This is a genomic window from Methylohalobius crimeensis 10Ki (assembly GCF_000421465.1).
GTDB classification, from domain to species: domain Bacteria; phylum Pseudomonadota; class Gammaproteobacteria; order Methylococcales; family Methylothermaceae; genus Methylohalobius; species Methylohalobius crimeensis.
This window is the reverse complement of record NZ_ATXB01000001.1, coordinates 2,533,250-2,648,592: the sequence shown is the minus strand read 5'-3', so window position 1 is coordinate 2,648,592 and position 115,343 is coordinate 2,533,250. Positions and strand designations below refer to the sequence as shown.

General features: G+C 59.0%; 104 protein-coding genes, 1 other RNA gene and 1 riboswitch (2 of these 106 running past the window's edge). Of the genes, 62 read left to right on the top strand and 43 right to left on the bottom strand.

All coding sequences use genetic code 11. From position 1 onward, the window contains the following. Positions 1-479, top strand: partial view of an IS701 family transposase gene (locus H035_RS19665; protein ID WP_200861549.1) — the 3' end only. 838 nt of this gene lie to the left of the window's left edge; only the last 479 of its 1,317 coding nucleotides appear in the window; its start codon lies beyond the left edge, outside the window; the stop codon is at positions 477-479. 410 nt (positions 480-889) lie between these two features. On the opposite strand, the gene H035_RS0112945 is transcribed toward H035_RS19665, so the two are convergent. Next, a complete protein-coding gene (locus H035_RS0112945) occupies positions 890-1,492 on the bottom strand; it encodes an arylesterase (protein WP_022949395.1) in 603 nt (200 codons plus the stop codon). 52 nt (positions 1,493-1,544) lie between these two features. Here H035_RS0112945 and H035_RS0112940 point away from each other — a divergent pair, with 52 nt between their 5' ends. Continuing rightward, positions 1,545-2,207 (top strand): ABC transporter ATP-binding protein, encoded by a 663-nt coding sequence (locus tag H035_RS0112940; RefSeq protein ID WP_022949394.1) that lies wholly within the window; start codon positions 1,545-1,547, stop codon positions 2,205-2,207. Beyond that, positions 2,204-4,693 carry an ABC transporter permease gene (locus tag H035_RS0112935; protein ID WP_022949393.1) on the top strand — a complete coding sequence of 830 codons (2,490 nt, stop codon included), beginning with the start codon at positions 2,204-2,206 and terminating at the stop codon, positions 4,691-4,693. Before H035_RS0112940 ends, H035_RS0112935 begins: the two co-directional genes overlap by 4 nt. Before the next feature lie 51 nt (positions 4,694-4,744). On the opposite strand, the gene H035_RS19660 is transcribed toward H035_RS0112935, so the two are convergent. The 7 genes from H035_RS19660 to arsC form a co-directional block, all read right to left on the bottom strand. Next, positions 4,745-5,272: a hypothetical protein gene (locus H035_RS19660; RefSeq protein ID WP_022949392.1), complete on the bottom strand. Its 528-nt coding sequence runs from the start codon at positions 5,270-5,272 to the stop codon at positions 4,745-4,747. An 81-nt stretch (positions 5,273-5,353) separates the two neighbouring features. After that, a complete protein-coding gene (gene ispA, locus H035_RS0112925) occupies positions 5,354-6,262 on the bottom strand; it encodes a (2E,6E)-farnesyl diphosphate synthase (protein WP_026596601.1) in 909 nt (302 codons plus the stop codon). Next, positions 6,249-6,488: an exodeoxyribonuclease VII small subunit gene (gene xseB / locus H035_RS0112920; protein ID WP_022949390.1), complete on the bottom strand. Its 240-nt coding sequence runs from the start codon at positions 6,486-6,488 to the stop codon at positions 6,249-6,251. Before xseB ends, ispA begins: the two co-directional genes overlap by 14 nt. 49 nt (positions 6,489-6,537) lie before the next feature. Next, the gene (locus H035_RS0112915; RefSeq protein WP_022949389.1) at positions 6,538-7,455 is read right to left on the bottom strand and encodes a ketopantoate reductase family protein; all 918 of its coding nucleotides are present in this window, start codon (positions 7,453-7,455) and stop codon (positions 6,538-6,540) included. Beyond that, complete coding sequence (gene hda, locus H035_RS0112910) at positions 7,443-8,150, bottom strand: DnaA regulatory inactivator Hda (RefSeq protein ID WP_022949388.1); 708 nt, start codon at positions 8,148-8,150, stop codon at positions 7,443-7,445. Before hda ends, H035_RS0112915 begins: the two co-directional genes overlap by 13 nt. A 5-nt stretch (positions 8,151-8,155) precedes the next feature. Beyond that, positions 8,156-8,818, bottom strand: coding sequence for an NAD(P)H:quinone oxidoreductase (gene wrbA, locus H035_RS0112905; protein WP_022949387.1), 663 nt, complete (start codon positions 8,816-8,818; stop codon positions 8,156-8,158). A gap of 3 nt (positions 8,819-8,821) precedes the next feature. Further along, complete coding sequence (arsC, locus tag H035_RS0112900; protein ID WP_022949386.1) at positions 8,822-9,169, bottom strand: arsenate reductase (glutaredoxin); 348 nt, start codon at positions 9,167-9,169, stop codon at positions 8,822-8,824. 140 nt (positions 9,170-9,309) lie between these two features. Here arsC and dnaB point away from each other — a divergent pair, with 140 nt between their 5' ends. From dnaB to radA, 3 genes are read left to right on the top strand one after another with little or no spacing between them, the layout of a single operon-like run. Further along, on the top strand, positions 9,310-10,710 hold the full coding sequence (gene dnaB / locus H035_RS0112895; protein WP_022949385.1) for a replicative DNA helicase: 1,401 nt from the start codon (positions 9,310-9,312) through the stop codon (positions 10,708-10,710). Beyond that, positions 10,707-11,822: an alanine racemase gene (alr, locus tag H035_RS0112890; RefSeq protein ID WP_022949384.1), complete on the top strand. Its 1,116-nt coding sequence runs from the start codon at positions 10,707-10,709 to the stop codon at positions 11,820-11,822. The genes dnaB and alr overlap by 4 nt, the downstream gene beginning before the upstream one ends. After that, positions 11,797-13,170: a DNA repair protein RadA gene (gene radA / locus H035_RS0112885; protein WP_022949383.1), complete on the top strand. Its 1,374-nt coding sequence runs from the start codon at positions 11,797-11,799 to the stop codon at positions 13,168-13,170. Before alr ends, radA begins: the two co-directional genes overlap by 26 nt. Here radA and H035_RS0112880 read toward each other — a convergent pair. Beyond that, the gene (locus tag H035_RS0112880) at positions 13,167-13,751 is read right to left on the bottom strand and encodes a DJ-1/PfpI family protein (protein WP_022949382.1); all 585 of its coding nucleotides are present in this window, start codon (positions 13,749-13,751) and stop codon (positions 13,167-13,169) included. The two genes, radA and H035_RS0112880, sit on opposite strands and share 4 nt — an antisense overlap. A 115-nt stretch (positions 13,752-13,866) precedes the next feature. On the opposite strand from H035_RS0112880, the gene H035_RS0112875 reads away from it, so the two are divergent. Continuing rightward, positions 13,867-14,919, top strand: coding sequence for an AI-2E family transporter (locus H035_RS0112875; RefSeq protein ID WP_022949381.1), 1,053 nt, complete (start codon positions 13,867-13,869; stop codon positions 14,917-14,919). A 32-nt stretch (positions 14,920-14,951) separates the two neighbouring features. Here the strand turns inward: H035_RS0112875 and H035_RS19655 are convergent, their stop codons facing one another. The 3 genes from H035_RS19655 to H035_RS0112860 are packed head-to-tail and all read right to left on the bottom strand — an operon-like array spanning position 14,952 to position 19,665. Next, positions 14,952-16,445 (bottom strand): SpoVR family protein, encoded by a 1,494-nt coding sequence (locus tag H035_RS19655; RefSeq protein WP_022949380.1) that lies wholly within the window; start codon positions 16,443-16,445, stop codon positions 14,952-14,954. A 33-nt stretch (positions 16,446-16,478) separates the two neighbouring features. Continuing rightward, a complete protein-coding gene (locus tag H035_RS0112865) occupies positions 16,479-17,741 on the bottom strand; it encodes a YeaH/YhbH family protein (protein WP_022949379.1) in 1,263 nt (420 codons plus the stop codon). A 1-nt stretch (position 17,742) separates the two neighbouring features. Beyond that, on the bottom strand, positions 17,743-19,665 hold the full coding sequence (locus H035_RS0112860; RefSeq protein ID WP_022949378.1) for a PrkA family serine protein kinase: 1,923 nt from the start codon (positions 19,663-19,665) through the stop codon (positions 17,743-17,745). 291 nt (positions 19,666-19,956) lie between these two features. On the opposite strand from H035_RS0112860, the gene H035_RS0112855 reads away from it, so the two are divergent. The 14 genes from H035_RS0112855 (at position 19,957) to H035_RS0112790 (ending at position 38,432) form a co-directional block, all read left to right on the top strand. Continuing rightward, positions 19,957-20,301, top strand: a complete 345-nt coding sequence (locus H035_RS0112855; protein WP_022949377.1) for an STAS domain-containing protein — start codon at positions 19,957-19,959, stop codon at positions 20,299-20,301. Then, entirely contained in the window at positions 20,294-20,716 is a 423-nt protein-coding gene (locus tag H035_RS0112850) for an ATP-binding protein (protein ID WP_022949376.1), read from the top strand. The genes H035_RS0112855 and H035_RS0112850 overlap by 8 nt, the downstream gene beginning before the upstream one ends. 3 nt (positions 20,717-20,719) lie before the next feature. Next, positions 20,720-23,971: an NAD-glutamate dehydrogenase domain-containing protein gene (locus H035_RS19650; RefSeq protein WP_022949375.1), complete on the top strand. Its 3,252-nt coding sequence runs from the start codon at positions 20,720-20,722 to the stop codon at positions 23,969-23,971. A 37-nt stretch (positions 23,972-24,008) separates the two neighbouring features. Then, on the top strand, positions 24,009-24,485 hold the full coding sequence (locus H035_RS0112840) for a low affinity iron permease family protein (protein ID WP_022949374.1): 477 nt from the start codon (positions 24,009-24,011) through the stop codon (positions 24,483-24,485). A 108-nt stretch (positions 24,486-24,593) separates the two neighbouring features. After that, positions 24,594-27,386: an XrtA/PEP-CTERM system TPR-repeat protein PrsT gene (prsT, locus tag H035_RS0112835; RefSeq protein WP_022949373.1), complete on the top strand. Its 2,793-nt coding sequence runs from the start codon at positions 24,594-24,596 to the stop codon at positions 27,384-27,386. A gap of 25 nt (positions 27,387-27,411) precedes the next feature. Beyond that, complete coding sequence (locus tag H035_RS0112830; RefSeq protein WP_200861548.1) at positions 27,412-29,724, top strand: efflux RND transporter permease subunit; 2,313 nt, start codon at positions 27,412-27,414, stop codon at positions 29,722-29,724. Next, positions 29,696-30,499 (top strand): outer membrane lipoprotein-sorting protein, encoded by an 804-nt coding sequence (locus H035_RS0112825; RefSeq protein WP_235044582.1) that lies wholly within the window; start codon positions 29,696-29,698, stop codon positions 30,497-30,499. The genes H035_RS0112830 and H035_RS0112825 overlap by 29 nt, the downstream gene beginning before the upstream one ends. Before the next feature lies 1 nt (position 30,500). Beyond that, positions 30,501-31,739 carry a glycosyltransferase gene (locus H035_RS0112820; protein WP_022949372.1) on the top strand — a complete coding sequence of 413 codons (1,239 nt, stop codon included), beginning with the start codon at positions 30,501-30,503 and terminating at the stop codon, positions 31,737-31,739. Between the two features lie 3 nt (positions 31,740-31,742). Next, on the top strand, positions 31,743-33,368 hold the full coding sequence (locus H035_RS19645) for a GMC oxidoreductase (protein ID WP_022949371.1): 1,626 nt from the start codon (positions 31,743-31,745) through the stop codon (positions 33,366-33,368). A 4-nt stretch (positions 33,369-33,372) separates the two neighbouring features. Then, entirely contained in the window at positions 33,373-34,257 is an 885-nt protein-coding gene (locus H035_RS0112810; RefSeq protein WP_022949370.1) for a methyltransferase domain-containing protein, read from the top strand. Then, positions 34,254-34,856, top strand: coding sequence for a class I SAM-dependent methyltransferase (locus tag H035_RS0112805; protein WP_022949369.1), 603 nt, complete (start codon positions 34,254-34,256; stop codon positions 34,854-34,856). The genes H035_RS0112810 and H035_RS0112805 overlap by 4 nt, the downstream gene beginning before the upstream one ends. 10 nt (positions 34,857-34,866) lie before the next feature. After that, entirely contained in the window at positions 34,867-35,646 is a 780-nt protein-coding gene (locus H035_RS0112800) for an SDR family NAD(P)-dependent oxidoreductase (protein ID WP_022949368.1), read from the top strand. A 426-nt stretch (positions 35,647-36,072) separates the two neighbouring features. Beyond that, the gene (locus tag H035_RS0112795) at positions 36,073-36,918 is read left to right on the top strand and encodes a PEP-CTERM sorting domain-containing protein (RefSeq protein WP_022949367.1); all 846 of its coding nucleotides are present in this window, start codon (positions 36,073-36,075) and stop codon (positions 36,916-36,918) included. Between the two features lie 158 nt (positions 36,919-37,076). Then, positions 37,077-38,432, top strand: a complete 1,356-nt coding sequence (locus H035_RS0112790) for a hypothetical protein (protein WP_022949366.1) — start codon at positions 37,077-37,079, stop codon at positions 38,430-38,432. A 165-nt stretch (positions 38,433-38,597) separates the two neighbouring features. Here H035_RS0112790 and H035_RS19640 read toward each other — a convergent pair whose 3' ends face one another. Next, positions 38,598-40,598, bottom strand: a complete 2,001-nt coding sequence (locus H035_RS19640) for a ThiF family adenylyltransferase (RefSeq protein ID WP_022949365.1) — start codon at positions 40,596-40,598, stop codon at positions 38,598-38,600. A gap of 235 nt (positions 40,599-40,833) precedes the next feature. Between H035_RS19640 and H035_RS0112780 the strand changes: the two genes are divergently transcribed. From H035_RS0112780 to H035_RS0112755, 6 genes are all read left to right on the top strand, one after another. Further along, entirely contained in the window at positions 40,834-41,625 is a 792-nt protein-coding gene (locus H035_RS0112780; RefSeq protein WP_022949364.1) for a PEP-CTERM/exosortase system-associated acyltransferase, read from the top strand. 275 nt (positions 41,626-41,900) lie between these two features. After that, positions 41,901-42,824, top strand: coding sequence for a hydroxymethylbilane synthase (hemC, locus tag H035_RS0112775; RefSeq protein WP_040574417.1), 924 nt, complete (start codon positions 41,901-41,903; stop codon positions 42,822-42,824). Continuing rightward, entirely contained in the window at positions 42,817-43,575 is a 759-nt protein-coding gene (locus tag H035_RS0112770) for a uroporphyrinogen-III synthase (protein ID WP_022949362.1), read from the top strand. Before hemC ends, H035_RS0112770 begins: the two co-directional genes overlap by 8 nt. 21 nt (positions 43,576-43,596) lie before the next feature. Next, entirely contained in the window at positions 43,597-44,820 is a 1,224-nt protein-coding gene (locus H035_RS0112765; RefSeq protein WP_022949361.1) for a uroporphyrinogen-III C-methyltransferase, read from the top strand. Positions 44,821-44,829: 9 nt separating this feature from the next. Then, a complete protein-coding gene (locus H035_RS0112760; protein ID WP_022949360.1) occupies positions 44,830-46,074 on the top strand; it encodes a heme biosynthesis HemY N-terminal domain-containing protein in 1,245 nt (414 codons plus the stop codon). 49 nt (positions 46,075-46,123) lie between these two features. Further along, positions 46,124-46,690, top strand: a complete 567-nt coding sequence (locus tag H035_RS0112755; protein WP_022949359.1) for a transposase — start codon at positions 46,124-46,126, stop codon at positions 46,688-46,690. Positions 46,691-46,757: 67 nt separating this feature from the next. Here the strand turns inward: H035_RS0112755 and ubiD are convergent, their stop codons facing one another. The 5 genes from ubiD to H035_RS0112730 form a co-directional block, all read right to left on the bottom strand. Beyond that, entirely contained in the window at positions 46,758-48,224 is a 1,467-nt protein-coding gene (ubiD, locus tag H035_RS0112750) for a 4-hydroxy-3-polyprenylbenzoate decarboxylase (protein ID WP_026596591.1), read from the bottom strand. A 7-nt stretch (positions 48,225-48,231) separates the two neighbouring features. Continuing rightward, complete coding sequence (locus tag H035_RS0112745) at positions 48,232-49,152, bottom strand: lysylphosphatidylglycerol synthase domain-containing protein (RefSeq protein WP_022949358.1); 921 nt, start codon at positions 49,150-49,152, stop codon at positions 48,232-48,234. Then, positions 49,149-49,793 (bottom strand): class I SAM-dependent methyltransferase, encoded by a 645-nt coding sequence (locus H035_RS0112740; RefSeq protein WP_022949357.1) that lies wholly within the window; start codon positions 49,791-49,793, stop codon positions 49,149-49,151. Before H035_RS0112740 ends, H035_RS0112745 begins: the two co-directional genes overlap by 4 nt. Further along, a complete protein-coding gene (locus tag H035_RS0112735; protein WP_022949356.1) occupies positions 49,790-50,758 on the bottom strand; it encodes a glycosyltransferase family 2 protein in 969 nt (322 codons plus the stop codon). The genes H035_RS0112740 and H035_RS0112735 overlap by 4 nt, the downstream gene beginning before the upstream one ends. A gap of 370 nt (positions 50,759-51,128) precedes the next feature. Further along, on the bottom strand, positions 51,129-52,829 hold the full coding sequence (locus H035_RS0112730; protein WP_022949355.1) for a hypothetical protein: 1,701 nt from the start codon (positions 52,827-52,829) through the stop codon (positions 51,129-51,131). Positions 52,830-52,974: 145 nt separating this feature from the next. On the opposite strand from H035_RS0112730, the gene H035_RS0112725 reads away from it, so the two are divergent. Further along, positions 52,975-53,382: a hypothetical protein gene (locus H035_RS0112725; RefSeq protein WP_022949354.1), complete on the top strand. Its 408-nt coding sequence runs from the start codon at positions 52,975-52,977 to the stop codon at positions 53,380-53,382. Positions 53,383-53,523: 141 nt separating this feature from the next. On the opposite strand, the gene H035_RS21435 is transcribed toward H035_RS0112725, so the two are convergent. Continuing rightward, positions 53,524-54,652 (bottom strand): IS630 family transposase gene (locus tag H035_RS21435; RefSeq protein ID WP_152486022.1). Its coding sequence is split into 2 segments (ribosomal slippage): positions 53,524-54,220 and positions 54,219-54,652, totalling 1,131 coding nucleotides; the frame shifts between segments, so codons are not numbered across the junction. A gap of 463 nt (positions 54,653-55,115) precedes the next feature. On the opposite strand from H035_RS21435, the gene H035_RS0112710 reads away from it, so the two are divergent. From H035_RS0112710 to H035_RS0112685, 6 genes are all read left to right on the top strand, one after another. After that, positions 55,116-56,675: a hypothetical protein gene (locus H035_RS0112710; RefSeq protein WP_152486024.1), complete on the top strand. Its 1,560-nt coding sequence runs from the start codon at positions 55,116-55,118 to the stop codon at positions 56,673-56,675. A gap of 116 nt (positions 56,676-56,791) precedes the next feature. Further along, positions 56,792-57,751 (top strand): peptidylprolyl isomerase, encoded by a 960-nt coding sequence (locus H035_RS0112705; protein WP_022949352.1) that lies wholly within the window; start codon positions 56,792-56,794, stop codon positions 57,749-57,751. A 112-nt stretch (positions 57,752-57,863) separates the two neighbouring features. Next, entirely contained in the window at positions 57,864-58,688 is an 825-nt protein-coding gene (locus H035_RS0112700) for an ABC transporter permease (protein WP_022949351.1), read from the top strand. Continuing rightward, positions 58,685-59,896 carry an ABC transporter ATP-binding protein gene (locus tag H035_RS19635; protein ID WP_022949350.1) on the top strand — a complete coding sequence of 404 codons (1,212 nt, stop codon included), beginning with the start codon at positions 58,685-58,687 and terminating at the stop codon, positions 59,894-59,896. Before H035_RS0112700 ends, H035_RS19635 begins: the two co-directional genes overlap by 4 nt. Positions 59,897-59,906: 10 nt before the next feature. Further along, positions 59,907-64,139, top strand: a complete 4,233-nt coding sequence (locus H035_RS21430) for a glycosyltransferase (protein ID WP_022949349.1) — start codon at positions 59,907-59,909, stop codon at positions 64,137-64,139. Continuing rightward, positions 64,057-65,106 (top strand): GNAT family N-acetyltransferase, encoded by a 1,050-nt coding sequence (locus H035_RS0112685; protein ID WP_084684911.1) that lies wholly within the window; start codon positions 64,057-64,059, stop codon positions 65,104-65,106. The genes H035_RS21430 and H035_RS0112685 overlap by 83 nt, the downstream gene beginning before the upstream one ends. Here the strand turns inward: H035_RS0112685 and H035_RS0112680 are convergent. Further along, on the bottom strand, positions 65,103-66,188 hold the full coding sequence (locus H035_RS0112680; protein WP_022949347.1) for a glycosyltransferase family 2 protein: 1,086 nt from the start codon (positions 66,186-66,188) through the stop codon (positions 65,103-65,105). The genes H035_RS0112685 and H035_RS0112680 overlap by 4 nt on opposite strands. Here H035_RS0112680 and H035_RS0112675 point away from each other — a divergent pair. From H035_RS0112675 to H035_RS20885, 13 genes are all read left to right on the top strand, one after another. Further along, positions 66,187-67,329: a class I SAM-dependent methyltransferase gene (locus H035_RS0112675; protein WP_022949346.1), complete on the top strand. Its 1,143-nt coding sequence runs from the start codon at positions 66,187-66,189 to the stop codon at positions 67,327-67,329. The genes H035_RS0112680 and H035_RS0112675 overlap by 2 nt on opposite strands. Continuing rightward, on the top strand, positions 67,322-68,362 hold the full coding sequence (locus H035_RS19625) for a glycosyltransferase family 2 protein (protein WP_161624029.1): 1,041 nt from the start codon (positions 67,322-67,324) through the stop codon (positions 68,360-68,362). The genes H035_RS0112675 and H035_RS19625 overlap by 8 nt, the downstream gene beginning before the upstream one ends. Continuing rightward, the gene (locus H035_RS0112665) at positions 68,350-69,171 is read left to right on the top strand and encodes a glycosyltransferase (protein ID WP_022949344.1); all 822 of its coding nucleotides are present in this window, start codon (positions 68,350-68,352) and stop codon (positions 69,169-69,171) included. Before H035_RS19625 ends, H035_RS0112665 begins: the two co-directional genes overlap by 13 nt. A gap of 138 nt (positions 69,172-69,309) precedes the next feature. Then, entirely contained in the window at positions 69,310-70,377 is a 1,068-nt protein-coding gene (locus tag H035_RS0112660; protein ID WP_026596588.1) for an MraY family glycosyltransferase, read from the top strand. A 61-nt stretch (positions 70,378-70,438) separates the two neighbouring features. Further along, positions 70,439-70,837 carry a hypothetical protein gene (locus H035_RS0112655; protein ID WP_200861546.1) on the top strand — a complete coding sequence of 133 codons (399 nt, stop codon included), beginning with the start codon at positions 70,439-70,441 and terminating at the stop codon, positions 70,835-70,837. A gap of 84 nt (positions 70,838-70,921) precedes the next feature. Continuing rightward, positions 70,922-71,470 (top strand): ATP-dependent protease subunit HslV, encoded by a 549-nt coding sequence (hslV, locus tag H035_RS0112650; RefSeq protein WP_022949341.1) that lies wholly within the window; start codon positions 70,922-70,924, stop codon positions 71,468-71,470. A 2-nt stretch (positions 71,471-71,472) separates the two neighbouring features. Next, positions 71,473-72,798 carry an ATP-dependent protease ATPase subunit HslU gene (gene hslU, locus H035_RS0112645; RefSeq protein WP_026596587.1) on the top strand — a complete coding sequence of 442 codons (1,326 nt, stop codon included), beginning with the start codon at positions 71,473-71,475 and terminating at the stop codon, positions 72,796-72,798. Positions 72,799-72,804: 6 nt separating this feature from the next. Then, on the top strand, positions 72,805-73,089 hold the full coding sequence (locus tag H035_RS19620) for a gamma-butyrobetaine hydroxylase-like domain-containing protein (protein ID WP_022949339.1): 285 nt from the start codon (positions 72,805-72,807) through the stop codon (positions 73,087-73,089). Then, positions 73,086-73,844: a bifunctional demethylmenaquinone methyltransferase/2-methoxy-6-polyprenyl-1,4-benzoquinol methylase UbiE gene (gene ubiE / locus H035_RS0112635; protein ID WP_022949338.1), complete on the top strand. Its 759-nt coding sequence runs from the start codon at positions 73,086-73,088 to the stop codon at positions 73,842-73,844. The genes H035_RS19620 and ubiE overlap by 4 nt, the downstream gene beginning before the upstream one ends. After that, complete coding sequence (locus tag H035_RS19615) at positions 73,845-74,489, top strand: ubiquinone biosynthesis accessory factor UbiJ (RefSeq protein ID WP_022949337.1); 645 nt, start codon at positions 73,845-73,847, stop codon at positions 74,487-74,489. An 11-nt stretch (positions 74,490-74,500) separates the two neighbouring features. Continuing rightward, positions 74,501-76,144: a ubiquinone biosynthesis regulatory protein kinase UbiB gene (gene ubiB, locus H035_RS0112625; RefSeq protein ID WP_022949336.1), complete on the top strand. Its 1,644-nt coding sequence runs from the start codon at positions 74,501-74,503 to the stop codon at positions 76,142-76,144. Between the two features lie 29 nt (positions 76,145-76,173). Continuing rightward, positions 76,174-77,145, top strand: a complete 972-nt coding sequence (locus H035_RS0112620) for a glycosyltransferase family 2 protein (RefSeq protein ID WP_022949335.1) — start codon at positions 76,174-76,176, stop codon at positions 77,143-77,145. Beyond that, positions 77,142-80,216 (top strand): GtrA family protein, encoded by a 3,075-nt coding sequence (locus H035_RS20885; RefSeq protein WP_051149788.1) that lies wholly within the window; start codon positions 77,142-77,144, stop codon positions 80,214-80,216. The genes H035_RS0112620 and H035_RS20885 overlap by 4 nt, the downstream gene beginning before the upstream one ends. On the opposite strand, the gene H035_RS0112605 is transcribed toward H035_RS20885, so the two are convergent. From H035_RS0112605 to moaB, 14 genes are all read right to left on the bottom strand, one after another. Further along, positions 80,161-80,712, bottom strand: a complete 552-nt coding sequence (locus H035_RS0112605; RefSeq protein WP_022949334.1) for a hypothetical protein — start codon at positions 80,710-80,712, stop codon at positions 80,161-80,163. The two genes, H035_RS20885 and H035_RS0112605, sit on opposite strands and share 56 nt — an antisense overlap. After that, the gene (locus H035_RS0112600) at positions 80,709-81,377 is read right to left on the bottom strand and encodes a hypothetical protein (protein ID WP_040574414.1); all 669 of its coding nucleotides are present in this window, start codon (positions 81,375-81,377) and stop codon (positions 80,709-80,711) included. The genes H035_RS0112605 and H035_RS0112600 overlap by 4 nt, the downstream gene beginning before the upstream one ends. Positions 81,378-81,379: 2 nt before the next feature. Next, on the bottom strand, positions 81,380-83,065 hold the full coding sequence (locus tag H035_RS19600) for a VWA domain-containing protein (protein WP_022949332.1): 1,686 nt from the start codon (positions 83,063-83,065) through the stop codon (positions 81,380-81,382). A 63-nt stretch (positions 83,066-83,128) separates the two neighbouring features. Further along, complete coding sequence (locus H035_RS0112590) at positions 83,129-83,773, bottom strand: DUF2959 domain-containing protein (RefSeq protein ID WP_022949331.1); 645 nt, start codon at positions 83,771-83,773, stop codon at positions 83,129-83,131. 102 nt (positions 83,774-83,875) lie between these two features. Continuing rightward, positions 83,876-85,771 carry a diguanylate cyclase gene (locus tag H035_RS0112585; protein WP_022949330.1) on the bottom strand — a complete coding sequence of 632 codons (1,896 nt, stop codon included), beginning with the start codon at positions 85,769-85,771 and terminating at the stop codon, positions 83,876-83,878. 165 nt (positions 85,772-85,936) lie between these two features. Beyond that, positions 85,937-86,683, bottom strand: coding sequence for a phosphate ABC transporter ATP-binding protein PstB (pstB, locus tag H035_RS0112580; protein WP_235044638.1), 747 nt, complete (start codon positions 86,681-86,683; stop codon positions 85,937-85,939). Between the two features lie 172 nt (positions 86,684-86,855). Then, positions 86,856-88,151: a phosphate ABC transporter permease PstA gene (gene pstA, locus H035_RS0112575; protein ID WP_022949328.1), complete on the bottom strand. Its 1,296-nt coding sequence runs from the start codon at positions 88,149-88,151 to the stop codon at positions 86,856-86,858. Continuing rightward, positions 88,144-89,520: a phosphate ABC transporter permease subunit PstC gene (gene pstC, locus H035_RS0112570; protein ID WP_022949327.1), complete on the bottom strand. Its 1,377-nt coding sequence runs from the start codon at positions 89,518-89,520 to the stop codon at positions 88,144-88,146. The genes pstA and pstC overlap by 8 nt, the downstream gene beginning before the upstream one ends. 82 nt (positions 89,521-89,602) lie before the next feature. Beyond that, positions 89,603-90,667, bottom strand: a complete 1,065-nt coding sequence (locus H035_RS0112565; protein ID WP_022949326.1) for a PstS family phosphate ABC transporter substrate-binding protein — start codon at positions 90,665-90,667, stop codon at positions 89,603-89,605. An 85-nt stretch (positions 90,668-90,752) separates the two neighbouring features. Then, positions 90,753-91,214, bottom strand: coding sequence for a phosphate-starvation-inducible PsiE family protein (locus tag H035_RS0112560; protein ID WP_022949325.1), 462 nt, complete (start codon positions 91,212-91,214; stop codon positions 90,753-90,755). Next, positions 91,211-93,847, bottom strand: a complete 2,637-nt coding sequence (pepN, locus tag H035_RS0112555; protein ID WP_022949324.1) for an aminopeptidase N — start codon at positions 93,845-93,847, stop codon at positions 91,211-91,213. The genes H035_RS0112560 and pepN overlap by 4 nt, the downstream gene beginning before the upstream one ends. Continuing rightward, positions 93,840-94,208, bottom strand: coding sequence for a DUF423 domain-containing protein (locus H035_RS0112550; protein WP_022949323.1), 369 nt, complete (start codon positions 94,206-94,208; stop codon positions 93,840-93,842). The genes pepN and H035_RS0112550 overlap by 8 nt, the downstream gene beginning before the upstream one ends. 261 nt (positions 94,209-94,469) lie before the next feature. Then, the gene (locus H035_RS0112545) at positions 94,470-95,153 is read right to left on the bottom strand and encodes an NnrU family protein (RefSeq protein WP_022949322.1); all 684 of its coding nucleotides are present in this window, start codon (positions 95,151-95,153) and stop codon (positions 94,470-94,472) included. A gap of 10 nt (positions 95,154-95,163) precedes the next feature. Beyond that, positions 95,164-95,682, bottom strand: a complete 519-nt coding sequence (gene moaB / locus H035_RS0112540; RefSeq protein ID WP_022949321.1) for a molybdenum cofactor biosynthesis protein B — start codon at positions 95,680-95,682, stop codon at positions 95,164-95,166. 45 nt (positions 95,683-95,727) lie between these two features. On the opposite strand from moaB, the gene H035_RS0112535 reads away from it, so the two are divergent. Further along, on the top strand, positions 95,728-95,973 hold the full coding sequence (locus H035_RS0112535) for a hypothetical protein (protein WP_022949320.1): 246 nt from the start codon (positions 95,728-95,730) through the stop codon (positions 95,971-95,973). 97 nt (positions 95,974-96,070) lie between these two features. Here H035_RS0112535 and thiC read toward each other — a convergent pair whose 3' ends face one another. Further along, positions 96,071-97,924, bottom strand: coding sequence for a phosphomethylpyrimidine synthase ThiC (gene thiC, locus H035_RS0112530; protein WP_022949319.1), 1,854 nt, complete (start codon positions 97,922-97,924; stop codon positions 96,071-96,073). Between the two features lie 28 nt (positions 97,925-97,952). Continuing rightward, a riboswitch (TPP riboswitch) is annotated at positions 97,953-98,056 on the bottom strand. A gap of 212 nt (positions 98,057-98,268) precedes the next feature. On the opposite strand from thiC, the gene minC reads away from it, so the two are divergent. The 9 genes from minC (at position 98,269) to H035_RS0112485 (ending at position 103,450) form a co-directional block, all read left to right on the top strand. Beyond that, positions 98,269-99,003: a septum site-determining protein MinC gene (gene minC / locus H035_RS0112525; protein ID WP_022949318.1), complete on the top strand. Its 735-nt coding sequence runs from the start codon at positions 98,269-98,271 to the stop codon at positions 99,001-99,003. Between the two features lie 34 nt (positions 99,004-99,037). Further along, positions 99,038-99,847, top strand: coding sequence for a septum site-determining protein MinD (gene minD / locus H035_RS0112520; protein ID WP_022949317.1), 810 nt, complete (start codon positions 99,038-99,040; stop codon positions 99,845-99,847). 3 nt (positions 99,848-99,850) lie between these two features. Beyond that, positions 99,851-100,120, top strand: a complete 270-nt coding sequence (minE, locus tag H035_RS0112515) for a cell division topological specificity factor MinE (RefSeq protein WP_022949316.1) — start codon at positions 99,851-99,853, stop codon at positions 100,118-100,120. Positions 100,121-100,149: 29 nt separating this feature from the next. Continuing rightward, positions 100,150-100,458 (top strand): winged helix-turn-helix domain-containing protein, encoded by a 309-nt coding sequence (locus H035_RS0112510; protein ID WP_022949315.1) that lies wholly within the window; start codon positions 100,150-100,152, stop codon positions 100,456-100,458. Between the two features lie 35 nt (positions 100,459-100,493). After that, complete coding sequence (locus H035_RS0112505) at positions 100,494-101,018, top strand: hypothetical protein (protein WP_022949314.1); 525 nt, start codon at positions 100,494-100,496, stop codon at positions 101,016-101,018. 215 nt (positions 101,019-101,233) lie between these two features. Continuing rightward, on the top strand, positions 101,234-101,938 hold the full coding sequence (locus tag H035_RS0112500) for a DUF1538 domain-containing protein (RefSeq protein WP_022949313.1): 705 nt from the start codon (positions 101,234-101,236) through the stop codon (positions 101,936-101,938). Then, positions 101,935-102,681 (top strand): DUF1538 domain-containing protein, encoded by a 747-nt coding sequence (locus tag H035_RS0112495; RefSeq protein ID WP_022949312.1) that lies wholly within the window; start codon positions 101,935-101,937, stop codon positions 102,679-102,681. Before H035_RS0112500 ends, H035_RS0112495 begins: the two co-directional genes overlap by 4 nt. A gap of 5 nt (positions 102,682-102,686) precedes the next feature. Next, entirely contained in the window at positions 102,687-103,037 is a 351-nt protein-coding gene (locus H035_RS0112490) for a P-II family nitrogen regulator (protein WP_022949311.1), read from the top strand. Between the two features lie 2 nt (positions 103,038-103,039). Then, complete coding sequence (locus H035_RS0112485) at positions 103,040-103,450, top strand: CBS domain-containing protein (RefSeq protein WP_022949310.1); 411 nt, start codon at positions 103,040-103,042, stop codon at positions 103,448-103,450. A gap of 2 nt (positions 103,451-103,452) precedes the next feature. Here H035_RS0112485 and H035_RS0112480 read toward each other — a convergent pair whose 3' ends face one another. Genes H035_RS0112480 through H035_RS0112470 form a run of 3 tightly spaced genes read right to left on the bottom strand, consistent with a single transcriptional unit; the run spans position 103,453 to position 106,362 of the window. Next, a complete protein-coding gene (locus tag H035_RS0112480) occupies positions 103,453-103,896 on the bottom strand; it encodes a universal stress protein (RefSeq protein WP_022949309.1) in 444 nt (147 codons plus the stop codon). 41 nt (positions 103,897-103,937) lie between these two features. After that, positions 103,938-105,827 carry an ABC-F family ATP-binding cassette domain-containing protein gene (locus H035_RS0112475; protein ID WP_022949308.1) on the bottom strand — a complete coding sequence of 630 codons (1,890 nt, stop codon included), beginning with the start codon at positions 105,825-105,827 and terminating at the stop codon, positions 103,938-103,940. 4 nt (positions 105,828-105,831) lie between these two features. Continuing rightward, positions 105,832-106,362, bottom strand: a complete 531-nt coding sequence (locus tag H035_RS0112470) for a gamma carbonic anhydrase family protein (protein WP_022949307.1) — start codon at positions 106,360-106,362, stop codon at positions 105,832-105,834. A 61-nt stretch (positions 106,363-106,423) separates the two neighbouring features. Here H035_RS0112470 and H035_RS0112465 point away from each other — a divergent pair, with 61 nt between their 5' ends. Together H035_RS0112465 and H035_RS19595 are read left to right on the top strand one after the other, a co-directional pair. Further along, on the top strand, positions 106,424-106,999 hold the full coding sequence (locus H035_RS0112465) for a LemA family protein (RefSeq protein WP_022949306.1): 576 nt from the start codon (positions 106,424-106,426) through the stop codon (positions 106,997-106,999). After that, positions 106,999-107,925, top strand: coding sequence for a GIDE domain-containing protein (locus tag H035_RS19595; RefSeq protein ID WP_022949305.1), 927 nt, complete (start codon positions 106,999-107,001; stop codon positions 107,923-107,925). Before H035_RS0112465 ends, H035_RS19595 begins: the two co-directional genes overlap by 1 nt. Here the strand turns inward: H035_RS19595 and H035_RS0112455 are convergent. From H035_RS0112455 to H035_RS22610, 4 genes are all read right to left on the bottom strand, one after another. Continuing rightward, entirely contained in the window at positions 107,918-109,633 is a 1,716-nt protein-coding gene (locus H035_RS0112455; protein WP_022949304.1) for a hypothetical protein, read from the bottom strand. The genes H035_RS19595 and H035_RS0112455 overlap by 8 nt on opposite strands. Positions 109,634-109,690: 57 nt before the next feature. Continuing rightward, positions 109,691-110,052, bottom strand: an RNA gene (gene rnpB / locus H035_RS20920) — RNase P RNA component class A. A 26-nt stretch (positions 110,053-110,078) separates the two neighbouring features. Continuing rightward, positions 110,079-110,945 (bottom strand): 16S rRNA (cytidine(1402)-2'-O)-methyltransferase, encoded by an 867-nt coding sequence (gene rsmI / locus H035_RS0112450; RefSeq protein ID WP_022949303.1) that lies wholly within the window; start codon positions 110,943-110,945, stop codon positions 110,079-110,081. Positions 110,946-110,954: 9 nt separating this feature from the next. After that, positions 110,955-111,089, bottom strand: coding sequence for a hypothetical protein (locus tag H035_RS22610; RefSeq protein WP_022949302.1), 135 nt, complete (start codon positions 111,087-111,089; stop codon positions 110,955-110,957). Positions 111,090-111,370: 281 nt separating this feature from the next. On the opposite strand from H035_RS22610, the gene pgi reads away from it, so the two are divergent. Then, entirely contained in the window at positions 111,371-113,020 is a 1,650-nt protein-coding gene (gene pgi, locus H035_RS0112440) for a glucose-6-phosphate isomerase (RefSeq protein ID WP_022949301.1), read from the top strand. A 115-nt stretch (positions 113,021-113,135) separates the two neighbouring features. Continuing rightward, the gene (locus H035_RS0112435) at positions 113,136-114,953 is read left to right on the top strand and encodes a multicopper oxidase family protein (protein WP_022949300.1); all 1,818 of its coding nucleotides are present in this window, start codon (positions 113,136-113,138) and stop codon (positions 114,951-114,953) included. Here the strand turns inward: H035_RS0112435 and H035_RS22000 are convergent. Continuing rightward, on the bottom strand, positions 114,950-115,111 hold the full coding sequence (locus H035_RS22000) for a hypothetical protein (protein WP_022949299.1): 162 nt from the start codon (positions 115,109-115,111) through the stop codon (positions 114,950-114,952). The genes H035_RS0112435 and H035_RS22000 overlap by 4 nt on opposite strands. Before the next feature lie 181 nt (positions 115,112-115,292). Here H035_RS22000 and H035_RS0112425 point away from each other — a divergent pair, with 181 nt between their 5' ends. Continuing rightward, positions 115,293-115,343: the start of an Ig-like domain-containing protein gene (locus H035_RS0112425; protein ID WP_022949298.1), read on the top strand. It continues 2,457 nt past the right edge of the window; the window shows 51 of its 2,508 coding nt (coding positions 1-51); its start codon is at positions 115,293-115,295; its stop codon lies beyond the right edge, outside the window.

The window sequence follows — 115,343 nt, the reverse complement described above, 5'->3', positions numbered from 1 at the left end:
CGGTGGAAATCGCCTCGGGCACGGCGGTGTGGTACCACGCGGGCAAACCGCCCGTACCGCTCCGTTGGGTGCTGATCCGCGATCCGCTCCAGCGCTTCCAGGCCCAAGCGCTGTTGTGCACGGATCCGAAGGCCGCGCCGACAGAGATCGTCCAGTGGTTTATCCGCCGTTGGCAGGTCGAGGTCACCTTCGAAGAAACCCGTGCCCACTTGGGACTGGAAACGCAGCGCCAATGGTCAAGGCGGGCGATCGCCCGGACCACGCCCATCCTGCTCGGCTTGTTCTCCCTGGTCACCCTCATGGCCGATCGGCTGGTCGCCAACCAGGCGATGCCGGTGCGTACCGCTGCCTGGTATCGAAAACTCACCCGACCTTTATCGATGCGTTGGCCTTGGTACGCCGTCACCTGTGGAGTGCACACCTTTTTTCCAGGTCGCCGCCAGCCACCGACGTGGAAAAAAATCCCAACCCATTACTGACCCGCTGTATCGAGATAATGTGCTATGCCGCATAATGGGGAAAGTCGAGTTTAGATTCTGTTGCCATTTTCAGCAGCATCCTTGCTGCGAACGGTCCCGGAACGTTCTCCCCGGCTCCTGCTGAAAACGGCAACAGAATCTAAAAGTCCGTTTCAAAACTCGTGCGCGGTTCAGGGTAATCGCGCATGCCTTGATCTCCCTTCTCCCGCTGGAGGGAGAGGGATGGGGTGAGGGTGGTTTAAATCAATAATACCTTTCACTTCAATTAGATCCACCCTCTTCCTAACCTTCTCCCTCCAGGAGGGAGAAGGGACTCTACTTGAGTCATTCCAGACGGAGAGGGAATTAAGGTGATGTCGTGCTTCGTAGGCTTATACGGTATATCGGGTTTTGAAACAGACTGTAAGAATCTAGTCTATCATGCCGTTCAATGCGTGCCAGACTTCCTGCGCCAACAAAGGCTGGGCTTCCACGTTCGGGTGAATGCCGTCGGCTTGCATCAGGCCGTCTTTCAAGGCGACGTCTTGCAAAAAAAACGGCACGAAAGTCACCGGATGGCGATCGGCGAGACGCTGGTAGACGTCCTCGAACATCGCGGCGAAACGGGGGCCGTAGTTGGTGGGCATTTTGATTCCCAACAGGATCACCTCGGCGCCGGCCGAGCGGGAGGCTTCGATCATGTTCGCCAGATTACGTTCCATTTGCTGGGGCGGGATGCCTCGCAGGCCGTCGTTGCCGCCCAATTCGAGGATCACGATGTCGGGTTGGTGGGTTTTCAACAACGGAGGAAACCGGTGCAGCCCGCCGGCGCTGGTTTCGCCGCTGATGCTGGCGTTGACAAAGCGCACGTCTTTGTGTTCTTTTTGGAGCCGCTCCTCCAGCAAGGCGACCCAACCCCGATCGGCGGGGATGCCGTAGGCGGCGCTGAGACTGTCGCCCATGACCAGCACCGTCGCGGTCCAGCCCAGCTGGGGTAAGAGCATCCATAACAGAAACAACCCAATCCTTCCCATGTCGAAATCCTCCTGTGAAATATTATCCGCGGAGCTTGGACCTGCCGCGGCGATGATCGTTGCCGAAAATGTTAATAAATCGGTGACCACCTCGGAAGGGCCCCTGGATATCCTGACCGATGTGAATTTGACCATCCCCGCGGGGGAAACCGTTGCCGTGGTCGGTGTCTCCGGCTCCGGCAAGTCCACCTTGCTCAGCATCCTGGCCGGTTTGGACCTGCCCACCTCGGGTCGGGTTCGCCTCGACGGCGTTGCCTTGACCGATCTGGACGAGGACGGGCGCGCCGAATTGCGGGGCAAGACGGTGGGATTCGTGTTCCAATCCTTCCAACTATTGCCTAGCTTGACCGCGCTGGAGAACGTCATGCTGCCGTTGGAATTGAAAGGCGAGCGGGAAGCGGCGGCCCAGGCGGAGGCTTTATTGGCGCGGGTCGAATTGAGCCATCGCCTGCAGCATTATCCGCGCCAATTGTCCGGCGGCGAGCAGCAACGGGTGGCCTTGGCGCGGGCCTTCGTGACCCGTCCCCGGGTCTTGTTCGCCGACGAGCCCACCGGCAACCTCGACCGCCGCACCGGCCAACATGTGATCGATCTATTATTCGAACTCAACCGGGCGCACGCCACCACCTTGGTCCTGGTGACCCACGACGAGGCCTTGGCCCAACGCTGCCGGCGCAGCATCGTATTGGACGCGGGAAGGGTTCTGGAACGATGAAGGATTGGATATTGGCAGGGCGCCTGCTGCGCCGCGATTGGCGGGCCGGGGAACTTAGAATTTTGAGCCTGGCGCTGATCATCGCCGTGGTCAGCGTCACCGCCATCGCCTTGGTGGCCGATCGTTTGACCCGGACCATGATCGATCAAGCCGCCGATTTTCTCGCCGCCGATATGGTGGTGCGCGGTCATGCCCCCTTGCCGAAAGAATGGTTGGCGGAGGCGCAAACCCGGCGATTGAGCACCGCGCGCAAGCTGGCGTTCACCAGTGTGTTGGTGGAAAACGACCAGTTGCTGTTGGTGGGCGTCAAGGCGGTCAGTGACGGTTATCCTTTGCGGGGCTATCTCAAAACCACTCGCACCGACATCGTCGCCGAAACGATGACTCGCTCGCCGCCTAAGCCGGGCCGCGTCTGGGTCGCGCAGCGCGTTTTGGATCGGCTCGGATTGAAGCTGGGCGATTACCTTCATGTAGGGAAGCAGCGCTTGCTGATCGATCGGATCCTGACTTTCGAACCCGATACCCGGACTTCCTTCTATAGCCTGGCGCCGCGGGTCATGATGCGGGTGGAGGATCTGGCCGCCGCCGCCATTCTGGGGCCGGGCAGCCGGGCCCATTATTATCAGTTGTTCTCCGGATCGGCATCGGATCTGAAAGGGTTCAAGGGATGGCTCAAACCACGGCTGGCGCCCAATCAGCGGCTTCTCGATATCCACGAGGACCGGCCCGATGTGGGTCGCGCCTTGAATCGGGCCGAGCGCTATCTGGGATTGGCGAGCGTCATCGTGGTCCTGATCGCCGGGGTGGCGGTGGCGATGGCCGCCCGCCGCTACACCGAGCGCCATTTCGATGCCACCGCGGTGATGAAATGCCTGGGCGCCCGGCAGAATACCATCTTGCGCTTGTATGTTTACCAGTTCCTATGGTTGGGAATTGCCGCCGGAGGCATCGGTACCTTGATCGGTTGGGCGGTGCAGGAAAGCCTGGTCTTCTTCTTGCGCGAGATGCTGCCGGAGCGTTTGGCCTGGCCCTCGGGATTCGCCTTCGGCTTCGGTCCGCTCACCGCGTTTCTGTTACTGTTGGGCTTTTCCCTTCCGCCGCTGCTGAGGTTGAGGCGCGTGCCGCCGGCGATGGCGCTGCGGCGGGACTTGCTTCCGGCACCGGCCAGCGTTTGGCTGGTGTACGGATTGGGGGGGGCGGCGATTGTGATGCTGTTAGGGCGTTTTACCCGGGATGCCGAGCTGACCGGTTTGATTTTGGGTGGCGGTGCCTTGGGGTTGCTGGTTCTGGCCGGCGTGGTCGCTCTGCTGCTGGAGTTGGCGCGGTTTGGGGTGCGGCGATTGGGCTTGTCCTGGCGCCTCGGACTTCAGAATCTGACTCGGCACCGCCGCGCCACGGTGGGACAGACCCTGGCTTTCTGCGTCACCTTGGCGGCGATGAGCGTGAGCTTCCTGGTGCGCAACGATTTGGTGGATGCCTGGCAGGATCAATTGCCGGCGGATGCCCCCAATCATTTCGTCATCAACGTTTTCCCGGAAGAGTTGCCCGATTTCCGCACCTTCCTGAAGGATGAACTTCAGGCCCAAACCAGCCAATTCTATCCCATCGTGCGGGGACGTCTGGCGGAGGTGAACGGAACCGACGTGCATCTTCTGGCGCGCGAGGACAGCGAAGGGGACATGGCGATCAACCGGGATCTGAGTCTGACTTGGGCCGAGCAGCTGCCTGCCGACAATCGGCTGGTGGGAGGCAGTTGGTGGCAGCCCGATGAAACCGGGCGCAGCGTATCGGTGGAGCGGGATTTGGCCGAAAGCTTGGGAATCCGGGTGGGGGATCGCTTGACCTTTCTCCTGGAAGGGCGCCGGATCGATGCTCGAGCCGCCAGCTTGCGGACGGTTCAGTGGGACTCCATGAGCCCCAATTTCTACATGATTTTCGCGCCCGGAGATCTGGCCGGTTTCACTGCGACCTATATGACCAGTTTTTACCTCCCCACGGAGCGTAAACTGCAATTGGCCGCCTTGATCCGGCGATTTCCCCATGTGACCCTGGTGGAAGTGGATATGATCCTCCGGCATTTCCGGATGATCCTGCGTCAAGTGACTTTTGCCGTCGAATACGTGTTGGTGTTCGCGCTGCTGGCCGGTTTGACGGTGCTTTTGGCGGCGGTGCGAAGTTCCATCGACGAGCGGATTTATCAGGGGGCTCTGTTGCGGGCCTTGGGGGCTCGGCGTCAGTTGCTGCGCCGATCGCAGTGGATCGAATTTCTATGTCTGGGCGGTATGGCCGGATTGTTGGCGGTGTGGCTGACCGAAACGATCGCGTGGATCTTGTATGTCCGGATTTTCGATATCCCGTTTCGCTTGCACGCTTGGATCTGGTTGGTCGTTCCCGCTATCGGAGCGGTCCTGACCGGTTTGGCGGGCTATTGGGGGACCCGCGAGGTGTTGAGAAAAAGTCCGGTGGCCGTGTTCCGAGATCTATAAAAAAGGCGCGAAAAAATTCGCGCCTCTTCGGTTGCGAAAAATGCTACGGGTTTATTGCTTCAGATTGACGAAGGAGGTCCAACCACTTTTGCCCCGGCAATCCCCCTCGAGGGGCTCGACCTTGACGTATTTCACGTAATTGACCACCGTCTGTTCCTGTAGCCTCGCCGAAGTGCCGGCTTTGACGACGCAAATCTGTTCCTTATCGCGCAGTTCCGGGTCGGTGGCTCCCATCCGGCCGGGTGCTTGGAGCAGCAGTACATCCCCGCCGCCGGTGACATTGGGGTTGATCAGCTTATACGTCTGGCCGACCTGAATGGCGGGTGCCTTGACTTGTTCGCCGCCCCCTCCGCTGAAGTAGAGCAGTGCCAATAGGATGACCAAGATCCCAACGATGCCGCCGTAAAATACCAGCGGTTTTTCTTCCTTGAGCGAGGTCACCATCGCGACGTATTTACCGATACCCCCTTTCTCCGGTGCTTCGGTTTCCTCGGTCTGGGGGGCTTCCTGTTGGGTCGCTTCGGCCTTGCTTTCTTCTTCGCCGGTTTCCTGGGTGGGTTTTTCGTTCTCGTTACTCATTCTTATACCTCCTCTTAGGATGGCTTAGGGATGATTGTGGTTTTGAAACGATGCCATATTTCCCTGCCACGAGCGATTATACTAATTGCGCCTTTGAATGATAAACAGTGACAGGGCGCGCAGCAAATCTGCTTGCTCCCCCAGGGTTTCCAAGGCGGCAATGGCTTGTTCGTGCATTTCCCGGGCTTTGCGTTTGGCGCCGGCCAGTCCCAGAAGGGCCGGATAAGTGGGTTTGTTGTGGGCTTGATCCTTGCCCTGGGTCTTGCCCAGGGTGGCGGTGTCGCTTTCCTCGTCGAGAATGTCGTCTTGGATCTGGAACGCCAGTCCGATGCATTTGGCGTAATGATCCAGGTGCTCCATCACCGCGGGATCCCTATCGGTCCTGGCCAGGGCCGCCAGTTGCACGCTGGCGCGGATCAGCGCGCCGGTTTTATGGATATGCATCATTTCCAGGGCGGGCAGATCCAGCTGCAGCCCCACCGAGGCCAGGTCGATCGCCTGTCCTCCCACCATGCCCCCGGCCCCGGAAGCCTTCGCCAGGCAGTCGATCATCGCCGCCCGCTGGGAAGGGGTCACCGCCATGGCGGGATCGGCGGCGAGGGTTTCGAACGCCAGCACCTGGAGAGCGTCGCCGGCGAGGATCGCGGTGGCTTCGTCGAATTGCACGTGGCAGGTGGGCTTGCCGCGCCTGAGATCGTCGTCGTCCATGGCCGGCAAATCGTCGTGGATCAGGGAATAGACGTGGATGAATTCCACCGCGCAGGCGGGACCGTCCAAGGTGTCGAAAGGGACTTCCAGCGCTTTTCCGGTGGCGTAAGTGAGAATCGGCCGGAGCCGTTTCCCGCCGTCCAAAGTGGAATAGCGCATCGCCCGGTGGAGCCGGGCGGGCAGTTTGTCCGCCGCCGGCAAACGCCGGTCCAGGGCCTCTTCGACCCGCTGGCGGCAGGTTTGCATGAATGACTGGAGGTGTTCGGTGTCAGTGTTCGTCATCGATTTGGAATGGTTGGAGTTGGGCTTCGCCGCTGTCGTCCCGGGTCAGGATTTGGACTTTCTGCTCGGCGTCTTGGAGGGCTTGCTGGCAGTTGCGTGCCAGTTGGACGCCTTTTTCGAATAATTTGAGGGAGTCTTCCAAGCTGACATCCCCCGCTTCCAGGCGTTCGACGATTTGTTCCAGTTCCTTGAGTTGGGTTTCGAAACCCGGTTTGCGTTTAGCCATCTTGCTTGGATTGCAAAAGCCGTTACGATAAGGTTTTTGGCATAGGGTGTCAAAAACCCCGCAGTTGCAACTCGCGCAGTTGCATCAGTGCGTAGACGGTCTCCAGGTGAGGAATGGCCACGCCTTCGCGCCGTCCGGCGCGCACCGCGTTGCCCAGGATGGCTTCACTTTCCATGGGGCGACCGGCTTCGAAGTCGAGCAGCATGCTGGTCTTGTAGGGCGGCATTTGATAGGTGCTGGTGATGTTCTGGTCGATCACGTCCGGGGGCAGGGGGTGGCCGGTGGCCGCGGCGATGGCGCAGATTTCGCCCATCATTTGCAGCACCACGTTTTCCTGATTTTTCAGGATATCGGAGGTCGTCAGCCCGCCCGACAGAACCGAAAGGGGATTGAAGGGGGCGTTCCAAACGCACTTTTGCCAACGGGCGGTCACGATGTCTTTCCGGGTTTTGGCCCGAACCCCGGCACGATTGAAGGCATCGCATAAGGTTTCCGCCTTGGGGCCGCTGCCGTGGGGGAAATTTCCCAATCTCAAGTTGCCGTAGGCTTGGTGCCAGACTTGGCCCGGCCCGGTCCGGCTGACACAGACGAAAGCCAGGCCCGAAATCAGTTCATGCTCGGGGAAGCTTGCCGCCAGTTCAGCTTCGATTTCGATGCCGTTCTGGATCAGTGTGATGGCGGTATCGGGGCCGAGGGCGTCACGGATCAACGCGGCCCGATCGGTCCCCGGCAGAACCTTGGTACAGACAATCACGTAATCCGGCGGGGTTTCGATTTCTCCGGCGTGGCGGTAGACCGCCGAGGGGCGAAAGGTCCATTCGCCCAGGGTGCTTCGAATCTGAATGCCTTGCCGCTTTACCGTGTCGTATTCGGAGCGGCATACCACCGCCACGTCCCAGCCGGCTTTGGCCAGCAGGGCGCCGTAGAAACCGCCGATAGCGCCGGTGCCGACGATCAGGGCTCGCATGAGTGCTCCTCCAGATATTGTTTCAGGAATGGAATGGTCAGTTTGCGCTTGGCCGCCAGGGTAGCCCGATCGAGCTGTTCCAACAACCGCCACAGGGAAGGCAGGTCGCGCGGATAGCGGGTAAGCAGAAATTGCCCCACCTGGGGGTTGAGCTCCAGTCCCAGATGATGGGCGCGGAGACGCAAGGCGGCCAACTTGTCGGCGTCGCTCAGCGGTTTAAGGCGCAAAATCAACCCCCACTCCAGGCGGGTGCGGAGATCCGGCAGGCGAATCGGAATCTGCGCCGGCGGCATATGACCGGCGACGATCAACCGGGTGCCGGCTTCCCGCATGCGGTTGAAGCCGTGGAAAAACGCTTGCTCCCAGAGATCCCTCCCGGCGAGGGTTTCGATGTCGTCCACGCAAACCAGATCGGCGTGCTCGAGGCCCTCCAGCAAAGAAGGAGGGTGGTCCTGTAATGCCTTCAGGGGGAGATAGGCCGCCCGCTTGCCCGACCCATGGGCTTCCCGGCAGCTCGCCTGGAGTAGGTGGCTCTTGCCGGTGCCGTGTTCCCCCCAAAGGTAAAGGTAAGGTTCTCCCTCGCCGCGGGCGCAGCGTTTGAGCGCCGCCACCGTTTCCAGGTTGGCCCCGGCATGATATTGGGCGAAGCTCTGTTGATCGGTGAAAGCCAGTTGCAAGGGCAACTGCGGCAACATGGGGCTCAGATCCGTGCGTCTTTGAGGGCGACGGCGGCCTTGGCCAAACGCTTGCCCAGGCATAAGCAGAGGCGTTTTTCTTCTTCGCTCAGGGTGCGGTTTGCCTCGCCCGACAGGTGGCTGGGGCCGTAGGGCGTGCCGCCGGTCTTGGTTTTCAACAAGGCGGTTTCTTGCGACGGAATGCCGACGATCACCATGCCGTGATGCAGCAGGGGGAACAGCATGGATATCAGCGTCGTCTCGTGGCCGCCGTGCATGCTGGAGGTGGTGGTGAACACCCCGGCCGGTTTGCCCGCCAGCCCGCCGGAGAACCATACCGAGGTGGTCTGGTCGAAAAAATGCTTCAACGGTGCCGCCATGTTGCCGAAATGGGTGGGGCTCCCCAAGGCCAGTCCATCGCATTGGCGAAGATCCTCGATGGTGGCGTAGGGGGGGCCTTCGGCGGGAATGACATCCTCGGTGGCTTCGCACACCGGGGAGATTTCCGGCACCGTGCGGACCTTGGCCACGACGCCGTCCACGCTTTCCACCCCTCGGGCGATCACATCGGCCATGGTGGCGGTGGCGCCGTAGCGGCTGTAATATAAAACCAGGACTTCCACCCGCGGATTATGCGGATTGGCTTGGCGCGGTGCTTCCTCGCTCGCTCGCTGCGTCGAATCGGCCATGGGTTACAAAATCTCCAAGATCTTTTCCGGCGGGCGTCCCAGGGCGGCTCGATCCTCCGCCACCACGATCGGGCGCTCGATCAAAATAGGATACTCCAGCATTGCCGAGATCAGCGCCTCTCTTCCCAGATCCGGGTTGTCCAGGCCCAATTCCCGGTAAGGTTTTTCCTTTTTGCGCATCAAATCGCGGGGCTCCAGGTTCAGCTTGGCTAAGATGTCTTCCAATTCCTCGCGGCTGGGCGGAGTTTTCAGGTATTCGACGATTTTCGGTTCGATTCCCCGTTCCCGCAGCAATTGCAAGGCGCCGCGGGACTTACTGCAGCGGGGATTGTGGTAGATGATGATTGCCATGGCTTATCCCGATCTTTCGATACAGGCGATTATGGTAAACTGTTTTCCGGTTTTTGACACGGCCACGTGTCTTAATCGATTGATTTTGATTGACAATTTTTTCCGATTGGGCGACTCCTTTTGCACTCCGTGACGACTCCATGAGCCAAGCTGCCGAAGCGACCGGGCGAACCCAGGATTCGCCCCTCCTTCCCCCCAAAACGCCGCCCCACTCCCTGCAGGCCGAACAGTCGGTATTGGGCGGACTGATGCTCGATGCCGGCGCTTGGGATAAGATTGCCGAGCGGGTCAACGAGGCGGATTTTTACCGCAAGGAGCACCGTTTGATTTTCGGTGCGATCCAGGGGCTGATGGAAAACGATTCGCCCTGCGATGTGGTGACGGTATCGGAAGTGCTGGAAAATCGCGCCGAGTTGAAGACGGTGGGGGGCTTGACCTATTTGGCCTCTTTGGTCGAGGGAACCCCCAGCGCCGCCAACATTACCGCCTACGCCGACATCGTCCGCGAGCGCGCCATCCTGCGTCAACTCGCCCACGTGGGGACCGAAATCGCCGACACCGCGTTTCATCCCGAGGGCAGGGAAGTGGGGGAACTGTTGGAAGACGCCGAGCAAAAGGTCTTTCGCATCGCCGATCAGCGTCAACGCGGCGACGGCGGCTTCAAAGCCATCAAGCACTTGCTCATCAAGGCGGTGGATCGGGTCGAGGAGTTGCATGAGAAAGGGGTCGGGATCACCGGAGTCGGCTCGGGCTTCGTCGACCTCGACCACATGACGGCGGGATTCCAACCGGCGGATTTGGTCATCGTCGCCGGGAGGCCGTCGATGGGGAAGACGACATTCGCGATGAATATCGCCGAGCACGTCGCCATCAAGGAACAGATGCCGGTGGCGGTATTCAGCATGGAAATGCCCGGCGATCATTTGGCCATGCGCATGATGTCCTCCCTGGGCCGGATCGACCAGCACCGCCTTCGGATCGGGCAATTGGAGGACGAAGAATGGCCGCGCATGACGTCGGCGCTCAACCTGCTCGCCGGCACCCAACTGTTCATCGACGACACGCCGGCACTGACGCCGGTCGAACTGCGCGCCAGAAGCCGCCGCCTGGCCCGCGAGCACGGCCAGCTCGGCTTGGTGGTGATCGACTATCTGCAATTGATGCAGGCGCCCGGGGCGGGAGAGAACCGCACCGCCGAAATCTCCGAGATCTCCCGCAGCCTGAAGGGATTGGCGAAAGAGCTGAACGTGCCGGTGATCGCCCTGTCCCAGCTCAACCGCAATTTGGAGCAGCGGCCCAACAAGCGGCCGGTGATGTCGGATTTGCGCGAATCGGGCTCCATCGAGCAGGACGCGGACGTGATCGTCTTCGTCTACCGGGACGAGGTGTACAATGAAGACAGTCCCGACAAGGGCACCGCCGAGATCATCATCGGCAAGCAGCGCAACGGCCCCATCGGGACGGTGCGCTTGACTTTCCTGGGGCAATACACCCGGTTCGAGAACTTTGCGGGCGCGGCTGACGAGGACGACGGCTATTGAACGCGCCAACCGCCCCCTGGGTTCAACTGAATTGGGACGCCTTGGTCGCCAATTTGCAGCGGGTCCGTGCCTTGGCCCCGCGGGCCAAGGTGCTTGCGGTGATCAAAGCCAATGCCTACGGTCACGGATTGATCAGGGTGGCGCAAACGCTCCACGAGGCCGACGGTTTCGCGGTGGCCCGGGTGGAGGAAGGAATCGCCTTGCGCCGTGCGGGGATTCTGCAGCGGATCGCGGTGCTGCAAGGATTCGGCGACCGCGAACAACTGAAAGCCCATCAGACCTACCGGCTGGAGCCGGTGATTCATTCCGTCCATCAAATCGATTTGCTGGAGGCTGAGGGGGAAAGCCATCAGTCGCTTCGGGTCTGGCTCAAATTGGATACGGGGATGCACCGGCTGGGCGTCGATGCGGCGGCGTTTCCATCGGCGCTGGCGAGGCTGCAGAGACGGCTCGGCGCCAAGGCGGTGGCGTTGATGACCCATTTGGCCCGGGCCGACGAGTTGGAGGTCTCCGACACGGGCGATCAATTGGCTTTGTTCGATCGGATGACGTACAAATTGACGTTGGAAAAAAATATCGCCAATTCCGCCGCCGTGCTCGCCTGGCCCGAGAGTCACCGGGATTGGGTGCGGCCGGGACTGATGCTCTACGGCGTATCCCCGTTCCCCGACCGTCCCGGCCCGCAGTTGAATCTCACGCCGGTAATGACCTTTAAGAGCCGGTTGATCGCGGTCAAATTCCTGTCGCCGGGCGCATCGGTAGGCTACGGCGCCACCTGGACCGCCCGCCGTCCCAGCCGGCTGGGATTGGTGGCGGCCGGTTACGGCGACGGCTATCCGCGCGAGGTGCCTTCGGGGACGCTGGTGTTGATCGACGGCCATCGGGTGCCGCTGGTGGGCAGGGTATCCATGGACGTTCTGAGCGTGGATATCACCGATTTTCCCCAGGTCGGGGTAGGCTCGGAAGCGACTTTGTGGGGGGAGGGGCTGCCCGTGGAAGTGATCGCACAAAAGGCGGAAACCATTCCCTATACTCTGATGTGCCGGGTGGCCGCCCGGGTGCCGATGATCGAGGTGCAGGCGAATTATGGCGCGCGCGAAAATCGTTTATAGCTGCAGCGAATGCGGGCACGACCAGCCCAAATGGGCCGGCCGTTGCCCCGGTTGCGGTGCCTGGGGAACCCTGGAAGAGACGGTGCGGGAGCCGGCGGCTCCCGCCAATCCGCGTTTTGCCGGCTATGCCGGCTATGCCGGCAGCGCCGGCGAAGCCGGCGTGATCGCGCTCAAGGATGTGAAGGCGGAAGAAGTGGCGCGTTTGTCCACCACCCTCGGCGAGCTGGATCGGGTATTGGGCGGCGGATTGGTTCCGGGATCGGCGATCCTGATCGGTGGCGATCCGGGCATCGGCAAGTCCACCCTCCTGCTTCAGGCGATGGCGAAATTGAGCGCCGGCCAGCGCCTGCTTTATGTCACCGGCGAAGAATCGGTGCAGCAGATCGGTTTGCGCGGCCGGCGCCTGAGCGTGGATTGCGGGCAAGTGCCGGTGCTGGCGGAAACCTCCCTGGATCGGATGATTTCCGCGATCGAATCGCAGCGGCCGGAAGTGGCGGTGATCGATTCGATCCAGACCGTCTATACCGAGTTGCTCAACTCCGCCCCCGGGTCGGTTTCCCAGGTGCGCGAATGCGCCGCCCGCTTGGTGCGCCTGGCCAAAGCCCAGCAAATCACGGTATTTCTAGTGGGGCACGTGACCAAGGAGGGCGCCATCGCCGGCCCCCGGGTACTGGAGCATATGGTGGATACGGTGCTTTACTTCGAGGGGGAGGCGGGCAGTCGCTTCCGGGTGATCCGGGCGGTGAAGAATCGTTTCGGCGCGGTCAACGAATTGGGGGTATTCGCCATGACTGAAGGCGGGCTCAAGGAAGTCAAGAATCCTTCGGCGATTTTCCTCACCCGCCAGATTGCGGAAACCCCCGGCAGCGCCGTTTGCGTGACCCGCGAGGGGAGCCGTCCCTTGCTGGTGGAGGTGCAGGCGCTGGTGGACGATACCTCCCTGGCCAATCCGCGCCGGGTGACGGTGGGGATGGAACACAATCGCCTGGCGATGCTGCTGGCGGTGCTCCATCGCCACGGCGGCGTGCCCCTCGCCGGGCAGGACGTATTCGTCAATGTGGTGGGCGGGGTGCGGTTGGCCGAGACCGCCGGCGATCTGGCGGTGGTGTTGGCGGTGTTGTCGAGCCTGCGCGATCGCCCCCTGCCGCGGGACTGGGTGAGTTTCGGCGAGGTGGGCTTGACCGGCGAGGTGCGCCCCGTCCCCCACGGCGAGGAGCGATTGCACGAGGCGGCCAAGCACGGTTTCAAGCGCGCCATCGTGCCCCACCACAACGCTCCCAAAGGGGGCGTCGAGGGCATGGAAATCGTCCGGGTGAAAACGCTTCAGGAGGCGTTGAGCGCGCTTTAGGTCTCTATCCGAGTGCCGAGCAGCTCCAGAAATTTGCCCATCCATTGGGGATGTGCCGGCCAGGCCGGAGCGGTGACGAATGGATCGTCCACGTGGGCGTTGGTAAAGGTCTCGTTATTGGAGATGAAGCGGGCGCCGGCCAGCTCGACTTCCGGCGCCACCGCCGGATAGGCGCAGATTTCCTTGCCTTCGATGACCCTGGCCGCGGACAGGATTTGGGCGCCGTGACAAATGGAGGCGATGGGCTTTTCCGCTTCAGCGAATTGGCGGACGATAGCCAATACCCGGGGTTCGAGGCGCAGGTATTCCGGCGCCCGCCCGCCCGGAATGACCAGGCCGTCGTAGGCGGCCGGATCCGCTCGGTCGAAATCGGCGGTGACTGCGAAATGGTGGCCCGTTTTCTCCGTATAGGTTTGATCGCCCTCGAAATCGTGCACCGCGGTTTTGACCGTCTCCCCGGCTTTCTTTCCGGGACAAACCGTATCCACTCGGTGGCCCGCCATCAATAGCATTTGGTAGGGCACCATCGCCTCGTAGTCTTCCACGAAATCGCCTATCAGCATCAGGATCTTTTTGGCCATGATTCTCGTACCTCGCAGGTTGCGGTTCGTCTTGACGAATCTTACCCAGTGGGGAGGCATTTGGCAAAGTCCGGGCTTATAATTTTGGAATGAACGATATCAGCGGAGAAAACCAATGAAGTCAAGATGGTCGTGGCTGTTGATTCCCCTGGGGGTAGGGGGGCTGATCTATCTTTTGGCGCCCATTCTCACCCCCTTTGTCGTCGGAGCGTTGTTGGCCTATCTGGCCGATCCGGTCGCGGACCGTTTGGAGCGCTGGAAACTCAGTCGGACTGCGGCGGTGTCGGTGGTGTTCGTCGGATTGGCGTTGATCCTGAGCGTGGTGTTGTTGATTCTGATTCCCGCCCTGGAAAGACAAGTCTCCCAGTTTTTAAGCGATCTGCCCCGTTATCTGGCCTGGATCAGGACCTCCTTGGTCCCGTGGCTGGAAAGTCGCTTGCAAGTGAATATCGCCGAGTACGACCCGGCCGACGTCATCGAATTGCTCAAGCGCGACTGGCAGCGTGCCGGCGGCATCGCCGCCTCGGTGGCCGGCTCGATCAGCCGTTCGGGGGCGGCGATCATCGGTTGGCTGATCGACGTCTTGTTGGTGCCGGTGGTGATGTTTTATCTGTTGCGGGACTGGGATCGGTTGATGAGCAACATCGCCGATTTGATTCCGCGCGCCAATCTGCCCGTCGTCGCGCGTTTGGCGCGCGAATCCGACGAGGTGTTGAGCGCGTTTTTGCGCGGCCAGCTCTCGGTGATGTTGGCTTTGGGATCGATTTACAGCATGGGTCTATGGGCGGTGGGTCTCAATACCGCTCTGGTGATCGGTATGATCGCCGGCTTGATCAGTTTCATCCCTTATCTGGGAACCTTCGTGGGTGTCATCCTGGGCGTGCTGGCGGCCTTGGTGCAGTTCCAGGATGTCTGGCACGTGATTTTGGTTCTGCTGGTATTTTGGGCCGGACAGATACTCGAAGGCATGGTGCTCACGCCCCTGTTGGTGGGCGATAAGATCGGCCTGCATCCGGTGATGGTGATCTTCGCGGTGATGGCCGGAGGGCATGTGTTCGGCTTTCTAGGGGTGCTGTTGGCGCTGCCGGCGGCCTCGGTCGTCATGGTGTTGGTGCGCCACATCTACGACCTCTATAAGGACAGCGCGTTTTACGATGATGTGGAATAGTAGGGGCGAACACATAGGTTCGCCCCGACGGGTCAGCCGCACTCGTGACACGCCTTGACCCGCCCGTGGGGATCGACGGTTTCCAGCCGGACCTTGAAGCTCCACAGACGGTGGATATGCCTTAGCATTTCCTCCGCGCTGTCGCCCAGGGGGCGGCGCTGATGTTGGCTGTGCCTCAAGGTCAACGAGCGGTCGCCGCGGGTATTCACCGACCAGACCTGGATGTCCGGTTCCAGGCTGCCCTGGTTGTATTGTTCCGACAAGGCGTGACGGATGGCTTGATAACCGCCTTCGTCATGGATGGCGCTGATCTCCAACTCGTCATCCGCTTCTTCGTCCAGGACGCTGAACAGATGAAAATCGCGAATCACCTGGGGGGAGAGGTATTGGGCGATGAAGCTGTCGTCCTTGAAGTTGCGCATGGCGAAGTCCAGCGTTTCCAGCCAGTCGCTGCCGGCGATTTCCGGGAACCAACGCCGGTCCTCCTCGGTGGGGTTTTGGCAGATCCGCTGCAAGTCCCGATACATGGCGAAGCCCAAGGCATAGGGGTTGATGCCGTTGTAGAAATCGTGATCGAAGGGCGGTTGGGCGATGACATTGGTGTGGGCTTCGAGAAACTCGAGCATGAAGCCGTCGGTCACCAGTCCTTCGTCGTAGAGGCGCTGCATGATGGTGTAGTGCCAGAAGGTGGCCCACCCCTCGTTCATTATCTTGGTGTGGCGCTGGGGGTAAAGATATTGGGCGATTTTGCGTACGATGCGGATGATTTCTCGTTGCCACGGCTCCAATAACGGGGCGTTCTTTTCGATGAAGTAGAGCAGGTTTTCTTCCGGCTCGGACGGGTAGCGGTCGGCTTTTTCCTCGGTTCGGGTGGTTTTTTCCGGTACCGTTCGGCGCCAGAGTTCATTGAGCTGGGATTGCAGGTATTCGGCGCGTTCTTTTTGACGCTGGCGTTCTTCGTGCGCCGAAAGCGGGGACGGTTTACGGTAGCGATCCACCCCGTAGTTCATCAAGGCGTGGCACGAGTCGAGAATTTCTTCCACCGCGTCTTCCCCGTAGCGCTGCTCGCATTCGGCGATATAGTGCTTGGCGAACACCAGATAATCGATGATGGCGTCGGCGGCGGTCCAGGCCTTGAAAAGGTAATTGTTCTTGAAGAAGGAGTTGTGGCCGTAGCAGGCATGGGCGATCACCAAGATCTGCATCATCGTGGTGTTTTCTTCCATGAGATAGGCGATGCAGGGGTTGGAGTTGATCACCAGTTCGTAGGCCAGTCCCATTTGGCCGCGTTTGTAGTGTTTTTCGATGGATAGGAATTGCTTGCCGAAGGACCAATGATGGTAATACACCGGCAGACCGCAACTGGCGTAAGCATCCATCATCTGTTCCGAAGAGATGATCTCGATCTGGTTGGGATAGGTGTCGAGCCCGAAATCGGCGGCGATGCGCGCGATTTCCGCGTCGTATTGCTTCAGCGAATCGAAGGTCCACTCGGAGCTGGTGGAAATGGGTGTCTTTGTACTCATGCCCGGTTCACCGTCACGTTGGGAAAGATCCGATTACCCCTTCACGCCCTTCTTCTTGAACAGTTCGCGAAACACCGGATAGATGTCGGCCGGCTCGTCGATCGCCTGCATGGCGAAATTGGGCCAACGGCGGGCGATTTTCTCGTACTCCTGCCATAGCCCCAGGGGATATTCGTTGTCGATCTCGATGTAGGCGTAATATTGCAAATAGGGAAGAATCTCCGCGTCCAGGAGATGGCCGCAGTTGCCCGAATCCTCGGGCCAGTTGTCGCCGTCGGATGCCTGGGCGGCGTAAAGGTTCCAGTCTTGGCTGGGATAGCGCTCGCGCATGATCTCGCGCAGCAGCTCCAGGGCGCTGGAAACCACCGTGCCGCCGGTCTCGCGCGAGTAGAAGAATTCTTCCTCGTCCACCTCCTTGGCCACCGTATGATGGCGGATGAACACCACGTCGGTGCGCTCGTAATTGCGCGACAGGAACAGGTATAAGAGCAGGAAGAAGCGCTTGGCCAGGCTTTTCTTGTACTGGTCCATGGAACCGGAAACGTCCATCAGGCAGAACATCACCGCCTGGGTGGTGGGCTTGGGCACCTGGATGCGGTTGCGGTAGCGCAGGTCCAGGGTGTCGAGGAAAGGAACGGCGGCGATTTTGGCCTTCAAGTGCTCGATTTCCCGGCGCAGCTCAATCAGCTCGTTCTCGCCGGCGCCGGCCGCTTGCAGGCTTTCCAGCTCCGCCTCTAGTTCCCGTAGTCGGCGGCGCTTGGCGGTGGTCAGGGCGATGCGGCGGGCGTGGGCTTCTTTCAAGGACCGGATCACGTGCAGGTTGGGGGGGATGCCGTCCTTGCTGAAGCCGGCCGGTATGCTCCGTTGGGAAACTTCCTGGGCCAGCTTGGTTTTGATCAGATCCGGCAGTTCCAGGTCCTCGAAGAAAAACTCCAGAAATTCGTCCCGGGAAAGTTCGAACACGAAGTCATCCATCCCTTCGCCCTGATTGCTGGCGCGGTTCCCCCGGCCTTCCCCTCCCTGGGGACGGGGAATCCGGTCGCCGGTGATGAATTCCTTGTTGCCGGGATGGACGCCCTCCCGCCGTCCCCCGGGACCGTGGTGGAAGGTCGGCTCGGACAGATCCTTGGCGGGAATGGTGATTCGTTCGCCGCTTTCCGTGTCGGTCACCGAGCGCCCGTCCACGGCGTCCGCCACCGCCTTGCGGATTTGTTTGCGGAAGCGATGCAGAAAGCGCTGCCGGTTGACGGCGCTTTTGTGTTTGGGGTTGAGGCGGCGGTCGATGATCTGGGACATATCAGGTCGATTTCCTCACACGTAGATACCATTCGCTCAGCAGGCGGACCTGCTTGGGGGTATAACCCTTCTCCACCATGCGGTTGACGAAGTCTTCGTGCTTTTTCTTGTCCTCCGCCGAGGCCTTGGCGTTGAAGGAGATGACCGGCAATAGTTCCTCGGTGTTGGCGAACATCTTCTTCTCGATTACTCTACGCAGTTTTTCGTAACTGGTCCAGGCGGGATTGTTGCCGGCGTTCTTGGCCCGCGCCCGCAGCACGAAGTTGACCACTTCGTTGCGGAAGTCCTTGGGGTTGCTGATCCCGGCCGGTTTTTCGATCTTCTCCAATTCCTCGTTGAGGGCACGGCGGTCGAAGATTTCGCCGGTGTCGAGATCGCGGTACTCCTGATCCTGGATCCAGTAGTCGGCGTAGGTGACGTAGCGGTCGAAAATGTTCTGACCGTACTCGGCGTAGGATTCCAGATAGGCGGTCTGGATTTCCTTGCCGATGAAGTCGATGTAACGCGGGATCAGGTATTCCTTGATGTAGCGCAGATAGCGCTCCTCGGTTTCCGGGGGGAACTGTTCCTGGATGATCTGCTGTTCCAAAATGTACAGGAGATGCACCGGGTTGGCGGCCACCTCGGAATGGTCGAAGTTGAACACCTTGGACAGGATCTTGAAGGCGAAGCGGGTGGAAAGCCCTTCCATCCCTTCGTCCACCCCGGCGAAATCCTTGTACTCCTGATAGGATTTGGCGCGCGGGTCGGTGTCCTTCAGGTTTTCCCCGTCGTAGACCTTCATCTTGGAATAGATGCTGGAATTCTCCGGCTCCTTCAGGCGCGAGAGGTTGGCGAATTGGGCCAGCATTTCCAAGGTGTAGGGAGCGCAGGGCGCGTTTTTGAGGGAGCTGTTGCGGAGCAGCTTCGAATAGATCTTGACTTCCTCGGATACCCTGAGGCAGTAGGGCACCTTGACCACATAGATTCGGTCGAGGAAGGCCTCGTTGTTTTTGTTGTTCTTGAATTGCTGCCACTCGGATTCGTTGGAGTGGGCGAGAATGATGCCCTCGAAGGGAATTGCCGGCAATCCCTCGGTCCCCTTGTAGTTGCCCTCCTGGGTGGCGGTCAGAAGCGGATGCAGCACCTTGATCGGCGCCTTGAACATCTCCACGAATTCCATCAGGCCGCGGTTGCCCCGGCACAGGCCGCCCGAGTAGTTGTAGGCATCCGGGTCGTCCTGGGAATAGGTCTCCAGCTGGCGGATGTCCACTTTTCCCACCAGGGAGGAAATGTCCTGATTGTTCTCGTCCCCCGGTTCGGTCTTGGCGATGGCGCGTTGGTTCAGAATCGAGGGATAGAGCTTGACCACCCTGAATCGGGTGATGTCGCCGCCGAATTCGTGCAGCCGTTTGCTCGCCCAGGGCGACATGATGGGACTGAGGTAGCGGCGCGGGATGCCGTACTCCTCCTCCAGGATGGGGCCGTCTTCGGAGGGGGAGAACAGTCCGAGGGGATTTTCATGGATGGGCGATCCCTCGATGGCGTAAAAAGGGACCTTTTCTATCAGGCTCTTGAGCTTTTCCGCCAGGGAAGATTTGCCCCCGCCCACCGGGCCCAGAAGGTACAGAATCTGTTTGGCTTCCTCCAGCCCCTGGGCGGCGTGACGGAAATAGGCAACGATCTGCTCGATGGTCTCCTCCATGCCGTAAAACTCGGAGAAGGCCGGATAGCGCTTGATCACCTTGTTGGCGAAAATCCGGCTCAGGCGCGGATCTTGCCGGGTATCGATCAGCTCGGGCTCGCCGATCGCCAGCAGAATCCGCTCGGCCGGCGAGGCATAGGCGCTCGGATCGTCGCGGCAAATTTCCAGATACTCTTGGAGGGTGTATTCTTCCTCTCGGGTGGTTTCGTAACGGGCGCGGTAGTGGTCGAAGATCCCCATGGGTTCCTCCTCATATATTTCAAAACAACGAGCAATCTGGGATGGCGTGATGTGACCCCGGTGCCTCTATCTTGGCGCGCTTTGCGGGCCAACGCAAACTTAAAGCCAGGGTAAAGAGCGAGATGGTAACGATGTCACGTTAGTGAGACCCTTCCGATGGAAGGGGGTTCCATCAATTTCGGGAATCGGCGGCGGGTTTTGGTTGTCTACGAGGCATAAGGATACCCGGATTGCAGTCTGTGAAAAACTGTCATAAGCTTCCTGTTGACAAGTGTAGATTAAGGGTGAGTCATGCGACTGGAAACCGACAAGTACCGGCACTGGATGGTGATCCATATTCGCGAGCCTCGCGTGGACGCACACAATTCCGACACCCTTAAGGACTATTTTTTGAAGCTCATGGAAAACGGTGAGAAGCATCTGGCGGTCGATTTGAAGGAGGTGCGCTTCATCGACAGTTCCGGTCTAGGCGCGCTCTTGTCCGGTTATAAAAACGCCAATCTTCATCAAGGGGCGCTGGTGTTGGCCGGATTGCAGCCCCGGGTCAAGGAGATGTTCGAGCTGACTCGCCTGAGCCGGGTGTTCGATATCTATGAAGGCATAGATGAAATCATCAGCGAAACACGCCATGAGTGACATCAATCTGGACCTGGTGGTCCCCAACCAGACCCGCTACCTGAGCCTGATCGGCAGTATCGGCGAGATCATATCCCGGGAGGATTTGGAGCTGTATCAGGGCGATCGGGACGCCATGGCCTATCATCTGAATTTGGTCCTGACCGAAGCCTTGGCCAATGTCATCAAGCACGCGCATAGCGAAGACACCCATCAGACCGTTCGCGTCGAGATCCATATCGACTCCAGGCAACTTTGCATCCACGTCTACGATCAAGGCCAGGGCTTCGATTTGGAATCCTTGCCCGAAACCCCGCCGGATGCGCTGGCGGATGAAGGACGCGGTCTGTTTCTGATCCGTAGCTTGATGGACGAGGTGGAATACCGGCGCGGCGAGAAAGGCAATGTCCTGATCATGAAAAAACGGCTGTCTTGAGCGATGGGGGCCTGGGAAACGGAATTCGAAGCCTTGGCGGACCCCGAGATGGCCGCCCGTTACCGGGATGCCTTTCCCGGAGCCTATCGGCGCGTGGTTAGTCCGCGCCAGGCGCTGCGGGATATCCGTTTTATCGAAGGTTGCTCGGCACCGTCGGGGGTGGATCTATGGCCGGAAGCCCCCCGTCCTTGCCTTAGGTTTTATCTGCGTCAAGCCAGCTATCTGGATGAATGGCTGCCGCTCCTTAAAAATCTGGGCTTGAGAGTGGCCGATCAGCGCAGTTTCCGTATCCATGCGCCGCAAGAGACGATCCACCTGCGTTGTTTCCAAGTGGAGGACCCGAGCGGCCGGGAGCGTTTGACCGCCGCCCGCGAGGGCGTGCTGGGGCTGTTGGCCGCGATCTTGGCCGGTCGGGTCGAAGACGATCCCTTGAACGGCTTGGCGCTCGGAGCCGGGCTCGATTGGCGCCGGATCGACGTGCTGCGCGGCTATCGCAATTACTACCTGCAACTGGACGGACGCGGCAGCCGGGAAAGCTTTCATCGGGCGTTGCTGGATTACCCGGAAGCGGCGCGGCTGCTCTGTGAGTATTTCCGTATCCGCTTCGATCCCGGCCTTGCCTGGCCCACGCTGACCGAGCGCGAAGAAGAGGGGCTTTTGCCGCTGCGCTTGCAGCTCCAAGAAGTCTTGGCCGGCGTGGATGACCTCCATGCCGACCGCTTGCTGCGAATGGTGTTCAATTTGATCGATGCCACGGTGCGGACCAATTTTTTCCGTCCCGGCGCCGAGGACCGATTCGCTTTCAAGCTCAGCGGCTTGGGCGTGATCGAGATGCCGGCTCCCCGGCCCTTGTTCGAAATCTATGTCCATCACGCCACCATGGAGGCGGTGCACCTGCGCGGCAGCCGAGTGGCGCGGGGCGGTATCCGCTGGTCCGAGCGGCGGGAGGATTTTCGCACCGAGATTTGGGAGCTCATGCGAACTCAGATGCTCAAGAACGCCTTGATCGTCCCCGAGGGCGCCAAGGGCGGGTTCGTGGTCAAACGGCCGAATGCCGCTCCCTCCGATCTCAAGCATGCCTACATCAACTTCATGCGCGCCCTGTTGGATTTGACCGATAACCGGGAGGACGGCCGCGTGGTTCACCCGCCCGGGGTGCTTTGCTACGACGGCGACGACGATTATCTGGTGGTGGCGGCCGACAAAGGAACCGCCCGCCTGTCGGATACCGCCAACCAGGTGGCGGCGGACTATCAATTCTGGCTCGGAGACGCCTTCGCCAGCGGCGGTTCCCACGGCTACGATCACAAGCGATTGGGGATCACCGCCAAGGGCGCTTGGGAATGCGCCCGACGCCACTTTCGCGAATTGGACCGCGATCTGGATCGAGAAACCGTGACCGCCATCGGGATCGGCAGCATGGACGGCGATGTGTTCGGTAACGGGCTTCTCATGTCTTCGCGCCTGAAGCTGTTGGCGGCCTTTTCCGGGCGCTATATCTTCCTCGATCCCGACTCCGACCCCGAGGTTTCCTATCGAGAGCGCAAGCGCCTGTTCGAAGAGGCGGCCGACTGGGACCGCTACGACCGCTCCCTGATCTCCGAGGGGGGCGGCGTTTGGTCGCGGGAGGCCAAGGAAATCCAGCTTTCCCCCCGGGTGCGGCGCTGGCTCGGTATCAGACAGACGACCTTGGACGGCGAGCGCTTGATGCATTATTTACTCACCGCCGAGGCCGATCTGCTTTGGCTGGGAGGGATCGGCACCTACGTCAAGGCCGAGGAGGAGAAAAACGAAGCCGTGGGCGATCCCGGCAACGACGGCGTGCGGGTGGATGGCCGGCAGCTCAAGGTGTCCGTGGTGGCCGAGGGCGCCAATCTCGGCTTCACGCAAAAGGGTCGGATCGAATATGCGCTGAGTGGCGGCAAAATCAATTTGGATGCCATCGACAACTCCGGCGGCGTGGATCTTTCCGATCACGAAGTCAATTTCAAGATTTTGCTCGATCAGCTCCAACGGGCGGGTAAGCTGGAGGATACCCCCCACCGGTGGCTGGACCGGATCAGCGAGGCCGCGGTGGCGCACGTTTTGGCGCACAACGCCGGCCAGGGGTTGGGAATATCCTTGGAGGCGGCGCGGTCGCGCCGGGACGTGGCGCCGTTTTTGAGGCTGGCCGATCGGCTGGAAAACGCCGGTCTCCTGGACCGAATCGCGGAGGATTTCCCCGGCCGGGAGACGGTGATGGCCCGTTCCCAAGCCGATCTTACCCGGCCCGAGCTGGCGGTCCTCTCTTCCCACGCCAAGATGCAGCTCAAGCAGGCCTTGCTGGCGCGTCCGGATTTTCTCTGTCAGGATTTTTTACACTCCTGTTTGATGGGTTATTTCCCCCCCGTTCTTGCGGAGCATTTCGGCGAAGAAATTGTTTGCCACCCCTTGGCGCGGGAGATTACCGCCACCTGTTTGAGCAATTTTCTGATCGACCGGGCCGGGGTCACTTTTCTGACCTGGGTGGAGGATATCGGCAGCTCCCTGATCGAGTCGGCGGTGGGTTTGTATTTGACCTTCGATGCCGTGATCGAAGGTCAAGCGCTGCGCAAGGCGCTTCTGGCCCGGGAAGGGCCCTTATCCACGCAGAGCGTGTACGTCTGGCTGCTGCGGGTGGAGGAGGCCCTGGCGTTGTGCTGCCGCTGGTTTTTGGAGCAGGGAAGACGAATCGAGCCGGCCGCGGAAACCCTTGCCCGCTGTCGGGATGATTGGCAAATTTACACCCGCCAACTGTCCCTTTCGATGGAAGAGCGGGAAGCGGCCTATTTGCTCGCCGAAGGTTTGCCGGAGGCATTGGTGCAACGGCTGATGCAGCTGGACAAGATACGGGAATTCCCCGTGTTGGTGGGGTTGACCCTGGATTTGGAAGGCGATTTCGCCGAGGTGGCGCGCATCTTCCGGGAAGTGGCCGAATTCTTGGGGGTGCCGGGATTGCTCGATCTGCTGGCCAAGGTCGCGGTCCGTTCCGAAGGCGAAAGTCGACTCCAAAATACCCTGGAGGAACGTCTCGAAGGGGCGTGCGCCCGGATTGCCCGCTTTATGGTCAAGGACGGACGAGCCATTGGCGATTTGCTACGCTGTCCCAATTGCCTGCAGAAATTCACCCGTTTCCAGCGCTTGGGCCGGGAGATCGAGCTTTGCCCGCCGGGAGATCTGACCCTTTTCGCCGCCCTGACCCTGGAGCTGGAAGGGGTTTTGGATAGCCTGGATTAAATTTATAAAAAAACATACCCCAAGAGGAGGAGAACCCATGGCTAAAAGAGAGGAACTGAAAATCGCCGCTGCAATCGAAGCTCGGTTCCGGCGATGGGGTGTCAATACCGGTTATTGGATCAGCCGTTTCGACCACTTCGCCCGTTTGTCTTCGCGCTTGGCGGGAAGGCCCTTCGCCTTCAGCATCGCCATCGCCATTATTTTGCTGTGGATGCTGAGCGGGCCGGTGTTTGGCTTCAGCGACACCTGGCAGTTGATCATCAATACCGCCACCACGATCGTGACTTTCCTGATGGTGTTCTTGATCCAACACACCCAGAATCGCGACACCGACGCCATCCAGATCAAGCTCGACGAACTCATCCGCGCGATGGATTCGGCCGAAAACATCCTTTTGGATCTGGAGGAAATGGAGGAGAAAGAATTGGAGATCCTGCGTCAGCGTTATCTGGACTTGGCTCGGCAAGCCCGCGAGCAGATTCATAAGCGGCGGATTGAGGAACAGGAGGAGTGAAAAAGCGATACCTTATCCCTTTCGGGGACAAGCACAAGTGTTTTTCTAGCGTTCGAAAAAAGCCGCGCCGGAATTTACATGTTGTACATTATTCACAGGAGTTTACTCATGGCCCATTCCGCACTAAGTTTACGCCGCTTAAGCGTGGCGTTGATAGCCGCATTGACAATCAGTGCCTGCTCCCCCGATCTGACCGACGCAGAACACATTTCCCGGGCAAAGGAATATCAGGCGCAAGGTGACCTGCGCGCGAGCATAATTGAACTCAAGAACGCCCTGCAGAAAAACCCGAAAAACCCTGAGGCAAGAAGGCTTTTGGGACAACTTTATGTCCAAGCCGGCAATGGGGCCTCGGCAGAAAAGGAATTGCGTCGCGCGGTGGAATTGGGTGTGGCTAAAGAAGCGATTATGATTTCTCTGGCTGAAGCACTGATATTGCAGAACAAACATCGAGAAATCTTGGATAAAATCGAGGTGCCGCCGAATCTTCCCCCTCAACAGCAAGTGAAATTAATGTCTTTGCGCGGCGATGCCTGGCTAATGGTGGGGAATCTCGACAATGCCGAGGCTGAGTATCGACGGGGGTTGGCAATTGATCCACAAGCTCCTCTGCCGAAACTTGGGATGGCGCGATTGGCGGCAAAAAATAATGACTTGGGGCGGGCGGAAAGGCTGCTCGACGAAGCATTGCAGGTTGCTCCCGAGGAGGGACGCCTATGGCGCTTTAAGGCTGAATTGGCAAGGGTTGCGGAAAATTATGAAGAGGCCGAGGAGGCTTATGACAAGGCAATCGACTTTAATACAATCAACATTTCAGACCTTGTCGATCGTGCTTTAGTTCGTATCGAGCGTCAAAAGTATGCAGGGGCGACCGAGGACATCCAACGGCTTCAGAAAATCGCGCCTCGCTATTTTATGACCCACTATGCTGCTGGTTTATTAGCTTTGCAGCAAAAACGATACGCCGAGGCTCAGACCCAGTTGGAGCAAGTCCTTACTCTCAATAACCAATATCTGCCCGGCTATTATTTTCTCGGCGTGGCCCATCTGTTGCAGAATCATTTGGCCCAGGCAGAAGAAAATTTGTCGCGCTTTATGACGTCCGCTCCCAATTCAGTTCGAGCGAGAAAAGTATTGGCCTTAACCCAGCTCAGACTGGGGGCGGCTAAAGAGGCCAAAAAGACGCTGGAGCCGGTTTTACTTTTTCAACCGGAGAATCGCGTTGTTCTAGAAATTATGAGCAAGATAGAGTTTGCGCTGGGAAATCAAGACAAGGGTATTGAATATCTGCAGAAAATGGTGGGGCTGGAACCGGAATCAGCCGAATATCGAACTAAGTTAGGTTTGGGGCTATTGGCCGGTGGAGAGAGTGAGTTAGGAATCAAGGAACTCAAGGAAGCCTTGGTTCAGGATCCCGGTCTGATTCCTGCCAAGGTCCAATTAGCCTTGTCCTATCTGCGGACCAAGAAATTCAATGAAGCGGAGGAGTTGATCCAGAGCTTGCAAGACGAGAAGGATTTAGTGGACAGCGCCTTGCCATTTAATCTGCTTGGTGCGCTTCAGCTTGCGCGGGGGGAAAGCGAGCAGGCGGAGAGCACTTTTCAAATGGCCTGGGAGAGAGAACCCGGCAATCCTGCAATTGCTCACAATTTGGCGCAGTTTGCAATCAAAGACCAAAAATATAGCGATGCTCGGGACTTATACGAAGTTGTTTTAAAACGACATCCGAAAGATCTGGCCACGCAGCTTCGTTTAGCTGAGCTGGATGAAAAGGAAGGCAAGTTGGAGGATTTCCGCCAAAAATTGGAACAGGCTGTTAGCGATCATCCTGAAAGCCTAGCTCCCCATGTAATTCTGGCCCAATTTTATTTGAATTACGGGGAGTTCCAGAAAGCGCAAACTTTAGTAGAAAAGATCCTGCCGAGATATCCGCAACAGGTAGATCTATTGATGTTGTTGGTCAAAGCCCAGATGCAGACCGACCAATTGACGAGCGCCCGCGAAAGCGTTCAGCAACTTCTGGAAGCGTCGCCATCCTCGGCTGAAGCCCATTATTTGGCTGGCAAAGTGGCACTTGGAAATGACGATTTTGTGAAAGCCGAACGCATGTGGAAGAAGGCTGCGGAATTAGATCCCGCTTTTATTCCTGCGAGGCTGGCGTTGATCAAGCTGAAATTGTCGCAAAACAAGATCCAACAGGCCCAGGAAGACGCACAGAGATTATTTGAAAATTATCCGGACAATGCGGGTGTGCTCGCCTTTCGAGCTGAGCTGGCGATGAAGTCGGGTGACTGGGAGGCGGTGATCTCCAATTACGAAAAGGCATTGGCACAATCGGCCGATTCCAGCTGGACGATCAACCTGGCTCGCGCTTACTGGTTCAGTGGAGACAAAAAGCGCTCCGAAGAGATTCTGAAGACTTGGATGAGTAAACATCCGGGCGACGGATCTGCTGCCTACGCTTATGCCAACCTGCTGTGGAAAAGTGATCGTCTGGATGAAACGATAGATCGCTTGCGTGCTTTGTTGAAGATATATCCGGATCATGCCATGGCGCTGAATGATCTGGCGTGGCTGCTGCGGAATAAAGCCCCCCGAGAAGCATTGCGTTACGCGGAACGGGCGGTTAAGTTGATGCCGGAGTCCGCTCGCATGCGCGACACATTGGCTTGGACTCTCAGTATCAATGGGAATAACAGCCGCGCATTGGAAGAAATGCAATTGGCTGTCGCAAAGCAGCCAGAAAATCCTCTAATTCAATACCACTGGGCTAAGTTATTAATTGCCGACGGCCAAAAGAACAAGGCACGTCAGGTATTGGAATCGCTTTTGACCCAGGCGGAGCAATTCCCGAAACGTCCGGCGGCACAAGCCTTATTGAAAGATTTACACCCTGATTAATATGCATCGAAGCTACCTCAAATGGATGCATCGCTGGCGCTGGTGGGTGCTAGTGACGCTTCTTTTGGCAACAGGTGCGCTTATCAGCGGTGCCCGATTCCTGACTTTTACCACCAACTATCGGGTATTTTTCAATCCCGATAATCCATACCTCCAGGCCCTTGACACCATTCACGACACCTATACCAAGGATGACACGGTGTTGTTTGTCCTAACTCCCAAGGAAGGCAGCGTATTTAATCTCCGCGTTCTTGATGACGTGGAATGGCTGACGCAGCAAGCATGGTTAATCCCCTATGTGCAAAGGGTCGATTCCCTGCAAAACTTTCAGTACACGGTAGGGCGTAGCAATGAACTTATCGTGCGCGATCTCTATCGAGATGCTGAAACCCTAACGCAGGGCGATATGGCTGCAATTCGCCGGATTGCACTTAGTGAACCCTTGCTGGTTCAAAGAGTCGTATCTCCCGACGGGCGAGTGACGGGAGTACACGTGACAGTCCGTCTGCCCGAAGTTGATGAACAGACCGAGATCCCCAAGGTAGTGGCGCATGTGCGGCAGTTGGCGCGGCAATTGGAGGAACGCGATCCTTTGCTGGAAGTCCGGCTGACCGGCGGCGTGATGATGAGCCAAGCTTTCCCTGAAGCCTCCCAGCAGGACATGGGAACGCTGTTCCCTCTCATGTTCGGTCTTGTGTTTGTTGCTATGTGGCTGCTATTGCGTTCCCTGGTTGCCGCTTTGTGGGCTTATCTCGCTCTCTTGCTGTCTATTGGTGCGACCATGGGTTTGGCCGGCTGGTTGGGTTTTCGCATTTCCCCCCCTTCGGCAGCGGCGCCCAACATCATTCTAACCTTGGCGGTGGCTGATTGCGTTCATGTTCTGATGACTTTTCTGATTGTTTTGCGGCGTGGCTGGCTCAGCCCACTTGACTGGCGTCAATTTCAGTTCAATGCTATGACCGAAAGCTTGAAAACCAATCTCCAGCCAGTTTTTCTAACCAGCTTTACCACCGCATTAGGGTTTTTGAGTCTGAATTTCAGCGATTCTCCTCCGTTTCGCGATTTGGGAAACATCTCGGCTATGGGAGTGGGGTTCGCGTTTATCTATACCCTGCTGCTATTGCCATTGCTGGCCATGTTCATGCCGATTGGCATTTCTAGTGCCGTCAGCCATGATGCTATTTGGATGGGAAAACTGGCGAATTTCGTGGTTAACCGACGTCAAGCGTTGTTGGTTATCATGCCGGCAATTGTGCTTTGCTTGTCTGGTTTTGCTCTACGCAATGAACTCAACGACGATCTGATTAAATACTTTTCGCCTTCGGTGACATTCAGAGCGGATACGGAGTACGCCACCTCCCGTCTAACAGGTATGTATATTATGGAATATTCGCTTCGGGCTCCCCAAGGAGGAAGTATTACCGAGCCGGAGTATCTGAAATCCTTGAATCGCTTTGCCCATTGGTTCCGAAACCAACCCGAGACCCTTCATGTCTATTCGATCGCCGATATTATCAAGCGCCTTAATAGAAACATGCATGCCAACGATCCGGCTTGGTATCGAATTCCGAACAGCCGGGAATTGGCCGCACAATATCTTTTGTTATACCAGATGTCCCTACCGGCAGGATTGGAGCTCAATGATCGCATCAATGTAGATAAGTCGGCTTCGCGCATTACCATTACCCTAAAAAACCTTTCTAGCAATCAGTTGTTAGACCTGGAACAGCGTTCCGACCGTTGGCTGCAGCAAAACACCCCTGATTACATGCAGGCACAAGCGGCGGGAACAGTCATGTTCGCCCATATCGGCCAAAGCAATATCCGTGGCATGTTGCTGGGCGTAGGGGTGGCTTTTGCGGTGATTTCCTTGACGCTGGTCGTTGCTTTCCGTTCTGCTTTTTGGGGGCTGGTCAGTCTGATCCCTAACGTGGTTCCGGCGCTTATGGCCTTCGGATTGTGGGGAATAATCCACGGGCAGATCAGCATGGGCTTATCGGTGGTGGCGAGTATGACGCTGGGGATCGTGGTGGATGATACGGTCCATTTTCTGAGTAAATATCTTCGCGGTCGAAATTATTTGCAATATTCGCCCGTGGCTGCGATCAACTATGCTTTTGAGCAGGTGGGCAGGGCCATATGGGTTACTTCATTGGTTTTGGCGGCGGGTTTCCTGGTGCTGACTCTGTCGGATTTTGAGATCAACGCCCAAATGGGTCTTTTGGTTGCGGTTACCATCAGCTTTGCGCTGATGGCAGATTTTCTTCTGTTGCCGCCTTTGTTGCTTGCAAGTGAGAGGGAAAAAAAGTATGCCAATGCGACGCAAATCGATAATTAAATTATCTTTGTGGTTTGTCTGTTTGTTTTGGTATCCCAGCGTTTTCGCTTTAACGCCAGAAGAGCGGGGTCTGGAAATCGCGCGTGAGGTCGAGCGGCGCGACGAAGGGTGGCGAGATTTCCGGGTCGACCTAATGATGCTGCTGCGTAATCAGCGCGGCGAAACTAGCAAACGCTACCTTCGCAGTTTCAATTTAGAAGGAAACGATGATGGCGACAAAAGCCTATTGATTTTCGACAGCCCCGCCGACGTGGCCGGCACCAAGTTCCTGACTTTCTCCCATAAGCAAGGAGACGATGACCAGTGGCTGTATCTGCCTGCACTCAAACGGGTGAAAAGGATTTCTGCCGCCAACAAGGGCGGTTCTTTTATGGGCAGCGAATTTTCTTACGAGGACATGACTGCACCGGTGCTCGAGAAATACACCTATAAATACTTGCGTGACGATAATTACAAAGGGCGTTCGGTATTCGTAACTGAACGTTATCCCAAGGACGAGAACTCTCTTTACAGTAAACAGGTGATCTGGACCGATCAGGAACATTATATTCCTTGGAAGATTGAATACTATAATCGTCGCGGCGATCATTTGAAATCCCTCACCTATCATCGATACAAACACTACTTGGGTAAGTTTTGGCGGCCGGGCAGGATGTTGATGATCAACCATCAAACCGGTAAGGCCACCGTTTTGGTGTGGGAGGATTATCGTTTTCACAGTTCCGAAATCCGTGTGGAGATGTTCAATCCCGCCATCCTGCCGCGGTTGCCCTGATATGGGAAAGACACGGATCTTGTTCTTCGCCGAGGCGGTTACCCTGGCTCATTTGGCCCGGCCGCTGGCCTTGATCGACCAGTTGTCGACGGATGAATGGGATGTTCATCTGGCTTGTCCGGATAATGGCTTTCGAAAATTCCTGACTGATTACACACTTCCCATCCATTTTCTTGATAGCATGGCTCCGTCCCAATTCAGGCGAGCGCTGGATTGGGGGTTGCGTATCTTCTCCAAAAACCTCCTCAGGCGCTATGTCGCCGACGATCTTCGACTGCTTAATCAGATCCGGCCGGACGTGGTCGTGGGGGATTTCCGCCTGTCGCTTTCCATCAGCGCCCGGACAGAGGAGGTGCCTTATGTCAACATTGCCAACGCCTACTGGCGACCGGAATGGTGCGCGATTCCTCCCTATCCCTGCTTGACCCCCCTGGAATGGTTGCCTCCGGCGTGGTTGGAACCTGTATTCCGCAAGGTCATCTCACAAGTCTTCGCCATTCACGCTCGCCCTTTTAATAACCTACGCCGGCGCCACGGTTTGGCAGAACTGCCGCCGGATGTCAGGTATTTTTACACCGACGGCGATACCGTATTGTATGCCGATGTTCCCGAGCTTTATCCGGGGCTTGCTTTGCCGGCCGACCATCACTTTTTGGGTCCGGTCCTTTGGTCCACCAAAGCGGCGTTACCCGAGTGGTGGGAGCGCTTGCCTTCGGACCGGCCGGTCATATTCGTGACTTTGGGAAGCTCGGGACGAACCCACCTTCTGCCATCGGTCATTCAAGGGCTTTCCTCTCTTCCTGTCACTATCGTTGCCGCTACTTTGGGCAAAATAGATCTCGGCAAATTGCCCGCCAATGTTTTTGTCGCCGAAGAACTGCCCATGGAAGTGGTGACTCGCCGAGCGCAATTGGTAGTCAGCAATGGGGGCAGCTTGACTACCTACCAGGCACTGGCGTGCGGAATACCGGTAATAGGCATTTGCTCCAATATGGATCAATTGCTGAATATGGGGGCTATCGCTCACTTGGGTGCCGGCATTGCTTTCCGCGCTGCTCGCGTCGACCCCCTGGAAATTTGTAAAACGGCAGCCTTGATACTGGAAGATGTTGCTTATGGTCGGGCAGCCGGTGACGCTGCCTATATATTAAAACAATACGATTCCGGCCAATGTTTTCGAGAAATGGTGGCGCAACAAGTCGACTCAAGCGGAGGAAGAAACTCCTCCCCCCTTGGATGAAGCATGATCGAAGATATCGTTAACAAACACTGGGATGTTGTCGTGGTAGGGACAGGCATGGGTGGGGCCACTATCGGTTATGCCCTGGCAAAAGCCGGTAAGAGCGTTCTTTTTTGTGAAAAGGGAAAATCTCCCTGGTCTTCCACCGGTTTGAAAGGTCGTTACGCTGAAGACTATATCGGGACCCTGTCCCCGAATTTGAGTCGGAATAACATTTTCAAGGATGCAGGTAGGGAATGGACTGAAATCGAAGATAGGACAAAACGCAGGATTAAGGCTTTCACTCCATTTGTCGGTTCAGGCTCAGGCGGTTCTACCGCGCTTTATGGTATGGCTTTGGAACGTTTCTTCCCGGGGGATTTTACCCCCGGCGCCTGTTATCCGGAGGCTGGTGCTAGCACTTTGCCCAAGCGCTGGCCGATCGCCTACGAAGATTTGCTTCCTTACTATGCCGAGGCGGAAAGGCTCTACCGCGTACGAGGTACCCCCGATGCCTTGCGGGGTAAGGATTTCCATCCCCCGTACTTGGAACCGCCGCCTCTGTCAGAGGGAGGAGGGGAATTATTCAGTTTTCTCCGCGAGCAAGGCTGTCATCCCTATCGACTTCCATCTGCCTGTGAATACAGGCCGGATTGTAATTGCTGTCAAGGTTATCTATGCGCCAGGGAATGCAAAAATGACAGCAATCGCATATGTTTGCAACCCGCCCTGAGCAGATACGGTGCAACGCTTTTGGACGATTGCGAGATCCTCAGGTTGGAAGCAACGCACCATAAGGTCACGGGCGTGATCTGCAGGCGCGCATCACAAACAATCAGGTTGAAGGGATCAATTATAATTCTTGCGGCGGGCGCACTCTTCAGTCCGAAAATTCTTCTTCAGTCGGTTTCCGACGAATGGCCCCATGGACTGGCCAACCATAGCGGGTTAGTGGGCAAGAATTTAATGCGCCACTATATTGATTTATATGTGCTCCGGCCCAAGACCGGGGTTGCTGTAAAAACGGCCTGGAAAGAGTTGGCTTTCAGCGACTATTATTTTGAAGGTGGTCGTAAATATGGTTCCGTACAAGGTTTCGGCGCCCTTCCGCCGGCACCTCAGCTCGTGGAGAGTCTGGCGCAAGAGCTGCGCCAGGGGCCGTTTCCCATTGCCGAATTTTTGTTCAGACCCATGAAGCCGCTGGTCCGGAAATATCTTGATGCGCGCTTGTCCCGAAGCGTTATTTTGGCTTCGATGGTGGAGGATTTGCCTTATCAGGATAATCGGGTCGAAGTGGAAGCCAATGGGCGTTTACATTTCTACTATCGAATGCGTCCAGTTGAAAAAGAACGGGTGAAGCAGATGCGGTCGCATATGCGCCGTCTGCTCAAGCCTTATCGACCCATGCTGATCAAGCAGGCGGAAAACAACGAGCGGTTGGCGCATGCGTGCGGGACTTGTCGCTTCGGGATCAATGCTTCCGACAGTGTTCTGAACGGAGACAACCGTGCCCACGGATTGGAAAATCTTTACGTCGTCGATGCCTCTTTTTTTCCCAGCAGCGCGGGGATTAACCCCAGTCTGACCATCGCCGCCAACGCTTTGCGGGTGGCGCATAAGATTACTGTCAAGCATGCATTCGAGAATTAAGCCAATGTCACAATACAAATGTCTCATCTGTGGTTACGAAACCGACGCTCCCGAAGCCGGGGACGTCGGGGCATGTCGTGGCAATACCGCACGTTTCCGAGATCGCCTCCACAATCTGTGGAAGTGCCCAAACTGTTTCACCATCCATAACATTGATCCTGTGGATTTCGAGGATATCTATCGCGATTATCCTTTAAATAAGCGGTGCCTGGATATTTACGCGCGAGGCACCCTCAGCAATCTCTTAAGACGTTTGCGCCGGGCCGGGCTTACGAAGCAGGCATCGATTCTCGATTATGGTTGCGGCAACGGGGTTTTCGTTCAATACCTCGAGGAAAAAAGTTATACCGACGTCTCCGGTTACGACCCTTTTGTGGCCGCTTATTCTAAGCAACCTGAGCGTCAGTTCGATTGCGTCGTTGGCAATGATGTGATCGAACACGTAGCCGATCCTCGCCAAACCATCCGTGAATGTTCCGAACTGGTTAGGCCGGGGGGGCTGCTCTATTTGGGCACTGCTGATTCCGAACCGGTAAAAATGAACGATCTTGAGTCTCATCTGATGAGATTGCATCAACCGTTCCATCGCCTGATCGTCACCGAGAAAGCCCTACATGCCTTGGCTGAAGAAACGGGTTTCGAATTTGTTCGGAGTTACCGCCGTTCCTACATGGATACTTTGATACCGTTTTCCAATTACCGCTTCCTCGATGAATTCAGTCGGGCCTTGGGTCACGATATGGACTTGATGCTGGATCCGGCGTCAGCCAAGGTTATGCTGCGACGGCCGCGGCTTTGGTTTTACGCTTTTTGGGGGTATTTCTTTCCTTCCGCCTTCGAGCCGGCGGTGGTTCTGCGCCGGCCTCTCAATCAAGGAGCAAGCAAATGAAGATGAACCGGGTCGAAAAATTTCTGATGAACAGTCCCGTCCGGGCGGCGTTTCAGATATGGTACGAAGTGCCCCTCCTGGAGCGGCTGGGTGGGCGGACGGAAGGCATGCGGGTTTTGGAGATTGGCTGCGGGCGCGGCGTGGGAACCCGGGAGATTTTTCGCCGCTTCGGGGCGCAATCCGTGTATGCCCTTGATATCGATCCCGATATGATAGCCAAGGCGCGTCGCCGTCTGAGTGATTTTCCTCCCGAGCGGCTTCGCTTTGAAGTTGGTGATGTCACTGCCATCGACGCCGAAGACGCCAGCTTCGATGCGGTGTTCGACTTCGCCATCCTCCATCATGTCCCCGTTTGGCAAGACGCGATCAAAGAGATCCGAAGAGTGCTCAAATCCGGGGGACGTTTTTATTTTCAGGAGGCCACCAGCCACTTTTTGGACAAGTGGTTTGCCCGAACCTTTCTGGAGCATCCGGCTGATAATCGCTTCAGTGGTCCCGAGTTTGTTGCCGAATTGGAGCGGCAGGGCTTCCGGATCGGGGAAAAGTGGGTCGAGCGAGGGGGGGGAGACTATGTGTTCGGGGTGGCTTTCCGGCTCTGAGAGATCGGCCATGCGGCTTGAAGCATTGCAGGGACATTGGGCGCTGGTGACCGGTGCTTCCTCGGGTATCGGGCGCGAATTCGCGGTGCAGCTCGCGGCCGCCGGCGTAAATCTCGTCTTGGTGGCGAGGAGGGCGGAGCGCCTCCGTATCTTGGCGGTCGAACTTTCCGAGACGCATGGCATCGACGCCTTTGCCCTTCCCGCAGACCTGGCGCAGCCAGGGATAGCAGAGCGGTTGCATCGGCGCCTGCGAGAAGAAGAGATTTGTCCAAAGCTGCTGGTGAACAACGCCGCTCTGGGGCGTTGGGCCCCTTTCGAGAAAAGTCCCGCCGATTTCTATGAAGAGATGATCCGGGTGAACGCCGTAGCGCCGGTCAGCTTGTGCCGCGAATTTATGCCCGATTTGGCCTCCTCCGGCCGCGGGGTGATTATCAATGTGTCGTCGCCGGCGGCCTACCAGCCCGTTCCCTACATGGCGGTGTATGCCGCCACCAAAGCTCTTCTCCACCACTTCAGCCTGGCCCTCCATGAGGAATGGCGCGGCAAGGGGGTGTGGGTCCAGACCTTCCTGCCCGGGCCCACCCCGACCAAGCTGGAAGGGGCGCAGGCGGGGATAAAAGGAGGAAGCTCGGCAACCGAAATGGTACGGACCTCTCTTGCCCGGTTGGGACACCCCTTGGTGATCGGTGCCCGCGGCACTTTCTTGCAGCGCCTGTTCGTCCTGCTGCCTACTCGCTTTGTCCTCGGCCGGGTGGGCACGATGTTCCGCCCCCAGAAAAACTGTACCTAAACCCGAATTATCGGGAGAGCGAAGAGACTGTTTTTCCCGGATAGGCAACTACAGTATTCCCATTCCGTAAAATTCAAAAAAGTGCTGAGCGACTGATTCAGCGGAGCGGCATAGGGGGCCTGGCTTTGATCCAGGGCCGCCGGAAGGCGGCCCACTATCTGAGGAGAGCATCGAGTCGAACCCGGACGGAGCGTTGGAAATAAAAGTGAGCCTCGGGGGAAGGCAAGGTTGGAGCAAACCTTGTCAGAAATATTTACAGTTTCAAGCCGAGCTCCGCCAGTATTTCCGAGGCTCTGTTGTAACCTTATGTTTATAAATAGGTTTTTATTTTTGGCATGAATATCGCTTAATCCATGGCGGGATATGAATTAAGACGTATCTCAAAGGTTATAAGCCTTGGTAACAACGTTGCAACAGGAGATGAACATGAAGACTTATTTTAAATCTGCGGCTGCGATCGGGGCGCTGCTCCTGAGCGGTGGCGCCAGCGCGCAAGTCATTGACCTTTTTGTGGACCCGGGGACGGGACAGGTGGCGTCTGACGTCGTAGATGGAGCGAATGCCGATAATGCGAACAATTTCAGCGAAGCGGGAAATTTTCCAGCCACCATCGTGGGCGGATACCGCGATCTGAAAGCGGACGCCATCTCGGGTGCGAATGACGTGAGTGGAAACGGTGTTTTCGATGTCGGGGATTCGGGTACCGTCTTGAGTGTCAGCGGCGGCACCCTGACATTTAACAACGACACCGGCGTCAGCGGCATCGGGACCATCCAATGGGACGGCAACGACGGTTCCAGCGGCCTGGATACGACCGGCCTCGGGGGAGTCGACTTCATCAACCAGGAGGGTTGCCCCGTTACCGGTTGTGATCGATTCGTGTTTGAGGTGCTGGAGGCGGATCAGGGTTTTGAATTTGATGTTGGGATATGGACGGACGACGATAACTTCACCAACTTCACTCTGATCTCCGATGGCACGCCGGGAGTCAGCGAACTGTTGTTCTCCGACTTTACCAACGCGGCTCTGTGCGGTGCGGTAAATCCGTCCCCCGGAGTTGCAGCCGTCGAGTGCGGTGCCGGTAATTCCGTGGTCGACTTTAACAATGTCGGTGCCATGCAGGTGGTATTGAATTCGGATGGAGCAACGGTCGCTGTTGACCTGGAAATTGGCGCCATCACGAAACAAGGTGTCCCCGAGCCGGCGACGCTTGCCTTGTTGGGTGTCGGTTTGGCGGCAGGAGGCATGGTGCGCAGAAAGCGGATCGCTTGATTTGCCTGATGATCCATCCTCCAACCTCTGGTGAGGCACCATGAAATCGTAAAAATAAAGCGGCTTTCTTCCAACGGGAGCCGCTTTTTTTGTGTGAATACGGGGAGCCCTCGCAGAGAAATGCCGGCAACCCCGCCAAACTTAAACGGAGAATTCCCATGCGTACTTACATTCAAAAGCTTAGAAAGTATTCTTTGACATCGAGGCGGATGGCATTTTCTCTGCTCGTTGGTCTTGCTCATAATGCCGCGGCTGTAAATGGCGACAAGGTGGTCGTCGACCTTTTCACCGAGCCGCAGGTTGCCTCCGATGTGGTTGAAGGGGGCGCGGGCGACTTTCAATCGACCGGCACAGGAATCCCCTCCATTCTGGGCGGGCAGCGCGATATTTTCGTCAACGCCTTGTCAGGCACCAATGATGTGAATGGTAACGACGTTTGCGATGTAGGTGACAAGTGTGCGGTGATGTCCATCAGTTCCGGCACGCTTAGGTTCAACAACGATACCGGCGTGACCGGTGAAGGTATCGTCCAGTGGGACGGCGACGATCAAGATATCGCTCTGGTGCCCGATGGATTGGGAGGGTTCGATCTGACCGCCGGCGGCACCGCAAGCGGTCTCGAATTTACGATCGACGAGGCCGATCAGACCTTCGTCTTCACCATTGAAGCCTATACGGACGCGACTCACTTCACGATATTTACCATTCAATCCTCGGTGGTTGCACCGGGTTTTCCGATAACGCGAACCATTCCATTCACGGTCTTTGAAGAGACGGACTTTTGTGGAGACCCGGGAGCGACTGGCGATCCCCAGATTCTTAATGTGGAATGCGGTGGAACACCGGAGAATCCCCAGACGGCTGACCTCAGCAATCTCGGGGCCTTGCAAGTCCAGCTCAATCTGCCGGACGAAAACCAAATGCGGACGGTCGCGCTGGATCTGAAGATTCAGGAAATCGTCGCGCCGAAGGAAGAAGAGGACGGCCAAGGGCGGGTCTCCCCCACGGGGACAACCTGTGAAGATTTCGTCAACGATGATCCTGACTCGATTCTCGAGAGCTTCGATATGCGGGTAAGATCTGGCTCTGTTTTTAATGTGACACCCGGCGCCGCCTTCTACTTTACACGGTTTGATTTTGACCCAAGCAGCAGCGACTTCATCGTCGACATCGTGCAAAGTTCAACCGGTGGGCCTGACTATGAGATGGACTTGACGACTTGGCAGCTCTTCGAAGTGGTGGCTACCGACACAGGCTTCGAGTGCGAAATTATTACTCAGGATAGCTTTGCGGACCCGACTCTGACCGATCAGACGCTTGACTTCACCGGTTTGGGCTTGCCTTCAGGCGAATATGCCATGCGCATCCGGATGAATCCGAAGAGTATCGAAGGGGAGACTGACCCGGGATCGGATCTCACGAACAATTTCCAAACGCTTCTGGATGGCAACCTGGTTGATCAGGATCCCGATGGTGTGCTCTTGGATCGGAACGTACAGGGGGGAGGACCATAAAGCCATAGGGCGTACGTAATCCCATAAATTGTTATTAACGATATTTGCCGCCAACTCATCGTCGATGAGTTGGCGGCGCTGTATCAGGTGCCTGCCAAGCGATATCAAGATACTATTGTGTACGCTTCCAGCGTTTTCCAGCAGCGGTTAAAGTGCCTCAGGCGGTCACGTCACCCGCAACGCATCCATGGATCTACGCAGAGAGCGGGCAATTGCGGGGGGAGCATCGCCGATTCGTCCGGCAAAGACAATCCGAACCGGATCGCCGTAAAGGGATTGGAATCGTTCTGCCAGATGCTGGGCGCCTTTCCGGACCGTGTTCGTTTGGGTAAATTCGACGCCCTTCTGAACGTAACCGGAAAAAATCAACGGCGTCATTTCCGGCTGGAGTTGCAGCCCTAGCGAAGCGGCCGTCAACCAGAAGCGCTGCAGGGCGCGCCCGGCTTGCAGGTAATCCTCGAGCGATTTCGGTCCCTGTCCGGCAACAAGGGCAAAATGGGCGGCGCAGAAAATCCCCGGCAAGAAGTCCAGTTCGATGCGTGGTAGCCAGGTACCGGCAAGCCATTTGTTAAGAAACTTGACCCGCTCCCAGCTAACCATTGCCCAGCGCATCAATTTCAGGGCCAAGGGGTCGAGACCGACCGATTGATCCGGAATCTTGTCCTCGCTGAAGCGGGCGTTCCACTCGATCACTTGACTGTGAACTTTGTAGGCTTCGGGCATGGTCAGGCGCAGCTTGGCGTTGCGGAACATCAACAGGGCGGCCTGCCAGCGCTGTTTCCAACTTTTCAGCCATAAAATCCGGTAACGATCTCCGACGGCTTTCTCTAGCGCGCGTATTTCCCGCCGGCTGAGGGGACGGGTCCGGTACGGCCTGCGGTTGACCGAGCGCAAAGGCAGGTAGGGGTAGAGGGGGTCGGGACGGGTCTCGGGATCCTCTTCGAAATAAACGTCGATGACCGGGCGGGTTTCCGGACTGTCGGGGCGCCGTTCGAATCGTGCCTTGAGATTGAACTGACTGGCGGCGATAGCGATGGATTCCAGTAGTGCCCCGACCGCTAGCTGGCTGGCGCGGCCTTCCAGGTCGTACACGCACCAATCGCGGGTGTCGTGAGCATGGACAGCCAGATGCCGATCATCGATGAGTTCGAACCGCCACGGCTGGGTGTTGTCCCCGGAAGGGGCCCAGCGGGCGGCATCGAGGATTTCCTCGATCGCGGTTCGGGGTGGTGTTTGTTGATGGGTGTCAGAATTTTTTACAGCCATGAGCTGTTTTCGGGCAATGGTTAAGGCGAGTTTCTGCAGCGGGTTCCGGTTGCCTCCGGGGCGCCAGGTCTTGACCCATCGGTTGCGATAGGCGTCGAACTGCATCCCCCACGGAGCGGCTTTAACCGGTCCCCGGTGCAGTAAAATCTTGAGCGCTTCGGTGGCGGCGGCCCCCGCGCAGAGTTCACACGCCATGGGAGTGGAGGGCCCTTTGTGGTGGGCCAAGTCCACCCCTGTGGGATCGGCGAGATAGCCGGTTTGCAGCATCCGCGGGGATAGCCCCAATAGGAAACGGAGAATCTGCTCGTCTTCGGATTGCCCCTCAAGACGAAAATATTCCTCGAAAGTCATCCCGCCGGGCAAGAAATTCAACAGTGCCACCCCCATCCCCAGAGGAGCGGCGGTAATGGCGGGAATGCCTTCCTCTGCGCAGTGGTCGAATACTATTCTGCGGGCGTCGAAGGCGAAAAAATCGAGCCCGTCCACGTACAAGTCCATGCCGGCAAAAAATTTCGCTAGATTGTTTCGGGTGACCCCTTCCGGAAACCGGTGAATTTGCAACTCGGGGTTGATGTCAAGGGCCATTTCCGCCAGCACTTCCACTTTGGGCCGGCCTATGTGACTGACGGTGGCGCCGGCCTGACGGTTGAAATTGGCCAGCTCGAAAACGTCGAAGTCGGCGATGTGAAATGCGCCAACACCGAGGCGGGCCAAAGTCAACAGGTGGCTTCCGCCAACGCCGCCCATCCCGGCGATGGCGACATGCTTGGTGCGCAATATTTTTTGTTCGGTCGCGGTGATCCAGCCGAGATTGCGGGAGAAAGCCTCGAAATACCTGAAATGGGGGGATGGGTTCATGGTGTCGAATGTCAGTGCGGTGATGGTTTTAGTATAAAGCATAGATGAGTGGCAAGATTAGGGTGCTTTGTGCTTTGTGCTTTGTGCTTTGTGCTTTGTGCTTTGTGCTTTGTGCTTTGTGCTTTGTGCTTCGGGCTGCCGGTGCAGGATGTCAAGCACCGAGAACTATATCTTTGTGGTGCTATTGCGTTTAATTTTTCGTAGGCCTTATGTCTGCTAACTGAGTCCGTGGTCTAGAATTAGACCAAACAGATTCAAAATTCCGGAGGCAGCCGAAATGACGGGCATGGAGCGAAGTCGGATCAAAACATCCGCTTCCGCAGGCGAGCTCGAATTGCGCACCAAGTTTTATCAGTACTTCGAACTCGTTCCCGCGACGAGTGAAGCGCTCAAGCGCGAGGTTTACAAGTTGAGATTTCAGGTCTATTGCGTGGAGACGGGGTTCGAGCGCAAGGAAGATTGCGAGGTTTTCAACGATAGCGGCCGGAAGATTTTCCTGGAGAAGGATATTTACGACCGGCGCTCGGATCACTATCTTGTTCGTCATCGCCGCACCGGGCTCTATGCCGCCACCGTGCGGCTGGTGCTGCCGGATGCCGGCGATGTCTTGGAGACTTATCCTATTGAATCACACTGTAGGCTGGAGAAGCCGATGACCGATCGGAAAATTCGCCCGCATTTGGCGGAGATTTCCCGGCTCGCGGTTTCCAAGGAGTTCAAGAAACGTCCCGGGGAGGCCGGCACCCTCGCCGGCATCGGGCCCCAGCCGGCGGTTTATTTCGAGGCCGATGAGCGCCGCATCTTGCCGCATATGACCGTGGGCTTGTTCGCCGCCATCGTGCGCATGACGCGCGACCGCGATATCTCTCATTGGTATGCGGTGATGGAGCCCGCGCTGCTGCGGCTGCTGCGATTGTTCGGGATTCGCTTTGCGCCCATCGGCCCGGACGCGGACTACCACGGAGTCAGGCGGCCGTGTTTGGCGGAGGTGGATCGGGTGTTGCCCATGATAAGAAAAGTCAATCCGGCGGTGTGGGATTTGATTACCGAGGGAGGGAAATACGCCTGATTCGTGCAGAAACCGTGGGTTGAAGCCGGGAAATGCGCGGCGTGTCCCGTTTGCTTCGCGGGTAGCGAATGCGCGGAATGCCGACTAGTTTCGCGAATTAAGGGGGTGTCCCGAGAAAGTGTCCTATACACTCTGAGATGCCTGCCGAGGCAAGGTTCGGTCTCGACCCGCGTATCGGGTTTCCGCTTCCCATATTCCCCCTGAATGTGGCATTCAAACAACTCGCGCTGAATTTGCTACAATGCCGAAATTGATCAATTGGCTGGTGTATTGGAGTGGCGCGTACGATCCGAATTGCAACCCGAAAAAGTCCCCTCGCCTTGTGGCAGGCCGAATACGTGGCGCAGCGCCTGCGCGAGGCCCATCCTGGGCTGGAAGTGTCCTTGGTGCGGATGGTGACTCGCGGAGACAAGATTTTGGACACGCCGTTGGCCAAAGTGGGCGGCAAGGGTTTGTTCATCAAGGAATTGGAAGAGGGAATGATGGCGGGCGAGGCCGACATCGCCGTCCATTCCATGAAGGATGTCCCGGTGGCGCTTCCGTCGGGATTTCATATCGGCGCCATCCTCGAGCGGGACGATCCCCGCGACGCCTTGGTCAGCGTCAATTATCCCGATCTCGCCAGTCTCCCGGAAGAGGCCCGCATCGGCACCTCCAGCCTGCGTCGCCAGTGTCAAGTGAAGCATCGTTATCCGGGGTGGCGGGTTTCTACCCTGCGGGGGAATGTGGGCACCCGGCTGGGCAAATTGGAAGCCGGCCAGTTCGACGCCATCATCCTGGCGGCGGTGGGGCTGAAACGGCTGGGCTGGGCGGATCGGGTCACCCAATACTTGGATTCGGATTTGAGCCTGCCCGCCATCGGTCAGGGGGCGTTGGGCATCGAATGCCGCCGCGACGACGCCGAGCTCAATGCCTTGATCGCGCCGCTGCACCATCCGGATACGGCCGCATGCCTGGCCGCCGAACGGTCGTTGAATGCCCGTTTGGAAGGCGGTTGTCAGGTGCCCATCGCCGGGTATGCCCAGTTGCATGGAAAACGCATCCATCTGCGCGGGCGAGTGGGCATGCCGGATGGGTCGGAGCTGATCGCCGCCGAGATTGAAGGGGCGGTCGAGGAGGCCGAAGCCCTGGGGACCGCCGTGGGGGAAACCTTGATCGCCCAAGGGGCGGGACGAATCTTGAAGGCGGTTTATGCCTGATGCCGAGGCGCTTGCCGGGTTGCGAATCCTGGTGACCCGGCCGCGGAAGCAAGGACGGGCATTGTGCCGGGCGATCGAGTCCCTTGGCGGCAGCGCCTATCCTTGTCCGATGTTGGAGATCGATCCCGTCGATCCGCCCCCGCCCGATTGGTGGCGAGGTTTCGACTGGTTGATTGTCGTCAGCGCGAACGCGGTTCGGTTCGCCCTCGAGGCGGGGTTGGCGCGGGCGGCGCATCCCCCTCGCTTGGCGGCGGTGGGGAAGGCTACCGCCGCGGCGTTGAGGGAAGGGGGATTGGCGGTGGCGTGCGAGGCGCCGCCGCCCTATACTTCCGAAGCCCTGCTCGCGGAGCCACCCTTCGAGCAAGTGGCGGGGCAACGCATTTTGATCGTGCGGGGCGTGGGCGGGCGGCCCGATTTGGGACGGACCTTGACCGAGCGAGGGGCCCGGGTGGAATATCGGGAACTGTATCGGCGAAACCCTCCGCATTCGGACACCATCGCGCGGCTACGGTCATTGCTGGCTCGAAGCGAGCTCGATGTGGTCCTGGTCAGCAGCGGCGAAGGCTTGGCCAATTTATTGGTGGCCGCGGGCGAGTGGATCGATGGGCTTCGCGCCTTACCGGTGGTCGTGGTCAGTCCGAGGTCGGCCGAGGCGGCGCTGCAAGCCGGTTTTGCGGATGTGATCGAGGCCCCTTCGGCGCTGGATGAAGTGGTCCTGGAAACCTTGAGGGCGCGCTTCGGTTTGAAGTGACGGGAGAATAGGAAACATACCATGGCGGATTTGCACCACGAAGACGAGTTTGAGGACGAGGGCCTGTCGCGTCTCGGTATCTGGATTGCGGTGGTTCTGCTGATTCTGCTGGCGAGCTTGGGGGGCGCGGGCTACTACGTCTTCCAGATGCTGCGGACCGAGCAGAAGGGATTGGGCGGCGAAGTGGGCAAGGAAACCGAAAGGGTGCTCAATCTGACCCAGCAGATAACCGCCCTGCAAAAGGAGGTGGCGACGCTCCATTCCCAGGTGACCCAGCTGGAAGGCAAGGAATCGACTCAGCGGCAACGCTGGCAGAATATGCTGGACGATCAGGCCGAGGCGTTCGATAAAAATTTGGCCGCCCTGGAAAAGCAATTGGAGATGAGCCACGCCAAGCTGCAGTCCCATATCGGCGCCCTCCAGCGCCAGATCGGCCAGACGCGCAGCGATGTGATGATCGCCGATGCCGAATACCTGCTCAACGTCGCCAGCCAGAAACTTCGCCTGGTGGGGGATGTGGAATCGGCGCTGAAGGCGATGCAGGCCGCCGACGAGTTGCTGCGGCTTGCCGACGATCCCGCCTTGTATCGGGTGCGCGAGGCGCTTGCCCGCGAGATCGGCGCGTTGAAAAAGGTCCAAACGCCGGATGTCGTGGGTGTCTCGGCACAGATCATGGCCCTGGAAGACCGAATTTCAGCCTTGTCTCTCCGCCTGCCCCACATGGGGAAAGTCGCTCCCAAGCAGGAAGGCGACGGCGAGGAAGGCGGTTTGCTCGAGAAATGGCAGGAAGTGCTCACCATCCGCCGCCGCGAGACCGACCAGTCGGTGGAGGCGATCTTGACCCCGGAGGAAGTGGAAGCGATCCGCCATGCCTTGATTCTGAAGCTGGAAACCGCGCGCTTGGCCGCGGTGCGGGGGGAATCCGAGCTTTTCCGAAGCAGCCTGGAAGGGGCCAAGAGGTGGGTCCAAGAGCATTTCGATCCCGAAACCGAATCGGTGCAGGAATTTATGACCGATTTGGAGGAACTGAAAGCACGTCCGGTGGCGGTGAAAGTTCCCGAAGTCGGGCGGGCGCTGCAGTTGCTGCGCCGGCTTCCCCAACTGCGCTTGGAGATGGATCGGCTGACGCCGTCCGAGGCGGCATCCGATAAGTCCGCCGGGAATGGATCGAAGCCGCCGCGAGAGGAATCGCCCCAACCCGAGCAGGCACCCCGATCGCAACCACCAAAGCCGGCGCAGCCGTAAGGGGGATTTATGCAGGCGTGGAAAAAGCAGCTTATCCTCTGGACCGTCATTTTGGTGCTCGCGGCGGGCGCCGCCGCCCTGCTGCCCGGTTTGAAACTGTTGCGCGACGCCGGTTACACCTTGATCGGCTGGGGGCGGTGGGAGATCGAACTGACCACGCTCACCTTGGCGTTGATCGTGGTCATCGGATTTATTCTGTTTTATGCCGCCTTGCGCTTGATCAGCTTGGCGGTCAATTTTCCCCTTCAGCAAAAGCAGAAGAAAGAGGCCCGGCAGCGGGAAGCCGCCTTTCGCCGTTTGGTGGAAGGCATGCGCGAGGCCGCCGAGGGCAATTGGGAGCGGGCCGAAAAGACACTGATCGAGAACGCCGCCGTCAGTAGCCAGTCCTTGGCCCATTATTTGACCGCCGCTCGATTCGCCCACCACCGCGGCGCCAAGTCCGAGCGCGACACCTATCTGAAGCAGGCCTACGAGGCGGAACCGGATGCTCAATTGGCGGTTCGCTTGACCGAGGCCGAATTGCACCTGGCCGATGAAAATTTCGACCAGGCGCTCGAATCCCTCACCCAGTTGGAGAAAGTCGCTCCCCGCAACGCGCGGGTGCTGCGTCTGCTGCACGAGGCCTACGCCAAGCTGGAGGACTGGGAAGCGCTGCACAAGCTGTTGCCTCGTCTCCATGAAAACAAAGTGCTCCTGGAAGCGGAAGTCCACTTGCTGGAACTGGAAACCTACAGCGCGATGCTGAGGGAGCGGTCCGCGGCCGGGGACGCCGAGACGCTGCAGGCGCACTGGCAGGAACTGCCCGAGCATATGCGGCAATTACCCGATCTCCAGGCCATCTATTTCGCCGCCATGATCGAATGCGGCGCCGGCGAGCGCATCGAAGCTCCGTTGCGCGCAGCGCTGGAAAAACATTGGGAGGCACCGCTGTTGATCCTATACGGCGGTCTCGAGTTGTCCGATGTCGCCGCGCAGCTGCAGCAAGCCGAGCAGTGGCTGAAACGGCATCCGGATGATCCGGTCCTGCTTCAGGTGCTCGGTAAACTCGCTTGGCGTACCGGCCAATCCGAGCAAGCCGAGACATATCTCCACCGCAGCCTGAAAATCCAGCCTTCGGTCGAAGCCTACCGCTTGCTGGGAGATCTACTGGAGGAAAAAAATGCCTGGAAAGACGCCTGTGAATGTTACCGGCGCGGCATGATGCTGGCCTCGCAGGCGGTAATCGAAGAAGTCCAGGCCCATCCCGAGGGGTAGGGGCGACCGGCCGGTCGCCCCTACATACCCGGTCGGTTCCGGTATTTGAATGGCATACGATCCCGACCTCCACCATCGCCGCACCATTCGTTTGCCGGGATATGATTATTCCCGGGCCGGGTCTTATTTCGTGACGATTTGTACCCGAAATCGAGAATGCCTATTCGGGGATATTGTGGATGGGGAAATGCGGCTGAATGAGGCGGGGCAAATCGTTGCCGAAGAATGGATGAAAACCGCCGAAATTCGCGATGAAATCGAATTGGATGAATGGGTGATCATGCCCAACCATATCCACGGGGTTGTGGTGATCAGCGATGGGGCGTCATTATCGCAACGTTGCTGTAGGGGCGACCGGCCGGTCGCCCCTACCATTCGCCGGAGGGGCTCCCCTAAGGGACAGCAATCACGGTCCATCAGTGCGGTTGTGGCCGGATTCAAATCCGTCGCCACCAAACGTATCAATGTCTTGCGCCAAACACCTGGTGCGGTATTGTGGCAGCGAAATTATTACGAACATATCATTCGCGACGAGGAATCCTTGAACCGAATCCGGCAATATATTGCTGTCAATCCAATGAATTGGCCTGACGATCCGGAAAATCCGGGCCCGTAGGGGCGACCGGCCGGTCGCCCCTACATATCCGGTCGCCCTACAAACGATGGGGCGCCCCCATCGATCATCAAAAAATTTTAAGATCCTCCCAAATTTCGTCCACCCGCCGCCTGACCGCCGCGTCCATGACGATGGGCCGGCCCCATTCGCGGTTGGTTTCCCCCGGCCATTTGTGGGTGGCGTCGAAGCCGATTTTCGACCCCAGACCCGCCACCGGCGAGGCGAAATCGAGATAATCGATCGGGGTGTGTTCGATCGTGGTCATGTCGCGGGCCGGGTCCATGCGCGTGGTCATGGCCCAGATCACGTCCTTCCAATTGCGGATGTCGATGTCGTCGTCGGTGACGATCACGAACTTGGTATACATGAACTGGCGCAGGAAGGACCACAGCCCCAACATCACCCGCTTGGCGTGACCGGGGTACTGCTTTTTCATGCCGATGATCGCCAGGCGATAGGAACAGCCTTCCGGGGGCAGATAGAAATCGGTGATTTCCGGGAACTGCTTTTGCAGAATCGGCACGAACACCTCGTTGAGCGCCACTCCCAATACCGCCGGTTCGTCCGGCGGGCGGCCGGTATAGGTACTGTGGTAGATGGGGCTTTGGCGTTGGGTGATGGATTCGACGGTGAAGACCGGAAATTTCTCCACCTCGTTGTAGTAGCCGGTGTGGTCGCCGAAGGGGCCCTCGGGGGCGGTTTCTTCCGGATAAATGAAACCCTCCAGGACGATCTCGGCGCTGGCGGGCACTTGCAGGTCGCTCAGGCGCGCCCGGGTCACTTCCGTCTTGCCGCCTCGAAGCAGTCCCGCGAAGGCGTATTCCGACAAAGTGTCGGGGACGGGGGTGACCGCCGCCAAAATCGTCGCCGGGTCCGCGCCCAGGGCCACCGCCACCGGAAAGGGCTCGCCCGGCCGGCTTTGTTGCCACTCCCGGAAATCCAGGGCGCCGCCGCGGTGGGCGAGCCAGCGCATGATGGTTTTATTCCGTTCCAGCACCTGCATCCGGTAGATGCCCAGATTTTGCCGTTCCTTGTGCGGCCCCTTGGTGATGACCAAGGGCCAGGTGATCAAAGGGCCGACATCGTCGGGCCAGCAGGTCTGAATGGGGTAGCGGCCCAGGTCCACCTCCGAGCCTTCTAGAATGACTTCCTGGCAAGGAGCGTGTTTGAGCACTTTCGGCGCCATGCTCAGCACTTTCTTGAACACCGGCCATTTCTCCCACGCGTCGCGCATGCCCTTGGGCGGGTCCGGCTCCTTCAGGAAAGCCAAAAGCTTGCCCACCTCGCGCAGCGCTTCCACCGATTCGGCCCCCATCCCCAAGGCGACCCGCTCCGGCGTGCCGAATAGATTACCCAGCAGAGGAATCTCCGAGCCTTTGGGGCGCTCGAACAGCAGCGCCGGCCCTTCGGCCTTGAGGGTGCGGTCGCAGATTTCGGTGATTTCCAAATGAGGATCGACTTCCGGGGAAATCCGCTTGAGTTGTTCCCGTCGTTCCAGTTGGCGGATAAAGTCGCGCAGGTCGTGGTAATCCATAAGCAAGTCAATGTCTTTCTTTAATGAATGTCCAGGGGTTGCCGAAGAGCAGGAAGAACAGTCCGTCGCCGAGGACGGTCGCGCCCCTGAGGAGCAGGGCGATCAATGCCCCCGGCGCGCCTGGCGCCATGTGTTCCAAACCCAGGATCAGGATGCCTTCGCGGATACCGATCCCGGAAGGCGCGCCGGGGGTGACGAAGCCTGCCAGCCAGCCGGCGGCGAAAAGCCCCGGCAGCAAGCCCACGGCAAGACTGTCCGGCGTCCGGGGCGTCAGGGTCAGCGTCACGACGACCAGCAATCCCCCGGCCAGCAGGAAGAAAATCAGATAGTTCAAATAAGCCCACAGCCATGCCACCGTCACCCCTCGATTGAGAATCCAATGCCACCGGGTATGCCTGAGCCGGCGGGCGAGTCCCGCCGACATCACCAAGCCCAATCCCGTGAGTCCTATGCCGAGCCAAGCCGGCGGCAGATGAAAAGCCGCCAAGTGAAGGCCGACCCAGGAAAGGGTGGGCAGGGCGAGGGTCGCGGCGGCGACGCCGAGGCCGGTCAGTTCGTAGAAAGTAGAGGCGGCCAGCACTTTCTGACCGATTCCGTAACGGTGGCCGAGCGCCTGCCGTCCGAGCAGATGGAAAATGTTGCCGGGCAAATATTTGCCCAGCTGGCTGCGGGCATAGATGCGGCAGACCGGCGTCCAGGCCGGATTTTCGGCTCCCAGCCCCGCCAGCAATCGGCGCCATCCGGAGACCAGCAGCAGACAGGCGAGGGCGTAGCCCAGCGCGGCCGCGGCCAGTACCGCCCAAATCCGAAAATCGGGATGCCAATCTTGCAGCATGCGCCATTCGGCTTTCAGGCGCAAACCCGCGTAATAAAGGGTGGCCAGGGCCAGCGCGCCGCCCAGGGCGGTGATCAGGGATTTGCGGTTCATGCGCGGCGGGAGCGGCCCAGAACGACCGTCCAGGGCAGGGGGGCGCGGACGGCCAGGATGTCGAATTCGGTCCGGACGAACGCCAGAAAACGGGATTGGGACCAGTGCTGGATGTGCCCCGGACTGTTGCCCCAAGCTTGCCAATGGGCGCCGCGAAGAAAGTTCAGGACGCGCCACAGGGGTTCTCGGGGAACGCTCAGTACGACATAAGGGTGAGCGAGCCGGGCCAGTTGCTCGAGCCCCCTGGCCGGATCCGGCAGGTGCTCGAGCACCTCGCAACAGACCGCCAATTCCGTTCCCGGCTCGCCGGCATCGGGGGGCGGCTGCAAATCGTAGATGTCTCGGGCGGTGAATGTCACCCGCTCGGAAGTCACTCGCCGGCGCGCGATGTCGATGATGGTGGGGGAAAGATCGGTGGCGCGGATGGTCGCCTCGGTATATTTCAGCAACACTTCGGTCACGTGTCCCTCGCCGCAGCCGACTTCCACGATATGCCGCGGATCGACCTGCGCCGCCAGTTGACCCACCGACTGGTCGAATTGCGCCAGCAATCGGCGCGCCAACGGGTTTTTGGTTTCGTATTTGTCCGAACCGGTGCCCACCACGACACCGTTTTCGATCAAAGGCGTTTTGCGGTTCATGCCTGTTCGCCGCCGATTTGTTCCATGATCGCCGCGGCGGGCGGCCCCCGGTCGGCGTGATGGGTGGTCAGTTCCGCCAAAAGTCCCACCGATATCAATTGAATGGATAGGATCACCAGCAGAATCCCGACGAAAAACAGGGGCCGGGTGCCCACCGGCCGGACGCCGGCGAACCAGAGCGTTGCCAGATACGCAAGAATGGCGCCCCCTAGCAAACCGGCCAGCAAGCCGACGCCGCCGAATAAATGTCCGGGCCGGTGCCGGTATCGGGTGGTGGTCAGGACCGTCAAAAGATCCAGCGAGCCCCGGCTATAACGTTCCCAGCCATATTTGGATCGTCCCTGGCGGCGCGGGTGGTGGTGAATCGGCACTTCGCCGATGCGGAAACCCAGATCGTGCGCCAATACCGGCAAATAGCGGTGCAATTCGCCGTACAGGCGGATACTCTCCAGCACCTCGCGCCGGTAAGCCTTGAAGCCGCAATTGAAATCGTGCAGCGGAATGCCGGTCAGCTTGGCCGTCACCCAGTTGAACAGCTTGGAAGGCAAGGTCTTGGAGAGGGGGTCCTGGCGGTTCATTTTCCAACCGGAGACCACATCGCAGCCGGCGTCCAATTGGGCCAGAAATTTGGGAATTTCGGTCGGGTCGTCCTGGAGATCGGCGTCCATGGTGAAGACGAGGGCGCCGCGGCTGTGCCGAAACCCGGTGGCTAGGGCAAAGGCCTTGCCGAAGTTGCGCCTGAGGCGGATGGCGCGGACACGCGTGGGATAGTCGGCGGCCAGTTCCCGCATGGCTAGCCAGGAGGCGTCGCGGCTGCCGTCGTCGACGAAGATCAGTTCGAAATCCGCCTCCCCGAGCGTCGCCATCACCTGGGCGATACCCGAAGATAAAGGCCGAAGGGTTTCCTGCTCGTCCCGGACCGGTACGACGAAGCTGATTCGATACGGGTTCGTGTTGTTTTTCATGAATTTATTCTAACAGTCTGTTTCAAAACTCGATATACCGTACAAGCCTATGAGGCATGACGTCCCCTTCATTTCCTCTCCGTCCGGAAATGACTCAAGAAGCGTCCCCTTCCCCCCAGCGAGGACGTCGCAACATCTGTTTAGGTCCCTTCTCCCGCTGGCGGGAGAAGGTTAGGATGAGGGTGGATCTAATTGAAATTAAAAGCATTTTGATTTAAACCACCCTCACCCCATCCCTCTCCCGCCAGCGGGAGAGGGGGCATTTGCGACACCTTTCCAGCGGGGGCTTTTGCGACACTCCTCCCCAAGGGGGAGAAGGGGAATGGCATTCGCGATTACCCTGACTCTCACACGAGTTTTGAAACAGACGCTAAGGGGCTCCCCCCGTCGATGCCAACGCAATCGATCCGTTCAGCCGCCGCCATCCGGTGGCGGTCGGCACTTGGGCCGTCAAGCTCAGATCCCCCGGTTGGCACCGGGCGTAGCCAATCCATCCGCTGTTCGGATCGGTCACGCCGAGATGGCGGACCACATCGGGGCGCGGTTCCAGGCCCGGCACGGCAATGCCACGGACGATTCGGTCCCGGTTGACCAGGACGATGCAGCGGATGGGGTCTTCGTCGGCATTCGCCCAGCCTCGGACTCGGTAGACCAGCGGCGCGACCCCGTCGGCCTGATCGATGAATCCCCGCACCTTCGCATCATTTATCGGAGCCGGTGGCAATACGGCCCCCATGGGCGGGCAGGTGGCAAAAGTATCGTCGAAGGGAACGTGTCGGAAGCGCTTGAGCAAGGGGAGCTCCCTTTTCATCAGGCCCGCCAATTGCGGTTGGGCCAACAAGGGAGTGACGGTGTCGGCCAGCAGGGGTAGATCATAGGCGCCGGTATAGAGGGAAATCATGGCCAGGGGTTTGTTTTTATTGCGTGCGATGAAATGGGAGATCAGAGGTAGGCTGGCGTAAACCGTGCAGGCGATCAGCCCCAAGGCGCAACCGATCACCGGGCCGGCGGAGGCAATTTCACTCCGGCTTGCTTCGGGATGCCGGTGACGGTGCTGAAGTGCGATCAGGGCGAGTATGAACAGCCCCAGCCAGAACAGCGCCGGCAGGCTGGCGTAGCGGGAGGAGAGCGCTTGCTCCAGCCCGAACCCGGCTCGGGCCAGGGCCGCCATGCCGGCATTGCCCAGGGCGTACACCTGAAGCATGACCCAGGGCGCGCAAAGGGGCCAGAGGGCGCGCCGCCGGGAAAAATGCCCATAAAGCAAAATACTTGCGATGAGGCCGACCAATCCTATTGCCAACGCCGCCCCGGTTCGATCGGCAGCCAGGCCGCCGATGAAAATCAACCCATAGCGGCCGATGAGAAAACCGTCCCGGGCGATGGGGGGATGCTCCGCCGGGGTGTGAAAGCCGGCCAGAAATCCGGCGTAGATCAGCCCGGTCAGCAGGATCAGTCCGCCGATGCGCTGCCATTTATACCCTAGCAAAAACGCCCCCGCCACCAGCGCCGGCCAAACCGCCAAGGCGGTGCTATAGACCGTCAAACCGGCCAATCCGGCCGCCACGGCTGGATAAAATCTATTTCGACAGAGGAAGTAAATCGCAACGATGGTGGCCAGGTTGGCGCCGAACCACGCGACCCCGCTCATGGGCATCATCCAATTGTGGGCGGCCCGCGGGGTGAAGACCAGGGCGGCGCAGATGAATGGACCCGTCCAGCGCAGGGCGGGTCGGGTGAAAACCGGCGCCGCCAATCGCAGAAGCAGCAGGAGTTCCACCAAAGCGAATGCGAAGGCGAACGCCCCCAGTCCCTGATTGTCGCCATGGGTCAAAAGCAGATTGGCGGCGTAGATGAGCTTGGGCAGCAGGACCCAATGCTCGGTGCCGTGGGAAAACCAGTCGGAGGCGGAGTGGGAGAGGCCGTTCGGAGTCAGTACCGAGGTTAAATATTCCCAGTAATCGTTGTCGGGCAAGGTATCCGCTTGGCGTATCAGATAGATGGAACCCAGCGCGGGCGGGACAATGGCCCCAAAATAACGGAAAGGAAGGTGGGTTGAACGAAAAGGAATCATGGTTCTCCGAAGGGTGTGCTATATTTTCATTAACGACGGCATGAGGCGCTTCGGGGGTGGGTTCACACGTAGCGAGCCACTTGACAGCGATCGGTGTTTTGCTCGATTGTATATTGGTTTCAGGTTTGGAGAAAAGATAACCGATATGATGATCAGGAAGACCTCATGTCTTTTGATGGCGCTCGTTCTGTTTCAGGGATGCGCCGGATTCGGAAGCAAATCCGAGGAAGAGCGGGTGGCCCAAAGAGCCCAGGCGCGCTGGGACAGTCTCGTCGAGGGGGACTTGAAAACCGCCTACGAATACCTTTCTCCCGGCTACCGCCAGGCGAAATCCTTCGAACGGTATCAGCGCGGGATTCTCGGCGTTGGAATCTGGCAGGGAGCGAAGGTGGACAAGGTGGTTTGCGAGCGTCCCGAGGTGTGCAAGGTGACCGTGCAGGTCAGCAGCCGATTGGTGGTGCCGCGGGTGGGAACCCCGATGGAGTCCACGAGCCCGGTGTACGAACGCTGGATTCTGGAGGACGGACAGTGGTGGCACGTGCCCAATCAGTGACGCCGGTCACGTTGTTGTAACCATGCAACTGCTTTAATACTGCCTGAATAACGATTCAGGCTGGGTGACATGAGGGAGGTGCCGACGACTTGTTGTTTTTTTGTTGTGTTTTGGCTGAAGTGTGCTAGTGCTCTTTCAATTTTATATTGTCGGGTAGAGCTGTTTCAGCTTTATCCGGGCATCCTCAGTCGTAAACCGCCAATCGACGGTCACCGCAGCTTGGTTGCGTGCCGCCGCCCAGGCTTCGACCTCTCTGCGCACGGTTTCCCTATCCGGTAGCCGCCGATCAAGACATTGTCGCGACAACACGCTGAATTCGCATTCCGCCATATTCAACCAACTGCCATGCTTTGGTGTATACACAAATTCCAGTTTATCCAGCAGAGCGCGTGCGACCTGTGGCTCAAATGCTTTATACAAAGAAGCTCCCGTATGTGTGCTTAAGTTATCCATGACCAGGGTAATACGCCGGGCATCCGGAAAGTCTTTCTCCACCAACGCCCGAACCCCCTCTGCCCATTGCGGCGCCGCATGATTGTCTGCGACCTCTATCCGTCTCCACCCCCTAAACGGGGCATAAAACTGAATCAGGTGGGCGACACCGTTGCGCTCGTACTCCACATCGTAGCGCTCGATTTGCCCGGGCTTGCCCGGCACGCGAGGTCGCACTTCCCTCACACATTGCACGCTGGTTTCGTCCATGCACACCACCGGATAGTCCGGATCGAAGGGGCGCTTGTAAACCTCCAGGACGCGCTCCATCGCGCACACAAACGCGGCATTCTGTTTGGGCGGAATACACCACATCGCTTTCCGCCACGGTTTAAAGGCGTTTTTTTAAAACGCGTCTTACCGATTCGTGCGAAATCGACTCCACAACACCCAACTCAACCAGTCGATCGCTCAACAGATGCAACGTCCAGCGCGATTGCCCCGGTGGCGGCTCACTGCACATCAGCGCCACCAACTGCGCCTCGCCATCACCGTCGAGGACGCGCCGCTTTTCCCGCATACGCCGCTTGCGCTCCAAGGCCGCATCGAGGCCTTCCTCTACACAGCGTTGACGCAACCGCGACACCGTGCGTGCGTTGACCCCGACAGTCTCAGCCACTTCGCTGTCCAGCAGGCCCGGGCCTTGATCGCCCTCATCGGCCCACAGCAGTATTTGCGCGTGGGTGCGTCGATAGGCTGCCGTTTTGCCTTTGCGCACCAAAGCTTCCAAGCTCTGGCGCTCCTCCGCCGTCAGGCGGACAATGTATTTCTTCTTCATACGCCTTCTCAGCATGTTGCTGGATAACATTGAGAAAGCACATTAACATTAGGCAATATTAAATTGAAGGTCTACTAGCATTGGACTCTGACAGAAGTAGCTTCGCCAAGCGATTTGCAGGAGGGCCGTGGGGATGCCTGTCCAGCGGGTGATTCGGGGTGCGGGGGAGATTGAGATTTCGTGCTTGCGGCCCGGAGACAAAACCCTTAAGCTTTTCTGCAGAGGATATGGTCGCGGCCCACCGCTCGGTCCTGCCAAGGGAGGGCGAGTAAATGGCAGGGACGGGCCGGAGATTCGGATTGAACAAACTTGTAAACCGGAGAAAAAGGAGACTGAAACTATGAAACCGAAGTTTTCCAAACTTGCAGCCGCCATGCTCGCGGTCGGTGCTGCCGGCAGCGCGCAGGCGGTGACCGAGAACGCGGACGGGTTGGGCCAGGCGCTCATCTATCCGTACTACAACGTGAACAACAACTTCCAGACCAACGTTCACGTCGTCAACACCAAGAACGAGTACAAGATCGTCAAGCTGCGGATTCGTGAAAGCGGCAACTCGCAGGACGTGCTCGACTTCAATATCTACATGTCGCCCTACGACGTGTGGACCGGTGTGATCCGCAACGTGGACGGCAAGGCCAACCTGACCAGCAACGACAACACCTGCACCTTGCCCGCCAATGACGCGCCGGTGGCCTTCGCTACCGATGCCGGCACGGTTACCGGGGTGTTGAACGATCCGACCTCGGGTTGGCCCATGAACACCGTGTATCCGGACGTGGACGATTCCGACGCCCGCGAAGGCTACATTGAGATCTTGGAAGTCGGGGTGATTCCCGATGATACCTGGGTGGATATGACCGGTAACAATAGTACTTCGGATGATGGCGATAGGACCGTCAATAGCGGGCTTAAGCATGGATCCGATGGCGTGCCGGCCGACTGCACGGTGGTCACCAACGCCTGGACCGATACCCATGGCGTGAGCGCTGGCGGTCAGGGCGGTGCGTCGGTCACCAACTGGGGTGGCATGAACAATGTGGCTGGCTTGGACGCGCCCACCGGCGGTTTGTACGGTCACTCCATCTTTCTCAACGTCGCCACTGGCGCCGCCTATGTGGCCCAGGCCACCGCGATCGACAACTGGAGCACCCGCGACCAGCACTTCCGTCCGGACGATGCGACCAACTTCCTGTTGCCGTCCCTGGCTTCCGGTGACGTGACCAGCACCCTGGTGGTGGATCCCTCGACCGATTCGGCCTTGAGCATCACCGATTGGCCGGCGGCGGTGGACGCCACCTTGAACGACGGGGATACCAATACCCCGGCTTCCGGCACCAACCCGTTCCCGGTCGCTCACGTGCTGCAGGCGAGCGCGATCGTGAACGATTTCTTCATCGATCCGGTCTACGATGGTAGAACCGACTGGGTGGTCACCTTCCCCATGCGCAAGCACGGCATCTTCAACGGCCAATACACGGAAGACTGCGATGGTGACGGCGGTGGCAGCACTTCCACTACTCCGGGTACTGAAGGCACCAATACTTGCTTTGAAAGCCGGACCGCTGACGTGGCCATTTCCGCCCGTCCGTTCGACCGCGAAGAGCAGGAACCGGCGCCAGGCGGATTCGGCGTCTCTCCGGTGATCGGCACGCCGGACACCATATTGCCGCGCGAAGTCAACGTCCTGACCTTCAACGGCGATTCGGTGCTGGGATCCGACGAAGCGGTATCGGTCCAGTTGGGCGCCGATTTCGTCGACGGCTGGATGATGATGACCTTCAACAGCAAGTACTGCTTCACCGAAACCCAGTTGAGCGATGGCACTGCTGACTTCGGTGTTTCTGATGGGTCTGAAGGTGGGTCCAATCTGACTGGCCAGCACAATGGCCAGTGCGGGGTGCCGGCAATCGGCTTCGCCGCCCTCCAGGGCAACAACCCGGTGGGATCGAGCTTCGGGGAAACCATCGACCACCGCTTCGTGCGGAACGTCACCCCGAACATCGGCCCGGGTGTACCTCAATGATAAAGACTCTTTGAGTCTTGATGAGACGAAAGGCGGACTTCGGTCCGCCTTTCCTATTTAGTGAGACCGGAAAACGAATGTTGGGATTGACACAAGTCGAAACGGAGAATAGGAGAATGGATTTGCGCGGATTCTGGATGGGAATGATGCTGCTCGCTTGGGGGTCGATCGCCGCGGCCGTGGATCTGGACGCCGATGTGATCGGCGACGGCCGGATCAACGTGCCCCTGATCAATTTCGACGTCTATCTTTCCGACGCCCCCCCGGAAGGGCAGTACAAGCTCCTGACCGATGCCGAGCGTCTCAAGGAGGTGCTCTATCATCAGTATTTGAATCGCGCCTTGGCCTCGGAGGCCCGCGAGCTGGGCCTGGATCAGGACAAGCGCCTTCAGGCGGAAATCGACAATTACATCCAGCGCCGCCTGGCCTTGGCGCGCCTCGATGCGGTCCGCGACGAGCCGGTGCCGGACATGACCGACGCCGCGCGCGAATACTACAAGGCCCATTACGACGAATTCAAGCGTCCCGCCCAGGTCGATGTGTCGCACGTCCTGATTCAATGGAAAGGCAAGCGCCCCCGGGATAAGGCCGAAAAGCTGGCCCAACAGGTGCGCGAGAAAATTTTGGCGGGTGGGGATTTCGCCGAACTGGCGGGCGAATATTCCGAAGACCCTTCGGTCAAGGCCAACCACGGCCGTCTCGGCTGGGTTACCGCCGACAAGCTGGTCAAGCCGTTTTCCAAAAAGGTGTTCGTTCTCGAAACGGGCGAGGTGAGCGAGGTGTTCGAGACCCGTTTCGGTTACCACGTGGCCAAGGTCTGGGACAAAAAGCCAGCCGAGCAGATTCCTTTCGAGGAGGCCAAAAAAGCCATCGTCGCCAAATTGGAAAAAGATTACCGCGAGGATCGGGTGAAAAAGTATGTGGATTCGTTCCGGCAAAAGGATATCGGCGTCGAGCAGAAACTGCTCGATGCGTACGTGAATGAAAGACTTCGGGATTTGGAAGGCAAGGTCGATGTGTCCGCCAAGCCGATCCAAAAGAAGGCCGAGCCGCTGACGCCGGCTGCGAAAGAGTAGGGCGGATTGTTATTCGCCTTGCCTGTTTCAATTGATGTGCTAGCACTGGACCAACTCGCTGCCCCTTCATGCCTTTGCCCCGCTGTAGCCCATTCGTGAAGCACGACCCATCATGAGATTCCCGCGCCTCGCCGGCTGGCAGGAGACAAGCCGCGCCTTGCGCGAGGGATGGCGTTTCCGCCGCGCGGTGGCGCAGCTCACCGTTCGCAATCTGGCCCAGCACACCAAGGGATCGGTGCTGGGGCTGGGGTGGCTGCTGTTGGAGCCCTTGTTTCTGTTCAGCGTCTACACGGTGGTCTTCGGTTATCTGTTGAAAGTGCGCTTCGACGCCGATAGCGGGATCGGCCATTTCGCTCTTTATCTGCTCGCCGGCTTGATTCCCTTCGACGCCTTTCAGCAAAGCGTTCAGCGCAGCACCGGGGTGCTCACCGCCAACCGGCCGCTGCTCATCCACGCCCGTTTTCCGGGGAATTTGCTGCCGCTGGTGGAAGTTTTGACCGGTCTCGTCACCGAGACGATCGGACTGGGGTTGTTGGGACTGGCGGTGCTTGGCTGGGGGCAGGGTGCGTCCGTGTGGTGGGTGTCGATTCCCTGCCTGGTTTTGGCGCGCTTGCTGATGACCTTGGGCGTGGCCTGGATCGCCAGCGTGCTGGCGGTGTTCGTGGGGGACTTCGCCCAACTGCTCCGGATGGTATTGACCTTGTGCTTCTTCGCCACGCCCATCATCTATCCGCCGACGCTGATTCCCGCCGAGTGGAAATGGCTGGAGGCGGGCAATCCCTTCTACTGGCTGGTAACGGGGTATCGGGCGGTGTTTCTCGAGGGGGCGCCGCCGCCCGAAGGGTTCTGGTGGCTGTTGGGCGGGAGCGCCTTGCTCGCCGTGTTGGCATTGATTTTTTTCGAGCGCGCCCTCAATCGGGCCAAGGATTTCCTGTGAGCCGCGCCATCACCGCCACCCACTTGACCAAGGTGTACCGGCGTTACGCGCGGCCGCTGGACAGTCTCGTGGAGATGCTGCTCAGACTGCCCCGGCACACCCCTTTCCATGCCTTGTCCGAGGTCAGCTTCGAATTCAATTTCGGCGAGACGGTGGGGATCATCGGCGACAACGGCGCCGGCAAGAGCACCTTGCTGAAAATTCTGGCCGGCACCATCCAGCCGAGCGCCGGCACCCTCGAGGTGAATGGCCGGGTGGCGGCGATCCTCGAATTGGGCGCCGGTTTTCATCCGGATTTCTCGGGGTTGGAAAATATTCGTCTGGGGTTGTCCTTGTTGGGCTTGGACGAGGCCGAGACCGAGTCCCGGATTCCGGAGGTGATCGAATTTTCCGAGTTGGAAGCGTTCATCCATCAACCGCTCAAGACTTATTCCTCGGGCATGCAGGTGCGGTTGGCGTTTTCCGTGGTCACCTGCGTCGATCCCGACATTTTGATCGTGGACGAGGCGCTGGCGGTGGGGGACGCCCATTTCCAGAAAAAATGCATGGACCGGATGACCGATTTTCGCCGCCGGGGAAAAGCCCTGTTGTTCTGCTCCCACGCCCTCTATCAGGTACGTCATTTGTGCGATCGGGTGGTGTGGCTGGATCATGGACGGGTGCGCTTGGCCGGTCCCGCGGAAGAGGTGGTGGACAGCTATCAGGATCACGTCCGCCGCCAGGATCTCAGCCATCCCGCCCGCGGCGCCGACCGGCCCGAGGCGCCGGTGGAGAAACGGGCGTGGATCGAAAGCGCGCGTTTGCTGGGCGGGGAAACCGATTCGGAAGGAGAAACGCGCTTTGTCACCGATGGCCCTTTCCGGCTCGAAGTCGTCGCCGAATCCGAGACGGTGGCGCTGGAAGATATCCATGTGGGGGTGGTGATCAAGCGCAACGACGGCATCCAGTGCTTTGGCGCCAGTACGGAGGCGGACGGGATGGCGCTGGCGAAATTGTCCGGCCACCGGTTCGGGATTGTCTACGAGATTCCCGCCTTGCCCCTGTTGTCGGGAGAGTATTCCCTGGACGTATGGCTCATCGACACCAGCGGCGTGCATGTCTACGATAGCCGCCAGTCGTGTTTGCCGTTCCGGGTCCGCCAGTCGATGAAGGCCGTTGGCATGTGCTGGATGGTACACTATTGGCAGCCGCCCCAGGAAAATATTTAATCGAGCGCTTATGTTGCTGGAACAAGATCTGATTCCCTTCCAAGTGTCCCCTTTGCCACCCAGTCCCTGGCTGGTGTTCGCCCCCCATCCCGACGACGAAACCTTCGGCATGGGCGGTGCTTTGTTGTTGGCGAAGGAAAACCGGATACCGGTCACCCTGGTGGTGCTCACCGACGGACGCTTGGGCGGCGGCGATGATGCCGCCTTGGTCGAGGCGCGCGAGCACGAGGCCCGGGCGGCGGCGGAAAGGCTCGGTATCCAAACAATCGACTTCTGGCGCGAACCGGACCGGGATTTGCGTCCCGCCCCCGCCTTGGTAGCGAAAATCGGCGAGCTGCTGAAACAGGCCGCTCCGGCGACGGTGTTTTTCCCCTCGCCGATGGAATACCATCCCGACCACCGCGTGACCGCCCGGTCGGTTTGGGAAGCGGCCGGCCGGGCCGGCTTCCAGGGGAAACTGTGGGCCTACGAGATCAGTACCGAGGGACGCGTCGACCGGTTGATCGATATTACCGCCGTGGCCGAGGCAAAACGCGATTTGATGGCGGTTTACCGTAGCCAGCTGGCGGAAAACGACTATCCGGACAAAATCATGGGGCTGAACCGCGCCCGCACCTATTCGCTCCCCGCTCAGGTCCGTTACGCGGAAGGGTTTTACGATTTTACCTCCCATGGCGGACGTCCGTTCGCGGAAGCGGTTTACGAGACCCTGACGCCGTACTGGCGCGGAGCGGTGATCGAATCCGAGCCAGACGCGGCGGCGCCCGCGGCCGAGCCGGAAGTTCAACCGCCTTCGCCGGCATGGGAAGCGGACAAAGCCCCTCTGGTGTCCATTATCGTGCGCACCAAGGACCGTCCCCGCTTGCTGGGCGAGGCCCTCGATTCCCTGGCCGCGCAAACCTACCCCAATCTGGAGGTGATCGTGGTCAACGACGGCGGCGAGGATGTGGCCGACGCCGTCCAAGCTTACCGCCCGCGATTCGCCGCCTTGCATTATCACGATCTGCAGCCGGGGCGGGGACGCTCGGCGGCGGGCAACGCCGGCCTGGAGAAGGCGTCGGGAGAATTTCTGGGGTTTCTGGACGATGACGACTGGCTGCTGCCCGGGCATGTCTCTCTTCTGGCCGCGGCCTTGCTGGAACGTCCCGAGAAGGCCGCCTACAGCGATGTGCGCTGCCTCCAAAAGGATAACGGAGAATGGCGGGAAGTCCATGTGTTCAACCAACCCTTCGATCGGCTGAGGCTGTGTTGCAATAATTACCTCCCCATTCACGGTGTCTTGTTCGAGCGCTCGTTGTTGAAGTCGGGTTGCCGTCTGGATGAAGCGTTTCCCGTGTATGAAGATTGGGATTTCTGGATGCAGGTGGCCGAACAGACCGATTTTTATCATTGCTCCCGGGTGACCGCGTGTTACCGGCTGTTGTCCCAAGGAGGTTTCGGCATCCGTCCCGACGGCGCCTTGCAGCAGGAAGGCGTGCGGCGTCTGTTGGCCAAATGGCAGGGCCGTTGGTCGGTGGAAACCTTGCAGCGGATGCTCGAGGAAGCCCGGCGAGGCCTCGATCAGGCCGTGTCCGAGGAGAGAATCCGGCAGTTGGAGCAGGCCCTGCGCGAGGTTCGGGAGACCCAGGCCTTGACCCGGGCCCACGCGAATAATCTGAACGAAGTCGTCCAGCATCAGGAAAAGACCCTCGCCCGGCAAGAGGCGCAGCATCAACGCTTGGATGAAGAGCTGAGGTTGACCCGGGCCCATGCCGGCAATTTGGAACAATCGTTGCAATCGGCGCGGCGCGAACGACACCAGTTGCGCCAGGCGCTTTCCGAGCGTGAGCAAAGAATTCTCGATCAAGAAAATATGATCGCTCAGTGGCGTGGCGCCTACGAGGCGACCCTGGCATCCAGCAGTTGGCGGGTTACCGCGCCCCTGCGGGCGTTCTCCCGGGCCGCCCGGCGCTTCGCCCGCCTGTACCGGCACCGCCGCCACCGGATACGATTGCAGCCCGCCAACGATTTGCAGGAACTGGCGTCGGGGCGTTATCGCGGCAGCGGTCCCGATCCTCATTTCCAGCTCCGGTCCGACCGCGACCGTTTGCCCCATGGGTGGGTCTGGATCGAAGGGAAGTTATCGGCCTCGGGTCCCCTGCGGCCGGTGCTTTACGTGGATGGGGGGGATGGTTTTACCGAGCGCGACAGTTTTTCCCTGGGGCACCTTCATCACGGCGAGCGCCTCAGGGGGCCGGTGCGCTTGCCGGAGCGGGTCCAGGCTTTGCGCTTGGATCCCGGCGATCATGCCGGGACTTATCTATGCGACGATTTTTCCATGCGCGAGATCGGCGTATTCCAGGCCGGCGCCTTTTTCGTTCGGCTGCGGCTCAAAGGGCTGTCCGCAAACCCTCCACGCTGGCGGGATCTGGCTGCCCGGGCCTGGTCCGTCTACCGGCATCAGGGCATTTTGGGTCTGAAGCTTGCCCTGACCGCGCCGCCGCGTTCGCAGCAAGACTACGATGTCTGGCTGACGCGCTTCGATTATCTGGGAAGCGCCGACATCTCGGCGATCCGGGAGCATATCGGGCGTCTTGCCCGAAAACCCAAGATCTCCGTTTTGATGCCGGTTTACAATCCGCCGGAAAACTGGCTCAGGGGCGCGCTGGAATCGGTGTTGGGGCAACTCTACCCGAACTGGGAATTGTGCATCGCCGACGATGCCTCCACTGCGTCTCATGTGAGGCGGGTGCTGGAAGAATACCGCCGGCGGGATGCTCGGATCAAGGTGGTCTATCGGGAGGAAAACGGCCATATCGCCGCCGCTTCCAATTCCGCCTTGGCCCAGGTAAGCGGCGAATACGTGGCCTTGATGGATCACGATGACGAGTTGGCGCCCCATGCCTTGTATTGGGTGGCGGTGGAGATCGATAAACACCCGGACGCGGCTTTGATCTATTCCGACGAGGACAAGATCGACGCCGAGGGCAAGCGTTACGACCCTTATTTCAAGCCCGATTGGAACCCACTTCTGCTCTGCGGACAGAATTATCTCAGCCATCTTTCGGTGTACCGGACCGAGTGCGTGCGAGAAGCGGGCGGGTTTCGCCAGGGCGTGGAGGGCAGTCAGGACTGGGATTTGGCCTTGCGCGTCAGCGAGCGCCTCAAACCCGGACAGATCCGGCACATTCCCTATGTGCTTTATCACTGGCGGGCGATTCCGGGGTCCACCGCGCTGGCCACGGGGGAAAAGCAGTACGTTCGCGAGGCTTCGGTGCGGGTGGTCAGGGACCACTTCCAACGGTGCGGGGAAAAGGTAGCGGTGAAGCCCTGGCTGGGCGGATTTTGCCGTATCCAGCCGACGCTGCCCGATCCCGCTCCTCGGGTCTCCCTCGTCGTTCCCACCCGAAACGGGGGTAACTTGCTGCGGCGCTGCCTGGATTCGGTGCTGGAAAAGACCGATTATCCGGACTTCGAACTGCTGGTGGTGGACAATCAATCCGATGCCCCCGAGACCCTGCGCTATCTGGAATCCTTGGCGGAACATCCGCAAGTTCGGGTATTGCGCTACGACGCCCCCTTCAATTTTTCCGCCATCAATAATTTCGCTGCCGGAGAGGCCAGCGGTGAACTGCTCGGTTTCGTCAACGACGATGTGGAAGTCATTTCTCCTCATTGGCTGCGGGAAATGGCGGCCTACGCGGTGCGTCCCGAAGTCGGCGCGGTGGGCGCCAAACTTTATTATCCCGACGAGCGGATTCAGCACGCCGGCGTGATTCTGGGGTTGGGCGGCATAGCCGGCCATGCTTGGTGGGGGATGCCGCGCAATCATCCCGGTCAATTCGGACGCAATCTCTTGCCCCAGTTTCTGGCCGCCGTGACCGCCGCGTGCTTGGTGGTGCGCAGGCAGGTGTTCGAACAGGTGGGCGGATTCGACGAGGGGGAGTTGGCGGTCGCTTTCAACGATGTGGATTTGTGCCTCAAGATTCGCCAACAGGGCTATTCCAATGTCTGGACGCCTTTCGCCGAACTCTATCATCACGAGTCGGCCACCCGCGGCCCCGAGGATACCGCGGCCAAGCAGGCCCGTTTTCAGCGCGAAATTCGGATCATGCAGCGACGCTGGGGCAGTTTGTTGCACCGGGATCCGTCGTACAATCCCAATCTGACTCTCGATCGCTATGACTTTTCCATCGCCGATGCGCCCCGACTTCAAAAGCCTTGGTTCGAGTTTGCCGCCCCTATCCGCGAGTCGGCGGCCTGAGTGCCTCCTCCGGCCGCTCAACCAAGCGGACCGGGAACAGGCCTTGGCGTTATGGCGGGCTGCTTTCGGGGGGACCCTCGAAGAAGCGGTCTGGCAGTGGAAGTATCACGGCGAATTCGGTCATCGGGCGATGGTGGCCGAACATCGCTCCGGCCGGTTGGTGGCGATGTTCGGCGGGGTGCCCTGCGCGGCCTCGCTGCGGGGAAATACGGTGGAGATCGTCCATCTCTGGGACAATATGTCCCATCCCGCCTATCGCGGGTTGTTGGGCGGACGGCGGGGCGTCTATGTCCGCACCGTGGACGCGTTTATCGAAACCTATTGCGGGCCGGGCAAAGCGATTTTCCTGTACGGCTTTCCGGGGGATCGGCATTTCCGCCTGGGGCGGCGGACCTTGCGTTACGGCCGCTTGGCCGAAGCCGCCTGCCTCGAATTGGAACTGTCCCCTTCGGCGAGCTGGAATATTTCCGCGCGGGCGGATCTCATGGTCCGGGCGGATGAACGCTTGGATCACATGGCCGCCGAGCTGGACCGGATTTATCCGTTCTGGGTCCGGCGCGATCGCCGCTTCGTCCAATGGCGGTATTTCGACCATCCGCGCCGGCGCTACCGGGTCTACGGCCTGCGCAAATTTTGGTCTCGCGCGCTCAAAGGCATGGCGGTGACCGCCGCGGAGGACGACGATACCGGCATCCTGGTGGATTTGATCTTGCCGGAAGGGAACGCGGAATCCCTGCGCTTCCTTCGCCGACTTATCGGGGAATGGCACCGGGCGGGATGGCGGTGTATCAGGACATGGGTGCCCGCCAATCATCCCGCCCGGCGCTGTCTCCAAGCGGCGGGATTCGAGCCCCGGCCCGAACCTTTGGGCATCATTCCCACCGGGCGCTCCTTTAGCCCGGATCTGGATGGGCGATGGGCCGCGGCGAATCTGTATTACACCATGGGAGACGGCGATTTGTTTTAAACTTTCGCCCAGCTCCAGCGTCCGCAGACCTCCCCCTCGGGATCGCGCGCTCGGGCGAAATAGCGTCCCGGCGCCAAGCGCCGCCAGACGGGGGCTGGAAGGAGATATTCGGGCCCGGTGACTTGAGTTTGAATAAACGGGACGAACCAGGGGTTCAAAGCCAGTTCCAGATACACCGGGGAGTCGCTGGCGGCGACGGCGAAGACCGGCGGATTCGATCGTTCCCCGAGATCCGGCGGGGCCGGCGACGGATCGAAGTCCAATGGGAGAGGGGGCGGCAAATCGCGAAAATGCTTGCGATAATATTGGCGCCGGGCGCGGGCCAGCAGTTCCGCTTTGCCGGTTGAGGGACCGGGGCTTTGATCGAAGTAATGGATCGCCTCGGCGGCCGGTGCGACGCGGGGAAATATCCCGCGCTGCAGTAAGCGAAGGCAAAGATCGGTATCCTCGTAGTAGAGAAAGAAGCGTTCGTCGAACACCGGTTCGCCGGTTTTCTCGAACCAATCCAGATCCAGCAGCAGGCAAGCGCCGGACAGGAAAGGTTCGGGAAAAGCTTGCGTTTGCCGCCAGAAATGCTGGTGCCGGATTTGCCAGGCGTGATCGAGCAGGGTAGCCTCGATCCGCTGGCGACCGGCGGCGTCGAAAGCGGTGGCCAGAGAAGGATGATCCCCGGGCGCCGGCGGCATGCGAAAACGCCGCTGGTCGTCCCAGTAGAGCCGTGGCCCGCAGAGGGGAGTCCGGGTGCCGGCGGCGGTCTCGCGAAGGCGTTCCAGGGCGTTCGGGCAGAGCCGGGCGTCGGGATTGAGAAGCAGGACCCAGCGTGTTCGGGTTTGTTCAAGTGCGCGGTTGACCGCGGCGGCATAACCCAGATTCTCTCCCGGCGAAAGCATTCGGATGGGAGGATGGGATCCCGTCGTCGAGACGGAGCGAGATAGGGTGCCGCTGTTGTCGACGACGATCAGTTCGGCGACGGCGTCTTGCCAGGACAGGGAGGCGTGAAGGCCCGCCAGCAGGGATTCGGTATGGTAGTTGACGCTGATGGCGGTGGTTTCGGTCGAATGATTTTTTGATTGGGTTTGCATGAAGATTCAAGTTTTATGGCCGCGGCCCGAGCCCTCGGCGGTGGCGGAAATCGCCTTTGCCCATCGGTTTTGTCGGCGGTTGAGCCGGCGCGAGCTGAATGCGGCCGATTGGCGCGAGTACCATCCAAGGACGCAGCGGCTCCCCAAGCTGGAATCGAGTGATTGTGTCCTGTTTGAGACCGATCCGCAACTGGTCGTTTCGCGGTTGGCGGCGGAGAATATGTTCAAGGTCTTGCAGGAAGGCGGTGGGGCGGCGGTGCCGCTGTATAATAGCACTGCCAATCCACCGCAGAGGGCCGATTTGCCGGGGGTTTACACCACCGTGAGCACCTTCTTCGAGCTTGCCGGGCGGGTCGCGGAGCGACCGACCCCATCGGCCACGTTGCTTCGAACCCCTTATGATTCCGGATGTATCATGCTGTACCCGGAAAAGGCCGTATCCGCTTCGCGGATTGGCGATTTCGCCTGGCCCGCCGAGGTGACGTTGGCCGAAAATGCGCTGGTCCATCGATTCGAAAATTATGCCGGGATGGAACGCGCCGATCTTTGGGGACGGATTCCGGCTACCGCTCAGACGATCCTGGATGTGGGATGCGGCCGCGGCGGATTGGGACGCTGGCTGCATACTTTAGCCAGGCAAGCGGACTTGACCGGGGTGGAGTCTTCCGCGGCGCTTGCCGAGGAGGCCTTGCCCTATTATGGGCGCGTGCACGTGGGTGCGGTGGAGACCTTCGAGGCGGACTGCCGCTACGATTGCATCGTCTGCGGGGATATCCTCGAACACCTGATCGATCCTTGGAAGGTGGTCGATCGCTTGGCCGGCTGGCTGAATCGCGATGGTTGCTTGCTGATGAGCGTTCCCAACGCCGGTCATTGGTCCCTGGTGCGGGATTTGGCGCAGGGACGCTGGGATTATTTGCCGTATGGACTGACTTGCGTCACGCATTTGCGTTGGTTTACCGAAAGTTCACTCAGAGAAATGTGCGAGGAGGCGGGATTGGCGATCGAGATATTGGAACGTCAGGTGGTTCCCCCGACGCCGGCGGGCGAGGTATTCATCCGCAAACTGGTCGAAGGCGGAGAAGGGGACGAATCTTCGCTTCGCACCCATGGCTTTACGATCGGGGCGCGGCGTGTCTGATTCGAAACACGCCGAAGCGACGGCTTCGGTGACGGTCGTGATCGTCAACTGGAACGGCGGGGAATATCTTCTCAAGGTGCTGGAGGGGCTCCGGGGCCAGACCGTGGCGCCGGCCCGAATCGTGGTGATGGACAACGGCAGCGGCGACGGTTCCGCCGAGGAAGCGGCGCGCCGTTTTCCCGAAATTTGGCTGCGGCGAATGGGCGCCAATTTGGGATTCGCCGCCGCCAACAACCTGGCCTTGCGGGAAGAAGTGGCGACCCCCTGGGTGGCGCTTCTCAATCCCGACGCGGTGCCGGACCCGCGCTGGCTGGAGGAATTCTGGCGCGGGATCGAGACCCATCCCGGTTACAGCGCCTACGGCTGCCGGATGCGGCGCTTCGGCGACCCGGGCCGGTTGGACGGTACCGGCGACTGCTATCACCCCTCCGGTTGGGCGTGGCGGCGGGATTTCGGCCTTCCCGAGGCGCGCGGGCATTTGGCGCCGGGGGAGATTTTCGCCCCTTGCGCCGCGGCGGCCTTGTACCGAAGGGAAGACGTCCTGGCGGTGGGAGGGTTCGACGAAACCTTCTTTTGTTATTTCGAGGACGTGGACCTGGGCTTCCGCTTGCAGTTGGCCGGCCGCAAATGCTTTTATCTCCCCGAGGCGGTCGTCTATCACGTGGGTTCCGCTTCCACCGGCCACCGCAGCGATTTTTCCGTCTATCACGGCTATCGGAATTTGGTTTGGTGTTATTTCAAAAATACCCCCGGTCGCTTATTGTGGCAGCATCTGCCCGGCCATATCGGCCTGAACCTGGGCTTGCTTTTGAACGCCTGGCGCCGGGGTCAAGCCAAGACGGTCCTGCGAGCCCAGTGGGACGCCCTGCGGGGATTGCCCGGGGTATTGCAAAAACGGCGAGCGGTCGTCCGCGATCCGGCCTCGACCGTGACCGATACCATGGAACGTTGGTCCGGACTGTATCGCGCCTGGCGCATCCGCCGGCGGCCGAAGCGACCCGAAACCGCGCCGGAGGTGACGTGGGACGGCTGATCGTTTCGGTGGTCGTCCACTGCTCGCCGTTGCCGGTACTGACCCAAACCTTGACGTGCCTTCGGGAAGCGGGGGGGCGCGCGGTGGCCGCCGAGGCGGTGAGCGCGGTGAAAGTCGTCGTGGTGGACAACGGTTCGGCGGGTGACTACGGGGCCGAGCTGGCGGCATTGATCGGCCATCTCGAAGCGGCCGGAATGGCAGTGGACCTGATTCGGCGCTCTAGCAACGGAGGTTACGCTCAAGGTCACAACGAAGTCGCGACCGACGGTGGGGACTTTCGCCTGATCCTGAATCCGGATGTCTTCCTGGAGCCGGACAGCCTGATCCGGGGATTGGCTTATCTCCGCCGGCATCCCCGGACCGGTGTCGTCGTGCCTCGGGTCGTGGACGACCAGGGCCGCCCGGCGTATTTGTGCAAGCGCTATCCCAGCGTCTCGGTCCTGGGGCTGCGTGGCTTCGCGCCCGCCCGGCTGAAACACCGCTTCGCCAAGTATTTGGCCGATTACGAAATGCAGGATCTGGACTGGAACCGCCCGCGCACGGATTTGGAGGTGGTCAGCGGGTGTTGCTTGCTGATGCGCGCCCGGGTGTGGCAGGAGACCGGTGGTTTTTGTCCCGATTATTTCCTCTATTTCGAGGATTTCGATTTTGCCCTCCGAGCGCGGGAAAGAACGCAAATCGCCTATGCGCCTGATTTCCGGGTCACCCATCTGGGCGGCGATGCGGCGCGCAAAGGTTGGCGCCATAGGCGATGGTTCGTGCGCTCGGGATGGCGGTTTTTCAATCGGCACGGCTGGCGATGGGTGTAAGCTCTGTTGACATTTGCAGGGGAGCCGGAGAGAGCGCTCCGGAACACGCTGTAAATACCTCCATGTACGCTCGAATCGCAGCATCCATGCTGCGAACGGTTCCGAAGCGCTCTCTCCGGCTCTCAAATGGCGTTTGGCATGACTAAGTGGCAACACGTTCTAGGGGCTATGGTAATCGTCGCTGGCTTCGGCGTTGCCTGGTGGACGACCCGCCGGCTGCTGCTTTGGCAGGGCCGGGAGCGCTTGTTGGATCGCCCCAATCTCCGCAGTTCCCATACCGTGCCCACCCCACGCGGGGGCGGAGTGGGGGTCGTGGCGGGTTTTTTAGTGGTTTCGCTGGGATTATGGGGCGCCGGGCTGATTCCGGGTTGGGCCGCGCTGGCCGTTGTGGGCGCGGGGCTAGGGGTGGCGGCGATCGGGTTTTGGGACGACCTGGGCCACGTACCCATCGGGTGGCGCCTAGTTGTCCATGGAGGTGCGGCGGTCTGGGGGTTGGTTTGGGTGACCGCCGGGCGGGGTTGGACAATCGCCGAGGGGCATTGGGCAACCACGGGGGGTTGCCCCTACGCCATGTTGGTGGCGGCTGGATTGATGCTGGTTTGGCTGATCAATCTGTACAACTTCATGGACGGCATCGACGGTCTGGCGGCGGTGGAGGCGATCACCGTGGCCTCGGGGGCGGCAGGGATATTGTTTCTGGAGCAACGAGGGGATCTGGGATTATGGCTTCTGGGACTGGCCGCCGCCACGGGCGGATTTCTGGTTTGGAACTTCCCGCCGGCGAAAATCTTCCTGGGGGATGTGGGCAGCGGTTTTCTCGGCGGCGTCCTGGGCATGTTGGCCTTGGTGACGGTCGCTGGCGGCGCGATGACGGCATGGTCTTGGGGCGTTTTGCTGGCGGTGTTCATCACCGACGCCAGCGTGACCCTGCTGCGGCGCATGGCGGCCGGGGAGCGCTGGTGGCAGGCGCACCGAAGCCATGCTTATCAGCATTTGGCCCGGCGCTTCGGCCATCTTCCGGTGACGCTGGCGGTGGGTGCGCTCAATCTTTTCTGGCTGCTGCCTTGGGCGTGGGTAGCCAGCGTCTATCCCGACCGGGCGATCGGCTGGATTGTCATCGCCTATTTGCCCTTGCTTGGGATCGCATGGCGAGCCGGTGCGGGGGTGTCCGAGGGCAGGTTTCGAAGGAAGGAATCGATCCAATGATATACTGTTTGGATCGCAAAGATCTCGAAGCGTTTGAACAATGACCTTGGCGGAAGGAGATTTGAGTCAAATTCGTGAGATGGTGGAACGGCTCGTTGAGGAGCGAATCACCGCCCTTTACGCGCAGCGCGATTTGGAATTGCGTGAGCGGATGGTGCGCGTGGAGGAGGAGCTCAAGCATCAGCGGGAGCTGATGGAGCAAGGGTTCCACTTGATGGAGAAGCGATTCGAGCAGGTGGATAAGCGCTTTGAGCAGATGGAAAGGCGGTTCGAACAAGTGGATAAGCGCTTTGAGCAGATGGATAAAAGTCTGGACAAACGCTTCGAGCAGATGGACAAGCGCTTCGAGCAAATGGACCGCCATTTCCAATCCTTGACCCGCCGTTTGGATCGTTTCATGTTCTGGTCGCTTGGATTGACCGTCACTGCGGTTATATTCGTCATCAATTATATGCATTGAGGCGAGCGGCGCGCCTTCGCCCGATTTCCCCGTCTCCCCCTTTCCAAAGGTATAATCGTTCACATTGGCATTTAAGGAGTATTCATGGAAACATTCAAAGGCACCACCATCCTGTCCGTGCGCCGGGGAGATCGGGTGGCCATCGGCGGCGACGGACAGGTTTCCATGGGCGATACGGTGATGAAGGGAAACGCCCGCAAGGTGCGGCGTTTGTATCACGATCGGGTGCTGGCCGGTTTCGCCGGGGCGACCGCCGATGCCTTCACCCTGTTCGAGCACTTCGAAGGGAAGCTGGAAAAGCACCGCGGCAATCTGGTGCGGTCGGCGGTGGAAATGGCGAAGGATTGGCGTACCGACCGGACCTTGCGGCGCCTGGAGGCATTGCTGGCGATCGCCGACGCCAGTGCCTCGCTGATCATCTCCGGCACCGGCGACGTGATCGAGCCCGAGCAGGATATCATCGCGATCGGCTCCGGCGGTTTCTACGCCCTGTCCGCCGCCCGCGCCTTGCTGGAGAATACGGAACTGGGCGCGCCCGAGATCGTCGAAAAATCCCTCAACATCGCCGCCGATATTTGTATTTACACCAATCACAATCTGATCCTGGAAGAGCTGGAGTCCCATAAACCATGAGCATGACCCCCCGCGAGATCGTTCACGAACTCGACAAGCACATCATCGGCCAGCAGCAAGCCAAGCGTGCTGTGGCCATCGCCCTCCGCAACCGTTGGCGGCGCAGCCGCTTGGATGCGTCCCTGCGCGAGGAGATCACGCCTAAAAATATTCTCATGATCGGGCCTACGGGGGTGGGCAAGACGGAAATCGCCCGCCGCTTGGCGAAACTCGCCCATGCGCCCTTCATCAAGGTGGAGGCGACCAAGTTCACCGAAGTGGGCTATGTGGGGCGCGACGTGGAGTCCATCGTCCGCGATTTGGTGGAGGTGGCGGTCAAGCTGGTCCGCGAAGGGGAGATGGAAAAAGTCCGCTCGCGCGCCGAAAAGGCCGCCGAGGAGCGGGTGTTGGACGTCTTGGTGCCGCCGCCTTCCAGTTGGTCCCAGCAGCAGGCCCAGGAAAAGGAATCGCCGGCCCGTCAGCGTTTCCGCGACAAACTCCGCGACGGGCAATTGGACGACATGGAAATCGAAATCGAAGTGCAGTCTCCGACCATGGGCGTCGAGATCATGGCGCCGCCGGGCATGGAGGAGATGACCAGCCAGCTGCAGAACATGTTCCAGAACCTTTCCACCGGACGCACGCGCCAGCGCAAGATGAAGGTCAAGGATGCCTTGGAGGCGCTGCGCGAGGAGGAAGCGGCCAAGCTGGTCAATGAGGAGGACATCAAGCTGCGCGCGGTGGAAGCGGTGGAGCAGAACGGCATCGTGTTTTTGGACGAAATCGACAAGATTTGCCGCCGCTCCGAGATGGGCGGCTCGGGGGGCGACGTGTCGCGCGAAGGCGTCCAGCGGGACCTGTTGCCGTTGGTGGAAGGCAGTACCGTGAGCACCAAGCACGGCATGGTGCGCACCGACCACGTGCTGTTCATCGCTTCCGGCGCGTTTCATGTGTCCAAACCTTCGGACCTGATTCCCGAACTCCAGGGCCGCTTCCCCATCCGAGTGGAGCTGGGTGCCCTGTCGGTGGCCGACTTCACGCGCATCCTGACCGAACCCGATGCTTCCTTGACCGAACAATATCGGGCCTTGCTGGCCACCGAGGAAGTCAATCTGATATTTACCGAAGACGGCATCGAGCGGATCGCGGAAATCGCCTGGCAGGTCAATGAGCAGGTGGAAAATATCGGCGCCCGCCGTTTGCATACGGTGCTGGAAAAGCTGCTGGAGGAGATTTCCTTCCAGGCTTCCGACCTCACCGGGCAGACCCTGACCCTCGACGCGGCTTACGTGGACGAGCACTTGGAGGATCTGGCCCAGGACGAGGATCTGAGCCGCTATATTTTGTGATCTGACATGCCTACGCCTCTGGAAATCAAATTACACCGCCAGTCGCGCCAGCTCGAATTGATCTTCGACGACGGTGCTCGCTTCCTATTGCCGTGCGCTTATCTGCGGGCCCACTCCCCGGCCGCCGGCGAACATCCGGACAATCCGGACGTGACCGTCACCGCCATCGAGCCGGTGGGCAACTACGCCGTCCGGTTGGTATTCAGCGACGGCCACGACAGCGGTTTGTACACCTGGGAGGTGCTTTATCATCTGGGCGCCCGAAAGGCGTCCGAGCAGGAATCCTCATGAGCGACAACAAACGAGATCAGACCACGCATTTCGGCTTTCGTCAGGTCCCCTTCGGCGAAAAATCCAAACTGGTCCGGGGCGTCTTCGATTCGGTGGCCGACAGTTACGATCTGATGAACGATCTGATGTCCTTCGGCGTCCACCGCTTGTGGAAACACCTGACCATTCATCTGAGCAATGTGCGCTACGGGGAGCGGGTGCTGGATCTGGCCGGCGGGACCGGCGACCTGACCCGGCTGTTCCGCCCTCGGGTGGGCGACGGAGGGGAAGTGATTCTGGCCGATATCAACGCCGCCATGCTGAGAAGAGGTCGCGATCGCCTCACCGACGAAGGATTGATTCGAGGCGTGCGCTACGTGCAGGTGGACGCCCAGTATTTGCCCTTTGCGGACGAGACATTCGATTGCGTCACCATCGGTTTCGGGCTTCGCAACGTCACCGACAAAAACAAGGCCTTGCAAGCCATGTACCGGGTGCTCAAGCCCGGGGGGCGGTTGTTGATCCTGGAGTTCTCCAAGCCCAAGGGCGAGTTGTTCGGCAAGTTCTACGATTTTTACTCCTTCAAAATGTTGCCCCTGATGGGCAAGCTGGTGGCAGGGGACGCCGACAGCTATCGCTATCTGGCCGAATCCATCCGCGTTCATCCGGATCAGAATACCCTCAAGGGGATGATGGCGGCGGTCGGGTTCGACCGGATCGAATATTTCAATCTGACTCAAGGGGTGGTTGCCATCCACCGCGGATATAAACTGTAAATGTTGGCGGAAACGGCTTTTTCCGAAGCCTTCACGGCGGCACTCAAGCGGTTCTTGGCGCTCGACCCCAACCATGTCCGCCTGTTGAGGCCCGTGGCGGGTAAGATCTTCGTGGTGGAACTCTTGCCGTGGCGGCGACGTATTGTCTTGAGCCCCACTTGGGATTCGGTATTGGTTCTGGCGGACGGTGATGCCCCCGCCGATGTGATCTTGCGCGGAACTCCCTTGGCATTCGCGCGAATGGCTCTGAGCCGTCAGCCCCAGCACGAACTGTTCGGGAGTGATATCGAGGTGGAGGGAGACATGGATGCGGCCCGCAGGCTTCAGAACCTGGTCCAGCGCTTGGATCTGGACTGGGAAGCATGGTTGGCGGAGTTGGCCGGGGAACAGGTCGCCCAGCGAATGGCCGCCCCGATCCGATCGGTTGCGGATTGGCATCGCCACGCCTGGCGGACTTTTCAGTGGAATCTGACCGAATTTCTGCAAGAAGAAACCCACGCCTTGCCCGCGCCCCTGGAGGCGGAGAATCAATACCGGGAGATCGCCCGGCTGCGCGACGACACCGAACGCTTGGCGGCGAGGGTGAGGCGACTGGTGCGGAAACACCCCCCCACCCAACCCTCCCCCCGTCGGGGGGAGAGCTAGGGAGAGCAACCGTGTTGGGTATAAAGATTCTTTGGCGTCTGATCGGGGTCCAGCAGATTCTTCTGCGCCACGGCTTGGACGAATTGATCCTGGGGCTCCCCTGGCTGCGTCCGCTGCGTTTCCTGCGGTGGTTTTCCCCCAACACCTGGCGCCGGCGCCGGCGGCCTCCGCGGGGGGAGCGTATTCGCCTGGCGCTGGAGGAATTGGGACCGATCTACGTCAAGTTCGGCCAGGCGATCTCCACCCGCCGCGACCTGTTGCCCGACGACATCGCCTTGGAACTGGAAAAGCTCCAGGACCGGGTGCCCCCGTTTCCGGGCGTGCAAGCACGCCGCATGATCGAGGCGGGTTTGGGCGCCGAGGTGACCGAGCTGTTCGCCGAATTCGACGAGGTCCCGCTGGCTTCGGCCTCCATCGCCCAGGTGCATTCCGCCCGGCTTCGGGACGGCGCCGAGGTGGTGGTGAAGGTGTTGCGTCCGGGCATCGAGGCCCGCATCCGTCAGGACCTGAGACTGATGTACGCCTTCGCCCGCTTGGCGCTGAACTTCATTCCCGAGGCCCGCCGTTTGAGGCCGGTGGAAGTGGTGGCCGAATTCGAAAAAACCATCCTGGACGAATTGGACATGGTGCGCGAGGCGGCCAATGCGGCCCAGCTCCGGCGGCATTTCCAAAACTCCGACATTCTTTATGTGCCCAAGGTGTATTGGGATTGGACCTGTCCTCGGGTGTTGGTGCTGGAGCGGATTCGCGGCATTCCGGTGGCCAACCGGCCGGCCTTGGAGCAGGCCGGGGTCGATTTGAAATTACTCGCCGAGCGGGGCGTGGAAATCTTCTTCACCCAGGTGTTCCGGGACAATTACTTTCACGCCGATATGCATCCGGGCAATATCTTCGTCGATCCCGCCCGGGAAGCGCGTTATATGGCGGTGGATTTCGGCATCGTCGCCAGCCTCACCGAGGCCGATCAGTATTATTTGGCGGCCAATCTGCTGGCCTTCTTCAATCGCGATTACCGCAAAGTGGCGGCGATGCACGTGGAATCGGGCTGGGTGCCGCCCGATGTGCGGGTGGATGAATTCGAGGCGGCGATCCGCTCGGTGTGCGAGCCGATTTTCGCCAAGCCCTTGGGGGAAATTTCCTACGGCCGGCTGTTGCTCCGTTTGTTCCAGACCGCGCGCCGGTTCCGGATGGAAGTCCAGCCTCAATTGGTGCTCCTGCAGAAAACCTTGCTCCAGATCGAAGGCTTGGGACGCCAACTGTATCCCCAATTGGATTTGTGGCAGACCGCCAAGCCCTATTTGGAAAACTGGTTCAAACAGCGGGTCCATCCCAAGACCCTGTTCGACAAAACCCTCGAGCAGTTGCCGGTTTGGGCCGAACAATTCCCCGAGGCGCCCACCTGGGCCCTGCGCGTTCTTCATGAGGCGAGCCGGGGCGAATTGACGGTCCGCTGGCGGTCCCAGGAATTGCTGGAGCTCCAGGCGCAGCTTCGCCGAAATCACCGCCGGACGGTATCCGCCATCGGCGGCGGGGCGTTGGTGGTGGCCGCCAGCGTCTTGCTGGGGCAGGGACTCGTGATGCCGGTCACTTGGGGATTGGCCGGTTTGGGGGGGATGCTCCTCACCCGCGCCTGGTGGGGAGCGGATTCGAGATAAACGATCGTGGAACCAAAAGGGAGGTTGATATGGGGGCCGATTCGGAGGTTCGGGTAGCCGTATTGATTCCATGCCACAACGAGGAAAAAACCGTGGCCAGGGTCGTATCGGACTTTCGAGGTGTTTTGCCCGAGGCGAAGATTTGCGTCTTCGACAACGCCAGCACGGATAAGACTTCCGAGGTGGCCCGCGCATCCGGGGCAAGTGTCTTCCACGTTCCCCGCAAGGGCAAGGGGAATGTGGTGGCGGCCATGTTCGCTAATGTGGAGGCGGATGTGTACGTGATGGTGGACGGAGACGCCACCTACGACGCCAAAGCTGCTCCCGAGGCGGTGAAGCGGCTGATCGAAAAGCGGCTGGATCTGGTGAATATCGCCCGCCGCTATGTGGCTTCCGATATCAGCCGCCCGGGGCATCGCTGGGGAAACCGGGTGTTTCATCACATCGTCCGGCGTTTTTTCGGCCAGCCGCCGGGGGACATGTTGTCCGGATTCAAGGTGTTTTCCCGAAGGTTCGTCAAAACGTTCGCCTCCTTCAGTACCGGCTTCGAGATCGAGACCGAAATTTTGATCCACACCCTGGAATTGGGGTTGCCCTGGGAGGAAATCAGCGCGCCTTATTATGCCCGGCCGGAAGGATCGGAAAGCAAGCTCAATACCTTCCAGGACGGCGGAAGGATTTTCAAATTCATCCTCGGCCTGTACAAATTGGAGCATCCCTTGGGGTTTTTCGTTGCCATCGGTGCCGTGTTTGCGGTGACCTCCTTGGGGCTTGGCATTCCCTTGGTTGCCGAATATTTGCAAACCGGCTTGGTGCCCCGTTTTCCCACCGCCTTTCTGGCCGCTTCCCTGATGATCATCGCGGCCATTTGCGGCACCATCGGGCTGATTCTCGATACCGTGACCAGCGGTCGACGGGAGTTTAAGCGGCTGATTTATCTTCAATACCCGTCCCCGGGCACCAGGGGGAAAGTCGCCATGGGCGGGCAGGAGGGCGGATGATCGTCCGGCAATTCCTCCGCTTTGCGTGGGTCGGGGTATTGGGGTTTGGGGTCAACGGCGGGGGGGTGGCCTGGTTGTCTCCTCATATCGGCCCGTTATGGGCCCAGGCGGTCGGATTCCCACTGGCGGCGACGTTTACTTGGTGGTTGAATCGGCATTTTACTTTCGGCCCCAGTGAGCGTTCCTTGCGGCGGGAATGGGCTTATTACGTGAGCGCCAACGGGATCGGATGGTTGGCCAATAACGGCAGTTATGTCTTGTTGGTGACCCAGTCGGCCCTGTTTCACCGTTACCCCGTTCTCGCCGTGGCGGTGGGTTCGGTGGCGGGGATGTTCTTCAATTTCGGATTGTCGCGCTATTTTGTCTTTAGTGGGGGGCATCGGTCAAACGCTTCTGTTCCCGCGTTTCAGAGGCGTTTTCCCTTTCTTACCATCGCCTCAATTTCCGTAGGGGCGACCGGCCGGTCGCCCCTGCTGTGGTTGTTGGTTTACCCTTTTCTTCTTAAGGCACCTCTCTGGACTGGATGGTTTATCTCCGATCCCTTCGTTAGCTTTGGTGACTTGGCTCTCGATGTGGGAGGGCGAATACTGCCCGGTTTACCCACTATCGATAACAACATTGCTTTTACGTCGGATGCATTGGGGCAAAGGGCGGCGGATGATTGGCTAGCGGGGAAAATACCCTGGTGGAACCCCTACGAGGGAACCGGTACCCTATTGGCGGCGGAAATGCAAAGCGCCGCGTTGTTTCTGCCGTTCATACTTTTCTACGCGCTCCCCCATGGACAACTTTGGTTTCATCTTTGCCTCCAAGTAATGGCGGGATGGGGAACCTTCTTTTTGTTGCGTAGATTGGGGTTGGGCATGTTGGCGGCGGTAACCGGCGGACTGTTGTTCGAAATGAACGGTACCTATGCCTGGCTGGCCAATGCAGTGATCAATCCAATCTGTTTTTTACCCTGGTTTTTATTGGGGGTGGAGGAAACGGTCCGACTCGTTCGAGAAGGGCATGGGATCGGCTGGCTTTGCCTTCCTCTGGCCTTGTCGTTATCTCTCTATGCCGGTTTTCCCGAAGTGGCTTATATCAATGGATTGCTGGTCCTGATTTGGACGCTGGTGCGTTTGGGTCAACTTCAGGGAAGCCAGCGATGGCGATTCTTGGGTTGGATCACGGGGGGAGGCACGGCGGGAATTCTTTTGAGCTTGCCCGTGGTCGTGCCGTTTTTCGAGTTTCTGACCATGGCCGATGTGGGAGGGCATCAAGCCTCGGCTCTAGGCAATCAATCGTTGCCAGCACATGGATTGATGGCTTCGTTTTTTCCTTATTTCTTCGGCCCCATCGGCTATGGTGGATGGTCGGGAAGCGCGACTTGGTGGGGAAGCATCGGCGGTTATTTGGGCTTTGGACCGGTTTTTCTGGCGGCGTTTGCTTTGCTCGGGAAGCGGGAACGATGGTTGAAGATCGGTATTCTCGCTTGGATCCTGCTCGGTCTGGCCAAGGCTTTGGGTATGCCGGGGATTACTCAATTGCTCAACCTATTGCCGATGGTGGAGCTTGCGGCATTTTTCCGCTATGTTTGGCCTTCCTTATCCATGGGAATAGTCGTTCTTGCCGCCTTCGCACTGGATGATTTGGTCCGGCGAAATGGGCATATGAAATTATCCTGGATTCCGCTTTTGAGCGTGATGGCGCTAGTGGCGTTCGCGTTTGGATTGACGTGGGATTTTCTTTGGCAATTAAATACCGCTTCGTCCTTGATCTGGTGGACGCTCGATTCGTTGGCTTTGGGCGCCTTGGTGTTTGCTTGCACGGCTTGGTTGGGGTATTTCAAGCGTCACGATTCGGCGCCCCTGGTGGCAGCGGTAGTCCTGTTTGAATCGACGATTTTGTTTTTGATTCCGGTCTTCTCCTCTCCTAAAAGAGGAAATCTTCATCTGGAGGGAGTGGCATATCTCGAACAAAAGCTCGGCTTGCAACGGTTTTATACGACCGGTCCTTTGGCGCCCAATTATGGTTCGGTTTTTGAGATCGCCCAGCTGAATTATAACGACTTGCCGATCCCGAAAAATCTCGCCGACTATCGCAGGACGCATTTCGATCCTTATAGCAGCGCTATTATTTTCGACGGCCATTTTCATCCCAACCCTTCGGACCCTGACCCGCTTCAGGTTCTGCGCAATCGGATCGGTGCTTATTCGAAGGCAGGCGTATCGCACATTATTACTTATCCGTATGAAAGTCTCGATCTAGATCAATACGAAGTCCCCATTCAAGTTCGAGACAATGAGGCTTTGGCGGTGTATGGAGGAGAAGTGCTTCGAGTTCGCTTGCCTAATATACCGCCGGGTGAGTTGCGGATTTTTGGCGTGTTTATCGGCACTTATCATGGAAAGGCGGATGGGCGGCTCGAAGCCAAGCTGTGCCAGCTGGATTATTGCCGCACCGCCGTAAGCGATGTGAAAAACGCCAGGGATAATGCTTTTTTGAGATTTAATTTGTCCCCACCTGTCCAGCTTATCCCCGAGGTGCCGATTGAGATCGAGTTTCGCTATTTAACTGCGACCCAGCCGGTAGCGCTGTGGTTGTGGCCGCAAGTTCCGGATTCACTTCAAGATCTTCACGCAAGCCATCAGAATTTGAACGGCAGAGGACTGCGTTTGAAATTTTGGTATCGGGAAAAAAACCGTTCCGGTGTGTATCTTGTCCACCGCGATCCGGTCATGAACATTTATGCTCTGGATGAATTTCGCGATTACTTCAGCGCCGAAGGATGCCGCTTGCGGGCGGATGGTCGGAATGCGGTCATGGCGGAATGCGACCGTCCCAGTCGGTTGGTGCGGTTGGAAACCTTTTATCCCGGCTGGCGCGCGGAAGTGAACGGCAAGCCGGTTCCGGTGGAGGAAACCGAGGGTTTGTTCCAGCAAGTGGCGCTGCCTCGCGGACACGCCGAGATCCGGTTTACCTATCATCCCCGTTTTTACGCTTGGATCGTGGCCGGATTTCTAAGTGCTTGGCTCATTTTGGGGGTGGGTTTCCTGTGGTCTCGGCCGAAGCCTCCCCGGCGGAGGTGACATCGTCGCCGGCGGTTTCCCGGTTGGCTTCGTCGTTGTCGGTGAATTCCTCCAGGATCGATAATTCATTCGTGGCGGTATCCGGAAAGTCCGCCTGATTTTCCTGCGGCGCGGAAGATTTTTCCACCGCTTGGGCCAGGGCTTCCAGGCGGTCATCGATGAGCCGCCGGAGGTGGCCGGGCATCTCGGCTAGGGTCAGGGGACTCGGTTGGAGCTGCCAGGAGAGGGCTGCGCGCCAGAATAGTTTTTCCGCCTCCAGCCACTGATCGGTGGTGTGGTCGATTTGTTCATCGTTGAGTTTTAAATGCTGCTGGAGCCACTGGCGGTAAATTTCGGCGCGTTCGCGGTGATTTTTTTCGGTCCCATCGATGAAATCGGTGATCGCCCGGCTGCGTTGGCGTTGGCGGCGCCAACCGAGAACGATCCAAGCCAGGCCGGTGCCGCTCAGGAGGAGCGCTAATTCGCCCAGGAGCAGCCAGAGGATGGGGGGATTCATGAGGCGCTCCGGACGATGGAAGTTTCCTCGGCTTGAGGGGCTTCGCCCGGCGCCGTCAGACGATCGGCGTTGGCGCGCAAGGTGTTGAGTACCCGGTCGCTGCTGACTTTGAGTTCTTCGGCGGTTCGCTCCGAGGCGAACAGGCGGGAATATTCCGAGGACAGGTGACTGATGGTTTCCATCGCCACCTGGAGTTGATCCGCGAGCTGTTCGTTTTCCGCCCGGGATCGGGCGAGCTCATCGCGCGCTTCCGCCAGTTCATGGCTGAGAGACGGGTGCTTCCCGCTGGGCATTTCCTGCAAGAGCCGATGGTAGGGTTCGGTATAAGCCTGCAGTTGCGATCCCAGTTGTCCCAGCCCCGCCACGTCGCGCTGCAGGAAGGATTGAAGGATCTGCTTGTACAAGGCCTGCTCCCGCTGGATCGTTTCCTGGATCAGGGCCTCGCGTTTGTCTTCCGGCAGGGCGTGGATTTTCTCCAGAATCGAGCCGATCCGGTGGGAATGGCCGTGGGTGGCTTGTTTCAAGCGTTTGATCAAATGCCCTACGGCGTGCCGTTCGCGGTGTTTGCGGCGAAATAAGAAGCCAATCCCAAGCAGAGCGGCCAAGGCCAGTCCCGCGAGGATTTCGGCGATCAGTAGCGCAATGACGGGGTCGAGTTGGATCATGGTCAAGTGGTGAGACGATTCAGTAACTGTTCTTGCCGCTGCCGGGCGTGTTGGCGCAGCTTCCGCCAGCCGAAAAATCCGGCCCCACCCAAAATCAGATTGACGCCGGCCGCGATCAACCCGGACCAGAGCCAATCGATGGGTTTCGCCGTTGGTTGCGGTGCTTTATCCGCCTCGGTCGAATGGGTTTGAAACTGGCTCGGTTCCAGCTCGATCGGCCGGAGGTGGACTTGAAGCGGATTGCCTTCGCGATCCCGGGCCTGGATGTGGAAATTGACGGTCAGCCGGCGCTTGGCTTCCGGTGCGGATAGGGGAAGTTCCCAGAAGGCTTCGTTTCCGGAGCTGAACGGCATCTCACGGGGCGGGTCGGAGGCGGAAGCGATCAAGGCCGCGGCCTCGAAAGTGGCCGGATCGATGCGTTCGGGGTCGGGGGTTAGACGGACGATCAAGGGTTCCCCCGCGGCTCGGGGAGGGATGACCTCGGTGGCGACGGGAAGCGCGAGCACCTCGATCCGTTGCTTCCGGACGCGCTGAAAAGTCTTGCCGTCCACCGTCACCTCAAAAGTGTAGATACCGGGTTTCTCCAGCTTCGTGGCGGCGCTGAACACTCCGGCTTCTTCCGGGGCCGGTATCAGGGTTTTTTGCACTTCCTCGGGCCCTTTTTGCAGAAGCTGAAACTTGACCAAGCCCAGGAAGTGTTCTCGCGTGATGCGCCGGTCGTGCTCGGTCAACTCGGCGCGGACGGCGAGCGTTTCACCCGCCGCCAGATGATTGGGCAAGGCAGCGGTTTTCAGTTGCAGGTCGGTGACGATCATGACCTGATTGTCCGGGTCCAGTCGGGCGGCCAGTTGCCAGGGGCCGGGCATGGGCTGGTCGACGGTGATCAAGTCGAAGCCGTCTTCTGGGTGCCAATGCACGGTGTCCGGATGGTCGGCGGCGCTCCAACGGGTGGCGTCGGGCCGGATCAATTCGGTGGCCGGGCTTTCCGGTCGCCGAAAAACCAGGAGGGAAAATTCGCGCACGTTGGCGTCGACGGTGAAGCGGTTGTCTCGTAAAGGCAGGCCTTCGCGGGGGGTGGCTTTCTGCACGATTTTGAGAAAGGCGCGCTGCAATTGTTCGGCCGAGCGGGCGGTCTCGTTCCAGCCGTCGGTGGCGATGGCCAATTGCCGCATCAGGTGATGATCGGCCTGATCCGAGAGGGCGATGGTGTAGATCCGGGCGCCGAGCGCCTGCAGGCGGGGGATGAGCTGTCGCTCGATTCGATTTCGGGAGGCGGAATCGAGCGCCGGATCGGGTGCAACGTCCAACATGCCGTCGGTCAAGAGGATGATATGGCGATCCTCGCCGGGGGCTTCCCAGTCGGCGATGACGGTTTGGAGGGCCTTTTCAATGTCGGTGTAGCGGCCGCGGGAATGAATGCGTTGAGCGGCCTCGCCGGCCGCATTCTTCCATTGTCGATCCACCGGTGCCAGGGAAATCAAATTTTCCGGGGTCTCGGAAAACAGCCAAACGCCTGCGCGGGTGGCGGGCGGCAGCAATTCCAATAGCAATTTGAGCGCCGGAATACGCAGGCCGTGAGGATCGTTTTGGCGCATGCTCCCGGATACGTCGATGAGAACGCGTAGATCGCTTTCCCCGGCATGGGCGGCAACGGTCAATACAAACAGACCCAGACACAAAATTCGCACGAATGCTCCATCCTTCCGAGATTATGCTAGAAGGATAGACCAAATCGTCATCCCTTCCGGACATCAGGTGTTTTCCTGCATCGCTTGAATGAACGCGTCCGCCTCCTGAATGGAGCGCTCCATTTCCCGAATCAGGGCCGCCACGTCGTCTTCGATGGCCTTCAGTTCGGTCTGCAGGGAAGCGATGGCGCGGGCGTTGAGGTTGTGTTTGAGGAACAAGACCTGATCTTGAAAGACGCTGAGCACGGGATCGATTTTCGCCTCGGCGCGTTTCATCGCGGTGATCAGGCGTTGATAGCGGCGTTGGGTTTCTTGCAGCTGTCGCGCGCTTTGGCGACGCAAAGAGGGATTGCTGTATTGGGAAAGCTCCGCTTCCCATTCTTCGAACAGTGCCTCGGCCACGTTTTCGATGTCGGCAATGCGCTTGCCGACCGCCTCGGCTTTGGCTGCGCTCCCTTCATAGGCGTCATTGAGTTCTTCATACTTGTCCTGGAGGTCTCCGCCGTCGAATTGGGTCAGCGCGGTAAACCGTTCCAGCGCCGATTGGAATTGTTCCTTGGCTTCGGACTGTTCCTCCCGGGCTTTATTGATTCGGTGAACGAGAATATCCCGTTTGTGAAAGCCGACTTCCTCCATCGCTCCGTAATAGACGCTTGAACAGGCGCCCAAGGAGAGAGCCAGGCCAATGAGAAATATTAAATGACGCATGATGAAGTTCCTGATGATGTGTGCTGCTTGGTGGTACGGTAACTTGAGTCAGAAAAATACCTGATCGGGCGATTTTCGCCAACAGATTTGCAATAAAGCAGTTTAATAGTATCGGGCGGATTCCACCCGATTGCGCCCTTTTCCCTTGGCGTGGTAAAGAGCGTCGTCGGCTAGGCGGAGCAGTTGTTCCAGATCAGCGGCGGGGGGGAAAGTCCCCACGCCGATACTGACGGTGACCGGGCGTTTCAACGTCAATTCCGCGGGTTGATGCTCGGCGAGTTGACCGCGGATGCGTTCGGCCAATTTCCGGGTATCGGCAAGATCGGTGTTGGGAACGATGGCGAGAAACTCCTCCCCGCCCCAGCGGCATAATACATCGGACGCGCGCAACGCCTTTTGCATGATACGGGCGGCATGTTGGAGCACTTCGTCGCCGGCGGTATGGCCGAGCGTGTCGTTGATGTCCTTGAAGTGATCGAGATCCAGGACCATGATCCCCAGCGGTTGGGCATGGCGACGGGCGGTGGTCAATTCTTGCTGCAACCGCCGCTGAGCGTAACGGCGATTCGGCAGGCCGGTCAATAGATCGGTATTGGCGAGCTGTTCCAATTTGCGGTTGGCGAGGGCCAGTTCTTTGGCTTTGTGTTCCAGCTCGGTGCGTTCTTTGGCAAGCTCGGACTGCAACATGGCGATCCGTTGGCCGGCGCTAATGCGCGCCAAGAGTACTTTGATATTGATGGGTTTGGTCACATAATCGTCGATGCCCGCCTCGAAGGCCCGCACCAAATCGTCCTCGTTTTCATGGGCGGTGAGCAAGATGAGATAAAGATGCGGCCCCCGGGAAGACCGACGCAAATTACGGCATAGGGTGAGACCGTCCACAGGTTGCATGGACCAGTCGGCAACCACCAATTGGGGCGGATTTTGGAGAATCATTTTGAACGCCTCCCGGGCGTCTCGGTAGATACGTACCCGATGGTCGGCTTTTTGGAGTTCCTTGGACAATTCAGCCAAGAGCACGGGATCGTTATCCACCAGCGCAATATCCAATCCCGGCATGGATGGGAGTAGGGGCGACCGGCCGGTCGCCCCTACTTGCTCCTGGGAGGGTAATTCCGGCGGCAGGTCGGTGCGCACTTCGATTACTTTTCCCCACGAATGCCAAGCGGCTTCGATCTCTTCCAGAAAACCCGTCAGGCTGTCCGGATCCAATTCATGACAGCTCGCGTGCCGTTCGAGGTTCGGCAGGTGATCTTCGCGTGTCTCTGTTAGGCACCAGGCGGCGATGGACCGGGCGAAGGCGATTTGGCGAGCCAGGGTTTGGATCCGGGGGTCGGGGGCGGAAGCAAGGTCCTTGGAGAGGGCTAAGGCATCGCGGAAGATTTTGGGCAGCCCCCAATCCGCCAAGAGCAGCAAGGTGAGCTTTTCTTGGTCGATGGCGAAATGTTTACGTTCCAGCGCCAGGAGGGGAAAGGATTTTTCCGAGTCAAATTCCTTGCCTCCAGCCTGTTCAAGGCATCGAGCGTATTCCTCCGGCCAGGCGGCTGCGAGAGCCAGTTGCCCGATCTCGGCCAAGAGGCCTAGGGTAAAGGTTTCTTCCGGCGCGATGATGCGGCGGCGGACGGCCAAAGCGCTCAATGCCACCGCCATCGCCAGAGAGCCGGCCCAGAAGCGATCGTAATTGAAACTCAGGCAAGCGCCGCTATGGTATTTACCCACCAATGATAACCCCAATACCAGATTGCGCACACCGGTCATGCCGATTCGGACCCCCGCCTCCTGGATCGCGACGATGGGTCTTCGGTGAGCAATCAAGGAGGAGTTGGCGAATTTGAGCAGGCGGCTGCTGAGTGCTGGATCGGCTTGGATGAGGCGCGTCAGGTCGTCCAAGGTGGTGTCTTCCCGGCTTGTCAATTCCAGCACTTTCAAGGCAATTCCCGAAGGGGAAGGAAGACGGTCGGTCGCCTTCAACTCGTCGAAGTTAAACTTATTCAGCATGAATGAGGTCTGTGGTCACTCCTAACGCTGCTTGGGAGTCGAAGCGCTCTCTTCGGCGCTTCCTCGTTATCAACAGGGACTACTGGCGATCTTTTTTTGGGTAATCGCTCATTATAGAGTTTAGCCAAAATTTGGCAGGGGGCGGGTGGGCGTAGCGCTTTGGTTTTAACCAAAGCGCCCGGTGATGTAATCTTCGGTCAGGGGATGTTTCGGGTTGGTGAAAATACTGGCGGTCGGGCCGATTTCGACCAACCGGCCCAGATGGAAATAAGCGGTGCGGTGGGACACCCGGGCGGCTTGCTGCATGGCATGGGTGACGATGACGATGGAGTACTGGGTGCGCAGTTCGTCGATGAGCTGCTCGATGGTGGCGGTGGCGATGGGATCGAGGGCCGAGCAGGGTTCGTCCATGAGCAGCACCTCGGGACCCACAGCGATGGCGCGAGCGATGCACAGGCGCTGTTGCTGGCCCCCGGAAAGACCGGTCCCGGCTTGGTCGAGACGGTCCTTGACCTCTTTCCACAGGCCGGCTTTCCTGAGGGAGGTTTCCACGATTTCATCGAGTTCGGTGCGGTTGCGTGCCAGGCCGTGGATGCGCGGACCGTAGGCGACGTTATCGTAAATGGATTTGGGGAAGGGGTTGGGTTTTTGGAATACCATCCCCACCCGCGCGCGCAGAATCACCGGATCCAGGTTGCTGCGGTAAATGTCGTGGTCTTCCAGCTTGATTTCTCCTTTCACCCGGCACCCTTCGATGGTGTCGTTCATTCGGTTGAGGCAACGGAGAAAGGTGGATTTGCCGCAGCCGGAAGGGCCGATCAAGGCGATCACTTCCTGGCGGCCGATGTCCAGGGCGATGTCGTGAACGGCTTGTTTTTCGCCGTAGAACACGCTGACGTTGCGGCAGGTCATCCGGGGGTCGGAGACGGTGTAGTCGCCGAGAGTGACGTTGGGCAATTCCTCCAGATGGCTGCGGGAAGTATCTTCCGGTACGGTTTGTCGAGCCGAAGTGGCCGAAGGATATTGAGTGGCCAGAGGCGTATCGCTGATGTTTGGCATAGTCGCTGTTCAGATTGATTGCTGGTTACCAGCGGCGTTCAAAACGCCGCCTGAGAATAATGGCCAGAGCGTTCATGATCAACATGAACAAGAGCAGCACGAGAATGGCGGCCGCGGCGCGTTCCACGAATCCCCGCTCGGCGCTGTCGGCCCAAAGATAAATCTGCACCGGTAGGGCGGTGGCCGGATCGGTGAGCCCCTGGGGAATATCCACGATAAAGGCCACCATGCCGATCATCAGCAGCGGCGCGGTTTCCCCCAGGGCTTGGGCGATGCCGATGATGGCGCCGGTGAGCATTCCCGGCAAGGCGAGGGGCAATACGTGGTCGGTGACCATTTGCATTTTGGAAGCGCCGACCCCCAGCGCGGCCTCGCGAATCCAAGGCGGAACCGCTTTCAAAGCGGCCCGGCTGGCGATAATGATGGTGGGCAGGGTCATCAGGGTCAGGACCAAGCCGCCCACCAACGGTGTCGAGCGGGGGAGGCCGAAGAAGTTCAAGTAGACCGCCAGACCCAGAAGGCCGAAGACGATCGAAGGGACCGCCGCCAGGTTGTTGATGTTGACCTCGATCAGATCGACCCAAAAATTTTTCTTGGGGGCGAATTCTTCCAGATAGACGGCGGCGGCAACCCCCAGAGGAAAGGACAGCGCCAGGGTCAGGCCGATCGCATAGATCGAGCCCATCAGGGCTCCCAGAATGCCGGCCAACTCCGGCTCCCGAGAATCCCCCGAGGTAAAGAAAACCCAGTTGAAGCGTTTCTCCAAACGGTCCTCGGCCGCCAATTGTTCGATCCAACCGGTTTGCGCATCCTTTAGGCGACCTTGTTGGGATGGCCCGTTCTGCTCGAAATAACCCTTCATGTACATGTCCACATCGCTGTGAGCGATGAGCCAGACCGTCCGCGTGGTGCCGATGAGGTGTGAATCGGCCAATACCATCTTGCGCAGTTGATTGGGTGCGCCGACGCTTAACAATCGATAAAGCGATCTTTTGGATCGTCGGCCGGTTACCTCCGGGAACTTGTCTTGCAGGGCGCGTCTGATCAGGGCGCTATAGTCCGCGCCGCGCAGGGAATCCAGGTCCAAGCGTCCATCGGGCGCGATGACTTGAGGATCGAAATGAATATCCAGTGCGATATAGGTTTGCTGGAAGGCGCGGTAGCCCAAAAGGAGGATGCTGGACAAAAGAACCGTCAGCAACACCAGACCGGTGGCCACCGCCAGGATGCCGTAGATTTTCAGACGGGTTTCCCGGGCGCGGCGCCGTCCCAGGGTACGGGCGAGGCGGTCGGCGGGGGAGGAGGATGGCTGATTATTCATATTCTTCCCGATATTTGCGAACCACGTGGAGCGCCAGAACGTTAAGGCTCAGGGTGATCAGGAAAAGCACCAGGCCGAGGGCGAATGCGGCCAGGGTTTTGGGCGAGTCGAATTCCTGATCGCCGACCAATAGGCCCACGATTTGTACGGTGATGGTGGTGACCGACTCCAGGGGGTTGAGGGTCAGATTGGCGCTGAGTCCCGCAGCCATGACCACGATCATGGTTTCGCCGATGGCGCGCGATACCGCCAGCAGGACCCCCCCCACGATGCCCGGCAGGGCGGCTGGAATGACCACTTGGGTGATGGCTTCGGCGCGGGTCGCCCCCAGGGCGTAGGCGCCGTCGCGCAAATTCTGCGGAACCGCGTGGATCACGTCGTCGGACAGGGAGGAAACGAACGGAATGATCATGATGCCCATGACCAATCCGGCGCCCAGGGCGCTTTCGAATGAAATCTCCAATGCCACGGTCTCTCCCAAGCCGTGCAGGAAAGGGGCGACCACGAGGGCGGCGAAAAAACCGTAAACCACCGTGGGCACGCCGGCCAGGACCTCCAGCAGGGGTTTGGTCGCCGCGCGTACTTTGCGATGCGCGAATTCGGCCAGGTAGATGGCGGCCAGTAGTCCCAAGGGAACCGCCACCAGCATGGCGATGGCGGAGATCAGAAGGGTGCCGGCGAGCAGGGGAATGAAACCGAAAGCGCCGGAAGAACCCACTTGGCCGGGACGAATGGCGATCTGGGGACTCCAGTGAAGCCCGAATAGAAAATCGGGGAGCGGAACCTGCTTGAAGAAGCGCAGCGATTCGAACAGGACCGACAAGACAATGCCGATGGTGGTGAGAATCGCCAGGACGGAGCTTAAAATGAGAAAGAATCGGAGGATTTTTTCCACCTGATTGCGGGCCCATAGATCCGGCCGGATTCGGTTCCTGGCCCAAATCGCCCCCGCGATGGCGGCGACTAGGGTCAATGCCGTCAGACACCCGCCGCTGATGGCTTGTAGGTTGCGGTAATGTTCGGCTGCGGCTTGAACGGTGGGATCTCGCGGGGGAATCACGCCGGCAAGCGCGTTACGCACTTGATTGAAAAACAGGTTTAGCCGCTCTTCGGGTAGCTCGCGGACTTCTTCCGGAAGGGCGGCGATCACCAGTTGGGTGATGACTTTATCGTCCAGGGCGAGCCATAAGATCAGAATGAGAAGTGCCGGCAACGCGCACCACAGCACGGCGAAATAGCCGTAATAACGGGGTAGGGAGTGTAGCTTGCGGGGGTGGCCGCCGCTGACCGCAAGCGCGCGTCTGATACCGATATAATAGGCGCAAGCGCTTAAGCCTAAGAGAATCAGAATTAATGTATCGGGCTGCATGATGATTTGAGTTTCCAAAAACCACGGGCGGGCACCTTGCCGTGCCCGCCCGCCATTTTACTTGATTTTTACTGCGATCCGGTTATAAGGATTGCAGTGGAATCAATTCCCGGGCAACCCGACGATATTTTTCCCGTTCCTGCCGGGGCATTGGAATCAAACCTTTATAGGACAGATAACCTTCATCTCCCCAGGCTTTTTCGCTGGTGTATTCATCGAGAAATTGGCTAATGCCCGGAATGACGCCGACGTGCGCTTTTTTGACGTAGATGAAAAGGGGGCGCGAAATCGGGTAGGCGCCTTCGGCGATATTTTCGAAGGTGGGGGCCACCTTTTCGATGGACGCTCCGTTAATCAGGTCGATGTTTTGATCCAGGAAACTGAAGCCGAAGATCCCCAGTGAGCTGGGATCGGCCTCCAACTTGCGTACGATCAGGGTGTCGTTTTCGCCCGCCTGAACGTAGGCCCCATCTTCACGAATGGTATGACAGATTGTCTTGAAGCGATGCTTGTCTTGATCTTTGATGGCCTTGATCCAATCGAAGCGTTTGCACCCCCCTTCCATGGCCAGTTCCACGAAAGCATCCCGGGTGCCCGAGGTGGGCGGAGGACCGTAGACCTTGATGGCCAGATCGGGCAGGGAGGGATCGATATCGCGCCACTTTTGGTACGGATTGGCAATCAGCTTTTCTCCTCCTTGCGGGTCGGGGACTTGTTTGGCCAAGGCCAACCAGACTTGACGCAGAGTCAGTTCCCAGGACGGCGATTTGCGCGAGTGGGCCATGACGATACCGTCGTAGCCGATTTTGATCTCGAGAACATCTTTGACGCCGTTTTTCCGGCAAGTGTCCAATTCGGATTGCTTGATCCGTCGGGAGGCGTTTTCGATGTCCGGGTGTTGGGTGCCAACGCCTTCGCAGAACAGCTTCATTCCGCCGCCGGTGCCGGTGGATTCGATCTTCGGCGTGGGAAATTGGGTCGCCCGGCCAAAGTGCTCGGCGACGGTAGTGGTGAAGGGATAGACGGTGGAGGAGCCCACGGCGTAGATGTAGTCGCGGCCGGCGGCCTGAATGTTGAAAGTCAGGGTCGCAAGGGCGGCGGCGACAGTAAATTGCTGGACTCGATGTCTCAGTAAGCGAAATTTCACAGTTTTCCCTCAATCGGTGATTGATAACTGAACAAATCTATCAGGGGCATGTTACGCCCATATGAAAACCGTAAGGCCCAAAGCATTACGGATTGGAAACCGGAGGTTTCAGGGAACGGTCGATCACGCGTTCCCGCTGGAATGTCAGAACCGCCGAGGTTCTCAGGGCGCCCAGTACCAGCAGCATGGCGCTCAAAGACAGCATCAACTCGATGGTCAGTTGCTGTTTAAACAGACCGATCATCACGTCGCGAAGCACCGAAATGATGGCGGCATCGGCGATGAAGGTCAAACGCAAGCGCTGCAGGTGGAAATACTCCGCCAAGGAGCGCGACAGTTCGATCACCACGAACAGGGACAAAACGTCGGTGATGATGTCCATGTAGCTGCTGGTGACGTCCGCGCTTTGCAGCAGTGGCCAGAGATGGAGGAACATTTTTCCCGTTCCCAGCAGGATGGCCAAGGACAAGATCGCCAGCATCAAGGCGAAGATGACGTCGGTGAAACGGAAGAAGAATCGCAGGGCGAGTTGACTCATCGGGTTCATGAGGCCAGCGCCTTGTCCACGATTTCGAACAGATCCTTGGATAATTCCGGTGTTTTATACAGGCGTTCCAGCTCGCCGCGCATCGTTGCCTGCCGGGCTTCATCGTAGCGCCGCCACGCAGTAAGGGGCTGGGCCAGGCGGGCAGCCACCTGGGGGTTGATCCGATCCAATTCGAGGAGAGACTCGGCGAGTACGCGGTAACCGCCGCCGTCGCGGGCGTGAAAATGGGTCGGGTTGCGGCGTGTGAATGCGCCCAAGACCGAGCGCACTCGGTTGGGATTGGCAAGATCGAATTCGGGACGGGCCAGCAGCGACTCGATTCGAGCCAAAGCACCGGGCAGCGGCGAGGTGGCTTGAACGGCGAACCATTTGTCGATGACCAACGGTTCATCGCGCCACTGATAGCGGAACGCCTCCAGGCATTCCGCCTGTTGCGGGTGCGAGGTATGGGCGATGATCCGGAGGGCGGCGAGCTGGTCGGTCATGTTGCCCGCCTGGCGGAATTGGCTCAACGCCAAAGCGTGGGAAACGTCTTCCTCCAGGCAGGCGAGGTATTCCAGGCAAACGTTCTTCAGTCGCCGCCGGCCGATGGCCCCGGCCGAAACGTCCTGTGCCTCTTCGGGGCGGTGATGATCGCGGTAAGCGGCAAGGAGATCGTCCTTGAGGCGTTCGGCCAGGGTCCGCCGGGCGTGTTCCCGGACCTGGTGAATGCCGTCCACGTCGATCACCGGCACCTGCTCGGCGAGATAATCCTCGTCCGGCAGCCTCATTAGTTGCGCGCTCAGCGATAAATCCTCCCCGGGCGCTTCCAGTATGGCTCGGAAACCTTCGATCAGCCGGGCATCGAGCTCGGGAGCGCCCTCGTCGAGTTGTTCGAGCAGGAGAGTCGAGGCCAGGATTTGACCGGCGTCCCAGCGGTTGAAGGCGTCCGAGTCGTGCTGCCAGAGGAAGTGCCATTCGTCCAGGGGCCGGTCGATGCTCAGTTTGACCGGCGCCGAGTATCCTCTGAAGGCCGAGAGAACGGGCGCATGGGGGAGATCGACGAAAGTGAAGCTTTGTTCGCTTTGGGTGAATTTCAGGATCCGGGAGGTGCCGTCCGCTTCGGCTTCCCCCTGCAATTGCAGCGGTAGCTCCCGGCCGTTTGGGTCGAGCAGTCCCACCTCGATGGGAATGAACAACGGCTCCTTGCGGGGCTGTCCCGGGGTGGGGGGGCAGGATTGCCGGCAGGTCAGGGTGAAGGTACGACGGTCGGGGTCGTAAACGGTGCCGATTTCGACCCGGGGCGTGCCGGCCTGGGTGTACCAACGCATGAATTGGGACAAATCCATGCCGCTCGCCTCGGCCAGGGTTTCGACGAAATCCTCGCAGGTGATGGCGCGGCCGTCGTAGCGCTCGAAGTAGCGGTCCATCCCGCGGCGGAAATCCTGTTCTCCCAGCAGGGTATGGAGCATCCGGACCACTTCGGCGCCTTTTTCGTACACCGTCATGGTATAGAAATTGTTGATCTCGAGATAGGTGTCGGGGCGGACCGGATGGGCCAGCGGGCCTTCGTCTTCCGGAAACTGGCGGGTGCGGAGCAGATTCACGTCTTCGATCCGACGCACGGCGGGAGAGCCCTCGTCGGCGCTGAATTGCTGCTCGCGCAGCACCGTCAATCCTTCCTTGAGGCTGAGCTGGAACCAGTCCCTCAGGGTGATTCGATTGCCGGTCCAGTTGTGAAAGTATTCGTGGCCGATGACCGCGAGGATGTTTTCGTAATCGGCGTCGGTGGCGGTTTCCGGTTTGGCCAGGACGTACTGGGTGTTGAACAGGTTCAATCCCTTGTTTTCCATCGCGCCCATATTGAAGTGGCCCACCGCCACGATCATGTAACGGTCCAGATCGTATTCGCGCTCGTATCTGACTTCGTCCCAGCGCATCGCCCGCTTGAGGGAGTCCAAGGCGTGATCGCATTTGTCCAGGTCGTGGGATTCCACGTAGAGCTCCAGCAGCACCTCGCGCCCCGAATGGGTCGTGAAGGTGTCCGTCCGCTTGGCCAGCCGGCCTGCCACCAGGGCGAACAAATAGGAAGGCTTGGGGAACGGGTCTTCCCATACCGCGGCGTGGCGGTCGTCGGGCAAATCTTGTTGCGCTACCCGGTTGCCGCCCGCCAGCAAAACCGGATAACGCGTTTTATCGGCGCGCAAGGTTACCCGGAAGCGCGCCATCACGTCGGGTCGGTCGGGGAAATAGGTGATGCGGCGGAAGCCTTCCGCCTCGCATTGGGTGCAGAGCATTTCCTTGGAGACGTATAGGCCTTCCAAGCGGGTGTTTCGGTCGGGACGAATTCGCACCCGGGTCTCCAACGTGAACCGATCGGGAACGGCGGGGATGATCAATCGATCGTCCTCGATCCGGTAGCGTTCCGGCGCGAGGGTTTGACCATCCAAAACGATGTTTTCCAGCTCCAGGTCCTCCCCGTTTAGAATCAGGGGATCGGGGCTGTCGGAGGCGGGGTTGCGGCGCACATCCAGTTTCGCCTCGACCCGTGTGATTTCGGGATCGAGATCGAAGGTCAGGTCGATCCGATCCACCCAATAGGCGGGTGGTTGATAATCCTCTAGGCGAATGGGCTCGGGGGTGCCTTCACGCATGGGGGATTCTCCAAAGATGCAATGCGAACAAAATCCAAGCGGCAATCAACGCCAGGCCGCCGAAGGGGGTAATCATCCCCAATGATTGGATATCGGTCAACGCCAGTAAATACAGGGTGCCGCTGAACAGTCCGATGCCGGCCAGCATCAATCGGGCGCTCCAATCTTTGAGCGGGGAGGCGCCGGGGTGGCAGCCGATCAGCCCCAATCCCAGCGCGTGCCACATTTGATAATCGACCGCGGTGTGCCAGACCGAGAGCATTTCGCCGCTCAAACTCGCCTTCAGGGCGTGAGCGCCGAAGGCGCCCATTACCACGGCCAATCCGGCTAGAACGGCGGCATAGAACAGATTTTTACGCATGATCGGTAACGCCTTCTCATCATCCGGGAATGACTCAAGTGGGTTCCTTCTCCCTCTCTGGCGAGGAAGTCGCAACAATATGGGTCCCTTCTCCCTCGAGGAGGGAGAAGGTTAGGAAGAGGGTGGATCTAATTGAAATGAAAGACATTTTTTGATTTAAACCACCCTCACCCCGACCCTCTCCCGCCAGCGGGAGAGCGAGATCGAGTTTTGAAAAAGATTCTTAACGCTGGCGCGCACTTTACAAGTGTCATCATTGGTTCAAAACCCCAAGGGAGAAACGCCGAACAGTCTGGCGTGGGCATGAAGCAGTCCGCCGTAGACCACCAGCGCCACGCCGATCCGCCACCAACTCAATTCGCGCCAATCGAACTTTTGCCGTCCCTGGACGATGGCTTGGAAGGGGAGATTGGAGGTTTTTTCCATGTAGTGCTGCCAGCTTTCGCCGTATTCCCGGAGGCGTTTGCGATCGATGTCGAAGGTGCCTTTGACAGTCAGGACCAGGAAGGAGCCGAAGAAGACCAATGCCGCCCAATCGCCGTTCGCCAACAGATGGAGCAGAGCCCATAGGGCGATGCCCCACATGAGCGGGTGACGGGTGATGCGCAATGGGCCGATGCCGCCGTTTTCCCTGTCGAGAAGATTTTCCTGCCCCATCATGGCCGGGTTTTTGGTGGTCAGGGCGACGACCACCAAGTAGAAGGCGACGGGCATCAGCCCCACCGCCAGATAGCGGAACACCGCCGGCTGCCCCCACAAGGGCAGATAAGGCGCCCCCCGCCAGGCATAGACGAGCCAGATCAGTCCCAGCGAGGCTGCGATCGCAAAGGCGATGCGGTACGGTTTTTCCCCGTAGGATTCTATGAGCCTAAAGCGCAGCCCGGTGCCGGAAACCCCCAGGTGGATGCCTAGAAAAAAAGCGGCGGCGAGAATCAATTGCAGCATGGTTTCACCCTCACTCAGTCAAACGCGGCATCAACTCTACCAGATTACAGGGACGGGTGCGGTAATCCAATTGCGTTTGGATCAATTTGTCCCAGGCGGTGGCGCAGGCGTTTCGGGAGCCGGGCAGACAAAAGACATAGGTCCCGTTGGCCACCCCGGCCAAGGCGCGGGATTGAAGGGTGGAAGTGCCGATGTCCTCGTAGGAGATCATTCGAAACACCTCACCGAAGCCGTCCAATACCTTGTCCAGTAAGGGGGCGACGGCTTCCGGGGTGCCGTCTCGACCGGTGACGCCGGTGCCGCCGGTGGCGAGAACCACCTGAACCTCGGGCGCGGCGATCCAGGCCGAAACCCTTGCGCGAATCCGGTAAATATCGTCGGGGACGATGGCTTTTTCCGCCAGCCGGTGGCCCGTCTTGGTCAGACGTTCGGCGAGGTGTTTCCCCGAAGCGTCGGTGGCTTCGGTACGCGTGTCGGAGACGGTGAGAACGGCGATATTCAGGGGAATGAATTGGCGTTGATCGGTCATGACGGTATCATAACAAGTTTAGAGATCACTGACGTTGAATGATAAATGTCTCGAACCTTCGAAATCCACGTAAAAGAACATCCCGAAATCCTGGTGCAAAAAGCCAGTGTCATGGCTCAGGCCAACGCGATTCATTTTATCGCCGACGAAGTCCAGGGACACTTTTCCGGCAAAGGGTTGCAAGGTACCTACCGGTTCGAGAACGATGTGCTCGTCGTCGAAGTCGTCAAGAAACCGGCTTTGGTGACTTGGAAGATGGTGGAAAAGATGCTCCACCAGTTTTTTGCCTGAGAGGGGGCGATCGCAAGTACGTCCTTTCAGCGAAAATCGTGGAAGCAAGCACGAAAAAGGGCGAACTTCGGGTTCGCCCTTCCGTATATAAGTGCGATTAGACTTTCCGGTAGATTTCGCCGCCCGTTTCCCGAAATTCCTTGGACTTTTCCTCCATGCCCGCTTCGGCTTCCTGTTCGGCGAAGTCGCGCACTTCCTGACTGATTTTCATCGAACAGAAGTGGGGACCGCACATGGAGCAGAAATGGGCCACCTTGGCCGATTCCTGAGGCAAGGTCTGGTCGTGGAATTCCAGGGCCTTTTCCGGATCCAGGCTGAGGTTGAACTGATCCCGCCAGCGGAACTCGAATCGCGCTTTGGACAGCGCGTTGTCCCGGTATTGAGCGGCCGGATGGCCCTTGGCCAGGTCGGCGGCGTGGGCGGCGATTTTGTAAGTGACGATGCCTTCGCGCACGTCTTCCTTGTCCGGCAGACCCAGGTGCTCCTTGGGGGTCACGTAGCAGAGCATGGCGGTGCCGTACCAGCCGATGTTGGCGGCGCCGATGGCGGAGGTGATGTGGTCGTAGCCGGGGGCGATGTCGGTGACCAGGGGCCCCAGAGTGTAGAAAGGCGCTTCGAAGCAATCGGCCAGCTCCTTGTCCACGTTTTCCTTGACCAGATGCAGGGGCACGTGGCCGGGGCCTTCGATCATCACCTGCACATCGTGCTTCCAGGCGATCTGGGTCAGTTCCCCCAGGGTTTGGAGTTCGGCGAACTGGGCCTCGTCGTTGGCGTCGGCGATGGAGCCGGGCCGTAAACCGTCGCCCAGGGAAAAGGCCACGTCATAGGCCTTCATGATTTCGCAGATTTCCTCGAAGCGGGTGTAGAGGAAACTTTCCTGATGGTGGGCCAGGCACCATTTGGCCATGATCGAGCCGCCGCGGGAGACGATGCCGGTCACCCGGTTCACGCTCAAGGGAATATAGGGCAGACGCACCCCGGCGTGGATGGTGAAGTAGTCCACTCCTTGTTCGGCTTGTTCGATCAAGGTGTCGCGGTAGATTTCCCAGGTGAGTTCCTCGGCCTTGCCGTCCACTTTTTCCAAGGCCTGATAAATGGGCACGGTGCCGATCGGAACCGGGGAATTGCGCAGAATCCACTCGCGCGTTTCGTGGATGTGTTTTCCGGTGGAAAGGTCCATCACCGTGTCGGCGCCCCAACGGATCGCCCACAGCATTTTTTCCACCTCTTCCTCGATGTTGGAAACCACAGGGGAGTTGCCCAGATTGGCGTTCACTTTCACCAGGAAGTTGCGGCCGATGATCATCGGCTCCGACTCCGGGTGATTGATATTGGAAGGGATGATGGCGCGGCCGGCGGCGACTTCCTGGCGCACGAATTCCGGGGTGATTTCCTCGGGCAGATGGGCGCCGAAAGATTGTCCCTCATGCAGCCGTTGGCCGTAGGCTTCGCGCATGGCGGCCAAATTCTGGTTCTCGCGGATGGCGATGAACTCCATCTCCGGGGTGACGATGCCGCGTTTGGCGTAATGCATCTGGGACACGTTGGCGCCGGCTTTGGCGCGCCGGGGTTGGCGCAGGCCGGGGAAGCGCAGATGGGCGGTTTCGGTGTCCTCCAGGCGCTGGCGGCCGTATTCGGAGGACAAATCCGCCAATCCGTCGGTATCGGAGCGGGCTTCGATCCAAGCTTGACGCAGGGCCGGGAGGCCTGCGGTCAGATCGACTTCGACGTTGGGGTCGGTGTAGGGGCCGGAGGTGTCGTAGACGTATACCGGCGGATTTTCCACCGGGCCGGATGAAGTATGGGTGGGAGCCTGCTCGATTTGGCGCATGGGAACGCGCAAATCCTCGCGGGTACCTTCAATGTAAATTTTGGCGGAAGCGGGAAACGGTTTGATCGCGGCCTTTTTGGCGCGAACGTTCTGCTGAAATTGTTCGGGGACGGCGTTCATTGGTCTCTCCAACTATCACGGTCGGCGCGGGGAAAGACCCGAGCTTCCCTACGCCGGTATTAACCGGAATCAGGTTCAAAGGGTATCTCTCAGCGCCGCTTCGGGCCCGGCGGCGCACCCCTAGCCCGTTGCGGTAAAGCTAAAGCATCGGCCAGGCAAATGCAAGCCAATCCTGATCGCAATGGTAGGAAAGAAGCAGGGCGGACACACAAGTCCGCCCCTGACCGACAACTCGGCCTGCAAGCGGAAAAGAAGTGGGCGCGGCAATCATTTACCCCCCCGGAAGGAGGGTGCTACAATCGGCCAATGTGTAACCAAATTGCCCGCCGCTTTAGAACCGTTTCATGACCACGCATTCCAACGATCGCAGTCGCTCGTCTGCGGTGGAGATCAAGGGGGGGTCGGTAACTCTTCCCATCATTCGATTGTTGAGCGGCGATATGGTCGCCGTGGCCACGCAATTGGCGCGGCGGGTCGAGCAGGCGCCGGAGTTTTTCCGCAGCGCTCCGGTGGTGATCGAGGCTTCCGCATTGGCCGATCAATCCGCGGTCGATCTCGAATCGCTTTTGAAGCTGCTGCGGGAATTGGGAATGGTTGCGGTCGGTCTTCGAGGTGGCGACGACGTCCTCAAGCAGTCCGCCGCTGCGCTCGACCTGGCGCTGCTGGCCGATACCGCGACTCCGGAGCCCCGCGAGGCGCCGCCTCGGCCCAAGGTGGTCGCCACTTCCGCGGTAGCCGAGAGCGAACCGCCCGGCCGTTCGCTGTTGATCGATCAACCGGTCCGTTCCGGCCAGCGCGTGTATGCCAAGGGGACCGACTTGATCGTGCTCGCCTCGGTGGGAAACGGTGCGGAGATCATGGCCGACGGGCATATTCATATATACGGAACTTTGCGCGGGCGGGCCTTGGCCGGTGTGCGCGGGGATACCGAGTGCCGAATCTTTTGCCAAGATCTCCAAGCGGAGCTGGTTTCCATCGCCGGCCATTATCGGGTCAACGAGGATTTGGATGACTCGGTCCAGCGGCGCTCGGTCCAAATTTACATGCGGGATACCGCATTGATCATCGAAGCTTTGTAAAACTAAGGCAGATCAAAACGGGAGGAATTTATCCGTGGCAAGAATCATTGTGGTCACCTCGGGCAAAGGGGGGGTCGGTAAGACCACCTCTGCCGCCTCTTTGGCGATGGGGTTGGCTTTGCGGGGATATCGAACGGTAGTGATTGACTTTGACGTGGGGTTGCGTAATCTGGACTTAATCATGGGTTGCGAGCGCCGGGTGGTCTATGACTTCGTCAATGTCATCAATGAAGAGGCGGCGTTGCGCCAGGCTTTGATCCGGGACAAGCGCTGTGACAATTTATTTATCCTGCCGGCTTCCCAGACCCGGGATAAGGAAGCCTTGACCAAGGACGGCGTGGGCCGGGTGCTGGAGCAGCTGTCGAAGGAATACGAATACGTGATCTGCGATTCCCCCGCCGGAATCGAGCAGGGCGCGTTCCTGGCGATGTATTACGCCGACGATGCGGTCGTGGTCAGCAATCCGGAGGTGTCGTCGGTGCGGGATGCCGACCGCATGGTGGGGATTCTGGCGAGCAAGTCGCGGCGGGCCGAATTGGGGGAGGCGCCCATCAAGGAATACTTGCTCCTCACGCGTTACGTGGCGGATCGAGTCAAGCGAGGTGAAATGCTGGCCGTGGATGACGTATTGGAAATCCTGGCGCTGCCTTTGCTCGGGGTCGTTCCCGAGTCCCAGGCGGTGCTGAATGCTTCCAACGAAGGGGTGCCGGTGGTCCTCGATGATAAGAGCGACGCCGGCCAAGCCTATCGAGACGCGGTGGCGCGTTATCTGGGGGAAGACCGGCCCCACCGTTTTATCAGCCCCGAAAAGAAAGGCTTGTTGAGTCGGTTATTGGGAGGTTAAGCCATGGCATTGTTGGATTACTTCCGTTCTTCTCGACCCCGAAGCGCTCAAGTGGCCAAGGAGCGCTTGCAAATTCTGGTCGCCCATGAGCGCGGAATGCGCGACGCGCCCAATTATCTGCCGCAGTTGCAGCAAGAGCTGTTGGCGGTGATCCGCAAATACGTGAATGTGGATAACGATGCGATTTCCATTCAAAGGGAGCAGGATGAGGATCGTGAAATCCTCGAGCTCAATATCGTGCTACCGGAGAGCGAGGAGACGGGACGGAACTAAGTTTTTGGACTGGACTTAGGGGGTATGACATGAGCGAGAAGACACAAACTTCGACCAAGCAAGCGCGTGCGGCAAAACGGGGCGCTACCAAGCAAGCGCCTGCCAAAAAGACGGTCGCCAAGGCCGGTGGGGAGGTGAGCCGGGGTGAGGATATCGGCGTGGCGGCCGGTCGAATTTGGCAGTGTTTGGACCGGGTCGGCGATGCGTCGCCTTCCAAATTGGCGGCGGAAACCGGTCTCAGTACCAAGGAGATCCAACGGGCTGTCGGCTGGTTGGCTAGGGAAGGGAAGCTCATCATCGAGCGGGACGGGCGAACCGAGGTTTTCCGGCTCGCCTGAGCAATAAAAAACGAATATATAAGGAGGACGAGGTTATGCGTAAACCCTTATGGATGGCCACGGCAGTGTGCGCGGCGGCCCTGAGTACGACGGTCTGGGCGGGTAGCGATCAGTCCACGGGCAACGGCGGTGTCCGCTTGAAAGGCGTGTCCGGGCAGGCAGCCCAAGGTGGCCAGGAAAAAATGCAAGGAGGCATGGGAATGATGAAGCAATCGGGGCAAAATGGAAAAATGTCCATGCAAGGCGGGCAAATGCCCATGATGAAGCAGTGTATGGAGCTGCACCGGAAAACCGCCGAACGCCTGGAGCATCTGGATTCCAATCTGTCCCATCTGGACGAGAATTTGCAACACTTGGATCAAAACCTGAAGCACCTGGACGAAAAACTGGATCATTTGTACCAAGAGCAGGAGAAGGAAAGTCACGAGGTGCTCCAGGGTATTTCCAGCAAGCTGGAACATATCCTCAAGGAGCGGGAGGCGGAGACCCACCAAACCCTGCAGGATATCCAGACCAAGCTCGATCACGTACTCAAGGAGCAGGAACAGGAAACCCACTGATCTTTAGAGCTGGTTTACAAAATTCGAAAAGGCGGGTATCGGGCGTTCGTCCGAATGGCCGATACCCCACAGCCATTTGTAAACAAGCTCTTATCTCAATCTATTCCGAGTGCCCCGTTAAAGCGGGGCGTTTTTTCGTCGATCGGGTTACAATCAGCCGATCGATTGAATGGTAAGAGGATAAGGCCATTCGCGTACATCCCTTTCTGCGTCAATTGGGGGCCAGTTGCCTGGACCTGGCGCCGGTATTGGCGGTGGTTCTGGTATTCCAACTGTTGGTGATCCGCCAGCCCCTGCCGAACGTCTTGGACCTGATCACCGGCATGATTCTGGTCGTGGTGGGGTTGACATTTTTCGTGCAGGGCTTGGAGCAGGCGTTGTTTCCCTTGGGGGAATCCATGGCCTATGCCTTCGCGCGCAAAGGGAGCCTGGTTTGGCTTTTGATTTTCGCTTTCGCCTTGGGGTTCGCCACCACGGTGGCCGAGCCGGCGTTGATCGCGGTGGCGGCCAAAGCCGCCGAAGTAGCGGCCGACGGTGGGATGATCGAATCCGGCGAGGCGGCCCGGGAAAGCTATGCTCTGGGACTTCGTTTGACCGTCGGCGTGGCGGTGGGAATCGCTTTGGTGATCGGCGTCATCCGCATTGTCAAGGGTTGGCCCCTCCATTGGCTGATGGTGATCGGCTATGGCGGAGTGATGGGGGTGACGCTGATCGCGCCGCCCGAGATCACCGGGGTGGCTTATGATTCCGGCGGGGTGACCACTTCCACCATCACCGTGCCGTTGGTGACCGCTTTGGGAGTAGGGCTTGCCCAGTCGATCGAAGGACGCAACCCGATGGTGGACGGTTTCGGCTTGATCGCCTTTGCATCCTTGACGCCGATGATTTTCGTTATGCTTTACGGGCTCTGGATGGGATGAACTTTATCGGGCTGCTGGAAAGTGTCCTGGTGGCGGTGCGGGATATTCTCCCCATTGCAGTCACCATCCTGGTATTTCAATTGGGCGTGATTCGGCATCCGCTTCCCCATCTGCGCCGATTGCTTCAAGGCTTCCTGTTCGTGATCCTGGGGATGGCCCTGTTCTTGAAAGGGCTGGAGACGGCTCTATTTCCGCTGGGGGAAATGATGGCCGCCCAATTGACGGGACCGGGTATCCCGCTTGGCGGAGGCGATTGGAAGGATTATGGTTGGGTGTATTTGTTCGCCGCCAGTCTGGGGTTTGCCACCACCTTGGCCGAACCGTCCCTGATCGCCGTCGCCCTCAAAGCCGAGTCGATCTCTGCAGGTGCCATCCATCCCTGGGGATTGCGGTTGGCGGTTTCGGTGGGCGTCGCTTTCGGGATCGCGTTGGGGACTTATCGCATCGTCAGCGGAGGCTCGTTGGTTTTGTATATTCTTGCAGGGTATGTGATCGTTCTAGCCCAGACCGTTTTCGCGCCCCGGATGATCGTCGGCTTGGCCTATGATTCCGGAGGCGTGACCACCTCCACCGTTACCGTGCCGTTAGTCACCGCGCTGGGGTTGGGTTTGGCCAAAGCGGTACCGGGGCGGAATGTGCTTTTGGACGGGTTCGGTTTGATTGCTTTTGCGAGTGTGTTCCCGATTATGGCGGTGTTGGGCTACGCTCAACTGGTGGCCTGGTTAGCGCAACAAAAGAGGTAATCGCGATGCGTTTCAAATTGATCATTGCATTCGTACAAGACAGTAAAACCGAGTTGATCCTCAAAACCGCCCGCGATTTCGGGGCGACCGGGGCGACGGTGATTACCAGCGCCCGCGGGGAGGGCATCGAGCGGGCCAAAACTTTTCTGGGACTGACTTTGGAAGCCCAGCGCGACGTGGTGTTGATGCTGGTGGAAGAGCATTTGAGCCGAACTATCTTGGAGGCGGTCGCCGAGGCGGCCGAGTTCGATGCCTCTCCTGGAACCGGTATTGCTTTTCAGATCGATGTGGAGGATGCCGTCGGCGTGCAGCATCAAATGGAAAAATTGACCCCGCTGGTGGAAGAGGAAATCTAGCAATGGAGAAAAATAAAACCATTATTCGAGTGCGTCATATCATGCGCACCGATTTCGGTTCGATCGACGGTATCGCCACCGTGGACGAGGCGTTGCGCAAGATGAAAGAACTCAAGACCTCGGTGTTGGTGGTGGAGAAACGCCACGACGACGACGAATACGGGTTGATTACTTCCAGCGATATCGCTCGCCACGTTTTGGCGCGGGATCGTTCTCCCCAACGGGTCAATGTTTATGAAATCATGGAAAAACCGGTAATCGCGGTCCATCCGGACATGGATATCCGCTACTGCTCGCGCCTGTTCGCCCGCTATAATCTGGTCCGCGCCCCGGTGATCGACAGTCGCCGGGTGATTGGCATGGTCAGTCCCAATGCCCTGGTGTTGGATGGGTTGTACCAACTGTTGGAATAAAGTTATTCCTCTATCAAGCGCACCGCCATCACGTCGCAGTTGGCGTGGCGGATCACATTGGCGGCGGTCGAACCCAACAGGATGCCCAGGCCGGTGCGGCTGTGGGAACCGACCACGATGAGATCCACTTTCTCCTCCGCCGCCACCCGCACGATCTCCGCCTTGGGGTTGCCCACCTCGACCCAACGCCGATCTTCGGGAATATTATTTTTTTGTCCGATTTGAGCCAGTTTCTCCTGGGAGGCGTTGATCAATTGTTCGGTGATGTCCACGTCGAAGGGGATGATGGGGCCGTAAATGGAGTCGGTGATCGGCAGATTGTCCACCACGTGCAGGACGCTGAGCTTGGCCTCGTAGCGATCGGCCAAGTCTTTGGCCCGTTCGGCCACCTCTTCGCCATGCTCGGAGAAATCCGCTGCCAGTAAGACGTGTCGATAAGCTTGCATCTTGGCTCCTCATGGTTGATTTGAAGGCATCATACCAAAACTTAGCTTCGCTCGGCGGCCTCCAATTTTTCCTCCGCTTCCAGCCAGGCTTCTTCGACCGCCGACAGTTTGCGGTCCAATTCTCCTTTCTCCAGCAGCAAGTCTTGTAGTCGAGCCTTGTTTTCCTCCTGGTACAAAGCGGGGTCGGCCAGTTGCTGTTCCAGGGACGACTTGGCCTTGTTGAGGCGGGTCAGTTCCGCTTCGGCCCGCTGCCGGGCTTGTTTGAGGGGGCGCAGCCGGTCCCGGCGTTCGGCTTCCCGGCGGCGTTGATCCTTGCGCGAAGGCGTGGTTTGCTCGGTCTGAGAAGCGGTTGAGTCGCGGTTGCGCGATTCCAACAACCAGCTCCGGTAGTCTTCCAGGTCGCCGTCGTAAGGTTGGGCCTGACCGTCGGCTACCAGCCAATACGCATCGGTGATGCAGCGGAGCAGATGGCGGTCGTGAGAGACCAGGACCAAGGCGCCGGGGTAATCCTGCAAGGCGATGGTCAAGGCGTGGCGCATTTCCAGATCCAGGTGGTTGGTGGGCTCGTCCAACAGCAGCAGATTGGGTTTCCGATACACCAGCATGGCCAGCACCAAACGGGCTTTTTCCCCACCGGAGAAGGTGGAAACCCGGGCCGTGGCGCGCTCGCCGCTGAAACCGAAACCTCCCAGGAAGGAACGCAGGGTCTGTTCCCGGGCTTGGGGGTCCAGGGTCTGAAAGCTTTGCAGGGCGGAGACTTCCGGGCTCAGCTGTTCCAGTTGGTGTTGGGCGAAATAGCCGATATGGAGATGCTCGGCGGTTTCCCGCCGTCCATCCAGCGGCTCGATGGCGCCGGCGAGGGTTTTGATCAAGGTGGATTTTCCCGCCCCGTTGGGTCCCAGCAGACCCAGCCGGTCGCCGGGATTGAAAGTCAGGGATACGTTTCGGAGCACGGTTCGTTCGCCGTAGCCCAACCGGCTTTCCTCCAGGCGCAGGAGGGGAAACGGCAGATGCTGCGGCCGGCCCAACTGGAAATGGAAGGGCGAGTCCGCATGGGCCGGGGAAATCTTTTCCAGCCGTTCCAGCATCTTGATGCGGCTTTGCGCCTGGCGCGCTTTGGTGGCTTGGGCCCGGAAACGGTTGATGAACCGGCGCAGGCGGTCTCTTTCCCGCATCTGTCGGCGATAGGCGGCCTGCTGTTGGGCCAGGGATTGAGCGCGCAGCTTTTCGAAGGCGGAATAATTGCCGGAATACACCTGAACGCGGCCGTGTTCCAGATGCAGGATTTGATCGCATATCTCGTCCAGAAAATCCCGGTCGTGGGAAATCAGCAACAACGCGCCGGAATATCCCTTAAGCCAATCCTGGAGCCAGATGACCGCGTCCAGATCCAAGTGGTTGGTGGGTTCGTCCAAAAGCAGCAAATCGGAGCGGCACATCAGGGCTTGGGCCAGATTGAGTCGCATCCGCCAGCCGCCGGAGAAATTTGCCACGGGCTTCGCGTGATCCGTCTCGGCGAAACCGAGGCCGTCCAGCAGTCGGGCCGCCTGCGGCTTGGCCCGGTAGCCGTCGATGGCTTCCATGTGGGCGTGGAGGTCACCCTGGCGGAGGCCGTCCCCGTCAGCCGCGGCTTGGTCCAGCGCTTGTTCCAGACGGCGCAATTCCCGGTCGCCGTCGAGGACGAATTCCAGGGCGGGGCGTTTCAGATCGTTGATTTCCTGGGCGACGGAAGCGATGGTCAGATCCGGCGGCATCCGGATCTGACCGCTGTCGGAATTCAGATCGCCGTGAATCAGGCTCAGGAGGCTGGATTTGCCGGCGCCGTTCGCGCCCACCAGCCCGGTTTTGACGCCGCGGTGAAGGGTGAAGTCCGCATGTTCGAACAACAGGCGTCCGCCGCGGCGGAGGGAAACGTCGTAAAAGCTAAGCATCGGTTCAACGGTTCAGATAACGGTTCTTGAGCTGGATGTAATGATCGGCCGAATAGCGTAAAAATGCCCTTTCTTCTTCGGTCAGGGGACGGACTTGACGGACCGGCGCGCCCACGTAGAGATGACCGCCGGTGAGGTGTTTGCCGGGAGGCACCAGGGCGCCGGCGCCGAGAATGATTTCATCCGCCAATATCGCCCCGTCCATGACGATGGCGCCGATGCCGATCAGGCAGCGGTCGCCGATCCGGCATCCGTGCGCCACCGCCCGGTGGCCGATGGTGACGTTTTCTCCGATGGTCAACGGGAAGCCGTCGGGGCTGTAGGGGCCGGCGTGGGTCACGTGGAGCACGCAGCCGTCCTGGACGTTGGTGCCGGGACCGACGTGGATGTGATTGACATCTCCTCGCACCACGGTGCCGGGCCAGATGGAGACGTCTTCGTCCAAATGGACATCGCCGATCACCAAGGCGGTGTCGGCCACATACACCCTTTCTCCGAGATGGGGGGCGTTGCCTTCGAAAACTTCACGGGGCAAGGGATACCTCCTAGGCGGCTATACTTGTAATCCAAGGTTCAATAAAAAAACGGAGCTTAACATGGTGCTTATCGTCCTGAGTGTTTTCGCGGCGATTTTCATTATCCTGATCGTTTACGGGATTGTCATTTACAATCGTCTGGTTTCCTTGAAACACGCGGTTTCCCAATCCTGGTCCAACATCGACGTGCTGCTCAAGCAACGCCACGACGAGTTGCCCAAGTTGGTGGAAGTGTGCAAGCGCTACATGAAATTCGAACAAGATACCCTGGAAAAGGTGATGCGCGCCCGCAGCAGCGTGTTCCACGCCCAACAGCAAGGCGATGTCGCCCGCTTGGGACAAGCCGAGAATCAATTGCGACAGGGGTTGATGAACTTGTTCGCGGTGGCGGAAAGCTATCCCGAGCTCAAGGCGGATCAGTCCTTCCGTCATCTGGAAAGCCGCATCACCCAATTGGAAGAGGCCATCGCCGACCGGCGCGAATTCTATAACGCCGCGGTCAATCAGAACAACGTTCGCATCGAACAGTTCCCGGACATCGTGATCGCCCGCTGGCTCAATTTTCAGCCCTTCAAGCTGTTGGAGTTCAGCCGCGAGGAAAAGCAGGACGTAAACCTGACGCCCCTGTTCGATTGATGGGGTCCCAGTTGCGCGACATCGTCACCGGGGCATCCCCGGTACAGTTCTGGGGGGTGGCAGCGGTGCTGATATTGGTGACCCTGTGGCTGTTTTATCGAGGCTTTCGTGGGCTGCGCCGCGCCCGCCTGATCGAGGATACCCCCACCGCTCGAATCCGCTCCGCGCCCCAAGGCTATGTGGAGTTGGAGGGTGAGGCGGTGATTTTGCCCGGCGAACCGGTGTACGCGCCTCTGAGCGGTCGCCCCTGTGTCTGGTACGAGTATCGGATCGAACATCGGGAAACGGTGTTCGAAAAGGGGCGTCGACGCCAGCGCTGGGTGAGTTTGGAGCACGATACCAGCGATGCGCTTTTTGGCCTGGAGGACGGTACCGGACGCTGTGTGGTGGACCCGGAAGGGGCGGAAATGCATCCTCTTCACGTGTTGAATTGGCGGGGGCATGAGCGATATCCTCGCAATACGCCGCCCGGTCACAGCGATTTTTTGGGGCCCTACCGTTATGTGGAAAGCTTCATCGAACCGGGGGATTTTCTGTACGCCTTGGGCTGGTTTCATTCCCTCAAAGAGTCCGCCGAACGAGGATTGGCGGAAGAAACCCGAGCCTTGCTGAGGCGGTGGAAAGGGGACCAAAAATCCTTATTGCAGCGTTTCGATCTCAACGGCGACGGTCAGATCGATATGAAAGAGTGGCAGATCGTGCGTAAACAGGCCGCTCGCGAGGTATTGCAGACACGCATGCGAGAGCCTGCGGACGAGACGGTACATTTGATCTGCAAACCTCGGGACAGGCGGCCGTTTATCTTGGCTGCCAGCCGGCAATCGGAGTTGGCGTCCCGTTACCGCCAAGGGGCGGCCGGTGCGCTGGCCTTGTTTTTAGTCGGTTGTATCGCCTTGACCTGGGCCGTCCAATTGCGCCTCAGTTGATCGGTTCCAGCTCGAATAGATCGTAGGCGGGCGTGGCATCCGAGCGTTGTTTCAGGCAGAAACGCTCCTTTTCTTTGCGATTCCGATAAATTTCCACCCATTGACCCCGTTGCCATACGGAAGCCGGTGCGAGCAGGGAGGGAGGACAGCGGGTTGCCGGTTGCGCCGGAAAAAACAACCCCCATTCACGCTGGGGTTGGAGGGCGTCGGCATCAGGCAACTCCTTCCCAACCACCACCAATCGGGCGGTAAAACTCAATAGTTCCACCCCCACGGTTACTTGACGTTCACTTTCTTGGCGCAGCCAACGGATTGCGCCCACTTCGATTTCATCTTGGGTGTGGTTGATGCCCAGGAGTTCCCCTACTTTGAGCTTGGCACAGCTGTGATCCAGCCAGATCAGGCAATATCCTTGGGCGCATACGTTGGCGAAGCGACCCGGAAATCGAATCCGCTGGGAAGAAGAGGGGGGGGATGGCTTTCGGGGCCAAATCTCTTGGGGATCGAGTTGGTTGTGGTTATCGAGGAGTTGCTGAAAGATATTCGCTTCGCTGCGCTGGGCTTGATATTCGTATTCAGGCGCATCGTCCAGCGGGATCAACTCGAAATCGATGTTATATTCCGTTTTCGCGTCCCTCTCCGGAGTCGGCGGAAGCAAATGGGACAAGGAGCGGCCGGTGGAATCTTCCCGGGCCAGGGCGGCGATGAGCTCGGAAAGACCGGCAATCAGGAAACAGTCTTTTTGTTCGGGTATCCGACGCCATTTGCGCTGAGCGGGCGCCCCCAGAATATGGGCCAGGCGCAAGGCCAATTTTTTCGCGCGCGAGAGGGGTAGGATCTCGTCTCCCAAGGAATGAGAGGAAGCGACATAAGCAAGCAGCTTTTGGGTCACCGGTCGAGTATGAATGAAGCGGGGAATTTCCGGTGGCGGTTCGATCTGTTTGAAGCGCTTGATGGAACAGGGTGCTTGGGGGCGGGCGCCGTCGAAAAAGAAAGCGGCCTTGAGGGGTTGCCGCCTGCTTAAGTAATGGATTTCGGCGTAGCCGGCGAAACGTCGGAGAAAACCATCGATTTGTTTCAGTTCCTCTGGTCTGAACTGTTGCGGGGTGCACAATCCGAACAGCAGAATCCTAAACAAATGGGTGCGAATATCGGGATCCGGTTCGGGTGTGGCTGCTTGGTTTTTGGGGTGGGAGATGCCGGCCAGCATCCCTTGTGCTTCCAGCAATAAATAGAGTCGATAGACCGTGCGCCAGTAGTTTTCGTCCAGGGAGTGATAAACTTGAGCGCTATGGCGGGCCATGCGGGCCAGCCAGTCCAGGGTATGATTCAAGAGGGCTACCCGTTCGCTGGGACCCCATGACCGGGGGTGGAAAAATTCCGGCTCGAGGGTCACCTGGATGGCGTTGGCGATCATCTGGCGGCACAGAGCCAAAAGTTGGCGGGCCGTTTCCCGATCCCGGTCTTGCAAGGGAAGGGCGGCATCGAGAAGACGGTTTTCCAGCGCTTCTGTCAGGGAAAACAACCGGGGTTGATAAAGTTCGAGCAAGCGGTATCGCTGCCGGGGAGGAATCGGCGCGCGCGCGAGTGCTTGCAAGGGAGGTAAGAGCTTGGCCGCGGTTTGATCCTCGTCGAGCCAGGAGAGTTCCGCCAGCCACGATTGCAGCCGGTCGGGATCGGTCGAATAGGAATGGGTCTGTGCCGACACACGGAAATCCTTGTGTAATCTTTAGAATTATAAGTGTAGATCAAAGGGAAACAAAAGCGGGAGAGTCGGCCTGTAAGCCGGGTTCTGTCGAGGGTAATCATTCCTCTAGGACGCACATCGCTGTACGCCTCCAGCGATCTACCCGGGAGCGGCGTGCGGGCCGCACGCTGGGTTTCCCCATACTCCCCTATTTGATCTTGCTCCGGGTGGGGTTTACCGTGCCGCGAACCGTTGCCAGCCGCGCGGTGCGCTCTTACCGCACCCTTTCACCCTTGCCTGTGCCGTTGCCGGCCATCGGCGGTCTGCTCTCTGTGGCACTTTCCGTCGCCTCGCGGCGCCCAGGCGTTACCTGGCACCCTGCCCTGCGGAGCCCGGACTTTCCTCCCCCGACGTGCGGGAGCGATTACCCAGCCGACTCTCCAAGACTATTGAACCAGAAATCGACTCAAAGTTCCTGGTTTGTTGATGCTGCCTGCCAGTTCAGGGCTGCGCGGTAAAGGACTTTTTTGCGCGCGCCGGTGATTTTTTCCGCCAAGGAGACGGCGGTGCGGAGGGAACATTCTTTCAGCAGCAAATGAAGGGTGCGGCGCTGCTCTCCGGTTAACTCCTCGGTAGAAAGCGGCGGGGCGCCCGCCACCAGAAGCACGAATTCGCCTTTGCTCAATTCGGGTTGATGGACAAACAAATCGGGCGCTTGGCCCACCGATGTGGAGAGTAAGCGCTCGTGCAGTTTGGTCAATTCCTTGGCGATCACCACCCGCCTTTGCGGCGGGAAGACGGCTGCCAGATCCTCGAGACAAGCGATCAATCGGTGACTGGATTCGTAAAATACCGATGTCCTGGGTTCCTCCACCAGGCGTTCGAAGTAAGTGCGGCGGGCATTGCGTGTGCGGGGCGGGAATCCTTCGAATGCGAAGCGGTCGGTGGGCAGCCCCGCCGCCGACAAGGCGGCGATGGCGGCGCAAGGACCGGGAATGGGAACCACGGTGATCCCGGTTTCATGCGCGGCTTGAATCAGCGGGAAGCCGGGATCGTTGATCAGCGGGGTGCCCGCGTCGGAAACCAGGGCGATGCTGCGACCGCTCCGCAGCTGTTCCAATAGCGCCGCCGTCTTGGCTCTTTCATTGTGTTCGTGAAAAGAGCGGGTGGATGCGGTGATGCCGTAGTGGTCGAGCAGCCTGCGGCAATGGCGGGTATCCTCGGCGGCGATCGCATCCACCCGGCGGAGGATGTTCAGCGCCCGGAAGGTCATATCGTCCAGATTGCCGATGGGGGTGGCGACTACATAAAGCTTGCCCGGTTCGTGCTCCATCAATTCGGATTAGGCGGCGACGGTACGCCCTCCCAGCCGATGGGTGAGTTTACGATATCCCAAATAACACCGTTGGCGCAGTACCAGCCAGTAGATTCCCAACAGAAGTTTACCGATCGTTAAATAACCTGAAATGCGTTTCATCGGAGGAGCCTCATTGCAGACTGTGATGCCTATCACGGAATAAGCAGGTTTTGCGCCAAAAAAAGTTTAGATGAAGATTCAAAGACCTAGATTGCCAGGACCGTTCGGATGTAAAAAAAATTGACGAAATCGATGGGAAATTGTCACCGATCATTCTGTTCGAGTCAATTTACCGATCCTTTGTGACAAGGGGATGAAAAACGCTTTCCCTTACGTTTCCCTTGGACCGACCTTGGTTTACCATTGTTCCCAGTTACAGAGCACTGGAGAGTATCGTTCCCATGACCAACCCGACCATTCTGCCCGCCTGGAAAGCTTTGGCCGAGCATCGCCGTGAAATCGCTACGGCCCATTTGCGCGACTGGTTCGCGAGCGATCCGCAGCGATGCCAGCGTTTCTCCCTTGACTGGGGGGAGATCTTCTTTGATTTTTCCAAAAACCGCATCACCGACAAAACCTTGGGGCTCTTGTTCCAATTGGCCGAGCAGTCCGGTTTGGCGGCGCGCATCGAGTCCATGTTCAACGGCGAGTCAATCAATCTCTCGGAAGACCGGGCGGTGTTGCACGTGGCGCTGCGCAATCGTTCCGAACGCTCGATCGAGGTAGGCGGATATGACGTCATGCCCGATGTCCGTCGGGTGTTGGACAAAATGCGCCGCTTTACCGACCAGGTTCACAGCGGCCAGTGGCGCGGTTTCAGCGGCAAGCCGATCAGCGACGTGGTCAATTTGGGCATCGGCGGTTCCGATCTGGGGCCGCGTATGGTCACTGCCGCCCTGACTCCATATCAAAAGCAGGATCTTCGGGTTCATTTCGTGTCCAATGTGGACGAGACCGATCTGCTGGAAACCTTGCGGAATTTGAATCAAGAAACGACTTTGTTCCTGGTGGCTTCCAAGACCTTCACCACCCAGGAAACCATGACCAATGCGCGTTCCGCCCGGGATTGGCTGATCGCGGGCGCCGGTGGCGACTCCGCGGCGGTGGCCCGGCATTTCGCGGCCATTTCCACCAATCATAATGCGGTGCAAGCGTTCGGGATCGATCCGGAAAATATCTTCGAATTCTGGGATTGGGTGGGGGGACGCTATTCCCTTTGGTCGGCGGTGGGGCTCTCCATCGCCTTGGCGGTGGGCATGGGTCGCTTCGAGGAACTTTTGCAAGGCGCCTTTGAGGTGGACCAGCATTTTCGGAGCACGCCGTTTTCCCGCAACATTCCGGTGATCATGGGGCTTTTGGGCGTGTGGTACGCCAATTTCCTGGGTGCCGAATCCCACGCCGTGCTGCCTTACGATCAGTATTTGCGCCATTTTCCCGACCATCTTCAGCAACTGGACATGGAAAGCAACGGCAAGCGCGTGGATCTGACCGGAAAACCGGTGGACTATACCACCGGCCCCCTCGTTTGGGGGCAGCCGGGCACCAACGGCCAACATTCCTTTTTTCAATTGCTCCACCAGGGCACCCACCTGGTCCCTTGCGATTTTCTGGTGGCCGCCGAGAGCCAGCATGAATTGGGCGAGCATCACGCCATCCTGCTGGCCAATTGCCTGGCTCAGGCGGAAGCGTTGATGAAGGGGAAGACCGAAGCCGAGGCGCGCGATGAACTGGTCGATCTGGATTTGCCCGAGGACAAGCTGGCCGCATTGGCGGCGGCCAAGACCTTTCCCGGCAACCGTCCTTCCAATATGTTTTTATTCAAGCGCCTGACGCCCAAAATTCTAGGACGTCTGATCGCCTTGTACGAGCACAAGGTATTCGTCCAGGGAACGATCTGGAATGTCAATTCCTTCGATCAGATGGGCGTGGAGTTGGGCAAGCAATTGGCCCAGGCGATTCTGCCCGAGCTGGAAGAGGGGAGGACAGGCGATCACGACGCCTCCACCGCCGCCTTGATCGAAACCTGCCGCCGCTGGTGGGACCGGAAATGATTCCCAAGGTGTACAGGGGGGTAGGGCGGCATGAACCATCTGTCAAGCGGGTGCGGAATTATATTAGAATGCTCTAATTGTAAATTGACATTTTCGGTTGGAGAGGAGATTTATCATGACTGACAAAATTGATCGGAAGCGGCGGCAACTCATCAGAATCGCTGGAGTAGGCGCCGCCGCGCTGGCGACCTCGCCGGCTTTCCCCATCGTGCTCAAAAAGGACGCCTTTGAGGGCGAGGCCCGTTCCGCCACGAAGGGCTTCTCACCGGATGTGGAAATCGATATGGTGGCCGGCATTACGCAAGTACCGATTCTTCCGGGGGTCCCCACCCGGGTGTGGAAGTACGAGGCCAAGGTGGTCCGGGGCGATCCGGGAGCGGTGGTGCCTCTGCCCGATACCTACCTGGGTCCAATTCTTAAATACAAAACGGGGCAAAAAGTGCGGATTCGTCTCCATAATCGCCTCCCTCAAATGCACATCACCCATTGGCATGGTATGCATTCGCCCTTCGAGGTGGACGGCCATCCCAGCTACGCTATCCAACCGGGCGAGACCTACGTCTATGAGTTCGAGGTCAAAAACCGTGCCTGCACCAATTGGTACCACCCTCATGCCCATGGGAACACGGGCGCTCAGGCCTATGCCGGTCTGGCCGGATTGCTGATCGTGGAAGACGAGGAAGAGCAAAATCTCCCCTTGCCGCGCGGAGAATACGATTTGCCTCTGGTCATTCAAGATCGGACCTTCGACGATAACAATCAGCTGATGTACAACCGCCGGGGGCCGATTGCCATGCTCGGCTTTTTGGGCGAGCGCATCCTGGTCAACGGCAAGCCCGATTTCAGCGTGGATGTGGCGAGTAGGGCCTATCGCTTCCGCATTCTGAACGGTTCCAATTCCCGTCTCTACAAACTGGCTTGGAGCGATGGCGAGCCGGTGACCGTGATCGGCACCGACGGCGGCCTGCTGGAACGGCCGGTGACCCGTCCTTATCTGATGGTCGGTCCGGGGGAGCGTTACGAGTTGTGGAAAGATTTCAGCCGCTCCCAAGGCCGCGAAGTGGTATTGGAAAGCCTGGAATACCACGGCGCCATGCCGCCTCCTTACGAAAGACACTGGGGCGACGTCGACGGCATGATGAAAGCCATGGGGATGATGGGTGGCCGTGGCGGCATGGGCATGGGAATGCGCGGCGGCATGGGCCGTATGGGGGGTATGGGGCCGATGGCGCTGCTCGCCCGGCATATTCCCCAGGGCAGCCGCTTCACCGTGGCCCGCTTTCAGGTCACCCGCAAAGCCAAGGACAATTTGGAATTGCCCGATCGACTGCGCAGCCTACCCCATTATCGGGTCGAGGAAACGATGAATCCCGACGATCCGCGTCCCATCGCCATCGGCAATCGAGGGCGCCAATTTACCCTCAACGGCAGGTCTTTCGAGATGCTCGAAGCGCTCCCCATCGAAACCATGCCCGTCAACACCAAGCAGTTGATGGAAATCTTCCACGCCCACGGTGAGGAAGGAATGGCCATGGCGGAGGACACCGGGCACGGCGGAGAAGGTGATCATGAAGAGATGGCGATGGAGGAAAGCGGGCACCAAGGCCGCGGCGGGATGATGGGCGGCGGCATGGGGGGTATGGGCATGGCCATGATGATGGCGATGCAGCATCCCATTCATCTTCACGGCGAATACTTCCAGATCGTCAAACGCACGTCTCCGGAAGCCGGCGCCATGCACGGCGGAGAAGGTTACGAAACGGTCAAGGACGGTTTCGTGGACGAGGGATTCCAGGACACGGTGCTGGTGATGCCCGGAGAACGGATTACCTTGATCAAGCCTTTCAGCGATTACAAGGGCTTGTTCGTCTACCACTGCCATAATCTCGAGCACGAAGACGCCGAGATGATGCGGAACTTCAAGGTGGTTTAGGCGAGGATGGGCGCCTGCCGGCCGAGGTCGATACGATCCACGGTACCTTCCTCGACCGGGCACCTGGGGTAGTTCCGCACCGTGAACCAGCCCGAAAAGCGCAGTAAATTGGATAAGCTGTCCGGGTCGTCGGGATCGCCGGTCGGCGGTAAGGGCATGTGAGTATCGTTCTTCCGGCGGCGTAGACAGGAAAGCGGCACCGGTTCGCCTGACCTGCAAAAATTTTGTGACCTGGTGCGCAATGTATTGATTTGTTAGCCAATCGTCACAAACCCCCACTGCGGTCGTGGGCCATACTTGGAGAGATAGCTCTAAGATCTGATCGCAAGGGAGAAAACCATGAGGCGTTGGGATTGGCTGGCCCATGGTCGTTTGTTGCAGTGGGTTCTG

Excerpts from the sequence above, each read along its gene's own strand:
- H035_RS0112675 (WP_022949346.1), top strand. The coding sequence starts at position 66,187 with ATGAAGATTCAAGTTTTATGGCCGCGGCCCGAGCCCTCGGCGGTGGCG.
- H035_RS0112550 (WP_022949323.1), bottom strand. The coding sequence starts at position 94,208 with ATGCGTAAAAATCTGTTCTATGCCGCCGTTCTAGCCGGATTGGCCGTG.
- H035_RS0112800 (WP_022949368.1), top strand. The coding sequence starts at position 34,867 with ATGCGGCTTGAAGCATTGCAGGGACATTGGGCGCTGGTGACCGGTGCT.
- thiC (WP_022949319.1), bottom strand. The coding sequence starts at position 97,924 with ATGAACGCCGTCCCCGAACAATTTCAGCAGAACGTTCGCGCCAAAAAG.
- H035_RS0112875 (WP_022949381.1), top strand. The coding sequence starts at position 13,867 with ATGAAGTCAAGATGGTCGTGGCTGTTGATTCCCCTGGGGGTAGGGGGG.
- H035_RS19620 (WP_022949339.1), top strand. The coding sequence starts at position 72,805 with ATGCCTACGCCTCTGGAAATCAAATTACACCGCCAGTCGCGCCAGCTC.
- ispA (WP_026596601.1), bottom strand. The coding sequence starts at position 6,262 with ATGACGAACACTGACACCGAACACCTCCAGTCATTCATGCAAACCTGC.
- H035_RS0112765 (WP_022949361.1), top strand. The coding sequence starts at position 43,597 with ATGGCGGATTTGCACCACGAAGACGAGTTTGAGGACGAGGGCCTGTCG.
- H035_RS0112745 (WP_022949358.1), bottom strand. The coding sequence starts at position 49,152 with ATGAACCGCAAATCCCTGATCACCGCCCTGGGCGGCGCGCTGGCCCTG.
- H035_RS0112825 (WP_235044582.1), top strand. The coding sequence starts at position 29,696 with ATGCCAATGCGACGCAAATCGATAATTAAATTATCTTTGTGGTTTGTC.
- H035_RS0112760 (WP_022949360.1), top strand. The coding sequence starts at position 44,830 with ATGCAGGCGTGGAAAAAGCAGCTTATCCTCTGGACCGTCATTTTGGTG.
- pepN (WP_022949324.1), bottom strand. The coding sequence starts at position 93,847 with ATGCGTGAAGGCACCCCCGAGCCCATTCGCCTAGAGGATTATCAACCA.
- H035_RS0112535 (WP_022949320.1), top strand. The coding sequence starts at position 95,728 with ATGTCTCGAACCTTCGAAATCCACGTAAAAGAACATCCCGAAATCCTG.
- H035_RS0112840 (WP_022949374.1), top strand. The coding sequence starts at position 24,009 with ATGGCTAAAAGAGAGGAACTGAAAATCGCCGCTGCAATCGAAGCTCGG.
- pgi (WP_022949301.1), top strand. The coding sequence starts at position 111,371 with ATGACCAACCCGACCATTCTGCCCGCCTGGAAAGCTTTGGCCGAGCAT.
- H035_RS0112485 (WP_022949310.1), top strand. The coding sequence starts at position 103,040 with ATGGAGAAAAATAAAACCATTATTCGAGTGCGTCATATCATGCGCACC.
- H035_RS0112735 (WP_022949356.1), bottom strand. The coding sequence starts at position 50,758 with ATGAAAAACAACACGAACCCGTATCGAATCAGCTTCGTCGTACCGGTC.
- hda (WP_022949388.1), bottom strand. The coding sequence starts at position 8,150 with ATGTTGCCGCAGTTGCCCTTGCAACTGGCTTTCACCGATCAACAGAGC.
- minC (WP_022949318.1), top strand. The coding sequence starts at position 98,269 with ATGACCACGCATTCCAACGATCGCAGTCGCTCGTCTGCGGTGGAGATC.
- pstA (WP_022949328.1), bottom strand. The coding sequence starts at position 88,151 with ATGAATAATCAGCCATCCTCCTCCCCCGCCGACCGCCTCGCCCGTACC.
- H035_RS0112880 (WP_022949382.1), bottom strand. The coding sequence starts at position 13,751 with ATGGCCAAAAAGATCCTGATGCTGATAGGCGATTTCGTGGAAGACTAC.
- H035_RS0112585 (WP_022949330.1), bottom strand. The coding sequence starts at position 85,771 with ATGCTGAATAAGTTTAACTTCGACGAGTTGAAGGCGACCGACCGTCTT.
- H035_RS22000 (WP_022949299.1), bottom strand. The coding sequence starts at position 115,111 with ATGCCCTTACCGCCGACCGGCGATCCCGACGACCCGGACAGCTTATCC.
- wrbA (WP_022949387.1), bottom strand. The coding sequence starts at position 8,818 with ATGGCCGATTCGACGCAGCGAGCGAGCGAGGAAGCACCGCGCCAAGCC.
- H035_RS19655 (WP_022949380.1), bottom strand. The coding sequence starts at position 16,445 with ATGAGTACAAAGACACCCATTTCCACCAGCTCCGAGTGGACCTTCGAT.
- H035_RS0112935 (WP_022949393.1), top strand. The coding sequence starts at position 2,204 with ATGAAGGATTGGATATTGGCAGGGCGCCTGCTGCGCCGCGATTGGCGG.
- H035_RS0112820 (WP_022949372.1), top strand. The coding sequence starts at position 30,501 with ATGGGAAAGACACGGATCTTGTTCTTCGCCGAGGCGGTTACCCTGGCT.
- H035_RS0112660 (WP_026596588.1), top strand. The coding sequence starts at position 69,310 with ATGACTAAGTGGCAACACGTTCTAGGGGCTATGGTAATCGTCGCTGGC.
- H035_RS0112510 (WP_022949315.1), top strand. The coding sequence starts at position 100,150 with ATGAGCGAGAAGACACAAACTTCGACCAAGCAAGCGCGTGCGGCAAAA.
- H035_RS21430 (WP_022949349.1), top strand. The coding sequence starts at position 59,907 with ATGTTGCTGGAACAAGATCTGATTCCCTTCCAAGTGTCCCCTTTGCCA.
- xseB (WP_022949390.1), bottom strand. The coding sequence starts at position 6,488 with ATGGCTAAACGCAAACCGGGTTTCGAAACCCAACTCAAGGAACTGGAA.
- H035_RS0112705 (WP_022949352.1), top strand. The coding sequence starts at position 56,792 with ATGGATTTGCGCGGATTCTGGATGGGAATGATGCTGCTCGCTTGGGGG.
- H035_RS0112790 (WP_022949366.1), top strand. The coding sequence starts at position 37,077 with ATGCGTACTTACATTCAAAAGCTTAGAAAGTATTCTTTGACATCGAGG.
- H035_RS0112590 (WP_022949331.1), bottom strand. The coding sequence starts at position 83,773 with ATGCGTCATTTAATATTTCTCATTGGCCTGGCTCTCTCCTTGGGCGCC.
- H035_RS0112915 (WP_022949389.1), bottom strand. The coding sequence starts at position 7,455 with ATGCGAGCCCTGATCGTCGGCACCGGCGCTATCGGCGGTTTCTACGGC.
- H035_RS20885 (WP_051149788.1), top strand. The coding sequence starts at position 77,142 with ATGATCGTCCGGCAATTCCTCCGCTTTGCGTGGGTCGGGGTATTGGGG.
- minE (WP_022949316.1), top strand. The coding sequence starts at position 99,851 with ATGGCATTGTTGGATTACTTCCGTTCTTCTCGACCCCGAAGCGCTCAA.
- H035_RS0112830 (WP_200861548.1), top strand. The coding sequence starts at position 27,412 with ATGCATCGCTGGCGCTGGTGGGTGCTAGTGACGCTTCTTTTGGCAACA.
- H035_RS0112940 (WP_022949394.1), top strand. The coding sequence starts at position 1,545 with ATGATCGTTGCCGAAAATGTTAATAAATCGGTGACCACCTCGGAAGGG.
- H035_RS0112855 (WP_022949377.1), top strand. The coding sequence starts at position 19,957 with ATGCGACTGGAAACCGACAAGTACCGGCACTGGATGGTGATCCATATT.
- H035_RS0112770 (WP_022949362.1), top strand. The coding sequence starts at position 42,817 with ATGCCTGATGCCGAGGCGCTTGCCGGGTTGCGAATCCTGGTGACCCGG.
- H035_RS19615 (WP_022949337.1), top strand. The coding sequence starts at position 73,845 with ATGTTGGCGGAAACGGCTTTTTCCGAAGCCTTCACGGCGGCACTCAAG.
- H035_RS22610 (WP_022949302.1), bottom strand. The coding sequence starts at position 111,089 with ATGAAACGCATTTCAGGTTATTTAACGATCGGTAAACTTCTGTTGGGA.
- H035_RS0112545 (WP_022949322.1), bottom strand. The coding sequence starts at position 95,153 with ATGCTGCAATTGATTCTCGCCGCCGCTTTTTTTCTAGGCATCCACCTG.
- H035_RS0112755 (WP_022949359.1), top strand. The coding sequence starts at position 46,124 with ATGGCATACGATCCCGACCTCCACCATCGCCGCACCATTCGTTTGCCG.
- H035_RS0112495 (WP_022949312.1), top strand. The coding sequence starts at position 101,935 with ATGAACTTTATCGGGCTGCTGGAAAGTGTCCTGGTGGCGGTGCGGGAT.
- H035_RS19645 (WP_022949371.1), top strand. The coding sequence starts at position 31,743 with ATGATCGAAGATATCGTTAACAAACACTGGGATGTTGTCGTGGTAGGG.
- H035_RS0112865 (WP_022949379.1), bottom strand. The coding sequence starts at position 17,741 with ATGTCCCAGATCATCGACCGCCGCCTCAACCCCAAACACAAAAGCGCC.
- arsC (WP_022949386.1), bottom strand. The coding sequence starts at position 9,169 with ATGGCAATCATCATCTACCACAATCCCCGCTGCAGTAAGTCCCGCGGC.
- H035_RS0112685 (WP_084684911.1), top strand. The coding sequence starts at position 64,057 with ATGACTTTTCCATCGCCGATGCGCCCCGACTTCAAAAGCCTTGGTTCG.
- H035_RS19595 (WP_022949305.1), top strand. The coding sequence starts at position 106,999 with ATGGGGTCCCAGTTGCGCGACATCGTCACCGGGGCATCCCCGGTACAG.
- H035_RS0112860 (WP_022949378.1), bottom strand. The coding sequence starts at position 19,665 with ATGGGGATCTTCGACCACTACCGCGCCCGTTACGAAACCACCCGAGAG.
- H035_RS0112480 (WP_022949309.1), bottom strand. The coding sequence starts at position 103,896 with ATGCAAGCTTATCGACACGTCTTACTGGCAGCGGATTTCTCCGAGCAT.
- ubiE (WP_022949338.1), top strand. The coding sequence starts at position 73,086 with ATGAGCGACAACAAACGAGATCAGACCACGCATTTCGGCTTTCGTCAG.
- H035_RS0112560 (WP_022949325.1), bottom strand. The coding sequence starts at position 91,214 with ATGAACCCGATGAGTCAACTCGCCCTGCGATTCTTCTTCCGTTTCACC.
- dnaB (WP_022949385.1), top strand. The coding sequence starts at position 9,310 with ATGAGCCAAGCTGCCGAAGCGACCGGGCGAACCCAGGATTCGCCCCTC.
- H035_RS19650 (WP_022949375.1), top strand. The coding sequence starts at position 20,720 with ATGGGGGCCTGGGAAACGGAATTCGAAGCCTTGGCGGACCCCGAGATG.
- H035_RS0112700 (WP_022949351.1), top strand. The coding sequence starts at position 57,864 with ATGAGATTCCCGCGCCTCGCCGGCTGGCAGGAGACAAGCCGCGCCTTG.
- H035_RS0112435 (WP_022949300.1), top strand. The coding sequence starts at position 113,136 with ATGACTGACAAAATTGATCGGAAGCGGCGGCAACTCATCAGAATCGCT.
- H035_RS0112805 (WP_022949369.1), top strand. The coding sequence starts at position 34,254 with ATGAAGATGAACCGGGTCGAAAAATTTCTGATGAACAGTCCCGTCCGG.
- H035_RS0112600 (WP_040574414.1), bottom strand. The coding sequence starts at position 81,377 with ATGATCCAACTCGACCCCGTCATTGCGCTACTGATCGCCGAAATCCTC.
- H035_RS0112795 (WP_022949367.1), top strand. The coding sequence starts at position 36,073 with ATGAAGACTTATTTTAAATCTGCGGCTGCGATCGGGGCGCTGCTCCTG.
- H035_RS0112725 (WP_022949354.1), top strand. The coding sequence starts at position 52,975 with ATGATGATCAGGAAGACCTCATGTCTTTTGATGGCGCTCGTTCTGTTT.
- H035_RS19640 (WP_022949365.1), bottom strand. The coding sequence starts at position 40,598 with ATGCTTTATACTAAAACCATCACCGCACTGACATTCGACACCATGAAC.
- H035_RS0112490 (WP_022949311.1), top strand. The coding sequence starts at position 102,687 with ATGCGTTTCAAATTGATCATTGCATTCGTACAAGACAGTAAAACCGAG.
- H035_RS0112780 (WP_022949364.1), top strand. The coding sequence starts at position 40,834 with ATGACGGGCATGGAGCGAAGTCGGATCAAAACATCCGCTTCCGCAGGC.
- hslU (WP_026596587.1), top strand. The coding sequence starts at position 71,473 with ATGACCCCCCGCGAGATCGTTCACGAACTCGACAAGCACATCATCGGC.
- H035_RS19660 (WP_022949392.1), bottom strand. The coding sequence starts at position 5,272 with ATGAGTAACGAGAACGAAAAACCCACCCAGGAAACCGGCGAAGAAGAA.
- H035_RS0112810 (WP_022949370.1), top strand. The coding sequence starts at position 33,373 with ATGTCACAATACAAATGTCTCATCTGTGGTTACGAAACCGACGCTCCC.
- moaB (WP_022949321.1), bottom strand. The coding sequence starts at position 95,682 with ATGACCGATCAACGCCAATTCATTCCCCTGAATATCGCCGTTCTCACC.
- H035_RS0112505 (WP_022949314.1), top strand. The coding sequence starts at position 100,494 with ATGCGTAAACCCTTATGGATGGCCACGGCAGTGTGCGCGGCGGCCCTG.
- pstC (WP_022949327.1), bottom strand. The coding sequence starts at position 89,520 with ATGCAGCCCGATACATTAATTCTGATTCTCTTAGGCTTAAGCGCTTGC.
- H035_RS0112850 (WP_022949376.1), top strand. The coding sequence starts at position 20,294 with ATGAGTGACATCAATCTGGACCTGGTGGTCCCCAACCAGACCCGCTAC.
- H035_RS0112465 (WP_022949306.1), top strand. The coding sequence starts at position 106,424 with ATGGTGCTTATCGTCCTGAGTGTTTTCGCGGCGATTTTCATTATCCTG.
- ubiD (WP_026596591.1), bottom strand. The coding sequence starts at position 48,224 with ATGGATTACCACGACCTGCGCGACTTTATCCGCCAACTGGAACGACGG.
- H035_RS0112730 (WP_022949355.1), bottom strand. The coding sequence starts at position 52,829 with ATGATTCCTTTTCGTTCAACCCACCTTCCTTTCCGTTATTTTGGGGCC.
- H035_RS0112945 (WP_022949395.1), bottom strand. The coding sequence starts at position 1,492 with ATGGGAAGGATTGGGTTGTTTCTGTTATGGATGCTCTTACCCCAGCTG.
- radA (WP_022949383.1), top strand. The coding sequence starts at position 11,797 with ATGGCGCGCGCGAAAATCGTTTATAGCTGCAGCGAATGCGGGCACGAC.
- H035_RS0112620 (WP_022949335.1), top strand. The coding sequence starts at position 76,174 with ATGGGGGCCGATTCGGAGGTTCGGGTAGCCGTATTGATTCCATGCCAC.
- prsT (WP_022949373.1), top strand. The coding sequence starts at position 24,594 with ATGGCCCATTCCGCACTAAGTTTACGCCGCTTAAGCGTGGCGTTGATA.
- rsmI (WP_022949303.1), bottom strand. The coding sequence starts at position 110,945 with ATGGAGCACGAACCGGGCAAGCTTTATGTAGTCGCCACCCCCATCGGC.
- H035_RS0112680 (WP_022949347.1), bottom strand. The coding sequence starts at position 66,188 with ATGCAAACCCAATCAAAAAATCATTCGACCGAAACCACCGCCATCAGC.
- hslV (WP_022949341.1), top strand. The coding sequence starts at position 70,922 with ATGGAAACATTCAAAGGCACCACCATCCTGTCCGTGCGCCGGGGAGAT.
- H035_RS0112605 (WP_022949334.1), bottom strand. The coding sequence starts at position 80,712 with ATGAATCCCCCCATCCTCTGGCTGCTCCTGGGCGAATTAGCGCTCCTC.
- H035_RS0112475 (WP_022949308.1), bottom strand. The coding sequence starts at position 105,827 with ATGCTTAGCTTTTACGACGTTTCCCTCCGCCGCGGCGGACGCCTGTTG.
- H035_RS0112740 (WP_022949357.1), bottom strand. The coding sequence starts at position 49,793 with ATGAACCGCAAAACGCCTTTGATCGAAAACGGTGTCGTGGTGGGCACC.
- pstB (WP_235044638.1), bottom strand. The coding sequence starts at position 86,683 with ATGACCTGCCGCAACGTCAGCGTGTTCTACGGCGAAAAACAAGCCGTT.